We start from the raw sequence: 115343 nt of genomic DNA, 5'->3' as shown, positions 1-115343 counted from the left end.
GGGTCGTTCCTTCCAGGCGTACGCCCGGCAGGTCGTCGACAACGCAAGGGCGCTGTCGACGGCGCTGGCCACCGAGGGGATGCGCCCGGTGTCCGGTGGCACCGACACGCACCTGGTGCTGGCCGACGTCCGCGCGTTGGGGATCACCGGGCGGGCGGCCGAGGCGCGATGCGATCTGGCCCGGATCACACTGAACAAGAACGCGATACCGTACGACCCACAGCGTCCCGCGGTGGCGTCCGGCATCCGGGTGGGCTCGCCGGCGGTGACCACGCAGGGGATGCGCGAGGGCGAGATGCGGCAGATCGGGCGGCTGATCGGGGCCGCGGTCCGCAGCGATCCGGACACGTCGGCCGGCGCGTCGCGGTTGGCCGGCGTCGCGGACGAGGTGCGGGCCTTGGTAGGACAATTCCCGGCGTACGCGCGGGAGGAAGTGATGGCATGACCGCCTGCACCGAGCGGCACCCAGCCGCAGCGGCGGACGGCCTCGCCGGCGAGGGCCAGAAGGGCATGCCAAAGGAGGGCACAGCATGACGGAGACTGGCGAACCGGCGGTGACGCTTCCGGGCGTACCCAAGCAGGGTTTTGATCGTGATGATGACAACACTCCGCTGCCCGACCTGCCGCCGCTGCCCGCCGATCCCCGGTGGCGGGTGGCGCACCTGCCGTTCCTGAGCGCGGTCTCGGCCGCCCTGCTGCTCTGCGCCGCCTCGGTCGGATTTTTCGCCGGCGGGCCCGCCTCCGCGGTCGGCGCCGGGACCGGCGTGCTGATCGTGACCATCAGCTACACGATGTCCACGCTGGTCATCGCGTGGGCGGACACCGTGCGCCCGGCCCTGCTGATGCCGCTGGCGATGCTCACGTACGTGCTGAAATGCGTGGTCCTGGGCGTGGTGCTGGCCTACGGCGTCAACACCGCGTGGACCGGCAAGATCGCGCTGGGCTGGGGAGTCGTGGCCGGCGTGCTCGCCTGGACCGGCGTGCAGGCCTGGTGGTTCACCGCGTTCCGTCCCCCAAAGTGATCTTCTGCACGTCGTTTTACCTCGGCAAACGCCCCATTCGTGGTTTGTTGACCACGAAACGGTGACGTGAAACGACGTGGCGTGTCCGGTTCTCGCGGAGGGGGAGTACCGTGTCGTTCCAGTTGCGAGACCCCTGACGCCTGGACAACTGCGGTTGTGCGGGGGGTCCCGCTTAGCCTCATGTTTCCTGCTGATATCGTTCGGGCCGTCATGACCGGTCAGGAACCTCCCAAGAATCCCCATGGGGACGACGGTCCAAATCCGCCCGACACGGGTATGGGCATGACGGCCGTCGCTTACCTCCTCTCGGGCATGTTGGTGTGGGGCGGGATCGGTTGGCTGGTCGACCACTGGGTGGGGACCAGGGGCATCTTCGCCGGCCTGGGTGCGGTCCTGGGCATGGCCGGTGGTGTCTACCTCATCGTGCGCCGTCTGGGCGCCTGACAGGAAAGGGCTACGGTGGCCGTTCAGTCGATGGTCCTCGCAGACGTTCCGTTCCCGCCGAGCGTCGAGGACTTCTACCTGCCGAGCATCCTGCCGTGGGGTGAGCACGACAACTACTGGTTCACCAAGATCACTGCGCTGGTCTGGCTGTCGGCCGCACTGATCATCATCTTCTTCCTGGTCGCGTACCGGAAACCGCAGCTGGTGCCGAGCAAGAGGCAGTGGCTCGCGGAGAGCCTCTACGGCTTCGTGCGCAACAACATCGCGATCGAGATGATCGGTCCGGCGGGTGTGCGCTTCGCTCCGTACCTGACGACGTTGTTCACCTTCATTTTGCTGAACAACTTCTGGGGCATCGTTCCGCTCATCCAGATTTCACCTAACTCGCATATCGCCTTCCCGGCGTTCCTTGCGGTGATCAGTTACGTGATGTTCATCTGGGTGGGCATCCGGCACCACGGCTTCGTGAAGTACTTCAAGAACTCTCTGATTCCGCCGGCGCCGTGGTTCATCCTGCCGCTGCTGATTCCGATCGAGTTCTTCTCGAACTTCCTGGTCCGGCCGTTCTCGCTGGCCGTCCGGCTCTTCGCCAACATGTTCGCCGGCCACATGCTGCTGCTCGTGTTCACGCTCGGCGGCTTCGCGATGCTGAACGCCAACGCCTGGTTCCTCCCGTTCTCGATCGTGTCCTGGGCGATGACCATCGCGCTGACCTTCCTCGAGTTCCTGGTGATCTGTCTCCAGGCCTATGTCTTCACGGTGCTGACGGCGAGCTACGTCCAGGGCGCGCTCGCCGACGAGCACTGAGCACCACCCCCTCGCACCGCCAGTAACACCCCGTTGTCGTCCCGCGTGAAACCGATTCACGCGAGATACCTGGAGGAACTGAAAAAATGATGGACATCGCTGCTTTCACCGGTAGCACCGCCGCCATCGGCTACGGTCTCGCCGCCATCGGCCCCGGCATCGGCGTCGGCCTGGTCTTCTCGGCCTACATCCAGTCGACCGCGCGTCAGCCGGAGTCCTCGCGCCTGACCCTGCCGTACGTCTGGATCGGTTTCGCCGTGGTCGAGGCGCTCGCGCTCCTCGGCATCGCCTTCGGCTTCATCTGGCAGGGCTGAGTACCGCTCCTCCGCCTCGAAGGAGGTTCTGTAAATGATCAATACTCTGCTTGCAGAGGCCGCCACCACCGAGAAGCACAACCCGATCATCCCGATCTGGCAGGAGATCCTCGTCGGCGGCCTCGCCTTCGTCCTGCTCTGCTGGGTGCTGATGAAGTTCGTCTTCCCGCAGATGGAGAAGACGTTCGCGGCCCGGGTGGACGCGATCGAGGGCGGCATCAAGCGCGCCGAGGCCGCCCAGGCCGAGGCCAACCAGCTGCTCGAGCAGTACCGGACGCAGCTGGCCGAGGCCCGGACCGAGGCCGCTCGCATCCGCGACGAGGCCCGGGCCGACGCCGAGGGCATCCGGCAGGACGTGCTGGCCAAGGCTCGCGAGGAGTCCGACCGGATCATCGCGGCCGGCCGTGAGCAGCTCAATGCGCAGCGCGAGAGCATCGTGCGGGACCTGCGCTCGGAGGTCGGTGAGCTGGCCGTCGAGCTGGCCAGCCGGATCGTCGGTGAGTCGCTCGCCGACGAGGCCCGCAACCGGGGCACGGTCGAGCGCTTCATCGCCGAGCTCGACTCGGCCGGCTCGACGGGCGGACGCTGATGGCGTCGAGCGTCAGCCAGCAGGCCTACAACTCGGCGGTGGAGAAGCTCGCCGCCGAGACCGGTTCGGCCACGGCCGCGCAGCTGGCCACGGTCGCCGACGAGATTCTGTCGGTGGCCGGCCTGCTGCGGGCCCAGCCCGCGCTGCGCCGGGCGCTGACCGACCCGTCGCGGGAGGGTTCCGAGCGGGCCGAGCTGCTGCGCTCGCTGCTGTCCGGCAAGCTGTCCGCGATCACCGTCGACACGCTGACCACGCTGGTGGCCGGCCGGTTCTCCCGGCCGACCGAGCTGCTCGACACCACCGAGCGTCTCGGCGTAGAGGTCGTGCTGCGCTCGTCGGAAAAGGCGGGCACCCTCGCCGACGTGGAGGACGAGCTGTTCCGCTTCGGGCAGATCGTCAGCGGCAACGCCGAGCTCGCCGTCACGCTGAGTGACCCGGGCGCGCCGACATCGACCCGGGTTAAGCTGGTGGAGGACTTGCTCAAGGGCAAGACCCAGCCGGCGACGCTCCGGCTCGTCGAGGTGGCGCTCGAGGGGTTCCTCGGCCGTCGCTTCGACTCGTCGCTCACCAGGCTGGTCGAGCTGACCGCCGCGAAACGCGACCGCGAGGTCGCGTACGTGACGGTGGCCCGTCCGCTCCGCGACGAGGACGAGCAGGCGCTGGCTGCCAAGTTGTCCGACATCTACGACCGCCCGGTCTCCCTGAAGGTCGTTGTCGACCCCGTGATCATCGGCGGGGTGAGTGTCCGAGTCGGCTCCGACCTCTACGACGGCACGATCCTGCGGCAGCTCAACACCGCCAGGCAGGCGTTCGCTAAATAGGTTTCTTCCCCTTGGTCGCGGCAACGCCGGGATCGAGCAGGCCCCTCGGCGGCGGCGACGTCCCGAGCTAGACAGAGAAGGCAGAGGATGGCCGAGCTGACCATCTCCTCGGACGAGATCCGGGGGGCGCTAGAGCGCTACGTCTCGTCCCACACGAACACGGTCGTCCGCGAGGAAGTCGGCATCGTCTCCGATGCGGGCGACGGCATCGCGCACGTCGAGGGCCTGCCCTCGACCATGGCGAACGAACTGCTCGAATTCGAGGACGGCACGCTGGGTGTCGCCCTGAACCTCGACGTCCGCGAGATCGGCGCCGTGGTTCTGGGCGAGTTCGAAGGCATCGACGAAGGCCAGCAGGTCAAGCGCACCGGCCGGGTTCTCTCGGTGCCGGTCGGCGACGGCTTCCTCGGTCGCGTGGTCGACCCGCTGGGCCGGCCGATCGACGACCGCGGCGACATCGAGAACGAGGGCTTCCGCGAGCTCGAACTGCAGGCGCCGAACGTGATGGCCCGGCAGCCGGTGAAGCAGCCGCTGCAGACCGGGATCAAGGCGATCGACGCCATGACGCCGATCGGGCGGGGCCAGCGCCAGCTGATCATCGGGGACCGGAAGACCGGCAAGACCACGGTCGCGATCGACACGATCATCAACCAGAAGGCGAACTGGGAGTCCGGTGACCCGGACAAGCAGGTCCGCTGCATCTACGTGGCGATCGGCCAGAAGGCGACCACCATCGCGTCCATCAAGGGCACGCTGGAGGAGCAGGGCGCGATGGCGTACACGACCATCGTGGCCGCCCCCGCTTCCGACCCGGCCGGCTTCAAGTACATCGCGCCCTACACCGGCTCGGCCATCGGCCAGCACTGGATGTACGCCGGCAAGCACGTCCTGATCGTGTTCGACGATCTGACCAAACAGGCCGAGGCGTACCGCGCGGTGTCCCTGCTGCTGCGCCGCCCGCCGGGCCGCGAGGCCTACCCGGGCGACGTCTTCTACCTGCACTCCCGGCTGCTGGAGCGCTGCGCGAAGCTCTCCGACGAGCTGGGCGGCGGCTCGATGACCGGTCTGCCGATCGTCGAGACCAAGGCCAACGACATCTCGGCCTACATCCCGACCAACGTCATCTCGATCACCGACGGCCAGATCTTCCTGGAGACCGACCTGTTCGCCTCGGGTGTCCGCCCGGCGATCAACGTCGGCACCTCGGTGTCCCGGGTGGGCGGTTCGGCGCAGGTCAAGGCGATGCGCTCGGTCTCCGGCCGGCTCCGCCTCGACCTGGCCCAGTTCCGTGAGCTGGAGGCGTTCTCGGCGTTCGCGTCCGACCTGGACAAGGCGTCGCGGGCGCAGCTGGACAAGGGCGTACGCCTGGTCGAGCTGCTCAAGCAGCCGCAGTACTCGCCGTACTCGGTGGTCGACGAGGTCGTCGTGATCTGGGCCGGCACCACCGGGCAGCTCGACGACATCGAGGTCGGCGACGTCCGCCGCTTCGAGGGCGAGCTGCTCCAGTGGCTGCACCGGCACCGCGCCGAGGTCCTCACCTCGATCGAGTCGACCGGGCAGCTGTCCGACGACAACATCGAGAGCCTCAAGTCCGGCCTGGACGAGTTCAAGGAGCTCTTCAAGCAGGGCGAGACCGGTATCAAGCTCAACGAGCCCGACGCCGAGGCGATGGCCGAGGGCCGCGAGACCCGCGAGACGGTGACCCGTGAGGTTCACCGTCCGGCGGCCGAGAAGTAGTCATGGCCGGTCAGGTACAGGCCCTCCGGCGGCGCATCCGCACCGTCAAGTCGACCAAGAAGATCGCCAAGGCGCAGGAGCTGGTCGCGACCAGCCGGATCGCCAAGGCCCAGGAGCGAGTGGCCGCCTCCAAGCCGTACGCGGAGGCGATCACCCAGGTCCTGACCGCACTGGCGTCCAACGCGACGATCGACAACCCGCTGCTGGTCCCGCGCGAGCGGGTCCGGCGGGCGGGGGTCCTGCTGATCACCAGTGACCGCGGCCTGGCCGGCGCCTACAACGCCAACGCCCTCCGCACCGCCGAGCAGCTGATCCAGAAGCTGAAGGCGGACGGCAAGGACGCGGTGCTGTACGTGGTCGGCCGCAAGGGCGTCGGCTACTACCGGTTCCGCAACCGGCCGATCGAGGCCAGCTGGACCGGATTCTCCGAGCGGCCGTCGTTCGCGGACGCGAAGAGGATCGGCGACGCGCTGCTGGAGGCCTTCGTGGCGGGCGCCGACGACGGCGACGAGCATTACGGCCCGGACGGCATCCAGGGCGTCGACGAGCTGCACATCGTCAGCACGCAGTTCAAGTCGCTGATGACGCAGAGCGCGGAGGCGCACTTCCTGGCTCCGATGCAGGTCGAGGAGCGCGAGGTCGAGCCCGGTCTGCGGCCGGCGTACGAGTTCGAGCCGGACGCCGACGAGTTGCTGGACGCGTTGCTGCCGAAGTACCTCAACACGCGGATCTACGCGGCGTTGCTGGACTCGGCGGCGAGCGAGTCGGCCTCCCGGCGCCGGGCGATGAAGAGCGCGTCGGACAACGCGGACGACCTGCTCAAGCGGTACACGCGCGAGATGAACTCCGCGCGGCAGGCTGCGATCACCCAGGAAATCAGTGAGATCGTCGGCGGCGCCAACGCGCTGGCCGCGGCGGGAAGTGATGTGTGATGACTGCTGTTGCTGAGCCCAAGAAGGCGGAGACCGGCGTCGGCCGCGTCGTCCGGGTCATCGGCCCGGTCGTCGACGCCGAGTTCCCGCGTGACGCCATGCCGAACATCTACAACGCGCTGCACGTCGAGGTGACCCTCTCCGAGGGCACCAAGAAGCTGACCCTGGAGGTCGCCCAGCACCTGGGGGACAACCTGGTCCGCGCGATCTCGATGCAGCCGACCGACGGCCTGGTCCGCGGCGCCGAGGTCACCGACACCGGCTCCGGCATCTCGGTGCCGGTCGGCGACGTGACCAAGGGCCACGTGTTCAACGCCCTCGGCGACGTGCTCAACGCCGACCCGTCGACCCTGGACATCCAGGAGCGCTGGACGATCCACCGCCCGCCGCCGGCGTTCGCCGACCTCGAGCCGAAGACCGAGATGCTGGAGACCGGCATCAAGGTGCTCGACCTGCTCGCGCCGTACGTGCGCGGTGGCAAGATCGGCCTGTTCGGCGGCGCGGGCGTGGGCAAGACGGTGCTCATCCAGGAGATGATCATCCGGGTGGCCCGTAACTTCGGCGGTACCTCGGTGTTCGCCGGCGTGGGCGAGCGCACCCGTGAGGGCAACGACCTCATCCTGGAGATGGCGGAGGGTGGCGTTCTCGACAAGACCGCCCTCGTCTTCGGCCAGATGGACGAGCCGCCGGGCACCCGTCTGCGGGTCGCCCTGACCGCGCTGACCATGGCGGAGTACTTCCGGGACGTCCAGAACCAGGAGGTGCTGCTCTTCATCGACAACATCTTCCGGTTCACCCAGGCCGGCTCCGAGGTGTCCACCCTGCTCGGCCGCATGCCGTCGGCGGTGGGTTACCAGCCCACGCTGGCCGACGAGATGGGCCAGCTGCAGGAGCGGATCACCTCGGTCCGGGGCAAGGCGATCACCTCGATGCAGGCGATCTACGTGCCCGCCGACGACTACACCGACCCGGCGCCGGCCACCACGTTCGCCCACCTGGACGCGACCACCAACCTCGAGCGGTCGATCTCCGACAAGGGCATCTACCCCGCCGTGGACCCGCTGGCCTCCAGCTCGCGGATCCTCGCGCCGGAGTTCGTGGGGGCCGAGCACTACGCGGTCGCCCGTGAGGTGCAGCGGATCCTGCAGAAGTACAAGGACCTGCAGGACATCATCGCGATCCTCGGTATGGACGAGCTCTCCGAGGAGGACAAGGTCACGGTGCAGCGGGCCCGCCGCATCGAGCGCTTCCTCTCGCAGAACACGTACGCGGCCGAGCAGTTCACCGGCGTTCCCGGCTCGACGGTCCCGCTGAAGGAGACCATCGAGGCGTTCAAGAAGATCAGCGAGGGCGAGTACGACCAGTTCCCCGAGCAGGCCTTCTTCATGTGCGGCGGCCTGGAGGACCTCGAGCGCAACGCGCACGAGCTCATGAAGGGTTAGAGCTGAGCTAGCTGGCGTCGCCTCCGGCGCCGCGGGCGATCGCCTCTTTGGGGCTGATGAGGAGAGGCCGGTTTTCGACACCGCAAACCCCGCGGAGCCGAAAACCGGCCTCTCCTCGTCAGCGGGGCGATCGCGCGCCCGTCCGTTTCTCGAGAAGCCGGGTGTCCGTTGCTTAACCTGTGACGGTGGCCAAGGCAGGGCAGAGGCGGGCTCCCTTGTGGGCCCGCCTCTGTGCCATTTCCGGCTGTGTCCTGATGCTCCTCAGCGGCGGTGCGCTGATCACCGGTCAGCTGCTGATGGCGCGGTACGCCGGCGCGGTGCAGAACAAAGACCTGCTCGGCGGTCGGGCCGCGAAGGTCTCGGACATCATGGGGCCGCTCAACATCCTGCTGGTCGGCATCGACCCGCGAAACGACGAGCAGACCCCGCTCTCCGACTCGATCATCATCGTGCACGTCCCGGCGGCGATGGATCAGGCGTACCTCTTCTCCATCCCGCGCGATCTGGTGGTGGACATCCCGCCCTTCGACAAGACGGGGTTCCGGGGCGGCCGTTCGAAGATCAACGCCGCGATGGGGTACGGGAGTTCGCTGGGCAACGGCAAGCACGATCCGGCACAGGGCTTCGAACTGCTGGCCCAGACCGTGCAGCGGCTCACCGGCATCCGCCAGTTCGACGCCGGCGCGATCGTCAACTTCGGCGGGTTCAAGAAGATCGTGGACGCCATGGGCGGCGTGACCCTGACGGTCGACCAGCACGTGAAATCCGAGCACCTGCAGCCGGACGGCAAACCCCGGCCGCGGTACGCCCGGTGCGCCGACAATTCGTGCGCGCACCCGTACTACGGGCCGCAGGCGGAGTACCGGCCGGGCACGTATCACCTGGCCGGGTGGCAGGCGCTCGACTACGTCCGGCAGCGGTACGGCCTGCCCAACGGCGACTATGACCGGCAGCGGCACCAGCAGCAGTTCATCAAGGCGATGGCGCAGCAGGCGCTGAGCCGGGACGTGGTCACCAACCCGGTCACGCTGGACCGGGTGCTCAAGGCGGCCGGCGGCGCGCTGACCTTCGACGGCAAGGGCCACAGCGTGGTCGACTGGGGCTTCGCGCTGAAGAACATCCGGTCCGCGAACATGGTGCTGATCAAGCTGCCGGGAAAGTCGCTTTACGAGGGCGGCGACTATCTGGGCGAGGGGCTGGACCCGAGCGCCACCGACTTTTTCGCCGCGGTGACCCGGGACAGCCTGGCGACCTTCCTCTTCGAGCACCCTGAGTACTTCAGCAACAACGCGTAGCGAGTGTGGCGGTGGCCACCCCCTACCTCGGCGGACCACCTCGCCGTTTAGACTTCACCCATTCGGTAACACCGGCTGAACAGGGAGACAGCGTGGCCAACCAGCTGCCCGTCAAGGTCGTCGCCGTCGAGGAGCGGATCTGGTCCGGCGAGGCCGAGATGCTCGTCGCACGCACCACCGAGGGTGAGATCGGCGTGCTGCCCGGTCACGCGCCGCTGCTGGGCCTGCTCAAGGAGCCGTCCCAGGTGCGGGTCAAGCTCGCCGGCGGCGAGCAGCTGACCTATGACGTGAGCGGCGGCTTCCTCTCGATCGATGCGGACGGCGTCACCGTCCTCGCCGAGAGCGCCGTGCCGGCCACTCCCGAGTCGCACTGACCGCCCGCGATGCGGATTCTGGAGTTCTTCGGGATCTGCGTCGTCGCGCTGCTCGCGCTGCTCTTCGTGATCTTCTTCCGCCGCCGGCTGCTCATGGTCGGCGGCGGCACCATTCGCCTGCAGGTCCGGGTCAGCACGATGGTCCCGGGCCGCGGCTGGTCCACCGGCGTCGGCCAGTTCGTCGGCGACGAGCTCCGCTTCCACCGGATGTTCAGCCTCGCCTTCCGCCCTAAACGGGTGCTCGACCGCACGGTTCTGCTGGTCGAGGAGAAACGTGACCCCGATGGGCCCGAGCGGCTCACCATGCCGGCCGGCTGGTCGGTGCTGCGCTGTCGCAACGGCGACGACGGCGAGATCGAGATAGCCATGGCCGAGTCCACGGTGACCGGCTTCCTCTCGTGGCTTGAGGCGGGCCCGCCCGGGCAGCCCGGCAGCCTCAGCCCCCGGCCGATCATCCGGCCCCGCCCGGCCGACCACTGACACTCGGTACGCCGCAGATCCGGTTGGCCGCAGATCCGGTTGGCCGCAGATCCGGTTGGCCGCAGATCCGGTCGGCTACAGATCCGGTCGGCCACTGACCGCGGATTGGCCGCTGAATTCGGTCGGCGCCCGCCCCTAGGGTCGAGGCATGCGGATTCAGATCGTCGATGCGTTCACCGCCCGGCCCTTCGCGGGCAACCCCGCCGGGGTCGTGGTGCTCTCCGCCTTCCCCGACACCGCCTGGATGCAGCGGGTCGCCGCCGAGGTCCACCTGTCCGAGACCGCGTTCCTGCACCCCCTGCCGCCCGGCGCCGAGGCCGATTTCGCGCTCCGCTGGTTCACGCCCGTCGTCGAGGTCGCGCTCTGCGGGCACGCCACCCTGGCCAGCGCGCACGTCCTGGGCCGCGACAAGACCAGCTTCGCGACGCTCAGCGGGGTGCTGACCGCCACGGCGACCGACGACGGGTGGTACACGCTCGACTTCCCGACCGCGCCGCTGAGCCCGATCGACGCGCCGCCCTGGCTGTCCGGCGTACTGGGCGCCGAGATCGTCTCGGTGCACCACACCGGCCCGAACACCGACGACCTGCTGGTCGAGCTGGCCGACGAGGCGACGGTTCGCGGCCTGCGGCCCGACCTGAGCACGCTGGCGACCAAGGAGAACCGCGGCGTGATCGTCACCGCCGCGGCCGCCGAGCCGGACGGCGGGTACGACTTCGTCTCCCGCTTCTTCGGCGCGGCCGCGGGCGTGGGGGAGGACCCGGTGACCGGCAGCGCGCACACCGCGCTCACGCCGTTCTGGTCGGCGCGGCTGGGTGGGCGCACGTCGATGACCGGGTATCAGGCATCGGCCCGCGGCGGCTTCGTGCGGGTGACGCAGGCCGGCGACCGCACCCTGCTGACCGGCCAGGCCGTCACCACCATCGACGGCGAGTTACTCGTCTGACCGCGCCGCCCGCGGTCGCTTTCGCCAGGGTGAGCGGCGGCAGCAAGGGTGAGCGACGCCTGGGTTGGCCCGCCCGAGTTGCAGCACAGCCCGGATGGTGGCGGCACGGGGTCGGGACGGCAGCCGGCTCGCCGGGAAATGCGGGGACTTGTCCCTCACGTACGGTAAAGGGAATTTGAACTTGGTCTTTACCGAGATCCGCCCGGGACCCATTTCACGTCGCCGGCCGGGTTGGCGACGCGGGAGAGGATGAAGAGCAGGTCGGAGAGACGGTTCAGGTATTTCGCCGGCAGGTCGCTCGTACGGTCGGCGTCGTCTTGCACCAGAGCCCAGGCCGCACGTTCCGCGCGGCGCGCGACGGTGCGTGAGACATGCAGCAGGGCCGCGCCGGGGGTGCCGCCGGGGAGGATGAAGCTGTCGAGGGGCTTCAGGCGCTCGTTGAACTCGTCACACCAGCCCTCCAGGCGGGTCACGTAGTCCTCGGTGATCCGCAGCGGGGGATAGGGCGGATCCTCGGCGATCGGGTTGCAGAGGTCGGCGCCGACATCAAAAAGATCATTCTGTACGGCGGTGAGCACGGCCCGGATGTCGTCGGGCAGGTCGCCCAGGGCCAGCGCCACGCCCAGCGAGGCGTTGCACTCGTCGGTGTCGGCATACGCGGCCAGGCGCGGATCGGTCTTCGCGACGACCTCGTTGTTGCCCAGCCGGGTCTCGCCGGCGTCGCCGGTGCGGGTGTAGATGCGGGTGAGGTGAACGGCCATGTACCTACCCTACGGAGGCGAGCTCGGGCCGCGGCCCATACCATGGCCCGCGTGGATGTGATCAGGGTGAAGGGCGGCGCCCAGCTCGCCGGCGACGTCAGCGTCGGCGGCGCCAAGAACTCGGCGCTCAAGCTGATGGCGGTCGCGCTGCTCGCGCAGGGCCGCAGCGTGGTGGAGAACGTCCCCCGGATCACCGACATCGCGATCATGGCCGAGGTGCTGCGGCGGCTGGGTTGCCAGGTCACGCTGGAGGGCGGCCACGCCATCATCGACGTGCCGGCCGAGCCGGGCAGCGAGGCCGACTACGACCTGGTCCGCCGGCTGCGCGCGTCGATCTGCGTGCTGGGCCCGCTGCTGGCCCGCCGCGGCTACGTGCGGGTCGCGCTCCCGGGCGGCGACATGATCGGCTCCCGCGGGCTGGACATGCACTTCTCCGGCCTTACCCGGATGGGCGCCGAGATCTCCGGCGAGCACGGGTTCGTGATCGCCGCCGCCCCGCGTGGCCTGCGCGGCAGCAAGATCTGGCTGGACTTCCCGAGCGTCGGCGCCACCGAGAACCTGCTGATGGCGGCGGTCCTGGCCAAGGGCGTCACGGAGATCGACAACGCCGCCCGCGAGCCGGAGATCGTCGACATCTGCGACATGCTCACCGCGATGGGCGCGCGGATCGGCGGCGCCGGCAGTTCGACGCTGACCGTCGAGGGTGTCGAGTCGCTCAGCCCGGTCACGCACCGCACGGTCGGTGACCGCATCGTGGGCGGCACCTGGGCCTTCGCCACCGCGATGACCCGCGGCGACGTGACCATCCACGGGGTGCGGCCGGAGTATCTGGACGTCGCGCTGGACAAGCTGGTGACGGCAGGCGCGCAGGTCACTCTGGGGGAAAACCAGTTTCGCGTACGCATGGAGCAGCGCCCACGCGCAGTCGACATCGTGACGCTGCCGTTCCCGGGCTTCGCCACCGACCTGCTGCCGATGGCGATCGGGCTGGCCGCCGTGGCCGAAGGCGCATCGCTGATCACCGAGAACATCTTCGACGGCCGCTTCATGTTCGTGAACGAGATGGTCCGCCTGGGCGCCGACATCCGCACCGACGGCCACCACGCGGTGGTCAACGGGCGGGAACGGCTCTCCGGCGCGCCGGTGCGGGCCACGGACATCCGGGCCGGGGCCGGTCTGGTGATCGCCGGGCTGTGCGCCGACGGCGTGACCGAGGTGGGCGAGGTGCACCACATCGACCGGGGCTACCCCGACTTCGTGACGGACCTGGCCAAGCTGGGCGTCGAGGTGGAGCGGGCGGACGTGCCCGAGCCGACCTTCGACTTCTGATTTACCGGGCGGGTTTTACAGGGCGGGCGAGCCGCCGACCAGGCGCCGGGCGGTCTCGAACTCCTCGGCGAAGACCAGCACCGCCACCCGGCCGTCCCGGACGACGGCCTGGGTGGCGCGGATGCCGGCGTCGCCGAGCAGTCGCCGGATGTCGTCGGCCACGTCCGGATCGTCGGTGACCGCGACCGGGCAGAGCAGGCCGTAGTCGTCCGGCTCGCCGAAGATCGCGAGGCCGTCGGCGGCAGCCTCCTCGCCGGCGAGCGTCCATTGCAGCCCCATGCGCCAGAAGACGGCGCCGAGCAGGCCGACCAGGCCGACGGCGAGCAGTGGCCCGACGAGGTACCAGCCGTTGCCTGAGGGCATGCGCATAGTCTGGCACCGCCGCGCGGGCGTTTCCCCGGATTTGCCCCGATCGAGGGGAGCTGAGGCCTCGTTAAGCTGCCCCGGTAGGGTGAGGTAACACGCATCGTCAGAGGGGGAACGCACATGGCGGGTCGACTCGCGGTCATCGGCTCCGGGCTGATGGGCTCCGGCATCGCGCAGGTCTCGGCGCAGGCCGGCTGGCAGGTCACCATGCGGGACGTCGACGACGCCGCGACCAACCGGGGCATGGCGGCGATCCGGGATTCGCTCGGCCGTTTCCAGTCCAAGGGGAAGATCACCCAGGAGGAGGCGGAGGCCACCCTCGCGCGGATCACCCCCACCACCGACCTGGAGGCGGCCGCCGACGCCGACGTCGTGGTCGAGGCGATCTACGAGAAGGTCGAGGCCAAGCACGAGGTCTTCCGGGCCCTCGACAAGATCTGCAAGGCCGGCGCGGTGCTCGGCACCAACACCTCGGCCATCCCGATCACCCAGATCGCCACCGTCACCGAGCGGCCCGAGTCGGTGGTCGGCATCCACTTCTTCTCGCCGGTGCCGATGATGAAGCTGGTCGAGCTGGTCCGCGGGTACCAGACGTCGGACGACACGCTGGCCGACGCGCGCAACTTCGCCGAGGAGGTCGGCAAGACCTGCGTCGAGGTGAAGCGGGACGTGGCCGGCTTCGTGTCGAACCGGCTCTTCTCGGCGCTGCTGGTCGAGGCGATCAAGCTGGTCGAGTCGGGCGTGGTCTCGCCGGCCGACCTCGACACGGTGATGAAGCTGGGCTTCGGGCACGCGATGGGCCCGCTGGCCACGGTGGACCTGACCGGCCTGGATGTGATGCTCAACGCGGCCGGCAACATCTACCGGGACACCGCGGACGAGAAGTTCTTCCCGCCGGAGCTGCTGCAGCGCATGGTCACCGCGGGCGACCTGGGCCGCAAGACCGGCAAGGGCTTCTATACCTACTGAGTTCCGGCATTCGGCCTCGCAACGTGCCGTGGTGACCCTACGATTTCCGGCGAAACGGTCGTGGGGAGGCGACGGCATGACGCGCACGGCGATGGCTCCGTCCGCGGAGGAGATGCAGTGGGCGATGGCCGAGGCGAGCGGTGAGGCGCTCGCGGTCGCGCCCGGCTGGTTCCGGGCGTGGCCCACGGCCAGCCAGAAATTCTCGGCGGTGAACATCCGGTCGTCCACCCAGCTGATCGTCAACCACAGCCGGGAGGACGACCGGCACCCGAACAGCTGGACGGTCCGCGCCCTGTTCGGCCCGCACGCGGTCGAGCTGCACGTCGGCCCGTACGAGACGAAGGAGGAGGCCACCCTCGTCGCGCACGCGATCCTGACGCTCGCCTATCGAGCGTGATTCTTGTCGCACCCACCCACTAGGTTCGTCGGCATGGATGCCATCCGGGTGCGCGGCTTGCGCAAGGCCTACGGGGACAACGTCGCGGTCGGCGGGGTCGACCTCGACGTCGCCCACGGCGAGGTGTTCGCGCTGCTCGGGCCCAACGGCGCCGGCAAGACGACCACTGTGGAGATTCTCGAGGGCTATCGGCGGCGCGACGACGGCGAGGTCAGCGTGCTCGGCGTCGACCCGGCGGTGGCGCAGGGCCGGCGCGGCACCGGCCCGGTGGCCAAGCGGTGGCGTGAGCGGCTCGGCATCGTGCTGCAGGGCACCGGCGAGTTCGACGAGCTGACCGTCGGCGAGGTGGTGCGGCACTTCGCGCGGTTCTACCCGGGCGCCGACGACCCGGCGACGGTGATCGAGCGGGTCGGCCTGGCGGAAAAGGCGACGGCCCGTACGCATACGTTGTCCGGCGGGCAGAAACGCCGGCTCGACGTGGCGCTCGGCATCATCGGGCGGCCCGAGCTGCTGTTCCTCGACGAGCCGACGACCGGGTTCGACCCCGAGGCGCGGCGCGAGTTCTGGCAGCTGATCCGCGACCTGCAGGCGGGCGGCACCACGATCGTGCTGACCACGCACTATCTGGAGGAGGCGGAGGCGCTGGCCGACCGGGTCGGGGTGATCGCCAAGGGGCGGTTGATCGCGGTGGACACCCCGCGATCGCTGGGCCGGCGCGATGCGGCGCTGGCGACGGTCTCCTGGCGTACGCCCGAGGGTGGTTGGGAACGCACCCGGAGCGCGACGCCGACGGCCGTGGTGGCCGACCTGGCCGCGCGGTTCGCCGGCGAGGTGCCCGGCCTGACCGTCACCCGGCCCACCCTGGAAGACGTCTACCTCGAGATGATCGGTGGTGCGGCATGAGGGCCGGCCCGGTGGAGCTCGGGGTGGCGCAGGGTGGCCTCGAGGTGCGGCAGTTCCTGCGCAGCCGCGAGCAGGTCATGTTCACGCTGGCCTTCCCGGCGATCATGATTCTGGTGTTCGGCTCGATCTTCAAGGGCACGATCGGCGAGGGCGTCAAGTTCACCCAGTACTTCGTGACCGGCATGATCGGCACCGGCCTGATGACGGCCGGCTTCCAGGCGCTGGCCATCCAGATCCCGATGGAGCGCGACCGCGGGGTGCTGAAACGCTTCCTCGGTACGCCGATGCCGAAATGGGTCTACTTCGCGGGCAAGGTGCTGATGGTCGGCTTCATCGCGCTACTCGAGACGGTGATCCTGCTTGCCGTGTCGTCCCTGCTGTTCGGGCTCAAGCTGCCCGACACCCCGGCGAAGTGGCTGACCTTAATGTGGGTGTCGCTGCTCGGCATCACGGCGTGCACGCTGTGCGGGGTGGCGTTCTCGTCGGTCGCCCGCACCGGCCGCAGCGCGCCGGCGGTGGTCACGCCGGTGGCGCTCATCCTGCAGTTCATCTCCGGCGTGTTCTTCGTCTTCACCAGCCTGCCGGCGTGGATGCAGAACGTGGCGTCGCTGTTCCCGCTGAAGTGGCTGTGCCAGGGGCTGCGCTCGGTGTTCCTGCCGGCGTCGTTCGGGGCACACGAGCCGGGCGGCTCGTTCAACCTGCCGATGGTGGGGTTGGTACTGGGGTTGTGGTGCGTGCTGGCGCTGGCGCTGTGCCTGACCACCTTCAAGTGGACGACCAAGCGCGACGGTTGACCCGCGCCGCTCTTGGCGCCGTGCGCTGTGTCGTCGGCGTTCGTCATTGGCCGCCGCCCGTTGGCCGCCGTTGGCCGCCGCCCGTTGGCCGCCGTTGGCCGCCGCCCGTTGGCCGCCGTTGGCCGCCGCCCGTTGGCCGCCGCTTGCCGCTGGCCGCCGCCTGCCGCTGCGCGCTGCTGCTTGCCCTCACTCCCGATCTAGGAGTGTTGGTGTTTGTGGCGAGCGCGGACTCTCCACTCTTGCGGGCGGCCTTCCGATCTTGACGAGTTCGTGGGCGCGGGGGAGCGTGGCGTTGGCGGAAACTCTCCATTGTTGCGGCGGGCAGCGGGCGGCGGCCAGCGGCGGGCAGCGGGCGGCGGCCAGCGGCGGGCAGCGGGCGGCGGCCAGCGGCGGGCGGCGGCGGGCAGCGGCGGGCGTCGGCAAGCGGCGGCCGTCGGCAAGCGGCGGGCGGTGGCAAGCGGCGGGGGGCGGGCGGTGGCGGGCGGCTGCCTGGCCGACGGGACCGGCGCCGCCTGCCTGGCCGTTCGTGACGGGCTGATGATCGCGGACACGTGCTGGCCGATTCGGCTGTGCGCCGATGCCTGGGCCCAGCAGTGGCACGTCCTACCCCGCGCCCCTGAGCTCCCCACTACATGCGCGACGGTTGAACGGCGTCGCCCCGCACGCGGTCGGGGTGAGCGGCGGCAGGAGGCCGGGTCGACGCCTGCGCCGGCCTGCCCGAGTTGCAGCACAGCCCGGATGCGGGCGGCACGGGGCCGGGACGGCAGCCAGCTCGCCTTGCGACGGCGGGACCTGGCCAGACACGTACGGTCAAGGGTTTGGTCAGTGGGTGGCGGCGAAGGCCAGGGACATCAGCGTCGCCGAGATCATGCCGCCCAGCAGGGTCAGGCCGATGCCGCCGATGTCGAGTTTGGCCTCCAGCCAGCGGTGGGCCGAGACCGCCGCGACCGGGACGCCGGCCGACGGGGCCACCAGGAAGGCGAGCCAGCCGAGGCCGCGCAGCACCGGACCGCCCCACAGGCCCGTCCCGCCGATCGTTACCAGGCCGGAAGCGACCAGGCCGGTCAGGGCCGCGATCAGCGCGCCCACCAGCGGCAGCACCGGCAGCGCCCAGCGGGGCAGCGCCCGCCGGCCGGCCGGGCGAACGGTCCCGTCGATCCGGGCCGCGACCCGCGCCAGCAGTACCCTCGGCGACCCCTCCTCCGGAGAGGACGCGGAGGACGACGGCGCCCGGGGCAGCGCGGCCTGCGGCAGCGTGTCGATCGAGGCCGGCTCCGGCACCTCGCCCAGCGAGCGCATCCGCAGGCCGCGCGCCCGGCGCAGCTCGTCCCAGAGCCGGGCCGCCTCCCGGTCCACCTCGAGCACCTGCGCCGCCGCGGCCCCAGCCCACCGGTCGGCGGAGACCGCGTCCCCCTCGGCCCGGGTCAGCTCGCCCGCCGCCTGCACGGCACTGTCCTGATAGGCCTGCTCGGCTCCGCCCAGCTCGACGTCGCGGCGCCGGGTCGCCTCCGCCAGGGCGCTGACCATCAGCTGGTAGTCGCGGCCGATCGGCTGCCGGTCACGTGTGGTCACTGTTCACCTCGTACGGGATGATCACCTCGGGCGTGCGGTGCACGGAGCGGTCGAAGAACAGCGCCCGGCGGGTACGCGGATACCAGGCCGGACCGCCCGGCTGCGGGTAGAGCGGCGCCAGGTCGGCGCCCTGCACGTCGAGCGCCACCCACGCGCCGATCGGGTCGAGCCGGCTCGCCGGGCCGCCGAGGCTGTCGCGCAGCCGGGAGACCGAGCGCCACCAGCCGAGCACGTGCGTACGCTGCTCCGGCCCATCGGTCAGCAAGCGGCGCAGCGTCCCCTGGTCGGCGCCCGCGTCCAGCGCGTAGCCGAGCACGTAGTGCGGGATCTCCAGCGCCGCCAGCGCCGGCAGCTCGTCGTACCAGTCGGCCGACGGCAGCTCGGCCATCAGCCGGGCCGCCGCCCCGCCCGCGTCCGGGTCGAGGCAGACCACGCTGAAGTGCGCCGGGCCCTGGGCCGCCAGCGACAACGCCGCCGCCGCGAGCACGTCGCACGCCTCGTCGACGCGGGTGCCGAGGACCGCCAGGTTGCGGCCGGGCATCCGGCCCAGGCGCAGCCGGGCCGGGCGGGCGGCCACGTCGATCCGCTCGCCGAGCACCGCGCCGGGCGAGGAGCCGACCGGCCCGTCGGCCTGCGGCACCGGACCGGCCGGCCGGCACTGGGCGGGCAGCACCGGGACCGCGTCGCCGTCGAAGAGCCGGGGCTCCTCGCAGCCGTCCGGGCGCAGCCGCCAGAGCCGGCGCTGGAGCGTACGCCAGACCAGCCGGTCCCCGGCGTCCGGCAGCCGGACGACCAGATTGGCCCCCGCGGTGCCGGACTCGGTGTTGACCACCGCGTGGTGGCGCGGGATGACCGCGGCGGCCAGGTTGTTGTCGGCCAGGATCCGGCGCGCCTTGGGCAGCGCGATCCGGAGCGTGAACTGGCCGATCAGCCCGGAGCGGCCCCACAGCGCCTCGATCCCGGAGACGTCCTGCGACGCGAGGATCAGGTGGATGCCTTGCGAGCGGCCCCGCCGGGCGAGGTCCTCGAGCAGGGTGACGGCCTCCTCGGCGACCGCGTCCCGGCCGCCGAGCAGCACCTGGAACTCGTCGATCACCGCGACAATCCGCGGCCACGTTCCGGCTGGGTCCTCGGCGCGCAGCTCGGCGAGCTTGCTGGCGTCGTGCCGCTTGGCCGCCTGGGCCCGGGTGCGCAGCTCCTCGCCGAGGTGGCGGAGCATGGCCAGGCCGAACTCGCGGTCGCCGTTGACGTTGATGCCGGCCAGCCGCACCTGCGGGAGCCAGCTGGGGTCGCGCGGCCCGGGCACGAACCGGGCGAAGGACACGCCCTCCTTGAAGTCGAGCAGGTAGAGGGCCAGCTCGGCGGGGCCGTACCGGGTGGCGAGCGCGGCCAGCCAGGCGTAGATCAGGTTGGTCTTGCCGGAGCCGGACGGGCCGCCGATCAGCGCGTGCGGCGGGTCGTCGCCGAGCGGCACGTCGATCAGGCTGCCGTCGGTGCTGTCGCCGATCGGCGCGACCAGCCCGTGTGCCGACGACTCGGCCCAGAACGTGGCCGGGGAGAGGTCGGCCAGCTGGGCGGGGGGCGGTCCGGCCCGCATCCGCTCGGCGGTGGCCTTGCAGAACGCGACGACCCGGTCGAGGGGTGGCGGTGGGTCGAGAGAAATCTCCAAATCACCCGTGATGTCGCTTTTTCGTGCGTCGACGTCGATCCGCACGACGGTCGAGTGGTCCGTGAGCCGCAGTCCCCGGGCGATCAGATGCACCCCGCAGGCCACCCCGGTACGGGTGATCCGATCGAGCTGGGCTCTTTGCGAGACGGGCAAATCGTCCATATCTGCAAGAAGGACGACAAGTCGCCACGGCTCGGTCAGCGAACTGCCGGCCAGCACCGTCTCGTTGACCCGGACGATGTGCTCCACCAGGTCGTCGAGCATGGCCCCGAGCCCGCCCGGTCCGACGAAGCTGATCCCGAGCGGGGCGAAGGCGGCGAGCGTCCCGCCGAGGTGTTCCGGGTCGTAGACGGTGAGCTGGATGTCGCCCGGGCGGGTGCTGCCCAGCGCGCGCAGCAACAGCCCGGTGATCACGCCGTCGGCGACCTCGGGCGAGCCGGCGAGGCCGAGGTGCGCGGCGCCGAGCAGCGGGACCAGCGCGGGCAGCGGCGCGGCGTCGTCGAGCGAGAGGGTGCCGATCCGCAGCAGGCTCGGCCGGCCGCCGCGCTCGGGCTCGCTCGGCGCCCAGAGCCGCCAGGGCGCGCCGGCCGCGCCGGTGGCGCTGAGCGCGGCGACCCGGCGGACGTTGCCGGCCAGCTTGGTGGTCTCGTACTGGTAGCGGCGCTGGATGTCGCGGCGGGCGCTGTCGCGCGCCTCGGCCAGCTGGTTCAGGCAGGTCGCGTACGCGTCGCGGACCAGCCGCCGCCGGTTCTGCGCCTCGCCCCGCGCGGTCTCGGCGGCGGCCAGCACCGCCCGGGCGGCGCCGCGCGCCACGGCGAGCTCCTGCCGGACGGCGTCGACCAACGCGTTGCGGCTACCCATGATGGGCGATTTTACCCATTTCGCAGCAAAGGCGTCGATTATGTGCTGCGTGTCGTAACGCGGGTCAGCCAGCGCGGATCCGTGTGGGTCATGTCGTCCCACAGCCGGCGGGCCACGATCGCGGCGCCCTCGTCCTTCCATCGCCGCAGCGTCTGCCGGGGCACGTTGCGCCGCATCCAGTCGAGCGCCAGGCGGGCCTCCCGGTCCAGGCCGTCGGTGCCGCGCTTGCGGGCGTACGGATCGAGCCCGAGCACCACGCCGAAGTAGAGCGCGTTGTAGTGCCGCCACTCGTCCGAGGTCGCGAACCGCCCGGCCGGCCGCAGCCGGTCCACACTCTCCTGCAGCACCGCGCGCAACTCCATGGCCCGGGCCAGCGGCTGCTCGATGGTCAGCCCGGAGAGCCGCCGGTCGACCGCCGGCAGATCGGTCAGCGGGCTGCGCATCAGCCGCCCGAGCCGCCCGTAGTTGTCCAGCGCCTGCCGGGTGAACCGGAGGAAATCCGGCTGGCCGGTGGCGATCAGCCGGTGCCGCTGCCGGTGCCGGGGCAGCGCGTCGGCCAGCAGCAGCAGCGCCCCGCGGTCCTCGCGCAGCCGGTCGTCGTGCCGGAACGCGATCCTGTCCAGCGCCCGGTGCAGCGGCCCGATCAGGCCGATCCCGGTCATCACCGCCGCGAGCAGCACGAACTGCAGGATCCGCACGGTGGTGCTGGTGCTGGCCACGATGGTCAGCATGGTCGGCGCGCCGACGACCGCCACGCCGAGCAGCGCGGCGATCAGCGACCGGATCAGATCGGGCCGCAGCCGCTCACCCACGTCCAGCGCCTCGGCGATCACCACCAGGAAGGCCAGCATCATCAGGTCGACCCCGAGCGCCAGGATCACCAGGTCGGGCGCGCCCAGGTCGACGATCAGCAGCATCGCGAGCCCGGCCCCGTACAGCGCCGCCACCACCGCCAGCGCGGCCGGCAGGATGATCGGCTGCACCTGGTCGCGGAACCGCCAGAGCAGCACCATGCCGCCGGCCAGCGGCGCGAGCACCACGAGCCGGCCGGCCCCCGGCAGGGCCACCGTCATCAGCAGGAACGGCGTCACCAGGATCAGCCAGCCGAGGTCGATCTGCCGCCGCTCGGGCACCAGCCGCGGCAGCAGCGCGACCGCGGTACCCGCCCAGAACAGCGCCGGCACGCAGAAGAAGATCTCCGCCAAGGCCGAGCCAGGATCCAAGGTCCAGATCAAAACCCCGATGGCGTACGCCGCCAGCGCCGCGGCCGCCCGGACCGAGGGACCGCGCGCCGGATCACGGCCGATCAGGTGGCAGGCCGCCCACCAGGCGAGGGCGAAGGCGGGTACGGCGACGGCGGGCACCGGTGAAGTCAACCAAACAGGCGGGCCGTCTCGGAAGACGCGCTTTGCCGCTTTCGCCGCCGCCGGCGGACCACCGTGATCGCCAGCCAGACGAACAAACCGATTCCGACCAGCACCAATATCGGCATCAGCAGCGCCAGCGCCGACATCAGCGCGCTGCCGAAGTCTTCGATCGTGCTCACCACCGGCGCGCCGAACCCGGCCGTGCTGACGTTCACCACCGGCCGGGCGGTGGCCTTCACCCCGTGCACGCAGAGCGCGATCAGCACGCCGGCCGCGACCGGCACCCACTGATGCGAGCCGAAGAACGAGCCCGGGTTGCTCACCGTCACCGTCTGCGCCCCCGAGCCGGCGCCGAAGGCGAGGCCGCCCGCGGTCGGCCGCACCACGGTCTGCACCACGTCGTTGGCGTGGTCGACGACCGGCACCTTGTCGGCCACCACCTCGACGGCCAGCAGGATGCCGAGGATCACCAGCACCCAGCCGTTGGACAGCCAGGCCCAGCCGTGCGGCAGGTCGACCACGTGGGTGTAGCGGGCCAGCAGGCCCATCATCAGCAGGGGGATGTAGGCATTCAGGCCCGCCGATGCCGCGAGCCCGGTCCCGGTCAATGCTTCCAGCACGAACCCAGCATGGCACTCAAAGGCCACTCGGTTCGGATCCGCTACTGTCGTCCGGTGCGTCTGGTCATCGCGAAATGCTCGGTCGACTACGTCGGCAAGCTGTCCGCCCACCTGCCCCCGGCGACCCGCCTGCTGATGGTCAAGGCCGACGGCTCGGTCTCGATCCACGCCGACGACCGCGCCTACAAGCCGCTGAACTGGATGAGCCCGCCCTGCAAGCTGCAGGAGGCGCCTGGCGTGTGGAAGGTGGTGAACAAGGCCGGCGAGGAGCTGCGGATCACCCTCGAGGAGATCTTCCACGACACCTCGCACGACCTCGGCATCGACCCCGGCCTGGTGAAGGACGGTGTCGAGGCGCACCTGCAGGAGCTGCTGGCCGCCCACCCGGAGACCTTCGGCGACGGCTGGACCCTGGTCCGCCGCGAGTTCATGACCGCGATCGGCCCGGTCGACCTGCTCTGCAAGGACGCCGACGGCGCCTCGGTAGCCGTCGAGATCAAACGCCGCGGCGAGATCGACGGCGTCGAGCAGCTGACCCGCTACCTCGAACTGATGAACCGCGACCCCCTGCTCGCCCCGGTCCAGGGCATCTTCGCGGCCCAGGAGATCAAGCCCCAGGCCCGCGTCCTGGCCACCGACCGGGGAATCCGCTGCGTGGTGGTCGACTACGACAAGCTACGCGGCATGACCCGCGACGAATTGACCCTCTTCTAGCAAACGGAAGATCAAATTCCCTATATCGTAGGGCCCGGACGAGTCCCGCCTTTTCCGGCGAGCTTGCTGCCGTCCCGGCCCCGTGCCGCCCGCATCCGGGCTGTGCTGCAACTCGGGCCGGCCGAGCCAGGCGCGACTCACCCACCTGCCGCCGCTCACGGCCGCGGATCCGCCGCGCGCTAGCGGGAGCTCAGCTCCACGCGGTCGGTGGCGGTGGTGCCGGCCAGGTAGGCGCGGGCGCCGACGCCGCCGACCACGGCCTGGACGACGACGCTGGTCCACGACAGCGGGTGGTGCTGGGCGATCGCCACCAGGGCGGGCAGGCCGAGCAGCAGGGCGTCCGGGCCGATCGCGGCGTTGACCAGGGGGCCGGTGGAGACCGTCCCCATCGGCGTGTCCAGGGGTAGCAGCTCGTTGCGGACGAAGCCGACCCGGGCCCGGCGGATCGCGGCGACGGCCCCGACCGGGCCGAGGGTGAGGCCGAGCGCCCACCATGGGCCGGTCGGCAGGTCGCCCAGGGCGGAGAGCAGGCCGAGCGAGGCCGCCGACCACAGGGCGGCCAGCACGCCGGGAACCCACATCCGCTGCAGCACCGCCTGGCGGGAGGTGAGGCCGAGCAGGCGGAGCAGGACCGGGTTGCCGGCGTCGGTCTTCGCGTTGCCGGCCGAGGTGGTGGCCGCCATCAGAGTGCCGAGCAGGATCGCGATGCCGACCAGGGCGGCGGGGGCGGCGGCGAGCAGGACCGGGAGGGCGGCGGCCAGGGCCAGCCAGAGCAGGCGACGACGGCGGCGGGCCACCAGCAGCAGGTCCTGGGTGACCAGCACCGGGAGGCGGGCCGGGAAGCGCACCGAGCGGAGGTGGCGGCGGGCCCAGTAGCGCCGCTCGATCATGTCGGTGAGGAAGGACGGCTCGACGCCGAACGCCGAGTCGAACAGCGTGCCGGCGGTCTTCGCGGCCTCGAGGATCCGCTCGTTCGGGGTGCGTGCCAGACCCCGTACGGACCAGGCGAACAGCAACCCGACGACCAGCGCGAGCGTACCAACCAGCGGAAGCAGCGTCGTGGCGGAGGGCCATCCGCCCGCCGCGACCGAACCGGTGGCGGACGCGTCGGTCACCAGGCCGGCCAGGCCGGCCGCCAGCAGCAGCGAGATCACCGCGTCGAGCCGGTCGCCCCAGCGGCCGCCGGCCTGCGCGGCCAGCGCGACCAGCAGCAGCGCGATGCCGATCAGCGCGGCGCCGGTGCCGAGCAGCGCCACCTCGCGACCGCCGAGGGTGCGCGGCGCGGCGTGCCCCACGATCGCCAAACCGAAGAGGGCGCCCACGACGGCCGCCACGATCGCGGCCAGTCGCAGCGACGGCAGCAACAGGCGGCGACGGCTCACCGGCGCGGGCAGCAGCCAGGACGCCGCCGGACGGCTCAGCGCGAGCGGGCCGAACCGGCGCAGCGCCAGGTAGAGCAGGCCGAACAGAACCGGGATCAGCGACGCCGCGGCGAGCCCCGAGGCGTTCGGCGCGGACGGCCAGAAGACCACGGCGAGTTGCTTGTGCACCATGCCGCCGACGATGGCCACGAACAGCAACGCGAAGTAGATGTTGCCGGCGGTGGCCCCGCGCTCCCGGTGTGCCGACTGGCGGCGGCCGATCCACCGGCGGATCGGGGCGAGCGGGACGGTGACCGTGCTCATGAGGGGTCCGGGAGGAGCGACTCCATCGTGGTGACCGCCGCGCCCGAGGCGGCCGCGAACGACTCGTCGTGGCTGGCCATCAGCAGCGAGCCGCCGTCCTCGAGGTACTGGGCGAGCAGCGCCGCCACCTCCTTGCGGCCGTCCGGGTCGAGGCGCTGCTCGGGCTCGTCGAGGATGAGCAGCGAGCTGGGCCGCAGCAGCGCGCAGGCCAGGGTGAGCCGCTGCTTCTGCCCGGAGGAGAGCGACGGCGGGATCGCGTCGCCGTGCCCGGCCAGCCCCAGCCGGTCGAGCGCCTCGTCGATGCCGGCCTCCTCCGGGTCCTGGCCGTGCGCGCGGCAGACCAGCTCGGCGTGCTCGTGCACGGTGAGCCCGGGGTACCAGGTCGGCGGCTCGACGGTGGTGACCACGGCCCGCCAGAACTCGGGGGTGGCGCCGGGGGCCGCGCCGAAGACCCGGATGGTGCCGGAGTCGGGCTGCTGGAGGCTGCTCACGCAGCGCAGCAGCGTCGACTTGCCGATGCCGTTCTCGCCGGTGACGCAGACGCCGGCGCCGGCCGGGACGGTGAGCGCGACGCCGACCAGCACGGGCGTGGAGCCGTAGCTGACGTGCAGGTCCTCGACCTCGACGGCGGGATGATCGACCACCCCGACAGCTTACGAGCCCTAGGATTTGCGCCCGTACAGCATCCGCACCACCTTGACGATCTGCTTGACCTGGGCGGGAGTGCGCTCGAAGGTCGTCGACGGCAGCAGCGACCGGGCCCGGCGTACGGTGATCGCCTTGGGCCGGGCGAACTCGCGCAGGCCGTCCTCGCCGTGGATGCGGCCGAAGCCGGACTCGCCGACGCCGCCGAACGGCAGGTTGCCCATGCCGACGAAGCTGAGCGTGGAGTTGACCGCCACCATGCCCGAGCGCAACCGGCGGGCGATGCGCACCGCGTTCTTCTTGCCGAAAACCGCACCACCGAGGCCGTACGGGCTGTCGTTGGCCAGCCGCACCGCCTCGTCCGCGTCGGCGACCTTGGTGATGGTCAGGGTCGGCCCGAAGGTCTCCTCGCGGATCTCCGACGAATCGGCCGGGACGTCGACCAGCACGGTCGGCGCCACGTACGGCGGCTGCACCGCGCCGACCCCGCCCAGCACCGCCGTGCCGCCCTTGGCCAGCGCGTCGTCGATGTGCTCGCGGATGACGTCGATCTGCCGGGGCATGGTGATCGGGCCGATCTCCTCCCCGGTGCGCAGCTTGCCGGCCCGGGCCACGATCTCCTTGACCAGTTGGTCGTAGACCGGGGCCACCGCGTACACCCGCTCGATGCCGATGCAGGTCTGGCCGGCGTTGGTCATGCCGCCCCAGACGGCCGCCTCGGCGGCGGCCTTGACGTCCGCGTCGGCGTCGACGATCAGCGCGTCCTTGCCGCCCGCCTCGATCACCACCGGGACGAGATTTTCCGCGCAGGCGGCCATCACCTTCTTGCCGGTGGCGGTCGAGCCGGTGAACGACACCTTCCCGACCCCGGAGCGGCACAGCGCGCCGCCGACGTCGCCCAGGCCGTGCACCGCCTGCATTACCGGCTGCTCGGGCACCACCTCGGCGAACGTGTCGACCAGCCACTGGCCGACGATCGGGGTGTACTCGCTCGGCTTGAAGACCACCGCGTTGCCGGCCGCGAGCGCGCCGCTGATCGGGCCGATCGGCGTCAGGATCGGGTAGTTCCACGGGCCGATCACGCCGACCACGCCGTAGGGCAGGTACTCCAGGTGGCCGGCGTGTTCCGCGAGCAAGATCCGGGTTCTCGTACGCCGGGGCCCGAGCACCCGCTTCGCGTGGTGGGCGGCCCAGTCCAGGTGCTCGACCGCGGCGACGGCCTCCATGATCGCGTCGTTCCGCGGCTTGCCCGCCTCGAGGCCGGTGAGCTGGGCCAGCTCCTCGATCCGCTGGACGATCAGCGAGCGCCAGCGGATCAGCCGCTCCTTGCGGCCGTCGAAGCCGAGGGACTGCCACCAGGCGCCGGCCTCCTTCGCGCGCTGGACGGCGGCGGCGACCGCGGCGGCGTCGGCGACCGGGACGCGGCCCGCCTCCTCGCCGGTGGCGGGGTTCGTGGAGATCAGCACGCCGTCTTCGATCACCGGCACGCCGGGAACGCGAGTAGCCGTCATGTGCGGAGTCTACGGCGGTTGTTACCCGTCAGTCACTACGTACGCTTGACTGGTGCCGCGCCGAAACCACCCCCGCCGTCGCCCCGCCTCGGACGCTCCCGAGCAGCTGGCGGACGAGCGCGTGCGCAAGGGCGTCGACGGCGTCCAGCAGTGGCAGGACGGGGAGTGGATGGTGCGGTCGATCTTCGGCGGCGCGGCCACCAAGGCGTACCGCTGCCCGGGGTGCATGCAGGAGATCCGGGCCGGGGTGGCGCACGTGGTGGCGTGGCCGGCCGACGAGCGCGGCGACCTCACCGACCGGCGGCACTGGCACACCGGCTGCTGGAAGGCGCGTGACCGGCGCGGCCCCGGGGTGGAGCGCTCGCGCAACGCCCCGAGGTATGGGTGAGCCATCCGACCGCCCCGCCCACCGCCCAACAGAGGACTGAAGGCCTTCCCAAATGAGTAGTAGTCAGATCCGTGCGAACTCCGTCCTGCCCGCGCGCCGGGAGGACATCGAGCTGCATACCGCCGACGGCCTCACCCTGGTCGGTGAGCTGGCCCGCCCGCTCGGTCGCGACCCGGTCGCCACGCTGGTCTGCCTGCACCCGTTGCCCACGCACGGCGGCATGATGGACAGCCATGTCTTCCGCAAGGCGGCCTGGCGGCTTCCGGCGCTGGCCGGCATCGCGGTGCTGCGCTTCAACACCCGGGGGACCAGCAGCGTGCGCGGTACGTCGGAGGGCTCGTTCGACGGCGCGGCAGGCGAGAAGTACGACGTGGCCGCCGCCATAGAATTTGCCGATTTTTCCGAATTACCGAACATTTGGCTGCTGGGCTGGTCGTTCGGCACCGATTTGACCCTGATGCACGGCCTTGACCCCGCGGTGGTCGGAGCGATCTTGCTCTCGCCGCCCCTGCGGTTCTCGACGCAGGACGATCTGGAGGCCTGGAAGAAAAGCGGCAAATCGCTAACGGCCTTGATCCCCGAGTTCGACGACTACCTGCGCCCGGCCGAGGCCGCTGCCCGATTTGCCGGGGTAGCGGAGATTGTTCCGGTAGATGGGGCGAAACACCTCTGGGTCGGCGACGCCGAGCGCGTACTGAACGAGATCGTCAAGCGGGTGGCCCCGGAGGTACCCACCCCGCTGCCGACGACCTGGGACGGGCCGATGGAGAGCGGCGACATGAACGCGTACGCCGACCGCACGGTGGCCGCCTTCGCGGACGTCCCCGTCCCCGGACCGCTGCTCAGCGAGCCTCCTGACTCGGCACCACGACCTCGCGAATGATCAACTGGACGGCGGCCACCATCGGGATTGCCACCAGCGCGCCGACCACGCCGAACAGCGCCACCCCGAGCAGGGCCGCGACCACCGCCGCCACGTCGCTCACCTTCACCGAGCGGCGCATCACGCTCGGGTAGATCAGGTAGTTCTCCACCTGCTGGTAGACGATGAAGAAGACCACGCAGACCAGCCCGGCGGTGAGCGAGGAGGCGAAGCCCACCAGGCTCACGATGACCGCTCCGAGGGTGGCGCCGATCTGCGGGATGAGGTCACAGACGGCGACCACCACGGCCAGCGCGAACGGGTAGGCGAGCCCGAGGATCAGGGCGACCACGAACGAGCTGAGGCCGGCCACCACGGCGATCGCCAGCGCGCCCACCATGTACGCGCCGACCTTGGTCAGGATCTCGTCGGTGAGCAGCCGCACCCGGGTCCGCCGGGAGGCCGGCACCAGCGAGTACGCCGCCTCGCGCAGCCGGTCGAAGGCGGCCATGAAGTAGATCGTCAGGACCAGCACGGTGAGCGTGTTGAAGATCGTCCCGAAGATCAGCTTGGCCCCGCCCACGACGCCGCCGACCGCGTTGCCGACCGTGCCCGCGTTGACCGCGCTGGTGACCTTGGTCATGATGTCGTAGCGCACGATCAGGTCCTTGATCGTCTGGTTGCGCTGCAGCTGGGAGACGTAGTCGGGGACGTTCTTGATCAGCGCGTTGGTCTGCGTGACCAGCGGCGGCACCAGCGCGATGATCGCGCCGACCAGCAGCGCCAGCACGACCAGCGCCACGATCGCGACCGCGCCGCCGCGCGGGACGCCGCGCCCGCGCAGCCAGCTCACCGCCGGGTTGAGGCCGATCGCCAGGAACGCGGCGATGAAGATCAGGACCAGGATCGACGCGGCGTTGCGGACACCCAGGAAGATCGCGTACGCGAGGATGATCCCGAACCCGCCGAGCAGGCCGATCATGAACGGGTTGCGCCGGTCGATCGGCGGCCCCGGGCGCCCGAAGCGCCCCTCGCGCTCGTCCTCTTCTACCGAATCCTCGGCGGGCGCTTCATCATCTGCGGTCACCGCGGTATTTCCTCCCGCCGGTCTATTTCGGCGGGAATCTATCATCGCCGGTTAATCGGCGTCCGCTCCCACGCGGGTCGCGGGCGGAACGGTGACCTTCGCCGATGCGGTGACCTTGGCCGCGTGCTGGCCGACCGGCTCCTCCGCCGCGTGCGCCCCGACCGGGCCGCCGGCGACCGACTTCTCCTCCGGCCGGACGGCGTCGTCGCCGTCCTTGTCATCCTTGTCGTCGGGGGAGGCCGCGGCCGCCAGCACCGCGGCGGCGGCCAGCTCGGCGACCCGCTTCGCTTCCTTCTGCACCTGGCGGCGGACGTCGGCGGCGTGCCGCTCGGCGGCCTCGCCGGCCTTCAGCGCCTCGGCGACCCGCGCGGTCTCGCTCTCCAGCTCCTTGCGCACCTCGGCAAGGCGCTTCTCGACCTGCTCGGCCTCCTGCCGGCCGGCGCGGGCGCGCTCCTGCGCGTCGGCGACCTGGCGCTCGGCCTCGGCCACCTTGGCCTGGGCGGCCTCCAGGTCGGCGGCGGCCTTGGCGATCTTCTCCTGCTGGGCGACGATCTCCTTGCGTACGGCGGTGGCCTGGTCGTCCGAGCGGCGCAGCACCTCCTCGGCGTACTGGTCGGCCTCGCTGCGCAGATCGGCGCACTGCTTCTCGACCGCCGCGCGCTGCTGGGTGAGCTCCTGGGCGACGGCCTGGCGGCGCTGCCCGAGCTCCTGCTCCAGCGCGGCCTTCCGTTCGTTGTGCGCCCGGTCGGCGTTCGCCCGCTGGGCGGCGATCTCCTGCTGGTTCTTCTCCCGGAGGGCCTTGATCTCCTGGTCGGCCTGCATCCGGGTGGACTGGGCGTAGCCGTCCGCCTCGGCGCGCACCCGGTGGGCGTCCCGCGCGGTCTGCTCGGTGAGCTGCTGCGCGTCGGCCCGGGCCCGGTTCAGCACGCCTTCGGCCTCGAGCCGCATCTGCTCGGCCGCGTGGCGGGCGGCGGCCAGCGCCTTCTCCGCCGCGACCCGCTTGGCGGCGTCGGCCCGCTCCTCCTCGGCGCGCCGGGCGGCCAGGGCGATCTCGAAGTCGCGGATGCCGTCGCGGGAGTGTTTTTCCGCCTCGGCCCGGATCCGCTCGGCCTCGGCCAGCCGGCCGGCGATGTCGTCGGTGGCCGACTCCTTGATCGCCGCGGCCTGCTCCTCGGCCAGCAGCAGGATCTGCTCGACCCGCGGACCCAGGTGGTGGAAGGTGACCTCGGGCCCGATCCCGCCCTGCCGGCGGGTCTGGGTGATCTCCTGCTGGAGCCGCTCGATCTGCGCGGCCATGCCCTGTATCTGGGCGTAGGCCTGCTCGCGTTCGGAGGCCAGCGCGGCTATCTCGTTCTCGGCCCGTGCGACGTACCGCTCGACCTGCTTCTTCTCATAACCCCGCAGGGCGGTTTCGAAGCTGGGCTCGGTGGCCGCGTCTCCGCCAAGACCGAAGATTTCACCGCCATGCGACATGCTGTCCATCCTCACATACGCATCGTCCGGTCTGGGAGGGATACACACCGTCCTGGGCGGAGTATGCGTCTAGTTGTGATTTGTCTGAGCCGGCTCGTCGAGAGCAAGGCTACGCGCGCAAAACGAGTCAGGCCGCACCGGAGAAACTCCGGTACGGCCCGCATCGATGGCTAACGGCCGACTGAACTACCGTCGCGCACCCGAACGGATGACGCAACCGGAGAGCTCAGTGGCGAACGACTCAGGAGTTGGACTTGGCGCCCACCGGCTTGTCACCAGCGCCGTTACGCTCCGCCTCCGGCGAGCGCTGGGCTGGAGTCTCCGGCTTCGCCTCGGGCTTGGCGCCGCCCACCCCGGGCACCAGGCCGGAGAGGCCGGACAGCATCTGCCCGAGCTGGCTGGTGACCTGGTCCTTCTGCCGGGTGAGGTCTTCCACCTCGCGCTTGGCGGCCTGGGTGGTCAGCTCGGCCTCGGTGCGGGCCTCGCTCATCAGGCGCTGGGCCTCGGCCCGGGCCTCGGTCACCGTCTTTTCCGCGAGGGCGCGGGCCTTCTCGGTGGTCTCGACCGCGTTGCGCTCGGACTCGACGCGGCGCTGCTCGGCGCGCTGCTCGATCTCCTTCGACCGGTCCTCGGCGGCGCTCGCCCGCTGCTCGGCCTCGGCCACCATCTTCTGCGTGGCGCTGACCTGGGCGGCGTGCCGCTGCGACTCCTCGCGCTCGGCCTTCTCCCGCCGCTCGGCGATCTCCAGCGCCAAGGCCTGCAGGTCCTTGTCGCGCTTGTCGCGGGCGTCGGTCAGCAGCTTGGTCGCCTCGGCGCGCTTCTCCTCGGCCTCGCGGGAGGCCTTGGCCCGCAGCTGGGTGATCTCCCGCTCGGCGGTGGCCCGCAGCGACGCGACCTCACGCTCCACGGTCGACTTCAGCTCGGCGACCTCGTGCGCGGTGACCGTACGCAGCTGCTTGGTCTCGCGGTCGGCATCCGACCGGAGCGTGTCCGCCTCGCGCCGGGCCTGGACGCGGGCCTCGGCCGCCTCCCGCTCGGCGTGCGTGCGGACCTGGCCGGCCTCGCGCTCGGCGGTCGCCTTCATGGCGGCGGCCTCGGCGCGCGCCTTGTCGGTGATCTCACGGGCCTCGAGCCGGGCCGCCGAGAGGATGCCCTCGGACTCCCGCTTCGCCTCGCTGCGGTGATCGTTCGCCTGTTCCTCGGCCAGCCGCAGGATCTGCTCGACCCGGGTGCCCAGCCCGGAGAGCGTCGGCCGGTTGTTCTCCTCCAGCAGCTTGTTGCTGTCGGCGAGCTTCTGCTCCACGGCGTTCAGCCGCTGCTCGGCCTGGCGCAGCCGGCGCTGCGCGTCGTTCATCCGCTGCTCGGCCTCGCCCTGGGCCTGCTGGGACTGACTCAACGCGCCGACTAGCCGGCCCAGATGCGCGTCCACCTGGCCGCGGTCGTAGCCGCGGAGGACGACAGTGAAGTCGTGCTGAGAGTTCGCCCCGTCGAAAAAGGGCATGTTCTGGTCCTGCTGCTGAGGCATTGGGCCATCCTGGCGAAGACGCACCAGCCACGCAAGAGCGGACAGGCATCAGAAAGGATACGTAGATCAGCAATGAGCAGCCTCGGAGTGACCGGCGTCCACCGTTCGGCCGGTGACCGTGAGCCACCCCGTCACCTGCTGAATCCGGGCCACCGGTGATCGGCCGCGCGGTCGCGTCACTCGATGGCGCCGATCCTGCCAGGCCAGGGGCCGGTCCGACAGGATGATTCACCCGTAAGGCGGAGTAATTACGCGGGCTCCACCAGCTCCACCAGAACCCCGCCGGCGTCCTTGGGATGCACGAAGTTGATCCGCGAGCCGGCGGTGCCCCGGCGCGGCGTGTCGTAGAGCAGCCGCAGGCCCCGGGCGCGCAGTGCGGCCGAGGCCGCCTCGACGTCGGCCACCGTGTAGGCCAGCTGCTGCAGGCCCGGTCCACTGCGGTCGAGGAACTTGGCGATCGCCGAGTCCGGCCGGGCCGGGGCGAGCAGTTGCAGTCGCGGGCCGGCGCCGTCGCCGACCGCGAGCATGGCCTCGCGTACGCCTTGCTCCTCGTTCGTCTCTTCGTGCACGACGCGCAGGCCGAAGGTCTCGGCATAGAAGGTCTTCGCCGCGTCGAGATCGGGCACCGCGATGCCCACGTGATCGATGCGCAAGAGGTCCAGGCGAGGGAATGTGACATTCTCAGGGGCGCTGGATGAGGCCTCAGTCATGCCACTAGTCTTACTTGAACCACCGTTCAGGACGAAAGCGATCACCCGTGACCAGCTCGGTAATCGTCAGTGGCGCCCGCACACCAATGGGCCGCCTGCTCGGCAACCTGAAATCCCTCTCCGGCACCGCCCTCGGCGGCCACGCGATCGGCGCCGCCCTCGAGCGCGCCGGCGTCCGCCCCGACCAGGTGGAGTATGTGATCATGGGGCAGGTCCTGCAGGCCGGCGCCGGCCAGATCACCGCCCGGCAGGCCGCCGTGGCCGCCGGCATCCCGATGACCACGCCCGCCGTGACCATCAACAAGGTGTGCCTGAGCGGGCTGGATGCGATCGCCCTGGCCGACCAGCTGATCCGGGCCGGCGAGTTCGAGATCGTGGTGGCCGGCGGCATGGAGTCGATGACCAACGCGCCGCACCTGATCAATCAGCGCCAGGGCGTCAAGTTCGGCGACGTGACCGTCCGTGACCACATGGCGTTCGACGGCCTGACCGACCCGTGGGACGGCATCGCGATGGGCGAGTCGACCGAGCGCAGCGGCGCCAGGCTCGGCATCTCTCGCGCGGAGCAGGACGAGTTCGCCGCGCTGAGCCACCAGCGGGCCGCCGCCGCGCAGAAGAACGGCCACTTCGCCGAGGAGATCGCGCCGATCACCATCGCCCAGCGCGGCGGTGACCTGGTCGTCGACACCGACGAGGGGGTACGCCCCGACACGACCACCGCGTCGCTGGCCAAGCTGCGCCCGGCCTTCACCGCGGACGGCACGATCACCGCGGGCACCGCCTCGCCGATCTCCGACGGCGCCGCCGCGGTCGTGGTGATGAGCCGGGCCAAGGCCGAGGAGCTGGGGCTCACCTGGCTCGCCGAGATCGTCTCGCACGGCAACGTGGCGGGTCCGGACAGCTCGCTGCAGTCCCAGCCGGCCAACGCGATCAAGCACGCGCTGACCAAGGCCGGCAAGGTCGTGGCCGACCTCGACCTGATCGAGATCAACGAGGCGTTCGCCCAGGTCGGCATCCAGTCGATGCGCGAGCTCGGCGTCGACAGCGAGATGGTGAACGTGAACGGCGGCGCGATCGCGCTCGGCCACCCGATCGGCATGTCCGGCGCCCGCCTGGTGCTGACCCTGGCGCTGGAGCTCAAGCGCCGCGGCGGCGGCCTCGGCGCGGCCGGCCTGTGCGGCGGCGGCGGCCAGGGCGACGCGCTGATCATCGAGGTTCCCGGCAGGTGAGGTCCCGGCGCGACGTGCCCACCCTCGTCGCGCGGGCGCGCGAGGGTGACGCCCGCTCGGTGGCCCGGCTGATCAGCCTCGTCGAGAACGGCGATCCGGCGCTGCCCGAGGTAGCCGCCGCGCTCGCCCCGTACGCGGGGCACGCCCAGGTCGTCGGCCTGACCGGCGCCCCGGGGGTGGGCAAGTCCACCACCACCAACGAACTGGTCCGGCAGCTGCGCGCCGAGGGCCGCCGGGTGGGCGTGCTCGCGGTCGACCCGTCCAGCCCGTTCACCGGCGGCGCGATCCTCGGCGATCGGGTGCGGATGCAGGAGCACACCGGCGACGCGGGCGTCTACATCCGCTCGATGTCCAGCCGCGGCCAGCTCGGCGGGCTCTCCGCGGCCACGCCGCAGGCGGTGCGCGTGCTCGAGGGCGCCGGCTGCGAGGTGATCCTGGTCGAGACCGTCGGCGTCGGCCAGGCCGAGGTGGAGATCGCCTCGCTCGCCGACACGACGCTGGTGCTGCTCGCGCCGGGCATGGGCGACGCGATCCAGGCGGTCAAGGCGGGCGTTCTCGAGATCGCCGACGTCTTCGTGATCAACAAGGCGGACCGGCCCGGCGCCGACGCCACGTACCGCGACATCCAGGGCATGCTGGGCCTCGGCGAGCGCGCGCCCGGCGACTGGCGCCCGCTGGTGGTCCGCGCGACGGCGGTCCGCGGCGAGGGCATCGACGATGTGGTGGCGGCGATCGGCAAGCACCGGGCCTGGCTGGAGTCCAGCGGCAATCTGCTGACCCGCCGCGAGCGGCGGGCCGCCGTCGAGGTCGAGGCGATCGCCCTGGGCACGCTGCGTGCGCGGATCGGAAACCTGCGCGAGGGTACGGCGTTGACCACCCTGGCCGCGGCGGTGGCGGCGGGCGAACTCGACCCGTACGCGGCGGCGGACGAGCTGATCAAGGGCCTCTAACCGAACTCCGCCAGCGTCTTCCGGATCAGCGCCAGGTCCCAGGTGAAGGCGCCGCTGTCCAGGTCGGCCACCACGTCGCGCAGCCAGGCGAGCTCGGCCGTCAGCATGGCCGCGCGATACTCGTCCTCGATCAGGAACAGCCGCGGCATGCCCGGCGGTGCCTGCTCGTGTATCGCCGTCAGCCGTTCCTCCTGCGCCTCGATCCGGCGCGCGAGCAGGCCGCGAACCTCGGCGGGGGCCAGCACCGCGAGGAACGCCAGCGCCGCCGGGAACTCGGGGAACTCGCGCGCCGGTGTCGGCAACATGTTGGTGAGCCAACGCCGGAAGGTCGCCGCGCCCGAGCACTCCGGCGGCGTCACCGCGACCTTCGAGGACGGCTCGACCGCCGAGGGCGATCTCCTGGTCGGCGCCGACGGCCTGCGCTCCCGGTGCGCGAGACGCTCAACCCCGGCGGTCCCGCGCCGACCTACCTGGGCCTGCTCAACGCTGGCGGCTTCACCGACCACCCGGTCGACGCCGACTATGACCGCACGCCCGGCCTGATGCACATGGCGTTCGGCCGCCGGGCGTTCTTCGGCTGGGCGACGGCGCCCGGCGGCTCGGTGTGGTGGTTCGCTAACCCGCCGAGCAAGCACCCGGTGCGGCCCGGTGACTTCACGTCCGAGTCCTGGCGGGCCCACCTCATCGACCTGTTCGCCGACGAGGGGCTGCCGGCCGCCGCGATCATCCGGGCGACCGGCGTGGCGATCGGCCCGTGGAACACCGAAGACCTGCGCCGCGTCCCGGTCTGGCACTCCGGCCGGGTGGTCCTGGCCGGCGACGCCGCGCACGCCGTGGCCCCGTCCTCGGGCCAGGGCGCGTCGATGGCGATCGAGGGCGCCGTGGTCCTGGGCCGCTGCCTGGCCGAGCGCCCCGACGATCTGCGCGCGGCGCTGGGGGAGTACGAGCGGATCCGCCGCCCCCGGGTGGAGAAGGTGGTCGCCGTCGGCCGCCGCAACGGCAGCGGCAAGACCGCCGGCCCGATCGGCGCCGCCGTCCGGGACGCGATGCTGCCGTTCTTCCTCAAGATGGCCTACCGCAGCGGCAACCCGCAGTCCTGGATCCTCGACCACCGGGTCTGACCGCATCCTTAGGGAGCGTTCAGGTTTGCCTCTACGATGGCTGCATGGATGCTGCCGACATCGCCGCCGGCCGGGAGCGCTGGCAACGGCGCTACGACGCCTCCCGCAAGCGGGAAGCCGACTTCACCACCCTCTCCGGGTCGCCGGTCGACCCGGTCTACGGGCCACCCGACGGGGCCGCCTACCCCGGGTTCGACCGCATCGGGTGGCCGGGCGAGTTCCCGTACACCCGCGGTCTCTATCCGACCGGATATCGCGGACGGACCTGGACCATCCGCCAGTTCGCGGGCTTCGGCAACGCGCAGCAGACCAACGAGCGGTACAAGATGATCCTCGCGGCCGGCGGCGGCGGGCTCAGCGTCGCCTTCGACATGCCGACGCTGATGGGCCGCGACTCCGACGACCCGCAGTCGCTCGGCGAGGTCGGGCACTGCGGCGTCGCGATCGACTCGGCCGCCGACATGGATGTGCTCTTCGACGGCATCAGGCTGCAGGACGTCACCACCAGCATGACGATCTCCGGGCCGGCCGTGCCGATCTTCTGCATGTACCTGGTGGCCGCCGAGCGGCAGGGCGCCGATCTGAGCCGGCTCGACGGCACCCTGCAGACCGACATCTTCAAGGAGTACATCGCGCAGAAGGAGTGGCTCTTCGCGCCGGAGCCGCACCTGCGGTTGATCGGCGACCTGATGGCGTACTGCGCGCGGGAGATCCCCAAGTACAAGCCGCTGTCGGTGAGCGGCTACCACATCCGCGAGGCCGGGTCGACGGCCGCGCAGGAGCTGGCCTACACGCTGGCCGACGGCTTCGGGTACGTCGAGCTGGGCCTGTCCCGGGGGCTCGACGTCAACCAGTTCGCCCCCGGCCTGAGCTTCTTCTTCGACGCGCACATCGACTTCTTCGAGGAGATCGCGAAGTTCCGCGCCGCGCGCCGCATCTGGGCCCGGCACCTGCGCGACGAGTACGGCGCGACCAGCGAGAAGGCGCTCTGGCTGAAATTCCACACGCAGACCGCCGGGGTCAGCCTGACCGCCCAGCAGCCGGTCAACAACGTGGTGCGCACCGCGGTCGAGGCGCTGGCCGCGGTGCTCGGCGGGACGAATTCGCTGCATACGAACGCCCTCGACGAGACGCTCGCGCTGCCCACCGACGAGTCCGCCGAGATCGCCCTGCGCACCCAGCAGGTGCTGATGGAGGAGACCGGCGTGGTCAACGTGGCCGATCCGCTCGGCGGCTCGTGGTATCTGGAGGCGCTCACCGACCGGATCGAGGCCGAGGCGGAGGAGATCTTCGCCCGCATCCGCGAGCTCGGCTCGGACGGCAGCGTGACGGCCGGCGTCCTGCGCGGCATCGAGGATGGCTGGTTCACCGCGAACATCGCCGAGGCCGCGTTCGTCTACCAACAGGCGCTGGAGAAGGACGAGAAGCGGATCGTCGGCGTCAACGCGCACACCGGCACGGTGGCCAAGGATCTGGAGATCCTCCGGGTCTCCCACGAGGTCGAGCTGGCGCAACGCCGCGAGCTGGGCGATCGGCGGGCTTCCCGGGATTCCGTACGGGTGAAAGCCGCCCTCGACCGCATGGTGGCGGTCGCGCGCACCGACGAGAACATGATTCCGGCCATGCTCGAGGCGGCGCGGGCCGAGGCGACGCTCGGCGAGATCTGTGGCGCGTTGAAGGGCGAGTGGGGCATCTACCGGGAGCCGGCCCGTTTCTGACCACGGTGGGATCTTGCGTAACCGCCCGGCGGCGTCAAGTATCGGTGATGACGTGCGGTTGTGACCTCCGATATCGACCGCCGCGCGGCACGACGTACCGCCTTGTCAGCGTGCGAGACTAGGTAACCATGAGCGACCCACGGACCACTCCGTCGATCTTCACCCGCGGCGCGGTCGATCTCAGCGCGCTGCGCACGCCGGCCCCCTCCCCGAGCGGCGGTCCAACGCCGGCCGGCGCGGCCCCGAGCTCGGCGGCGCCCAACGGCGCCCCGGCCGGCTTCCCGGGCGGCGGTGCCCCCGAGACGATCATCGACGTCACCGAGGCCAATTTCCAGTCCGCCGTTCTCGAGCGCTCGCTGAGCACCCCGGTCATCCTCGACTTCTGGGCCGACTGGTGCGAGCCGTGCAAGCAGCTCTCCCCGGTGCTCGAAAAGCTCGCGCAGGCCGGCGGCGGCAGCTGGGTGCTCGGCAAGGTCGATGTGGACGCCAACCCCCGGCTCGCCCAGGCGCTGCGCGTGCAGGGCATCCCGATGGTGGTCGCGGTGGTGGGCGGTCAGCTGGTCGAGGGCTTCACCGGCGTCCTGCCCGAGCACCAGGTCAAGCAGTATGTGGACGCCGTGCTCAAGGCGGGCGGCGTCAGCGTCGAGGCGCCGGCCGACCCGCGGCTCGACGCCGCCGACGAGGCGCTGATGGTCGGCGACCTGGACGCGGCGGAGGCGGCGTACAAGAAGATCCTCGCGGAGTCCCCGGCCGACGCGATGGCCGAGTCCGGCCTGGCCCAGGTCGACCTGTACCGCCGGGTGGGCGGCACCGACCCGAACGCCGCGCTGGCCGCGGCCGAGGCCAACCCCGACGACCTCGACGCCCAGCGCCTCGCGGCCGACGTCGAGGTGCTCTCCGGCCAGGCCGACCGGGCGTACGAGCGGCTGGTCAAGCTGGTCAAGCGCACCTCCGGGGACGAGCGCGACGTCGTACGCAAGCATCTGCTCTCGCTGTTCAGCGTGGCCGGGCCGGACGACCCGGCGGTCGCCACCGCCCGGCGGCAGCTGGCCAGCGCGCTCTTCTAGACGGGAGGTTCCGTGCGCCGGATCGCAGTCCTTGACGCACCGTCCAATCTCGGTCTGCGCCCGCCGACCGCGACCTCGGTGCCGGGCTGCGCCAAGGCGCCCGGAGCGCTCCGCGACCACGGCCTGCTCACCAAGCTCGGCGCGCGCGACGCGGGCTGCCTGACCCCGCCGCGGTACGACCCGGGCGACTGGCGGCCGGGGGACGGCGTCGCGCAGGCGGAACAGATCGCGGCGTACTCCCGCAAGCTGGCCGACCGGATCGGCGCGATCCTGGACGCCGGCGAATTCCCGGTGATCCTCGGCGGGGACTGCTCCATCCTGCTCGGCTCCGGCCTGGCCATGCACCGGCTCGGCGAGGCGGTCGGCGGCCGGATCGGGCTGGTCTTCGTGGACGGTCACTCCGACTTCCGGCACCCCGGGAACGCGTCCTATGTGGGCGCGGCGGCGGGGGAGGACCTGGCGCTGGTGACCGGCCGCGGCCAGGCGGACCTGGCGTCGATCGAGGGCCGCCGGCCGTACTTCCGCGACATCGACGTGGTGGTGCTGGGGCTGCGGGCCCAGGACGAGTACCGCCTCGACCTGCAGGCGGCGGGCATCGTGACCCGGCCGGTCCCGGCGCTGCGGGTCGAGGGGGCGGCGCGGAGTGCCCAGTGGGCCCGTGACCAGCTGGTGGACTGCGCGGGGTACTGGCTGCACGTCGACGTGGACGTGCTGGACCCGGCGGTGATGCCGGCGGTCGACGCGCCGACGCCGGGCGGGATAGCGTTCCCGGAGCTGGAGATCCTGCTGGCCGGGCTGGTCGAGTCGCCACACTGCCTGGGCGTCGAAATCACCGTCTTCGACCCGGATTACGACCCGGACGGCGCCTACGCGGCCGAGATCGCGACAACGGTGGCGGCGGGGCTGGCGGCGGCGCGCACGGTCGCGCTGAGGCCCGACCTGATCGCGGCCCGGGCGGACCTCGCGAAGCCGGCCGTCAAGCCCGTCGGAGAGTCCGCTTGGCCCGCTGCTGAGCCCGCCGCGCCCGCCTCAGAGAGCGCCGCGCGCGCCGCCAGGCCCGCCGTTGGACCGGGCGGGCCTGCCGCTCCCGCCGTTGGACACGGCGGGCCTGCCGCCAGGCCTGCCGTTGGACCGGGCGGGCCTGCCGCTCCTGCCGTTGGACCGGGCGGGCCTGCCGCTCCCGCCGTTGGACCGGGCGGCCCCGCTGCCGAGGCCGTCGGGCTTGCCGCTGAGCCCGCCGCGCCCGCCGCTGAGCCCGCCGCGCCCGCCGCAGAGAGCGCCGCGCGCGCCGGTGAGGCCGCCGCTCCCGGTGCTGGAGCCGCCGCGCCCGCGGCTCCCGGCGCTGAGCCTGCCCCGCCCGCCGCGGAGGCCGCGGCGGACGCCATTGAGCCCGCTTCCCGCGGCGCGGAGCCAGAACCGCGGCCCGATCCCGGCGAGGCCGACCTCGCCGCGGAGGGCGGCCCCGAGCCGGGCCACGTGACTGGCTCTGCGGCTGACCCCGAGCCTGCCCCTGACGCGTCGCGCGAGGCGTCGGCGGCGCGTCCGGCGGTGACAGACGCCGCGGCCGGCCTGGCGTCACTGTTGCGCCCGTCCGCGGATGGGGACGCGAGAGCGGCGTTGCTGCGGCCGACCGGGGATGTGGCCGCCTCTGTGCGGGCGTCCTTGTTGCGCCCGCGCTCGAAGGCCGGCCGGCAGTCCTTGTTGCGGCGCCCCGCGGAAGGCGAGGCTGACGGCCCGTCGTCGTTGCTGCGCCCAGCCGCCGCAGCCCAGGACGCGGAGGAGACACCCCGGTCCACGCCGGTGGACGACCTTCCCGCTGCCGACGTCCACCAGGTCGACGACAAGGCTGTCCCGGGCGACAAATCCGAAATTTCGGTTTTGTCGGGCGAGGAGCGCGCGGAAAGCACGCCGGATGCCGAGGCCGATCAGCCGGTGGAGAGCGGCCCCGACGCGCGCGCCGTCGAAGACTCCTTCATCGCCCGGCCGCTCGGCCAGGCGCCGCTGCTCGACTCCAAGCCGCTGCCGGCCACCCGCCCCGGCATGCTTCGGCCCCGCCCCGCAGACGACCGCCCCGCAGATGACAGCCGGGCGGAGGACCTCCCGGCCGCCGACGGTTTCTCGCTGCCGGTTCAGCGCCCCGCCTTCGACCTGGGCTCCGGCTCCCCGGCCGACATCGCCTGAGCTACGCGACCGTTCAGTTCAGGGCGTTCAGGAAGTTCTTCACGATCGGCACGGCTGCCTCGGCGCCCGACCCGCCCTTCTGCACCATCACCGCGAAGGCCACATCGCCCTGGTAGCCGATGAACCAGGAGTGGGTGTCCTTCGAGCTCGCGTCGAACTCGGCCGTGCCCGTCTTGCCGAACACCGGCTTGCCCTTCACGTCGCGCAGTGCCGTGCCCGTGCCGGCGGTCACCACCTCGCGCATCATGCCGCGCAGGGCGCCCACCGCCGTCGCGTCCAGCGGTGCCCCGTCGGCCGCCGCCTTGGTCGGGGCCGGGTCGAGCACCAGCCTGGGCTGTTTGAACTGGCCGCGCGCCACGGCCGCCGCCACGCTCGCCATCGCCACCGGGCTGACCACCGTCTCGCCCTGGCCGAAGGTCGCCGCGGCCAGCTCGGTCGGGCTGTCGGCGGGGGAGACCTTGCCGCTGAACGCCTCGGCGCCCATGTCCCACGGGGCGCCCAGGCCGAAGTCGCCGGCCGCCGCCTGCAGGCCGGCCGCGCCCAGCTTCGACGACAGGCCGACGAACGCCGTGTTGCACGACTTGGCGTAGTCGACGTGGAACGGGACGTCGCCGAGCGCCTCGTCGCCGGAGTTCTTGAACTCGTGGCCGGCGACGGTGACCGTCTTCGGGCAGGTCACCGTCGAGTCGGCGGTCACCAGCTTGCGCCGCAACAACCCGTACGCGGAAACGGTCTTGAAGGTTGATCCGGGCGGGACCTGGCCGGTCAGGGCGGTGTCGACCGTGCCGCCGTCGGGGCCGTTGGCGACCGCGAGCACCGAACCGTCGCTGACCTTGATGGCGACCAGCGAGCTGGCCTGCTTCTCGGTGGCCAGCGCGGCGTCGGCGGCGGTCTGCGTCTTCGTGTCGATGCTGATCTTGACAGGGTTGCCGTCGACCGGCTTGGTGCCGTAGAGCTGGGTGCTGGTCACGGTGCCGTCGGCGGCCACGCGGGCGATCACCACCGAGATGCCGGCCGTGCCGCGGAGCGTCGCGTCGTACCTCTCCTGCAGCCCGCCGTGCCCGACGATGTCACCCTGCGCGACCCCGTCGGGGTTGTTGTCGATGTCCTCGGCGGTCGCCTCGTCGGCGGTGCCGAGCAGCGCCCGGGCGAAGGTCCTGGTCGGCGCGAGGTTGCGGGTCTCCTCGCGGAAGACGGTGCCGGCCAGCGGGCGTACGTCGTCCCGGATTTTGTCATAGTCCGCACGACGCAGCGTGATCAACTCGATGAAGGCACCCGGCGCGGAGTTCTTCACCCGGTCCGCAAGGTTGGACATGTCGATCGTGACGTCGAGCTTCTTGAACGCGGTGGCCAGGTCCTTCTGCAACTGTGCGAAGTTTGTGATCTTCTGGGGGCTGACCCCGACGACCACCACATCGCGTGGTGTGACGATCGGCTGGCCGGTCGCGTCCTGAATGGCCGCCCGTTTCGCCGGCACCCGGCGTAACGCCAGCTTGTCGCCGGTCTGCAGCTCGCTCTGCACGATGGCCGGCTCCCAGACCACCCGCCAGCCCTTGCTGCCCTGCTTGGTCAGCCGGACCGTGCTCTCGTACGACCAGGCCGCCCCGCCGGGCAGCGTCCAGTCCAGCTTGACCGCGCTGGAGGCGATGTCCCCGGTGGTCTTGGGGGAGCCGACCGGGGTCAGCACCAGCGACTGTTTGGCCAGGTCACCGGAGAGCGCCTTCAGCTGGTCGACGACGTCGTTCGCGCTGACCTTGCCACCGTCCGCGCCGACGAAGCCGACCGCGTTGAGGTTGCCGCTGCGCCAGCCGGCCAGGAAGGCCTTGAGCGTGTCGTCCGGGCCGTCCTTGGAGCAGGCCGCCAGGCCTCCGCAGACCAGCGTCAACGTGGCCGCGACGGCGGTCACCCGGCGGCGGGTCGGAGCACGGCGGTCGAGCATGAGGTCCCCTCTCGTGGGTATGCCGGACGCGATGCTACGGAACGGTAATAAAGATGTGCTCGTTCCGCCGACCCGAACTACGTGACGTAGAGCAAATTTGGGGCCGAACGGACCGAACCCACCACGCGTGTGATCCCGTACGGCGCAACCGTTCTAGGCTGTGAGCGACACGTTCGAACCCACAATGTCGTGGGTGAGGGGAGCACCGAGCCATGGCTGTCGCCGACGAGGCAGCGACGGAAACTGATCCGACTTCCGACCCTGAGCTGGATTTCACGCAGGGTCCCGGGCTCGCCCTGACGGGCCGGCTGGGCACCTCCAGCGATGATTCCGAGCTCGACGAGCCGCTGCCCAACGGCGAGCGCCTGGTGGCGCAGGCGGTCGAAGTGGCCGGCGCCGATCATGCGACGGCGTCGCTGGTCGGCCGCTTCTGGCGGTTCGCGCCGGATGAGGAATTGGTCGGTTTCACCGCACAGGAGATGTACGACGCGGCGGTCGCCCATCGCGACCTGGCCGCGGTCCGGTTACCCGGCGAGCTGAAACTGGCCATCACGCCGCCGACCGGCTCCGAGTGCCATACCGTCGTGCAGATCGTCACCGACGACATGCCCTTCCTGGTCGACTCGGTGATCGCCCTGCTCACCGCCCACCAGCTGCAGGTTCACCTGCTGGTCCACCCGCTGATCGTGGTCCGCCGCGAGCCGCTGGGCGCGCTGGCCGAGCTCGCCGCCGACGTCGAGCCGGACGACGCGATCGACGGCGACCTGGTGGAGAGCTGGATCCGGATCGAGATCGACCCGATCCGCCGGGACGAGACCCGGGAGCAATTGCACAACGAGGTGCGCCGGGTGCTCACCGACGTGCGGGACGCGGTCGAGGACTGGCCGCGGATGCGCCAGCGGGCCCTGGTGATCGCCGACGAACTGGCCGCCGCGCGCGGCTCCGAGGCCAAGCTGCCGGTGCCGGACAAGGACGTCACCGACTCGATCGAGCTGCTCAAGTGGCTCGCCCATGATCACTTCACGTTCCTCGGGTACCGCGAGTACCGCCTGGACGGCGACTTGCTCACCGCGGTGGCCGGCTCCGGCCTGGGCATCCTCCGCGGTGACTCGACGCCGCGCCAGCTCTCCTCGATGGCGCCGGAGGCGTACCAGCGGGCCCTCGAGAAGCGCCTGCTGGTGATCACCAAGGCCAACTCGCGGGCGACCGTGCACCGCTCGGCGTACCTGGACTACATCGGCGTCAAGGTCTTCAACGACCGCGGCGAGGTGGTGGGCGAGCGCCGCTTCCTGGGCCTGTTCTCGAGCTCGGCGTATCGGACGAGCGTGCGCGAGCTGCCGGTGGTCAAGCGCAAGGTGATGGAGGTGCTGGACCGCTCCGGCCTGTCCCCGCGCGGCCACTCCGGCAAGGACCTGCTGCAGATCCTGGAGACGTACCCGCGCGACGAGCTCTTCCAGATCAAGACCGATGACCTGTACGAGGCGGTGATCGGTGTCCTGCGGATGGCGGGCCGCCGGCAGCTGCGCCTCTTCCTCCGGCGCGACGGTTACGGCCGGTTCATCTCCTGCCTCATCTACATGCCCCGGGACAGGTTCACCACCGGTAACCGGCTGCGCATGCAGGAGATCCTGCTCCGCGAGCTGAACGGCATCGGCGTCGACTACACGACCCGGGTCACCGAGCGGATGCTGGCCCGGATCCACTTCATCGTGCGGACCGACCCGGCCGACCCGCCGGGCACGGTCGACCCGAACGCGCTGGCCGAGCTGCTCGCCGATGCGACCCGGATGTGGGACGACGACTTCTCCCTGGTCCTCGAGCGCAAACTGGGCGAGGAATCGGCCCGGGAGCTGTTCGGCCGGTACGCCAACGCCTACCCGGACAGCTACAAGGACGGCCACACGCCGTACGAGGGCATGCAGGACCTGGCCAAGCTCGAGCTCCTCGAGGAGGAGGGCCAGCTCGAGATGCACCTGTACCGCAAGCGGCGGCAGGTGGCGGGCGGCGAGCCCGAGCCGGACGACCACGACGTGCGGTTCAAGGTCTACCGGTACGGCGAGCCGATGATGCTCTCCGCGGTGCTGCCCGTGTTGCACTCGTTGGGCGTGCAGGTGGTCGACGAGCGGCCGTACGAGATCCGCCGCAGCGACGGCACGATCTACCTGTACGACTTCGGGCTGCGCCCGCCGACCGAGCACCGTGAGCTGGCCGAGGTTCGGCCGCAGGTGGAGAACGCGTTCGCGGCCGCCTGGCGGGGCGAGGCGGAGGTCGACGGGTTCAACGAACTGGTGCTGCGGGCCGGGCTCACCTGGCGTCAGGTGGTGGTCCTCCGGGCGTACGCCAAATATCAGCGCCAAGCCGGCAGCCTCTTCTCCCAGCGCTACATCGAATCGACCTTCATCGCCTACCCGGAGATCGCCCGGCTGCTGGTCACGCTCTTCGAGACCCGCTTCTCGCCCCGGCTGCAGGCCGGCGAGCAGGAGCGCACCCGGCTGGCCGGCGAGCTCGTCGAGCGGATCACCGAGCTGCTCGACGGGGTGGAGAGCCTCGATCAGGACCGCATCCTCCGGTCCTACCTGACCCTGGTCCGGGCCACCCTGCGCACCAGCTTCTTCCAGCGTGGCCCCGACGGCCGGCCGAAGAACTACGTGGCGTTCAAGCTCGACCCCAAGGCGATCCCCGACCTGCCCGAGCCGCGCCCGAAGTACGAGATCTTCGTCTACTCGCCGCGGTTCGAGGGCGTGCACCTGCGCTTCGGCGCGGTCGCCCGGGGCGGCCTGCGCTGGTCGGACCGGCGGGAGGACTTCCGCACCGAGATCCTCGGCCTGGTCAAGGCGCAGATGGTGAAAAATGCGGTGATCGTGCCGGTCGGCGCCAAGGGCGGGTTCGTCCTGAAGCAGAAGCCGGGCGACCGGGACGAGGCGGTCGAGTGCTACAAACGGTTCATCACCGCGCTGCTCGACGTCACCGACAACATCCACGCCGGCAAGATCGTGCCGCCGCGGGACGTGGTCCGGCACGACGGCGACGACCCGTACCTGGTGGTCGCGGCGGACAAGGGCACCGCGACGTTCTCCGACATCGCCAACGAGATCTCGGTGGGCAAGGAGTTCTGGCTCGGCGACGCGTTCGCCAGCGGCGGCTCGGCGGGCTACGACCACAAGAAGATGGGCATCACCGCGCGCGGCGCCTGGGAATCGGTCAAGAAGCACTTCCGCGACTTGGGCGTGGACACGCAGACCCAGGATTTCACCGTGGTCGGCGTCGGCGACATGTCCGGCGACGTCTTCGGCAACGGAATGCTTTTGTCCGAACATATCCGGCTAATTGCCGCCTTTGATCATCGGCACATCTTCCTGGACCCGTCGCCGGACGCGGCCGCCTCCTTCGCCGAGCGGCGGCGGCTGTTCGATTTGCCACGTTCGTCGTGGAATGACTATTCCCGCGAGTTGATCAGCAGCGGCGGAGGCGTTTATCCCCGTACGGCCAAATCGATCCCGATAACGCCGGAGGTACGGGCGGCGCTGGATCTCGGCGACGCCACCGCGGTCAGCCCGGCCGACCTGATGAAGGCGATCCTCAAGGCCCCGGTCGACCTGCTGTTCAACGGCGGCATCGGCACGTACGTGAAGGCGGTCTCGGAGACGCACGCGGACGTCGGCGACAAGACCAACGACCCGATCCGGATCAACGGGTCGCAGCTGCGGGTCAAGGTGGTCGGCGAGGGCGGCAACCTGGGGCTCACCCAGCGCGGGCGGATCGAGTTCGCCCGTGCCGGCGGCCGCATCTACACCGACTTCATCGACAACACGGCCGGCGTCGACTGCTCCGACCACGAGGTCAACATCAAGATCCTGCTGGGCGGCGCGGTGGCCGACGGCGAGCTCAGCGTCCCCGACCGCGACGCTCTGTTGGCGCAGATGACCGACGAGGTCGCGGCGCTGGTGCTGCGGGACAACTACGAGCAGGCGGCGGCGCTGGGCAACGCCCGGTCGCAGGCCCACTCGCTGCTCCCGGTGCACCGGCGGATGCTCACCTCGCTGGAGGAGAGCGGCCAGCTCAACCGCGAGCTGGAGGCGCTGCCCACGGACGCCGAGCTGGCCGCGCGGTCGGAGGCCGGCGAGGGCCTGGCCGCACCCGAGTTCGCCGTCCTCCTGGCGTACGTGAAGATCACGCTGGAGAGGGACATCCTCGCCGACGAGCTGGTCGACGAGGCCTGGACCCACGATGTGCTGGCCCGGTATTTCCCGACGCCGCTGCGCGAGCGGTTCGGCGCCCGGATGGCCGGCCACCGGCTGCGCCGCGAGATCATCTCGACCGCCCTGGTCAACGAGGTGGTCAACCGCGGCGGCACGTCGTTCGTCTACCGCGCGATGGAGGAGAGCGGCGCGTCCGCCGCCGACGTGATGCGGGCGTACGTGGTGGTCCGCGAGGCGTTCGGGCTCGCCGAGATCTGGCGGGCGGCCGAGGAGCTGGACAACCAGGTGCCCACCTCGGCGCAGACGCTGGTCTTCCTGGAGTCGCGGCGGCTGCTCGACCGGGCGGTCCGCTGGCTGGTCAGCACCCGGCGCTCGCCGCTCGACGTGACCGGCGAGATCGCCCGGCTGCAGCCCGGCGTGCACGAGTTGCTGCCGCAGGTGGCCTCGGTGCTGGTCGGCGTGGAGCGCCGGTCGATGGACGAACACGTCGCCACCCTGGTCGACAAGGGCGTCCCGATGGAGCTGGCCGAGCGGGTCACCTGGGCGAACTACGGCTTCGGCCTGCTCGACGTGCTCACCGCGGCGGCGTCGACGGGCCGGGACCCGCTCGAGGTGGCGCAGGTCTACTTCGTGCTCTCCGAGCGCTTCCAGATCGACCAGTTGTTGTCGCACATCTCCCGGCTGCCGCGCGGCGACCGGTGGCAGACGCTGGCCCGGATGGCGCTGCGCTACGACCTGTACGCGGCGCTGGCCGCGCTCACGGTCGAGGTGCTGGAGTCGACCGAGTCGACGTCGGCCGCGCGCGAGCGGGTCGACGAGTGGGAGCAGGTGAACGCCGCCTCGATCGCCCGCTGCGCCAACGCGATGGGCAACGTCGACGACACCCCGGCCGAGCTGGCCGCGTTGTCGGTGCTGCTCCGCCAGATCCGCACCCTGGTGAAGACCTCCGCCGCCAACTCATGACCAACTAGCTGGCGGCAAATCGGGCGACCGCCTCGGCCACTCGCGCCGGGGCGGTCCGCTCGGCGTTGTGCCCCTGGCCGTGCATCGTCAGCCGGTCGGCACGCGGCAGCGCCTTCTGCAGCGCGTCGAGCCGTTCCCCCAGGTGCGCCGGGCTCTTGTCGCCGCCCAAGAGCAAAACCGGAACTTCGATGCCTGCGTACGCCGTGAGCCGGCACCCAAGCGCATCGATGGCGTCGTTGTCGTCCAGTTGGCGCTCGACCCGGCCGGCCAACTCCGGCTTCGCCCCGAGCACCGTCCCGGCCACGGCGGCGAGCACCGGCCCGCTCCGCGCCACCTCCCGTAGGAAGATCCGCAACGCCCGACCCGGCTTCCCCGCGGCGATCGCGGCCCGCGCCGGCTCCAGTTTCGCCCCGCCCAGCGGCTCGTCCACCACGATCGGCGGCTCGTAGAGGACCGCGCCGGCGTAGAGATCCGGATCGGCGGCCAGCGCCTCCAGGGCCAGCACCGCCCCGGACGAGTGCCCGACCAGCACCGGCCGCTCCAGCTTCGCGGCCACCTCGCGAACCTCGGCCACCTCGTCGGCCATGCTCACCTTGCGCGGCACGTCCAGCTGATATTGCCGGCGGGTGATGCGGACTGCCCGGAAGCGGTCGCGCAGCAGGTCGGTGACCCGCGACCACGACGTCTCGTCGCCCATCCCGCCGTGCAGAACCAGGATCGCCCGGCCCCTGCCTTCGTCGATCATGTTTCCTCCTTAGCGACGCTAAGGAGGAACTTAGCACTGCTAAGGTGGCCGAGTGAAGGGTCTTTCCCGAGAAGTGCTGATCGAGACCGGGCTACGGCTGCTCGACGAGGTGGGGCTGGAGGGGCTCACCGTGCGCCGCCTCGCCACCGAGCTCGGCGTCCGGTCGCCGGCCCTCTACTGGCACATCAAGACCAAGCAGGAGCTGCTCGACGGGATGGCCGACGCGATCATCCAGGGCGCCGGGATGGGTCCGCCGCGCGACCGCGAGTCCTGGCAGGAGTGGCTCCGGCGCCGGGCCAGGGGCTACCGCCGATCGCTGCTGGCCCATCGGGACGGCGCCCGGGTGGTGGCCTCGGCGCGTCGCATGCCGGGCGCACTCGGCGAGTTCGAGGGCGAGTTGGCCGCGATGGTGGCGCTGGGCTTCACGCCGGTGCTGGCGCTGCGCACGATCACCGCGCTGGGCAACTACCTGAACGGCTATGTGCTGCAGGAACAGGCGAGCGTGCCGGTCGGCGACCCGGACGCGGGTGACCTGCTGGCCGGGATGCCGACCCTCACGGCCGCCCTGCTGACCGGCGGCAATCCGATGGCCGAGGAGTCGTTCGAGCACGGGCTCACGCTGCTGATCGCCGGGACCGAGGCGCAACTCACCGGCGGGGAGAGGCGCTAGGTACCCCCAAGGGGTATATGGTGGCGGCATGGAACGGGTCATCGAGCTGGAGATCGGCGGCATGACGTGCGCGTCGTGCGCGAGCCGGATCGAGAAGAAGCTGAACCGGCTCGACGGCGTCACCGCCACGGTCAACTACGCGACCGAGAAGGCGCGGGCCACCGTGCCGGCCGCGCTGACCGCGCGGGATCTGATCGAGGTGGTGGAGAAGACCGGCTACACCGCGGCCGAGCCCACCCCCGAGCCGGCGCAGCGTGCCGACCCGCGCGATCCGCTGCGTGACCGCCTGCTGATCTCCCTCGCGCTGAGCATTCCGGTGGTCGTGCTCGCCATGGTGCCCGCCTGGCAGTTCACCTACTGGCAGTGGCTGTCGCTGGTGCTCGCCGCCCCGGTCGTGGTCTACGGTGGCTGGCCGTTCCATCGGGCCGCCTTCGTCAACCTGCGGCACGGCGCGGCCACCATGGACACGCTGGTCTCGATCGGCACGCTCGCCGCGTTCGGCTGGTCGCTGTGGGCGCTCTTCCTCGGCGACGCCGGCCTGCCCGGGATGACTCACCCGTTCTCGCTGACCGCCCGCGACGGCGACGCCATCTACCTCGAGGCGGCCGCCGGCGTGACCACGTTCCTGCTGGCCGGGCGCTATCTCGAGGCGCGCGCCAAGCGCCGCGCCGGCGATGCATTGCGGTCGCTGCTCGAGCTCGGCGCGAAGTCGGTCACCGTGCTGTGGGAGGGCGCCGAGCGCGAGATCCCGGCGGCCGACCTGCGGGTGGACGACGTCTTCCTGGTACGCCCGGGGGAGAAGGTCGGCACCGACGGCGTGGTGGTCGACGGCGTCTCCGCGCTCGACCAGAGCCTGCTGACCGGCGAGTCGGTGCCGGTCGAGGTGCGACCCGGCGATCAGGTGACCGGCGCGACGGTGAACGCGGGCGGCCGGCTGACCGTCCGCGCCACCCGGGTCGGCGCCGACACCCAGCTCGCCCAGATGGCCAAGCTGGTCGAGGAGGCGCAGACCGGTAAGGCCGCCGTCCAGCGCCTGGCCGACCGGATCGCCGCCGTCTTCGTCCCGGTGGTGATCGCGCTGGCCATCGCCACGCTCGGCTTCTGGCTGGGCACCGGCGGCGGCGCGACCGCCGCCTTCACCGCCGCGGTGGCCGTGCTGATCATCGCCTGCCCGTGCGCGCTCGGCCTGGCCACGCCGACCGCGCTGCTGGTCGGCACGGGTCGCGGCGCCCAGCTGGGCATCCTGATCCGGGGCGTCGAGGCCCTGGAGTCGACCCGCAAGGCCGACACGATCGTCCTCGACAAGACCGGCACGGTGACCACCGGCCGCATGTCCCTGGTCGCGGCCGTGGCCGGCGACCCCGACGACCTGCTCCGGCTGGCCGGCGCGGTGGAGGCCGCCTCCGAGCATCCGCTGGGCCGTGCGATCACCGCCACCGCCCGCGAAAACGGCGAGCTGCCGCCGGTCACCGACTTCCACGCCACGGCCGGGGTAGGCGTGCGCGGCCGCGTCGAGGGCGCTCTGGTCGAGATCGCGGCCGGTCGCCCGGACGAGCAGCAGATGACCGGTGCCACCGTTCCGCTCTTCGAGGTAAAAACCGCGAAAGTGACCGCCGACGCGGCGACCTGGGTTGAGGTCCGGGTCGATGGAGTTCCGCGCGGGTGGCTGGCGCTGGCCGATGCCGTGCGGCCGAGCAGCGCACCCGCCATCGCCGCGCTTCGGCGGCTGGGGCTGGAACCGATGCTGGTCACCGGGGATGCGCCCGCGGTGGCCGAGGCGGTCGCCGCCGAGGTGGGCATCACCCAGGTCTACGCGGGCGTGCTTCCGGCCGGCAAGGTCGACGTGGTGAAGCGCCTCCAGTCCGAGGGCCGCGCGGTGGCCATGGTCGGCGACGGCGTGAACGACGCCGCCGCGCTGGCCCAGGCCGACCTGGGTCTCGCGATGGGCGCCGGCACCGACGTGGCGATCCAGGCCTCGGATCTGACCCTGGTGCGCGACGACCTGACCGCCGCGGTGGACGCGGTCCGGCTCTCCCGGCGCACGCTGGCGATCATCCGGGGCAATCTCTTCTGGGCGTTCGCCTACAACGTGGCCGCGCTCCCGCTCGCCGCCGCCGGCCTGCTCAACCCGATGATCGCCGGCGCCGCGATGGCCCTGAGCAGCATCTTCGTGGTGCTCAACAGCCTGCGCCTGCGCACCTTCAAAGCAGCGTGAGCCGGGTCGCGGGGATTGCTCCCGTAATCCCGCGCGCCCCGGCTCACCGTCTTCGTCGCGGGGGCTCGGACTGGTCCCGAAGTCCGAGTCCCCGCAACATCCCCAGACCCACCTGCGGACATAACGCTACGTGCCGGCAAAGCGGGCCCGGAAGCTCTGCGTACGCAAATTGGCCGTTCGGCTAGCCCACTTTAGGCGACAGATCCGGAAATTTCTGGGCACAGACGTATTTACTGACCCGGGGAATTACGTACGGTGATGGCACAGCGATCTTACCGAGGGTGATCAGTCGTCCCGCCGCACCGACTCGATCAGCGCGAGGATCTGGCGCAGCGCGGGCCGCAGCACGCGCAGCCGCGACAGCGCCACCAGCCGGTCGATCAGCGGCACCGCCCCGTCGATCAGTCGCCGGGTGCGCCGCTGCTCCGGCGAGTTGTCGTACACCCAGAAGAGGGTCACCCCCATCCACCCCAGCCACAGCAGCTCGGGCAGCTCCTTGCGCAGTTCCGGGTCGAGCTTCGCCGACGACCCCTCGACCACGTCCCGGAAGATCGCGATCGACGCGTCCCGGGCCGGCGACGACTCCCGGGAGAACGGGCTCAGCGGCGACGACGGCTCGGCCGCGGTCTTGAAGAAGGTCGCCGCGAACGAGTGGTACGGCTCGTTCACGTCCACCCCCGCGTGCAGCACGCCGCGCAGCCGGGCCGCGAACTCCGTCTCCCCGGTGAGCACCGGCTCGGCGGCCGCCCGGTGCGCGGCCTGGTTCCGGTCGTAGAACCCCTGGATCAGGTGTTCCTTGGAGTCGAAGTAGTAGTACGCGTTCCCGACCGCGACCCCCGCCTCCTTGGCGATCGCCCGCATGGTCGTCTCCGCATACCCCCGCTCGCGGAACAGCCGCAGCGCCGTCTCGAGGATCAGCTGGCGGGTCTGCTCGCCCCGGGCCCGCCGTGGCGCGGACGGCGAGGGCTCAGCGGCAGCGGTCGTCACAAACGTCACCGTAGTCCGCGACCGGCCCGGGCGACCGGGTCGCCTCCCGAACCGCCGAGGCCGCCGCGATGAACCGCCTCGCCCCCGGCAGCAGGTGCGGCGACGCCAGCCGCTCGGCCGCCGCCCGGTAGTCCGCGAGCGCCCACAGGCAGGCCAGCCACGCCGAGTCGCCCATGTAGTAGGTCCCGTCGTCGGCGATCACCGTGAGATCCCGCAGCGTCGCCTCGTGATCGAGCCCGGGAAACTGGGCGCGCGCCGCGGCCGAGCCGGCCGGCACGAAGGTGAGCGGCACCAGCTGCGCCCGCCCGGCCAGCCACTTCCGGGCGGTCCGGCACAGCGGGCACCCCTCGTCGAAGAGAACCGTGAAGGACCCGACCCGGCCGGCCCCGAGCCCGGCCGGGTCGGACGATGCCGTCATGCCTGCGCCGGTGGTGCCATCGGCGGCGGCATCGGCGGTTGCATCGGGGGCATGGGCCGCTGCGGGTGCATCGGCAGGCGCCCGGTCGGCGGCAGCGGCGGCTGGCCCTGCTGCTGGCGGATCCGGCCGCGGCGGTACCGGCCCAGGAAGTAGACGTTGCAGAAGTGCAGGACGCCCAGCACCAGCAGCACGAGGCCGATCTTGGTGGAGAACGTCTCGAGCGCCTCGCTGGTGTTCTCGATGTCGGCGGTGGACCGCATCGCGAACGTCACGTAGCCGAGGTTCAGCAGGTAGAAGCCCATCACCAGGAGCTGGTTGACGGCGTTCGCGAGGCGCTGGTCGTCGAAGACGTCCTCGAGGAACACCCGGCCGTTGCGCGACAGCGTGGTCGCCACCCACACGGTCAGCCCCACGCTGACCGCGAGGTAGAGCAGGTACATCCAGACCTTCGGGTCCATCGGACCGCCCTTCCTGAACATGTTCAACTAAGTCCCCCTCAAGGTAGGCGCGAACTTGAACACGTTCAAGGAATGTGAAGAACGCCTCAGAGCCCGAGCGCCGAGGCCGCCGCGCGCCCGTTGGCCAGGCTCGCCCCGTACGTGGTCAGGAACGCCCGCGCGCCGGCCGGCCGCCACGACGACGGCCAGCCCATCTCGACGATCACGACCGGATGCGCCGCCGCCAGCCCCTCGGCCAGGGCGCGGCCGGCCGGCGACTGGTGCAGGCGCCGCCCGACCAGCACGATCGGCCGCTCGCCGGCCAGCGCCACGAGCTCCGCCACGCTTGCCTCGGCGGCGACCACCTCGACCTGCGGGGTGCCGTTCGGATGCGGGCGCAGTCCCCACGGCACCCGGCCCTCGGCGATCGAGTGCCCGGCCACGACCTGCACCACCAGCGGCGCGCCGAGGCCGGCCACCGAGCCCTCGACCCGAAGCGCCCGCCGGGCGGCGGAGACCCCCAGGGCCTCGTCGTGGTCACTCGTCCGGGCGGGGGTCGCGCTCCACGTCGCCAATTTCGCCGTACGCCCGAAAGCCTCTTCCAACCGCGCGAGCGGCACCCCTCCGTCCCGCACCGCCGCGACGATCTCCCCGGCGATCGCCTCGACCAGTTCCCGGTCGACCCGCGCTCCCACGCACAGCAGGTCGGCTCCCGCCGCCAGCGCCCGGACCGCGGCCGGCGCGATCCCGCCGGCCGCCAGCGCCGCGCCCTTCATCTCCAGCGCGTCGGTGACCAGCACCCCCTCGAACCCGTACTCCCGGCGGGCCAACCCGGTCAGCGCCGCCGCGCTGAAGGTCGCCGGATCGTCCCCGGTCACCGCGGGCACCCGGATGTGCGCCGTCATGATCGCCTGCACGCCGGCCCCGATCGCCGCCGCGAAGGGCGGCAGGTCCCGCTCCCGCAGCACGTCCAGCGGCGCCTCCACGGTGGGCAGCTCCAGGTGCGAGTCGGCCAGCGTCGCCCCGTGCCCCGGGAAGTGCTTCGCGCAGGCCGCCACCCCCGCCGACTGCAGCCCGCGCACCGCGGCCGCCGCGTGCCGCGCCACCAGCCCCGGCGACGCGCCGAACGAGCGGGTTCCGATGATCGGGTTGTCGTCGGCCGTGTTCACGTCGACGGTCGGCGCCAGGTCCAGGTTGATTCCGGCGTCGGCGAGGTCGCCCCCGACCGCCGCGTACACCCGGGTGGTCAGCTCTTGATCGTCCACCACACCCAGTGCGGCGTTCCCCGGATAGGGGCTGCCGGTCCGATGCCCCAGCCGGGTGACATCGCCGCCCTCCTCGTCGATCGCGATCAGCGCGTCCGGCCGGGCCGAGCGCAGCGTCGCGGTCAGCGCGGCGAGCCGGGCCGGCGCGCCCACGTTGGTGCCGAACAGGGTGTGTCCGGCCAGTCCGTCGCCGAGCAGGTCGAGCGCCCAGCCGGGTGCTTCCTCGCCGGGAAACGCGGCGAGCAGGGTGCCGAGGGCGAGGCGGCGGAGCCCGTGATCGATCGCCATGGTGTCCTTCCGGTGGCGCGGCTCTGGCAACGGGGTGCCGGGAGCTGCCATGATCGCTGCGAGTCGATGACGTTGGGTGGTGTCGGCGGCGGTGCCGACCGTTACGCTGCGGCTACGACGCCGGAGACTCGTACGTCAATAGGAAACAATCCTTAATACTAGGGGACATCACGATGGCCGCGACCCGCCTACCGGGCACACCTCGGCTGCTGCGCGCTCTCAACGATCGCGCGGCGCTGGAGCTGCTGCTCGCCCGAGGCCCGCTGACCCGCGCTCAGCTCGGCGAAATGACCGGGCTCAGCAAGGTCACCGCCTCCCAGCTGGTGGAGCGCCTCGAGCAGCGCGGCCTGGTGCGCCGGGTCGGCGAGCAGGCCGGCGGCCGTGGCCCCAACGCCCAGCTGTACGCGGTCACGCCGGGGAGCGCGCACGTGATCGGCGTCGACGTCGGCCCCGAGCGGGTGGTCGCCGCCTGCGCCGACATCACCGGCGCGATCGTGAGCCGGGTCGAGCAGTCCACGCGGGACACCGACGACCCGGTCGGCGTGGTGCACAACGCGGTGATCCAGGCGGCCAGCGAGGCCGGCGCCGAGATGAGCTCGGTCCGCCGGGTGGTGCTCGGCACGCCCGGCCTGGTCGACCCGGTGAGCGGCGAGATCTCCTTCGCCTGGGACCTGCCCCGCTGGCACCGCGGCCTGCTCGACGACCTGCGCCGCGACCTGAGCACGCCGGTCGTCTTCGGCAACGACGTGAACCTGGCCGCGATCGCCGAGCAGAGCACCGGCGTGGCCCGGGGCGCCGGCGACTTCGTGCTGATCTGGATCGGCCGCGGCGTCGGCCTGGCCAGCGTCATCGGCGGCAAGCTGCACCAGGGCGCGACCGGCGCGGCCGGCGAGATCGGCTACCTGCCGGTGGCCGGCGCCGAGGTGCCCCGGCACCAGGGCAAGCGCTCCCAGAAGGGCGGCGTGCGCGGCGGCTTCCAGACGGTCGCCGGCGCCGACGCGGTGAAGGCGATCGGCAAGAAGTACGGCTTCCGAGGCAGCGAGGCGGCCGACGTGGTCCGCTCGGCGGTGGCCGCGGGCGCGGCCGGCGGCCAGGTCCTCGACGAGCTGGCCGAGCGGCTGGCCCTCGGCGTGGCCGCCACCTGCGTGGTGCTCGACCCGCCGCTGGTGGTGCTGGCCGGGGAGGTCAGCCAGGCCGGCGGCCCCGCGCTGGCCGAGCGGGTGGAGCGCGAGGTGGCGGCGATCACGCTGGTCCACCCCAAGGTGGTGATCACCGAGGTGGAGTCCGAGCCGGTGCTGCACGGCGCCCTGCACACGGCCCTGGACGCGGTCCGCGACGAGGTCTTCGGCTCGACCACCGGGTGAGCCGGCGCCGCCCGTACGCGTGGTTGGATAGTCCCGTGCTCGAACCTGCCGTGCGAATCCCGCCCCACGACGACACCGTCATCGCCTTCGACCGGGTCAGCGTGATCCGGAGTGGCAACTTCCTGGTCCGCAGCCTCTCCTGGCAGGTGGAGCTGGACGAGCGGTGGGTGATCCTGGGGCCGAACGGCGCCGGCAAGACGACGCTGCTCAACCTGGCCTCGGGCCGGCTGCACCCGTCCCGGGGCACCGCGTACGTGCTGGGCGAGCGCCTCGGCCGCACCGACGTCAACGAGCTGCGTACCCGGATCGGCCTGTCCACCGGCCAGTTCGGCGAGCGCATCCCGCCCTCCGAGCGGGTGATCGACGTGGTGGTCACCGCGGCCTGGTCGGTGGTCGGCCGTTGGCGCGAGACCTACGACCCGATGGACACCGCGCGCGCCCGCCAGTTGCTCACCCAGCTCGGCATGGGCGGGCTGCTGGAGCGCGAGTTCGGCACGCTCTCCGAGGGCGAGCGCAAGCGGACGCTGATCGCCCGGGCGCTGATGACCGACCCCGAGCTGATGCTGCTGGACGAGCCGTCGGCGGGCCTCGACCTGGGCGGCCGGGAGGATCTGATCGGCCGCCTCACCGAGCTCGCCCTCGACCCGGATTCGCCGGCCATGGTGCTGGTCACCCACCACGTCGAGGAGATCCCGCCCGGCTTCACCCACGGCATGCTGCTGCGCGAGGGCACGATCGTGGCGTCCGGCCCGCTCGGCGAGGTGATGACCGCCGACAACCTGACCAAGACCTTCGGCATGGCGCTGCGGGTCGACCGCTTCGGCGACCGCTACACCGCGCGGGCGGCATGACCGCCCGCACCGAGCGGCACCCAGCGCAACGTGCGGACGGCGTCGCAGGCGAGGGCCAGAAGGGCATGCCAAAGATGAAGAGGGCTCACTAAATGGCGCCGCGCATCGTGGTTGCCGGCAGCGCCAACATGGACCTGGTCGGCCTGGCCGAGCGGCTGCCCCTGCCGGGCGAGACGGTGCTCGGCGACGACTTCGTGATGATGCCCGGCGGCAAGGGCGCCAACCAGGCGATCGCCGCCGCCCGGGCCGGCGGCCAGGCGGTGTTCCTCGGGGCGATCGGCTCCGACTCGTTCGGCGTCACGCTCAACGCCCGGCTGAACGCGGCCGGCGTGGACACCGCCCACCTGCGCACCAGCTACGGCGCCTCCGGAGTCGCCGTGATCATGGTGGATCGCGCCGCGGAGAACTCGATCCTGGTCGCCCCCGGCGCGAACAGCACGTTCACCGGTCTCACCGAGGCCGAGGAGCGGGTGATCGCGAGCGGCGACGTGCTGCTCTGCCAGCTGGAGATCCCGATCGAGACGGTGACCGCCGCCTGCCGGGCCGCCCGGGCCGCCGGCACCCGGACGATCCTGAACGCCGCGCCGGCCCGCGAGCTGCCGGCCGAGCTGCTGGCGAACGTCGACCTGCTGGTGGTCAACGAGGTCGAGGCGCAGGCCATCACCGGCCTGCCGACGCCCGACATGTCGGCGCTGCTCGCTTTGGTGCCGCGGGTGGTGATGACGCTGGGCGGGGCGGGCTCCCGGTACGCCGAGCGCGACGGCCGGGACCAGACCGTGCCCGCGTTCGTGGTCGAGGCGACCGACACCACCGCGGCCGGCGATGCGTTCACCGCCGCGCTGGCGGTCGCCTGGGGTGAGGGTCGTGACCTGCTCGAGGCGGTGCGCTGGGCCAACGCGGCCGGCGCGGCCTGCGTACGGAAGCTGGGCGCCTCGAACGCGCTGCCCAGCCGGGCCGAGATCGACGAGCTCTTCGCCGCCTGATCAGTCGCTTGGCCGGCCGCCTGAAGCCGCCTGATCAAGCGTGCCGGGCGGTCTCCACGAAGCGGCTCACCTCGGCCCGCAGGACCTCGGCCAGCTGGGACAGCCCGTTGGTGCCGTGCCCGCCGTCCACCGCGACCGCGATGCCGTTGGTCAGCCCGCTCATCTCGCGGATGCTGTCGGTCACCGTCTCCAGCACCGCGATCGCGTCGGCGGCGACCTCCTGCACCTTGTTGACGTGCCCGGTGATCTCGCCGCTCGAGCCGCTGGTCTCGTCGGCGAGCGTCTTGACCTCGCCGGCCACCACGCTGAAGCCGAGCCCGGCCTCCCCGGCCCGGGCCGCCTCGATGGTGGCGTTCAGCGCCAGCAGCCGGGTCTGCTTGGCCACCTGGTTGATCAGGTCGACCGCGCTGAGGATCTGGTCGGCCGCGGTTCGCAGCGAGGTCACCGTCTCCAGCCCGCGTTCGGCCTCGGCGACCGCGGCCCGGGCGAAGTCGGCCAGCCCGTTCGCCGACGCGCCCATCTCGGTGGCGGCGGTGGCCACCTGCTCGGAGACCCGCAGCACCGCGTGCTCGAGCTCGTCGGCGAGCGCTATCCGGGCGGCGTTGGCCTCGGCCAGCCGGTCGGCGCTGTTGCTCAGCATGGCGTTGACCGCGTCCCGGCACTCCGCCACGCCCGGCCCGTCGCCCAGCTCCGGCAGCCGGGCCGTCACCTCGCCGGCGGCCGCGCGGCGGCACACGTCGGCGATCACCAGCAGGGTCCGGTCGTCCATGGTCCGATCGTCCCGAAACCGGCCGCCCGGCGCTGCGGAACGGCCGAATCAGCGGGCCGGTCGGGACCCGTCGAATCAGCGGGCCACGCGGCGGGCCCACAGCACAAGCGGGACCTGCAGCGGCAGCCGCCCGTACGCGACGGCCCGCCGGGCCGGCGACGCGTGCCGCCAGTCCACGGCCATCTTGACGTTGGCCGGGAAGACCGCAGCGAACAGCCCGGCGGCGGCCAGCGCGCCGGCCCGGCGGGTGCGCGGATGGGCGACCGCGGCGGCCACCGTGAGCTCGGCCGCGCCGCTCAGGTAGGTCCAGGTGCGCGGCGAGCCGGGCAGCGCGCGCGGCACGATCGCGTCGAACGGCCCGGGCACGAGGAAGTGCAGCGTACCCATGGCGGCCAGGAACCCGGCGAGGCCGAGCGCGTCCCTCTTCACGGTCATGCGCCGATGCTACCGGCGGGTAACCTCAGTCGGCTCCAAAGCGCGCTGCAGGGCCCGGTAGATCCGCCCGAACCGGGCCGCGTCGGCGGTCCGCAGCAGCAGGACGTCGCCGTGCCGGGTGCGGCCCCAGATCTCGCGTGGCCGGCTGCCCCGGTCGTAGGAGCGGTCCACCCGGTCGAGCAGCAGGTCGGCGAGCGGCACGGCGGCCAGCCCGACCAGGATCCCGCCGCCGACCAGCCCGGCGGTCACCCCGAGCGACGCGTGCGCGACCAGGGCGATCCCCACGCCGAGCACGCCGACCACGATCGGCAGCAGCATCGCCAGGCCGAGCACGCCCCGGTTGGCGACCGTACGCCAGGACCGCCGGCCCGCCCGGTGCCACACCTGGCGCAGCTCGGCCAGGGCGTAGTTGCGCCCGTTCAGCCGGATCCCGGACGACGTGACCCAGGCTTCGCCGTCCCGGTAGTAGGTGGTCACTTACCCTCCGTACCCGTCGTAGGCTCTCGCTTAACCAACACTCAGGGAGGCGTGTTCCGTGGGCGAGTTCGTGCAGCTGGAGATCACCGACGGCATCGGCACCATCCGGATCGACCGGCCCCCGATGAACCCGCTCAACACCCAGGTACAGGAAGAGCTCCGGGCCGCCGCGCATTCCGCCGCCGGGTCCGAGGAGGTCAAGGCCGTCATCGTGTACGGCGGGGAGAAGGTCTTCGCGGCGGGCGCGGACATCACCGAGTTCACCGAGCTCACCTACCGCGACATGGTGCTGCGGGCGACCGCCCTGTCCGGCGCCTTCGACTCGGTCGCACAGATCCCCAAGCCGGTGGTGGCGGCGATCACCGGCTACGCCCTCGGCGGCGGCTGCGAGCTCGCCCTCGCCTGCGACTGGCGGGTGGTGGCCGACGACGCCAAGCTCGGCCAGCCCGAGATCCGGCTCGGGCTCATCCCCGGCGCCGGCGGCACCCAGCGGCTGGCCCGGCTGGTCGGCCCGGCCAAGGCCAAGGACCTGATCTTCTCGGGCCGGATGGTGGACGCCGAGGAGGCGCTGCGGATCGGCCTGGCCGACCGGGTCGCGCCGGCCGCGGAGGTGTACGCCACCGCCGAGGCGCTGGTCCGCCCGTACGTGAAAGGTCCGTCGCTGGCCCTGCGCGCGGCGAAGCAGGCGATCGACAGCGGGCTGAGCATGGATCTGGCCAACGGCCTGGCCCTGGAGTCGCAGCTGTTCGCCTCGTTGTTCGCCACCGAGGACATGGCCGAGGGCACGGCCGCGTTCGTCGCGAAGCGTAAGCCCACATTTACCGGGCGCTGACGCTCGCTTCCATCGATCGCGTGCCATAAAGTCCGTCGATGTGGAATCGTTACCCGCCGCGGGCACGGTGCGTCGCACCGTGCGCGTGGCGGTCGCCCTCGTGGTGGGTCAGGCGCTGCTCGTCGGGCTGATCGGGTGGCTCACCCTCGGCCGGGCCGGCGGCTCCGACCGGGCCGTCGACCAGCTGGCCGCGCCCCCGGTCACTCCGCGGCCGGCGAACACCAGCCGGTACGCGGCTCTGCCCGCCCCGCCGAGCACCTCCGCGGCCACGCCGACGCCCGCACGGCGCGCCACCTCCGCCCGCAGGGCCGGCCCGGCCACCGCCACGTCCCGCGCGCCGCGCCCGTCCTCACCCCCGGCGACGACCGTGGCGCCCGAGCCTGCCCCGTCGATCGTGGTCGCCACCACCATCGTTCCCCCGGTGCCGCTGGTGCCGGCGTTGACACCGTCGCCGTCCGGGACGCCCGGGCCGGTCGTGATCGGCGGCACCTGCGCCCCGGAGGGGGTGTACGCGTACACCGCCGACGGTCTGTTGGTCCGCTGCGCTCGTACGTGGCGTCACCGACTGCGCTGGAAGATCGTCTAGGGGACGGGACCCCCTAGAATCTCCGTCATGGCCACTGACCCTGGGGGCCCGAAGCGGCACGCCCTCGGCGTGGACTTCGGGACGTCGAACACCGTCGCGGTGGCACGCTGGCCCGACGGCCGCGCCCGCCCGATCCTGGTCGACGGCTCGCCGCTGCTGCCCTCGGCCGTCTACGCCGAGCCCGGCGGCGGCCTGGCCGTGGGCCGCGACGCCGTGCACAGCGCCCGGCTCGACCCGGCCCGCTTCGAGCCGAACCCGAAACGGCGCATCGACGACGGCCTGGTGCTGCTGGGCGACCACGAGTTCGAGGTGGTCGACCTGATCGCCGGCGTGCTCGCCCGGGTCACCGAGGAGTGGCACCGCGCGGTCGGCCCGGTCCGCCCGGATACCACCCTGACCTGCCCCGCCACCTGGGGAGCGGCCCGCCGTGGGCTGCTCGCCGAGGCCGCCGCGCGGGCCGGGCTGGAGAACGCCCGGCTGGTCGCCGAGCCGGTCGCCGCGGCCACCTACTTCGCCGAGGTCCTCGGCCGGGACGTGCCGATCGGCTCGGTCGTGGTGGTGCACGACTTCGGGGCGGGCACCTTCGACGCGAGCGTGGTCGCGCGTACGGCATCGGGTTTTGAAGTCATGGCGGTCGACGGCCGGGACGACGTCGGCGGCCTCGACGTGGACGCCGCGATCGTCGAGCACCTGCGCACCGACGAGTGGCAGCGGCTGCTCGAGCCGACCACGATCGAGGAGCGCCGCGCCCGCCGCCAGCTCTGGGACGACGTGCGGATCGCCAAGGAGCGGCTGTCCCGCGCCCAGTCCGCGGACTTCGTGGTGCCGCTGCTCGACACCGAGGTCCATCTGACCCGCGACGAGCTGGAGGAGCTGGCCCGCCCGGTGCTCGACCAGACGGTCCGCATCACCGACGGGCTGCTGCGCTGGGCCGACCTGCCCGAGGGGCGGCTGGCCGGGGTGTTCCTGGTCGGCGGCGCGAGCCGGATCCCGCTGGTGGCGACGCTGCTGCACCGGAGGCTGGGCGAGGCGCCGGTGGTGATCGAGCAGCCCGAGCTGGTGGTGGCCGAGGGCAGCATCCTGGCCGACGCGGCGCTGCTGACCGCCCAGCCGGCGGCGCCCGGGCCGACCGGCGAGCTGCGGCTGGTGTCGCAGGGGTGGGACGACGCGGCGACCGTCCGGGGGGCTCGGCTCGCGCCGCCGGTGCACATCCCGGGCAGCACCGGGTTGCAGCCGGCCGTCGACCCGTGGCCGCACGCCGATCACGGGTGGGTGCCGGATCCGCAGGCCACCGTGCCGACCGCGCGGCCGCGTTTCGACCCGCCGCCACCCGTACGGGATGATCCGCCGGTTCGGAAGGCAACCAGCCGGCCGGTTTCCCCGTCGCCGCAGGCGGCGCCTCCGCCGCGCACCAAGTCGACCACCCTGGTCGCGCCCCCGCCCAAGGCCGCAGAGCGGAAGCCGCGCCGGACCGGACGGTTCCTGCGCTTCCTGCAGATCATGCTGAGCATCGTGGTGATGGTGGCCGTGCCGCTGACCGCGCTGGTGGTGGCCTACGGTTACGGCAACGGCGACACCTGGACGAACAACGTCGAGAACCTGGTGCGGGACATCGAGGGCCTCCTCGGTATCTGAAACTTATTCACCTTTTGTGTACCGGAGGCGGGCGTGGCGGAAGTGATCGAGGGGCACGGCGGCGATCTGGCGCTCGCGGCGCTGCGGGCGTTCGGCGTCCGGGAGATGTTCACGCTCTCCGGCGGGCACGTGTTCCCGCTCTACGACGCCGCCCACAAAGAAAACTTCCCGATCTTTGACGTACGCCATGAGCAGAGCGCCGTGTTCGCCGCCGAGGCCGTCGCCAAGCTGCAACGGCGCCCCGGCGTGGCCGTGCTCACCGCGGGCCCCGGCGTCACCAACGGGATCTCGGGGCTGACCAGCGCATTCTTCAACGCCTCGCCGGTGCTCGTGCTCGGCGGCCGGGCGCCGCAGTTCCGCTGGGGCTCGGGCAGCCTGCAGGAGTTCGACCACGTGCCGCTGGTCGCGCCGATCACCAAGTACGCCGGGACGGTCACCGACACCGACGGGATCGCCGGCGAGATCACCGCGGCGCTGACGGCGGCGCTGACCGCGCACCGCGGGCCGGCCTTCCTCGACCTGCCGCTCGAGGTGATCTTCTCGGCCGGGGAGGCGGCGCGGCCCGGCACGCCCGCGGTGCCGCTCCTCGAGGCGGATCCGGAGGAGGTGGCCCGGGCGGCGACGTTGCTCGCCGCGGCCGCGCGCCCGGTGATCATCGCGGGGTCGGACGTCTGGGGCGGCGACGCGATCGACGCGCTGCGGGCGGTGGCCGAGGCGCTGCAGGTCCCGGTCTTCACCAATGGGATGGGTCGTGGGGCGCTGCCGCCGGCGCACCCGCTGGCCTTCTCCAAGGCGCGGCGGCCCGCGCTGAACGAGGCCGATGTGGTGTGCGTGATCGGGACGCCGCTCGACTTCCGGCTCGGGTTTGGAGAGTTCGGGGCGGCCCAGGTGGTGCACATCGTGGACGCGCCCACGCAACGGGCGACGCACGTTTCCCCGGCCGCTTCCCCGGCCGGCGACCTCCGCCGGATTTTAACCGAAATTGCGGGATTTAGTGGGTCGATTGTCGACCACGCTGAATGGATCGACGGGCTGCGGTCGGCCGAGGACGCCGGCAAGTCCCGCGACGCCGAGGCGATGGCGGCCGAAACCGACCCGATCAAGCCGGCCCGCGTCTACGGCGAACTACGCAAGATCCTGGCGCCCGACGCGGTGACGATCGGCGACGGCGGCGACTTCGTCTCGTACGCGGGCCGTTACCTCGAACCCGCCCAGCCCGGCACCTGGCTCGACCCCGGCCCGTACGGCTGCCTCGGCACCGGCATGGGCTACGCGATGGGGGCCCGGGTCACCTACCCCGACCGCCAGATCTGCGTGCTGCTCGGCGACGGCGCGGCCGGCTTCTCCCTGATGGACGCCGAGTCCCTGGCCCGGCAGAAGCTGCCGGTCGTCATGGTGGTCGGCAACAACGGCATCTGGGGCCTGGAGAAACACCCGATGAACGCGATGTACGGCTACGACGTCGCCGCCGACCTGCAGCCCGGCCTCCGCTACGACGAGGTGGTACGCGCCCTCGGCGGCGCCGGCGAAACAGTCGAAAAGGCGGCCGACCTCGGACCGGCCCTGACCCGCGCCTTCGACTCAGGCGTCCCCTACCTGGTCAACGTCCTAACTGACCCGACCGACGCCTACCCCCGCACCTCCAACCTCGCCTAGCCCAGCGCTTCCACGGCCGGCAGCACCCCTACACCCAGGCGCCCCGTATCCGGAAACGGCCCTCGCCAGCCCAGCGCTTCCACGGCCGGCGGCACCCCTCACCCCCAGGCCTCCCGGGGTGCCCCGTATGCGGGAACGGCCCTCGCCTAGCCCAGGAACGGCCCGCGATCGCCCCGCTGATGAGGAGAGGCCGGTTTTCGGCACCGCGGGGTTTGCGGTACCGAAAACCGGCCTCTCCTCATCAGCCCCAAAGATGACATGCATCCGGCTCGGCAGGGTCGGATGAGCTGAGGGCCGTGCGGTTCACTCGTTCACGGGCGGGTGACTCCGGTTGACAGCCAGGGGACGCGCGGAACCTCCTCAGCTCAGACGCATCACGGCAATCGCAGCGGTTGCCGGGGTGGTGCGTTCGACATCGATGTGGTCACGGAGCCTGAGGAGGTCCCGATGTCAATCGTAGGCGGCCTGGACATTCACCGGAAGCAACTGACCTTCGACTACCTCGACACCGATACCGGAGAACTACGCCGGGGCCAGGTGTCACCCGCCGACCGGAACCACTTGGCCGGCTGGTTGCAGCGTTTCGACGGGCGCACCGACGTGACCTTCGCGGTGGAGGCCTGCACCGGCTGGCGCTACGTGGTGCACACGCTGCAACGCGCCGGGATCACCGCGCAGCTGGCCGAACCGGCCGACACCGCGGCCGCCCGAGGCCCGAAGCGGCGGGCCAAGACCGATCGTGCCGACGCCCGGCTGCTGCGGGAACTGGCCTGCGACGGCCGCGTCCCGCAATGCTGGATTCCCCCGGTCGCGGTACTGGAACATCGGGCCTTGCTGGAGTGCTACCACGACCTGCGCCGTGAGCACACCGCCTGGGTCCAGCGCATCCACGCAACCTGCTTCCACCACGGCACCGCGGCGCTGGGCACCGGTGGTATCGACACCGCCGACGGCCGCGCCCGGCTGCGCCGCATCACCGAGGCCGAGCTGTCCCCGGCCGCGCAGGTGCAGATCACCGTCGCCCTGGCGATGCTGGACACCCTGGAAACCCACCTCGAGGATCTGCGCCGCCGGCTGGTGAGCATCGCCCGGCACCTGCACGGGGCCAGGGTGCTCACCGACCCGCTCTACGGGGTCGGGCCGATCACCGCGCTCGCCCTATGCTGCTGGCTCGGCGGCGCCGGCCGGTTCACCTCATCCCGGCAGGCCGTCCGGTTCACCGGCCTCGATGTCACCGTCTACTCCTCCGACGGCAAACGCACCCCCGGACACCTGTCCCGGCAAGGCCCACCCGTGCTGCGCTGGTGCGTCTACGAAGCCGGCAAAACCCACGCCCGTAACAGCGCCCCCGACCACGCCTACTACGCCCAGGTCGCCGACCGCGTCAACGGCAAACGCGCCGCGATCTCCGAAGCCCGCAAACTCGTCCGGCAAGCCCACCACATCCTCGCCGACCTCGGCGACGCCGCGTTCACCACGGCCTGACCCCCCAACCATCAGTGATCACTGCTCGATGCCGTGCGGCATGGACCTCGGGGCCACCATCCCGATGGGGACACCACGCGGCCAGCTCCCGAAACGCCCCTGTCACCGGCCACAGGCACACCCCGCTATCCGGAACAGCCACCCGGCCAGGGCCTCCAAAGACTGAGCGGCCGCATCCCCCCGCCGGGCGGGGGGACACCCAATCCATCATCTTGTCGCCGGGCCAAGAACCCACAGCCCGCGGGCCTAGGTAAGGCTGGCTGCCCCAGTCCACGACCCACACGACACCAAGTGATCGCTCCCCCGGCAACCCCCCAAGGAGAACAACCACCCGACCACTCAACGCCGACCAGTCAACACCCCGGCCAGCGGCCCCAACCCGGGGCCTCGGGCAGGCACTCAGACACTGCCCAAATCCCGGAACAACCACCCCCGAACCGGTCAAACAATCACTTGTTATCGACCGCCGAAGCAGGTAAGGGGCGATCGCCCGCGGCGCCGGAGGCGACGCCAGCCAGCTCAGCCCGCGGCGCCGAAGGCGACGCCAGCCAGCCCAGCCCGCGGCGCCGGAGGCGACGCCAGCAAGCACAGCTGGCGACGCCAGCCAGCTCAGCCAGCAGACTCAGTCGTCGTCGTGGTTGTTCTTGTTGTTGAACTCCTTCTCCCACTGGGCGAGCATCTCGCGGTCGCGACGGGACTGCTCGGTGTTCATCGAGCGCAGGAAGTCGGCGTCGTCGTCCGGTGAGGACGGGCGCGTCCGGCCGCGGCGGATCGGCATGCCCTCGTGCGGCGGCGGGACCGGCCGGCCCCAGAGGAAGTAGGAGATCGGCCCGAGCAGCGGGACCAGGACTATCAGCAGCACCCAGACGGCCCGCGGCAGGTTGCGGACGCGCTCGGCGGACAACACGCTGATCAACGCCAGCACAAAGAGGACCAGCTGCACGGCAGCCAGGAAGATGAACAACCGGACCATACGGCAATGATGACTCGGCCCGGGCGCCGCGGCACCGATCAGAGCATGACAACCAGCCCGCCGAGGACCGCAAGGCCCGCCGCGAGCAGTGCGTAGACCGGAATCAGTCGGCGGCCCGGCCGCGGCGGGGCGCTGCGCAGGCCGTGGGAGCGGCGGTAGGCGAGGGCGATCATGGCGACCCAGCCGGCCATCGCCAGCGCGGCGATGAGCCAGGCGAGCACGCCGGCCCCGGGCCGGAACGCCGGTCGGGCGGCGAGCAGGCCGACCGCGGTCGCCGACAGGCCGGTCCGCCGCCAGGCCAGCCGGGTCCGCTCGGCGGCCGCTCCGGGATCTGGGGTCGGCGTCACTGGACGGCCTTGATGATGACGGCGGCCGCCAGCAGCAGCGCGCCGGCCGCCACCACCATCGCCAGGATCGCCGGGAACTTCGAGCCGGGCAGTTCCTGGCCCAGCCGCATGGCCCGCTCGGTGCGTGCCCAGTGGTCGACGGCGCGCAGCGCGACCAGCGCGCCGAGCAGCAGCAGGGCGATCGCGATGACCTCGCGCAGGTGCGCGACCGAGAGCGGGGGCAGGAACTGCGCGCAGGCCAGCCCGCCGGCGATCAGCGCGAGACCGGTGCGGATCCAGGCGAGGAAGGTGCGCTCATTGGCCAGCGAGAAGCGGTAATCGGGCGTACGGCCGACGGTTGGTTGGTCTTCCGGGTCGAACCACTGCCGCAGGGCGCCGAACACCGGTTGATTATCGACCGCGAGGGTCAAGAAGGCTTCCCCAGAGCGTGCGGACTTCGTCACTGACGCAGTGCTCGCGCAGCTGGCCGCAACGGCACCACGGCGACTCCGGACCGGTCCGGCCGTGGGACTCGGGCGCGAGCGTCGACGAGCGTGGTGTTGTATGGGTGTCGGGCGGCTTGAACCCGCCGAGTAGTGGAGCGATTTGGCCGGACATATCGCGACACCTCCTCAGCCCATCATGGTGAGGTGTGTCACTGTGGGTGGCTCTCACGCGTAAGCTACTGGCGGGTAACCTCGGGGTGGCGGTCCGACCGCAACGGTGCGTTCATAACAGGAGGGTCGTAGTAGCGCGATGAACATCGTCGTTTTGGTGAAGCAGGTACCCGACTCCGGTGCGTCGCGTGACTTGAACGCGAGCGATTTCACCGTTGAGCGGGCTTCGGCGAGCAACGTCATCAACGAGATGGACGAGTACGCCATCGAGGAGGCGTTGAAGATCAAGGAGGCGCACGGCGGCGAGGTGACGATCCTGACCATGGGTCCGGCGTCCGCCACCGAGGCCATCCGCAAGGCGCTCTCCATGGGCCCCGACAAGGCCGTCCACGTGCAGGACGACGCGCTGCACGGCTCCTGCGCGGTGACCACGTCCAAGGTCCTCGCGGTCGCGCTCGGCACGCTGAACGCGGACCTGGTGCTCTGCGGCTCGGAATCGACCGACGGCCGGGTGCAGGTGATGCCGCACATGCTGGCCGAGCGGCTGGGGATCGCCGCGCTGACCGGCGCCCGCAAGCTGACCGTCGACGGCAACCAGCTGACCGCCGAGCGGCAGACCGACGAGGGCTACGAGGTGGTCACCGCCGCCACGCCGGCGATCGTCAGCGTCTGGGACACCATCAACGAGCCGCGGTACCCGTCCTTCAAGGGCATCATGGCCGCCAAGAAGAAGCCGGTGCAGACCCTCGCGCTGGCCGACCTCGGCGTAGCGGCGGGCGAGGTCGGCACGGCCGGCTCGACCAGCCAGGTGCTCGAGTTCGCGGCCCGGCCGGAGCGTACCGCCGGGCAGAAGGTCACCGATGAGGGCGACGGCGGCACGCAGCTGGTCGCGTACCTCGCCACCGAGAAGTTCGTCTGAGCGGGGAGGAGAAACCATGGCTGAGGTATTGGTGGTTGTCGAGGCCGGGGTCAAGAAGGTCACGCTGGAGCTGCTGACCATCGCCCGCGGGCTCGGCTCGCCCAGCGCGGTGGTCTTCGGCGAGGCCGACGCGGCAAAGCTCGCCGAGTACGGCGCCGAGAAGGTCTACGTCGCGTCGGGCGATGACGTCGAGGGTTACCTGGTGGCTCCGAAGGCCACGGTGCTCGCCTCGCTGGTGCGGGAGAAGCAGCCCGCCGCCGTGCTGCTGGCCTCCACCCAGGAGGGCAAGGAGATCGCCGGCCGGCTCGCGGTCAAGCTGGACAACGGCCTGCTCACCGACGCGGTCGCGGTCGACGCCGACGGCACCGCCACCCAGGCGATCTTCGCCGGGTCGGCGACGGTCAAGTCCAAGGTCACCCGCGGTCTGCCGATCGTGACCATCCGCCCCAACTCGGTCACCCCCTCGACCGCGCCCGCGGCGGGTGCGGTCGAGCAGCTCGCCGTCGCGGTGTCGGAGGCCGACAAGCTGGCCAAGGTGGTCGAGCGGGTCGCCGAGAAGAAGGGCTCCCGCCCCGAGCTCACCGAGGCGTCCGTGGTCGTCTCCGGTGGTCGCGGTGTCGCCAGCGCGGACAACTTCAAGCTGGTCGAGGAGCTGGCCGACCTGCTCGGCGGCGCGGTCGGCGCGTCCCGCGCGGCGGTCGACTCCGGCTTCTACCCGCACCAGTTCCAGGTGGGCCAGACCGGCAAGACCGTCTCCCCGCAGCTGTACGTGGCGCTGGGCATCTCCGGCGCGATCCAGCACCGGGCCGGCATGCAGACCTCGAAGACGATCGTCGCGGTCAACAAGGACCCCGAGGCCCCGATCTTCGAGCTCGCCGACTACGGCGTGGTCGGCGACCTGTTCAAGGTCGTACCGCAGGCCGCCGAGGAGATCCGCAAGCGCAAGTGATCGCGGGCTTGGGTGGTCTCCCGGGAGACCACCCGAGCGCCGAGAGGCGTTCGCATCCGGAGGGCATAAGCTTGTCGACTGATGGCCTACCTGGATCACGCGGCGACCACGCCGATGCTCGCGGAAGCGCTCGACGCCTACGTCGCCGCCGCCCGTGACGTCGGCAATCCGTCGTCGCTGCACGCCGCCGGCCGCGGCGCCCGCCGCCTGGTCGAGGAGTCCCGGGAACGCATCGCCGCCGCGCTCAACGCCCGCCCCTCCGAGGTGGTCTTCACCTCGGGTGGCACTGAAAGCGACAATCTAGCCACCAAGGGCATCTTCTGGGCGCGGCGCTCGCTCTCGCTCAACCGCACCCGGGTGATCGCCTCGGCGGTCGAGCACCACGCGGTGCTGGACGCGGTGGATTGGCTGGGCACGCACGAGGGCGCGACGGTCGACCTGCTCCCGGTGGACGCGGACGGCCGGGTCGACCCCGACCGGCTGGCCGACCGGCTGGCCCGCTATCGCGACGAGATCGCGGTGGTCAGCGTCCAGTGGGCGAACAACGAGGTGGGCACCGTCCAGCCCGTCCACGACCTGGCCCGGCTGGCCGCCGAGTCCGGCGTCCCGTTCCACACCGACGCCGTGCAGGCGGTCGGCCAGATCCCGGTCGATTTCGCCGCCAGCGGCGCCGCCGCCATGACGGTGACCGGGCACAAGGTCGGCGGCCCGGTCGGGGTGGGCGCGCTGCTGCTGGGCCGCGACGTCGCCTGCACCCCGCTGCTGCACGGCGGCGGCCAGGAGCGGGACGTCCGCTCCGGGACGCTGGACACGGCCGGGGTGGCCGCCTTCGCGGTCGCCGTCGAGACGTCGGTGAAAACCCAGCAGGAGTACGCGGTCCGGGTCGGCGCCCTGCGCGACGAGCTGATTTCCCGGGTACGCCGGGCGGTGCCGGACGCGGTGTACAACGGCGCCGCGGCGGACCGGCTGCCCGGCAACGCGCATTTCAGCTTCCCCGGCTGCGAGGGCGACGCGTTGCTGCTCCTGCTGGACGCGCAGGGGATCGCCTGCTCGACCGGGTCGGCCTGCTCGGCGGGCGTGGCCCAGCCCAGCCACGTGCTGATCGCGATGGGCGCCGACGACGACCGGGCCCGCTCGTCGCTGCGCTTCACCCTCGGCCACACCAGCACCATCGAGGACGTGGACGCCCTTCTGGCCGCGCTCCCCGGCGCCGTCGAGCGGGCCAAGCGTGCGACTGCCTGGAAGACGCCCCGTCAGTAGCGCCGGATAGGCTTGGCCGCATGCGAGTTCTTGCGGCCATGTCGGGCGGGGTCGATTCCGCCGTTGCCGCCGCGCGCGCCCACGACGCCGGGCATGACGTCACCGGGGTGCATCTGGCGCTGGCGCGCAACCCCCAGACCTATCGGACGGGCGCGCGGGGTTGCTGCACGCTGGAAGACTCGCGGGACGCCCGGCGTGCCGCCGACGTGATCGGTATCCCGTTCTACGTCTGGGACATGGCCGACCAGTTCCACGAGAGCGTCGTCGACGACTTCGTCGCCGAGTACGCGGCCGGCCGTACGCCCAATCCCTGCTTGCGCTGCAACGAGAAGATCAAGTTCGCGGCGGTGCTCGACCGGGCGGTGGCGCTCGGCTTCGACGCGGTGGTCACCGGCCACCATGCCCGCCTCGGCGCGGACGGCCTGCTGCGCCGCAGCGTCGACGAGGGCAAGGACCAGTCGTACGTGCTGGCCGTGCTGAACCGCGCCCAGCTCGACCGGGCGGTCTTCCCGCTCGGCGAGTCGACGAAGGCGCAGGTGCGGGCCGAGGCGGCCGAGCGGGGCCTGGCGGTCGCCGACAAGCCCGACTCGCACGACATCTGCTTCATCGCCGACGGCGACACCCGCGGCTTCCTCGAGCGGCGGCTGGGCGCGACCCCCGGCGACGTCGTCGATTCCCGTACGGGCGAGAAGATCGGCACCCACAGCGGGGCGTATGCGTACACCGTCGGCCAGCGCAAGGGTCTCGACCTGCGGGTCCCCGCCCCGGATGGGAAGCCCCGTTACGTGCTGTCGATCACCCCGGTGACGAACACGGTGACCGTCGGCCCGCGCGAGGCATTGTCCGTCGACGAGATCACCGCGAACCGGGTGATCTGGCACGGTTCGCCCGCGCCGGTCACGTGTGACGTGCAGCTGCGGGCGCACGGCGAGGTGGTGCCGGCGTCCGTTTCGGTGGCGGGCGACACGCTCACGGCCCGGCTGCACTCGCCGGCTCGCGGCGTGGCGGCCGGGCAGGCCATCGTGGCGTACCGCCGCGACGCCGAGGGCGGCGACGTGGTTCTCGGCTCGGCCACGATCACGGCCGGTGTTCTCTCGGCAACCGAGCGGGCGGTGGCTCATGCCTGAGTTCTCCTGGCCGGCCGGCGCCGCTACCGGGATCGGGTCGCTGCCCGGCACCGATGTCGTCGAGGCGCAGCGCATCGTCTTCGGCGAGCTACCCGACCTGCCGCACCTGCCCGAGCTGCCGGCCCGCGGCCCGGGCGCCGACCTGATCGGGCGCGGCGCGGGCTTCCTGGTCGAGCTGCCGGTGCAGCTGTACGCCGGCCGCTGGCAGATGTCCCCGCGCCCCGGCAAAGACCTGCGCCGCACCGGCGACCTGCTGGAACGCGACCTCGACCAGGCGACCGAGCAGGGCGAGGGGTTCGCCGGCACGTTCAAGGTGCAGGCGGCCGGCCCGTGGACCCTGGCGGCGAGCCTCGACCTGCAGATCGGCGGCCGGCTGCTGCGCGACCCGGGTGCGGTGCGCGACCTCACCGACTCGCTCGCCGAGGGGCTGCGCCGGCACGTCGACGATGTGCGCAAGCGGCTGCCGCACGCGAGCATCCTGCTGCAGCTCGACGAGCCGTCGCTGCCCACCGTGCTGGCCGGCCAGGTGCCGACCGAGAGCGGCCTGAGCGCGTACCGCGCGGTCGACGGGCCCGACGCGGCGACCGCGCTGCGTACGGTGGTCGAGGCGGTCGGTGTCCCGGTGGTCGTCCACTGCTGCGCCGCCGATGTCCCGTGGCCGGTGCTGCGCGACTCGCGGGCGGCCGCGGTGGCCGTCGACCTGTCGCTGCTGAAGGACCTGGATCCGGTCGGCGAGGCGATCGAGGCCGGCGTGGGGCTGTTCGCCGGCGCCGCGCCGACCAGCCCGGTCGACGGGCGGGCGCTGACCGGCAAGCAGGTGGCCGAGCGGGTGACCACGCTGTGGAGCCGATTGGGCTTTCCGGCGGCCCGGCTGGCCGAGCAGGTCGTGGTCACCCCGGCGTGCGGGCTGGCCGGGGCGAGCGAGCCGTACGCGCGGGCCGTGCTGACCGCCTGCCGCGAGGCCGGCCGGCGGATCGCCGAGGCCTGACCGCCGAAATTGTCGGGGGTCCCGACTACCGTGCTCTTAGCGTCAAAGAGACGGAGGATCCGGTGGCGAAACAGCAGCGTGACGAGACTTCGGCGGTCGAGGAGCTCGCCCCCGGCCGCCCGACCGCCGAGCAGGAGGCAGCCGCGGGGAAAGACCCGACCTCCGAGGTGAGCGCGCGCCATGCCGAGCTGTCCGAGGAGCTGCGCGGCCATCAGTACCGCTACTACGTCCTCGACGCGCCCACCATCTCCGACGCCGAGTTCGACAAGCTGCTGCGTCAGCTCGAGGCGATGGAGCAGGAATACCCCGCCTTGCGGACGCCGGATTCCCCCACGCAGAACGTCGGCGGCACCTTCTCCACCACCTTCACCCCGGTGCAGCACGCCGAGCGGATGCTCTCGCTCGACAACGTCTTCGACGAGGACGAGCTGGCCGCCTGGGCCGAGCGCACGGTGCGCGACGCGGGCGGCCCGGTCGAGTTCATCTGCGAGCTCAAGGTGGACGGTCTGGCCATCAATTTGACGTACGAGAAGGGCAAGCTGATCCGCGGTGCCACCCGCGGCGACGGGCGCACCGGCGAGGATGTCACGGCCAACGTGCGGACGATCCGCGAGATCCCCGAGCGGCTCGCCGACGACAACCCGCCCGACCTGCTCGAGGTGCGCGGCGAGATCTACTTCCCGGTCTCCGCCTTCGCCGATCTGAACGCGTCGCTGGTCGAGCAGGGTAAGGCCCCGTTCGCCAACCCGCGTAACGCCGCCGCCGGCAGCCTCCGGCAGAAAGATCCGCGGATCACCGCCTCGCGCGGGCTGCGCATGGTGGTGCACGGCATCGGCGCGCGGGCCGGCTTCACCCCGACGTCGCAGTCCCATGCGTACGAGGCGCTCAAGTCGTGGGGGCTGCCCACCAGCGAGCGCTGGAAACTCGTCGACGACCTGGCCGGCGTCCACGAGTACATCGCGTATTACGGCGAGCACCGGCACGACGTCGAGCACGAGATCGACGGCGTGGTGGTCAAGGTCGACTCGGTGTCCATCCAGGGCCGGCTCGGCACCACCAGCCGGGCGCCGCGCTGGGCCATCGCGTACAAATATCCCCCCGAGGAGGTCACCACCAAGCTGCTCGACATCGCGGTGAATGTCGGGCGCACCGGCCGGGTCACCCCGTTCGCCATCCTCGAGCCGGTGAAGGTGGCCGGTTCCACGGTGGCCCAGGCGACGCTGCACAACGCGCGCGAGGTCGAGCGCAAGGGCGTGCTGATCGGCGACACCATCGTCCTGCGCAAGGCCGGCGACGTGATCCCCGAGGTGCTCGGCCCGGTGATCGACCTGCGGCCCGACGACGCCCGCGCGTTCGTCATGCCGACCGAGTGCCCGGCCTGCGGCACGAAACTGGCGCCGGCCAAGGAGAGCGACATCGACATCCGCTGTCCGAATACCCGCTCCTGCCCGGCCCAGCTGCGCGAGCGGGTGTTCCACCTGGCCGGCCGGGGTGCGTTCGACATCGAGGTGCTCGGCTACAAGGCGGCCCAGGCGCTGCTCGACTCCGGCGTGATCACCGACGAGGGCGACCTGTTCGGGCTCACCGAGGAGCAGTTGCGCGAGTCGCCGTTCTTCGTCAACCAGGACGGCAGCCTCGGCAGCAACGCGGTCCGCCTGCTGGAAAACCTGGAGAAGGCGAAGGAGCAGCCGCTGTGGCGGGTGCTGGTGGCGCTTTCCATCCGGCATGTCGGCCCGACCGCGGCGCAGGCGCTGGCCCGCGAGTTCTCCTCGATGGAGGCGATCGAGCGGGTCGTCGAGACGCCGCCGCCCGCTCCCGAGCCGTCCGCCTCCGAGTCGGTCGTCCCCGAGCCGGTCGGCCCCGGGTCGGCCGCCGCCGGGTCGGGCACCGCCTCTGAGCCGCCTGCTGCCGGGTCGCCTGCTGCCGGGTCGCCTGCTGCCGAGCCGCCTTCGTCCCAGCCGGTCGAGGCCGAGGGCGAGGAGGGCGCGAAACGCAGGAAGACCAAGGCCGAGCCGGATGTGCTGTCCTCGGTGGAGGGCGTCGGGCCGACGATCGCGGAGAGCCTGCGCGAGTGGTTCGCGGTCGACTGGCATCGCGAGATCGTGCGCAAGTGGCGCGAGTCCGGCGTGCGGATGGCGGATGAGCGGGTCGACGAGGGACCGCGCCCGCTGGAGGGAATGACCGTGGTGGTCACCGGCACGCTGGCGAGCTACTCCCGCGACCAGGCCACCGAGGCGGTCACCTCCCGAGGCGGCAAGGTGAGCGGCTCGGTGTCGAAAAAGACGGCCTTCGTGGTGGTAGGGGAGAACCCCGGCAGCAAGTACGACAAGGCCCTGCAGCTGAAGGTCCCAGTCCTGGATGACGCCGCCTTTGCCGTACTGCTGGCCGAGGGCCCGGAGGCAGCGCGCGCAGTCGCCGAGGTCGCCCCGGAACCCCCGGCCGAGGGGTGAGCGGCGCGCCCGACGGTCGTCGGAGGCCGGCGCGTGATGCATCGCCGGCGCGGGGTCACCCGTATGGGGTAATTTACGGAAAATGAGCGTTTGGAGGGTTATGCCGATTTGATAACGCCGAAGCTGTTTCGCGGCCAACGGACAATGCGGATCTATGGTGAAAACCATCGGTAGATCGCCGCCATTGTGGAGGTCGCATGGACGCCGCACGCCCTCGCAACCGCGTGACGCCTTCGCACGCGACAAGCGACGGCGTGACCGGCAGCCCCGCGGATCACGAGCACGACCCCGCCGGTGAGCGCGGCGCGACCCATGCGGGCGGCGCGACCCATGCGGGCGGCGCTACTCATGCGGGAGGCGCGACCCGGGAACGCGGCGCGACCTATGCGGGCGCCGCGACCCGGGAACGCGACGCGGGTGCCGAGCGCGACCCGGATGCGGGTGGGGGGCGGCCTGGGCGGGACGTGGTTGAGCGGCGGCGGGCGCTGGTGGTCACGGCGGGGGCCGCGGTGGTGGTCGATGCCGGGCTCTGGGGGTTCGGGGCGGGGGCGTTCGCAGGGCTGCCGGGGGCGTACTGGCTGATGGCGGTGCTGGCCGTGGTGGTGGACGCGCGGCCCTACGTGCTGGCCGATCGGCGGGCCAGTTCGGTGATTCTTCCTTCCATCTGCTTCACCTTTGCGATCGCGCTCGCCTGGGGCGTGGTGCCGGCGCTGGCCGTGCAGGTTGTCGCGGTGACCGTCGCCGGGGTGCGGATGCGGCAGGCGGCTCGGCGGACCTTTCATCTGGCCGTGCAGCATGCGGTGGCGATCGGGGCGGCCGCGGCGGTGGCCGGGCTCTTCTCGCTTCGGATCGAGCCGCGGCCGGGCTGGGATGACGCGCTGTTGACCGTCGCCGCGGCGGTGGCCTGGATCCTCGCCCGGTATGGGCTGGCGGCGGGGGTCGCCCGGATCAGTTCGCACCGGCGGCGCCGGCGGGCCCGGCGGCGGGGGATCGAGGTGCTGGCCACCGCCGCGCTGCTGCTGCTCGGGCCGGTCGTGCTGGCCACCGCCCAGGTGGGGCTGGCCTTCGTGCCGCTTGTGCTGCTCGCCCTGCACGCGGTGCACCGGATGGTGCGCTCGGCCGGCGAGTCGGAGCGGGCCGCCCGGGTGGACGCGCTGACCGGGCTGCCGAACCGGCGGGCGCTGCAAGCCTCGGTGAGGGACAAGCATGGCCGGCAGCGGGCGCTCTTGCTGCTCGACCTCGACCGGTTCCGAACGGTCAACGACGCGCTCGGCCACCGGGTCGGCGACCGGCTGCTGGTCGAGGTGGCTCAGCGGCTCGCCGACGTGGTGCCCGCGCACGATCTGGTGGTACGCCTGGGCGGGGACGAGTTCGCGGTGCTCGCCAACCGGGTCGAGGGCGTGCCAGAGGCCCGGCGGATAGCGTCTCACCTGGTCGAGGCCCTGAACCGCCCGTTCGCGCTGGACGGTCTTCCGGTCGACGTGAGCGCCTCGATCGGGATAGCCCTGCAGGGTGACTCGGCCGACGACTGCGCGACGCTGCTGCGCGAGGCCGAGGCCGCGATGTACGACGCCAAGCAGCGTGGCGACCAGGTCGCCGTGTACGGCCCGGACGCCGCGCACCACTCGCCCGACCGGCTGGCGCTGCTCGCCGACCTGCGGCGGGCGCTGCGGGAGGACGCGCCCGACGACGGGATCGTGCTGTTCTACCAGCCGCAGATCGCCATCCCGACCGGCGAGGTGGTCGGCGTCGAGGCGCTGCTGCGCTGGCAGCACCCGGGGCGGGGCCTGGTCGGGCCGGAGGAGTTGATCCGGGTCGCCGAGCCGACCCCGGTGATGCGGCTGCTCACGCTGCGCGTGCTGCACGACGTGGTGGCGCAGGTGGCGGCCTGGCGGGACGCGGGCCGGCCGCTGCGGGCCGCGGTCAACGTGAGCGCCCGCGACCTGCACGCCGGTGGGATCGCCGACCGGGTCGAGGAGTTGTTGCGGGAGTACGCGGTCCCGGCCGACCTGCTTCAGCTGGAGATCACCGAGAGCGCGCTGATGGCCGACCCGCACCGGGTGCTGAACACGATCACCCGGCTGGACCGGATGGGGGTGGCGATCTCGCTGGACGACTTCGGCACCGGGTACTCGTCGCTGCAGCACCTGCGCCGGCTGCCGCTGGCCGAGGTGAAGATCGACCGCTCGTTCGTGCTGGGCATGGCCACCGATCGGGGGGACGCCGCGATCGTCCGCTCGGTGATCGACCTGGCCGAGGCGCTGGGCCTGCGCGCGGTCGCCGAGGGCGTCGAGGACGAGCGCACCTGGCGCCTGCTCGCGGCGTCCGGCTGCCACGCGGCCCAGGGCTGGTTCCACGCCCGCCCGATGCCCGCCGCCGACCTCGCGGACTGGCTCGCCCGCTACCGCCCGCTGCGCCCCGGCCCGATCCCCCTGGCCATGCCGGGCCCCGTCACCCGCCCGTGACCCGCGCGCCCTACGGCGACGCGCGCCGCGGCGGTGCGTCAGTTCGCAACATTCGATCGATATGCTTGGATTTGCTGGATCCCCGACCACATTCCCCGCCTGCGCGTGGCTGCCCGGGGCCGGTCCCGCCTGCGGTTGGCGACAACCGCAGGGAGCCCTGGGCGCAACCACTCACGCAGGTCGCCCGGGTGGGTCGAGCGTTCTTGGCGCGCCAGCGCCCTGCTCGGCCCGCCCGGGTCCCGGCGGGAGCGACGGTCCGTACGCCCCACCCACGCACGACATCATGAATTTGATCTTCATCCTGGGTGATCTCGGAGTCCCGCCGGAAATCCTGTCGGGGGGTCGAAATAGACTCCATCCAACAGCTTCGGAACGAGGAAAGTAGGCAATCATGGCCATCTCCCGCGAAGAGGTCGCGCATCTTGCGCGCCTGTCGCGGCTCGCCGTGACCGAGCAGGAACTGGATCAGTTCGCGGGGCAGCTCGACGTGATCCTCCAGTCGGTCGCGCGGGTCGGCGAGGTGGCCGCGGATGACATTCCGCCCACCTCGCACTCCGTGCCGCTGACGAATGTGTATCGCGACGACCTCCCGCAGCCGTGCCTCACGCAGGAGGAGGCGCTGTCCGGCGCGCCCGATGCGTTCGAGGGCCGGTTCCGGGTGCCGCGGATTCTGGACGAGGAGGCCTGACATGACCGACCTCACGAGGCTGACCGCGGCCGATCTCGCCGCGAAGATCAAGAGCAAGGAGGTCTCGGCCGTCGAGGTGGCGCAGGCGCATCTCGACCGGATCGAGGCCGTCGATCCTCGCGTCCACGCGTTTCTCCACGTCGACCGGGAAGGTGCCCTGGCCGCCGCCGCGCGCGTCGACAGCGGCGAGGTTGATGGGCCGCTCGCCGGCGTGCCGGTCGCGGTCAAGGACGTGATCGCCACCAGGGGCGTGCCCACCACCGCCGCCTCGAAGATTCTCGAGGGCTGGCGTCCGCCCTACAGCGCCACGATCGTGGAGCGGCTGCAGGCGGCCGGCACGGTCATGCTCGGCAAGACCAACATGGACGAGTTCGCGATGGGTTCGTCCACCGAGTACAGCGCTTATGGGCCCACCAACAACCCGTGGGATCTCGGCCGGATCCCCGGCGGCTCGGGTGGTGGCAGCGCCGCGGCGATCGCCGCCTACGAGGCGCCGCTGGCGATCGGCACCGACACGGGCGGCTCGATCCGGCAGCCGGGCGCGGTCACCGGAACAGTCGGGGCCAAACCGACTTATGGCGGCACATCCCGTTATGGCCTGATCGCCTTCTCGTCGTCGCTCGACACCCCGGGCCCGTGCGCGCGCACGGTGGAGGATGCGGCGCTGCTGCATGCGGTGATCGGCGGGCACGACCCGCGCGACTCCACCTCGATCCCCGAGCCGGTGCCCGACGTGGTCGGCGCCGCCCGGCTCGGCGCGACCGGCGATCTGACCGGCGTGCGGCTGGGCCTGGTGAAGGAGTTCGCCGGGGACGGGTCGGAGCCGGGCGTGGCCGCGGCCTTCCGCGAGTCGATCGAGGCGCTGGTCAAGCTGGGCGCCGAGGTCGTCGAGGTGTCCTGCCCGCACTTCCAGTACGCGCTGCCCGCCTATTACCTGATCGCGCCCAGCGAGTGCTCCTCCAACCTGGCCCGCTTCGACGGCGTGCGCTACGGCCTGCGGGTCGGCGACGACGGCAACCGGTCGCTGGAGGAGGTCATGTCGCTGACCCGGGACGCCGGCTTCGGCCCCGAGGTCAAGCGGCGCATCATCCTCGGGACGTATGCGCTGTCCAGCGGCTACTACGACGCCTACTACGGGCAGGCGCAGAAGGTCCGTACGCTGATCACGCGGGACTTCCAGAAGGCGTTCGAGCAGGTCGACGTGCTGGTCTCGCCGACCACGCCGTTCGTGGCCTTCCCGTTCGGTTCGCGCACGTCCGACCCCTACCAGATGTATCTGGCCGACCTGTTCACGATCCCGACGAACCTGTACGGCGGCCCGGCCATCTCGGTGCCGTGCGGGCTCGCCGAGGGACTGCCGGTCGGCTTCCAGGTGATGGCGCCGACCATGGCGGACGACCGGATGTACCGGGTGGCGGCGGCGCTCGAGTCCGCGGTCGGGACCCTCACGCCGCCGGCCCTGTGAGGTAGACCCGGCGCGGCGCGAGGAGCCGCGCCGGGACACCGCCATTAGTCCGAGATCGGCTCGCCGTTGAGGCGGCGAGCCCGCTCGGCCAGGTCGTCCAGCTTGTTGTCCCGCATGAGCTTGGTGATCAGGTGGTTGAGGAGAAAGCGCGCGGCCGGGTCCGCGTCGCGATGGAAGTCGGCGAGCACAGTGTTCCAGTCGTCCATGGCTTCGCCGTCGTCCGTGCGAGCCAACTCCGTGCGCACTGTATCGAAGGTCTGGGCTATCGAGGCAAGTCGCTCGACCTCGTCCGGGTTCTTCCGGAACCACCAGGCTGTCGCTCGCTTGGGCGTTTCGAGGAGTCGGCCGAGGTAAGCGATCTCGGCCTCCTCCTCGGCGCCGGCCCACAGCCGCAAAGACTCTCTTCGGCGGAGCACGTCCCGTTGCCGGATGATCGCCAGATCCTGTTCGTCCGCCGTAACGGTCAGGCACGATGCCCACGCGACAACGCCGGACTGATCCACCTCGACACGCTGGCTCAGCGCCGCCTCCAACTCGCTGCGCAGATACACGTAGTCGGTGAGTGGCAGGTGGGCCGCGACTCGGCGTACGCGCCGGGTGATACCGGCCCGGGCGATCAGTGCGGGGTCGCCACCGCGCGGCTCGCCCCGGAGTCCATAGCGAATCCCCAGGTGCACCTCGAACGGGAAGCTCGCATCGCAGCTGTCCGCCGGAATCACCGTGACCGGTACCGGGATGGGCGCCGGGGACGTGGCCGGATCGATTGCCTCGGGCGGTGCCAGATGGGCCATCAGCCGTTGTTGCCAGGTGGCGGCCATGTCAGACCCTCGTTCGTGGTGTGGAGAGTTCGTCCAGCCGTAGCCGGACCTGGCGTAGGAGATCGGCCAGGGGGTCGTTGTCGGGATCGGGCTCCGGCGCCGGCCGGACCGCGTACATCAGTTGGCCGATTCGCCGAAGGTCGCTCCCGGCGGCCGCCAGCAGGGTCCGGATCGCGGGTTCGGGCTTGTTGCCCAAGCGGAGCCATTGCCGGATGAGTTGTCCGGCGTCGTCCGCGGCCAACGCGTCGAGGACCCGCCGCCAGAATCGCACGCTCGGTTCCGGGTCGATATCGGCCGGGGCTCCAGCTCTCGCCACCATGATCTCCGAGGCGGCGTCGATCACCACGTAGGCCCGGTTTGGATCCGGCAGCGCGAGCCATTCGGCGAAGTAACCGAGAATCTGTCCGATCTCGAGGTCCTCGGTGAGCCGGATGACGGCGCTCGTGGTCGCCTCGCGGACGACATTTTCCGGATGCCCGGCAAGGTGCTTGAGCCGGGTCATCCCGGTAGATCGATGTTTGGCGTCGAACTCCCCGAGCGCCACTGCCATGGCCACGCGGAAGGTCGGACTGTAGGTACGTGCCTGGGCAGTGGTGTAGACGCGCCCGCGAGCGTCGTGGCCGATGCGGGGGTGCAGGCACGCCTGGCGCAGTAGCAGAATCGCGGCCGCCTGGCGGTTCTGCCGGCCGCTTTGTTCGCCCTCGGCCCAACGGCGGGCGATTTGGACGGCGAGTCGGCCGTTGCCGATGTGAGAAGACAGCTCGACGACGCGATCGACCAGTCGGTCGATGCCGGGCGAGGCTCCGGAGATGATCACCGGAAGCTGGTCGAACCAGGCTCGCAGGATCGGCTGAAGCATGGGGTATTCGCGCCAGACATGATGCAGGAGAGCGCTGCCGTAGTCGGGCCGGGTGAACCGGGTCGTTTCCGGGTCGAGCGTCGTCTTCCGCAGTTCTTCCAGTCCCTGGATGATGTCGGGCTGCTCGAGGGCGTTGCTCGGCTCGATCCGGTACTTGGCCGCGGCCAGGAGACGATCGCGAGCCTCGGCGAGGACCGCAGGCCCGGCGCCCTCCAACGTAGCGGCGGCGATCAACAGAGCGCGCTTCGGCGCCGTCGGGGCATTGTTACGCATGTCGTCGCGGGCCTGCGCGAGCCAGGCGTTTCGCGCGTTCTTGAGGTCGTTGATGATGGCGTCGGGGTCTTGGATACCGGATTGGACGGCCTTGACAGCGAGTCCGGCCAGACTCGCGGCGCTCGGCGGCCAGGCCGTGCGCAGCTCGTCGACGAGCCAGGAGTCGCTCACCAATCGATCGACCAGAGGCCCCTCGACAACCGGGTCGGCGTGCGCTCGAAAGACGTCCTCCGCGTTTCGCCGGGCAAGCCGATGGACGTGGCCGGGGAACCATTGCTTGGCCTCGTCCTCGATGTCGTCGGAGATGGCCAGGACCGCGAGACAATCGATTCTTTCCAGGTCGGACTTCAACTGACTCAGCTGCCGCAACTGACCGCGGGCGTCAGCGCCGAGCTCAACGGCGTCGAAATACAACCCGGCATGCTCGGTGCCCGCCGCGGACTCGGCCAGATCGGTGTCGTCGTCGAGGAACGCCACCTGGAACGTCAGGCTCCGGCTGACCTGGTGCACGAGGTATGAGGCGGCGCTCTGCTGGCCGCATCCGTCGGCGTTCCGCTCGCAGGACAGGATCACGAGCCGTTCGTCCCGAAGGCGGCTGACCTGTTCTTCGAGGCCGGGTGGGGGCCGGAAGAGTCGTACCCGCTCGGCCAACGTCTCAGCATCGACATGCCAGTTCTTGGTGTCCGCCCGCAGGCGTTCGGCCGCCTGCTGAAAAATCTGCAGGGTGTGCGCGTTGTATTGGTCACCCTCGATCATGGTCGTGTGCACGGTGCGGTCGACTTCGACCGTGACTGCCTCGTCCTCGTCCTCGAAGTCGGGATTGGGGTCGGTCCACGGTTCGGCGGTCATTGACGACGCTCCCCTCGGATCGAGATGTCGTGAGCATTGAACTGGTCACCGTGGACCGTGGTCTCCTGCCGGGACTGGTCGATATTTCCGATGTTTCCGCCGGCGGCGATGCCCCGGCTACTGGCCCGTACGCCTCGGCTGGGCTTCGGGACGGTCTTGCCGACGGGCTTGGGCCGGTCGGCCGGTCGGGCGCCGCCGAGGCCGTGTCGCAGCAGGTCGCCGGAGATGACCGGAACGTACAGAAAGGCCGGTTCGGCAAAGCCTTTCTTCGCCATCGTGACGGTGACCTCGACGAACTCCGACGGCCCGTGTCGCTGGGTGTGGCCGCCCCGCACCACGTCCTTCATGACCCGCTCGGACAACACGACGGCGAGGAGAGTGACATCCGGGTCGGAACGGTCCAGGAGGTCGCGAACCGGATCGGAGTCGACCAGCCGATGGGTGCCGATCATGGTGTTGCCGACGGGAGATCCGAAGCGGTCGTCCGTCTGGTGATCGGCCGGACCGTACTCGAGGCTGAGCCGCATGCGTAGGGACATCCCGCCGGCGCGGAGTCGTCGCAGCTTCGAGGTGAGTTCCTGCTGAAGGGCGTCGAAGTAGGAGTCGATCACACGGGGAAGGTGTCGAGGCGGAAATCCGATCATGTAGCCATCGCCGGTGCTGTCCGGGAAGAGCCGGGCGTCCCATACGTCGCTCAACCCGCAGCGGTGAAACGCATCCTCGAGAGCCTGGTAGAGCTGTTGCTGCAGTTCTTCCTGCTGGACGTCGTTGTGGCGACTGAACCCTTTCGTGTCGACGACCATGATCGCGACGTGGTCCGGGAGTTCTGTCATTGTCATCCCTTTCGCTGCGCCGTGGCGTACGAGTGGATGCTCACCGAGCAGGGTGGCAGACGCCGTCCAAATCTGGACGCATCGACGAGGATGAGGTGGCTCTCACGTGATCAGGCGGGCGAGAGCCTCGATGTCGCACACCGTGAGTCCGGTCCGGGCGACGGTTACCACCCCACGGCGTTTCCATTCGGCCAGCACCGGCGTGATCGAGCTGCGCGCCAGACCGAGCGCTCCGGACAATTCGTCCTGAGACATGCGTACGTCGTTAGGGCTGGGGTGACTGGGTCCTCCAGCGGTCACGATCGCGATCAGCAGTGTGGCGAGGCGCTGAGCAGGTCGACCGTGGGCCAAACGGGCCGCTGTGTCGGCGGTCTCGCGCATCTTGCCGAGGATGTAGCGGTCGAGCGCATGGTGCACGCGCCGCCGGGCAACCCAATCCGCGAAGCGTGAGTCGGCAACCAAGCTGACCATGCAGTGCTCGATGGCCTGGACCGACGCCGACCGTGGACGACGGTCTGCATGTGCAAACTCGCCGACGAGATCACCCGGACCGCGTACGGCGAGCAGGATCTCGTGGCCGGCGGGGCTCGGACGGACGATCTTCACCCGGCCGCTGATGAGCGCCCCTACCCAGCTTCCGCTATCGCCGTAACGGATGAGGAACTGGCCGGGTAGATAGGCGCGGCGAACACCGCTTTCCACAAGAGCGGTCCAGTCGGCGGCCGTCCAGCACTCGCCGGACGAGAACACGCTGCGTGTTTTTTCCCGCACAATAAGTAATGATGGTCGATGCCTTATGCCGGTGTCGAGGTGGAGCCCAGCCATGAGTTGATCAGTTTGGTGAAGTCCTTGCCGGTCTGCTTGTCGACGAACCCGATGAACGACGCCCGGTCCTGCTGGGTGTACTTCTGCGTCTGCACCCAGGCGGTCGCCAGCGCGAAGAACTTCTGCTAGCCGACCGCGAGAGTTTGCAGGTACGACGCCATCGGGATCGCGCTCTGGTAGCTGAACGTGTTGCCCGGTCGGCCGGTGGGGGATCCGGCGGCGATCGCCGACCAGGTGAACGCGCCGAACGGCTCCTGCATGGTCCAGAGACGCCACCCAGGCGGTCACTCGCGATGGGGGCAGCGAGAGGTCGGCGGAAAAACTGTCGGAGGGGGCCACTAGGCTGGAGCCCGAAAGTCACCGGACCCAGTCGGGGAGTTCACCGCATGACCACCATCGCCCTGCCGACGTATGAGGACGCCGTCGCCCGTTTCGAGCCGGTCATCGGCCTGGAGACGCACGTCGAGCTGGGCACGCGGACCAAGATGTTCTGCGGCTGCCGCACCGAGTTCGGCGCCGAGCCCAACACCCAGGTCTGCCCGGTCTGCCTCGGCCTGCCCGGCGCGCTCCCGGTCGCCAACCGCTCCGGCATCGAGGCGACGATCCGCATCGGCCTCGCGCTGAATTGCGACATCGCCACCTGGTGCCGGATGGCGCGGAAAAACTACTTCTACCCCGACATGCCGAAAAACTTCCAGACGTCGCAGTATGACGAGCCGCTCTGCGTGGACGGCTTCGTCGACGTCGAGGTGGACGGCAAGACGTATCGGATCGGCATCGAGCGGGTGCACCTCGAGGAGGACACCGGCAAGACCCTGCACGTCGGCGGCGCGACCGGCCGCATCCACGGCGCCACCGAGTCGCTGGTCGACTACAACCGGGCCGGCATCCCGCTCGTCGAGATCGTGACCAAGCCGGTGCCCGGGCTCGGCGAGCTCGCCCCCGAGGTGGCCCGCGCCTACGTGACCGAGCTGCGCGACATCATCCGGTCGCTCGGCGTCTCCGACGTGCGGATGGAGCAGGGCTCGCTGCGCTGCGACGTGAACACCTCGCTGAACAAGCCGGGCGAGGGGTGGGGCACGCGCACCGAGACGAAGAACGTGAACTCGCTGCGCTCGGTCGAGCGCGCCGTCCGCTCCGAGATCATCCGGCAGGCCGGGGTGCTCGACGCCGGCGGCCGCATCATCCAGGAGACCCGCCACTTCCACGAGGACCGCGGCGAGACCAGCCCCGGCCGCTCGAAGGAGGAGGCGACCGACTACCGCTACTTCCCCGAGCCCGACCTGGTGCCGATCGCGCCCGACCCGGCGTGGGTGGCCGAGCTGAAGGCGGCCCTGCCGGAGAAGCCGAGCGCCAAGCGGGCCCGGCTGCGCGAGGATTGGGGCATCAGCGAGCTGGACATGCAGTCGGTGGCCAACGCCGGCGCCGTCGAGCTGATCGAGGAGACGATCGCGGCCGGCGCGTCCCCCGCGGGCGCCCGCAAGTGGTGGATGGGTGAGCTGGCCCGCCGCGCCAACGAGTCCGGCATCGAGCTCGCCGCCGTCGGCGCGACTCCCGCGCAGGTCGCCGAGCTGCAGAAACTGGTCGACGACGGCAAGCTCAACGACAAGCTGGCCCGCTCGGTGCTCGAGGGCGTCGTGGCGGGCGAGGGCGACCCGGCCGCCGTGATGGCCGCCCGCGGCCTCGAGGTGGTCAACGACGAGGGCGCCCTGACCGCCGCCGTCGACGAGGCGATCGCCGCCAACCCCGACATCGCCGCCAAGATCCGCGACGGCAAGGTGGCCGCGGCCGGCGCCCTGGTCGGCGCGGTCATGAAAACCACCCGCGGCCAGGCGGATGCCAAGACCGTCCGCGACCTCATCCTGGCGCGGCTCTCCTAAACCATTCCGACGTACGGGTCAGCCCAGCCCCCGGTGAGCCGGCCGGCTGGGTGCCGTCCCGACCCTTTGCCGCCACCTGCGGGCTGAGACTGCAACTCGGGCAGGCCGGCCCAGGCGTTGGCTTGCGCTGTCTGCCGCCGCTTGCGCTCACCCCGTGCCGCCCTAGGGTCCGGTTCGGTTGGTGGGCCGGGTCAGTTCGGCGAGGCGGGTCCAGGCGGGGGAGTAGGCGCTGACCGACGCCGCGGCGAGGCGGGTGATCGTCGGGTCGGGTGGGGGTGCGGTGGTCGCCTCGGGGTCGCGGGAGTCGAACCACTTGCGGGTGCGGGCGGCCAGCTCCGGAAGCCGCGGGTCGTCGGGGGACCAGTCGAAGGCGGCGTCGTAGTCGCGATACAGGGACTGGAACGACGGGTCCTCGATCGCGGCCAGCTTGTCGGCGGCCCACTCGGCGGCGCGGTCGGGGGACACTGCCTGCAAGAGGATCCAGATCTCGCGCTCCAGGCCGAGCGTGCGTTCGCCGATGCCCAGCGCCCGCAGCCGCTCCAGGTACGCGGCCACCTCGGGCGAGACGAACAGCCGGTCGCCGGCCTGGAGTTGGGTGATCCGCCGGCGGGTGCGGCGGATCTCCTCGGCTCGGCGGCGCAGGTTCTCGTCGATCTCGGCGACCGCGGCAGCGAACTCGTCGGGCGACGCCGCCAGCAGCTCGCGGATGCGGGCCAGCGGCACCCCCGCATCCGCCAGCGTCTTCACCTTGACCAGCTGGATCGCGTGCTGGGCGTCGTACCGGCGATACCCCGACTCGTCCCGCGGCGGCTCGGGCAGCAATCCCCGGTCGTGGTAGACCCGGACCGCCTTGATGGTCACCCCGGCATACTCGGCCAGCTGGCCGATGGTGATCAGCCGCCGCGGCGAATCGCTCATGGCGCTCATCGTGTCATTCCGGCACGCGCCGGGTCATGCGGCCGCCGGCGCAACGATGGGTCGGGCGGCCGTCCTTGTCGCCTAGGTAGGAGATCAGGTATTGGCGTGCGTGCCCGTCCAGCGTCTCCAGCGGCAGCGCGGCCGGCGCGAACAGGTCCTTGCCGACGGCGATGTAACGGGTCGGCGGTGCCGCGAACGACCCGCCGGCGAACTGGGTGAAGATCGACTCCTGCGAGGCGTCGGCTGGCTCGTAGGTCACCTGTTCCTCCAGGCCGCCGTCCACGACCCGGACGTCCACCCGCAACTGCTGCGAGCGGTAGGTCCCGGCGTACCTCCGCAGGTCGATCTTGATTGGTTCGAGGGCCGGGAAGGAGACCGGCGCCTGCCGGCGGACCAGCCACAACAACAACTCGTTGTGCAGCGCCAACGCCTGCGGCGCGTTGCCGAACGCCGCGAACACCAGGTCGAGCGACGGCACCACGGCCAGCACCGCCACCCCGCCCGGCGACGCCCCGGACATCGAGAGCACCGTCGTGTCGCCGAACGGGATGAGCAACAGGCCGAGTCCGACCGGGGGCACGTTCGGCACCCCCATGTCGTGCGCGACCGTGTGCATCCGCTCGGTCATCTCGGCCGAGAGGACGCCGCCCCCGCCGTCGAGGTGCATCCGGCCCAGCGCGATCAGGTCGCGGATGGTTCCGATCGGGGTGGCGCCGGCCGGCCCCCAGGTGTCCGGCAGCATGAACATCGAGGTAGGCCGGGCCGCCCCGGTCTCGGCCGACGGGAAGTGGCCGATCGCCGTGCTCCGCAGGATCGCCTCCTTCGCCGAGACCGCGGCGCCGGTCATGCCCAGCGGCTCGAACACGTCCCGGCGCAGCAGATCGTGGTACCGCACGCCGGTCACCGTCTCGAGCAGCCGGCCGGCGACGATCATGCCGCCGTTGGAGTAGCTGACGTACTCGCCCGGCTCGAACAGCGACCCGCAGTGGCGGCCCAGCCCGTCGAGGTAGACCTCCAGCGCCTCCGGCCCGGACGCGTCCGGAAAGTACAGATCGGCGTCGATCCCGCTGTCGTGCGAGAGCAGGTGCCGGACCAGGATCTTGTCGGCCGCACCCGGCGTGGCGAGCCGGAACGACGGCAGGTAGCCGATCACCGGCCGGTCCAGCTCCAGCGTTCCGCGTTCGACCTGCTGAAGCAGCAGGGTGCTGGTCATTACCTTGGTGATCGAGCCGAACAGGAACCCGGTGTCCGGCCGCATCGGCGCGCCGGAGGCCACGTTCGCCGTGCCGTGCGCCACGATCTCCACCGAGCCGCCCTGATACACGCCGGCCAGGTAACCGGGGACCAGGTTCGCCTCGCAGAAGGCCGGGATCCGCTCGTTGAGGTGCGTCATCTCGTTCATGACGTCATCCTCGAACCCTGCCCCAGGGGCAAGGTCAAGCCCGATCAGCTGGGCGACGCGCTGGTCGGCGTGACCTGCTCGGCGTCGGCACCGATCACGTTCCGCTGCATCGTCACGTTGGACTCGCCGGTGCCGCCCAGCTGGATGTCGTCGTACGCCTTGAGCTGGTGTTTCTCGTCGAAGTAGAGCACCGACAGGGTGAGCGGGGTGGGCTTCTCCTTCTCCAGCCCGCGCAGCCCGGCGCCACCCGTCGACCCCTCCACCATCAGCCGGGTCGTCATCGGGTCCCGCGCGCCGTCCGCCGCGACCGATGGCGACGGGGCGGGCGAGGCCGGCACGTCCGAGGCCGACGGCTCGGGGGCGGGCGCCGGCAGCAGGCTCACCTCGCGGTGGTGCAGGTGGCCGGCCAGCACCAGCGGCACCACCCCGGACAGCGGGCCGGCCATCGCCGGGTCGTGCACCATGGCGATGTCCACCGGCTTGCCGCTGGCCCGGATCGTCTGGGCGAGCCGGTCGCCGGCCGCCACGAGCGGGCTGCTGCCCGGGTCGTCCGCGTTCACCTTGGCCGGGGCGGTGGTCTTGTCCGGCGTGAATTCCGGGTCGCCGATGCCGGCGATGGTGAGCCCGTCGATCGTCGTGATCTTGTTGTCCAGCACGATCGCGTTCTTCTCCCGGCCCACCGCCGACTGGATGATCCCCGAGTCGTGGTTGCCGCGGACATAGATGTACGGGACGCCGACCGACCGGATCGAGCTGACGTAGCTGGTCTCGGCGGCCGAACCCCAGTCGACCATGTCGCCCGTGTCGACCACCGCGTCGATGTCGAAGGTCTGCACCACGGTGCGGATCAGGCCCCAGGACGACGGGTTCAGGTGCAGGTCGGAGATGTGCAGGATACGGGTGGTGTTGCCGGCCGGCTCGTACACCGGCAGCGACGACACCGTGGTGTACAGGCGGCTCACGTTGCTGACGATCTGTTGCAGCTGGTCGGCGTACTTACCGTAGTTGTCGGCGATCCGCCGGGCGTCACCGACCACGGCCGGCGCGTTGACCAGCAGGCCCTCGTAGCGCGGCTCGGCAATCGAGCCGGGACGCAGGGTGACGGCCGCGAGGCCCAGGCTGCCGAGCGTCACTACCAGCGCCGTCACGCCGGCGGCGGCGACCCGGCGGATGTTCCGGAAGACCAGCGCGGACAGCAGCAGCGCGCTGAGCACCGCGATGCCCAGCGTGCGGATGCCGAGGCGGACCACCCCGGCCCGTACGTCGTCGACCGCGTGCTCGCCGGCGGAACTGATCGCGGCCGGGTCGTCGATCAGCGCCTCGGTGCGGCTCTGGTCCAGCGAGCCCAGGTTGACCTTGAGGTGGATCGGCCCGTCGTGGCTGTCCAGGTGCAGCGAGCCGAGCGGCGGGATGTCCACCTCGGTGCCGCCCTGGATCGACGGGCTGATCGACATCTCGGCCCGGAACGGGCCCACGGCGAAGTTGGCGTGCGCGAACAGCATCGTGCCGATCACCACGCCGCCGATGCCGATCACGGCGATCGCTGCGGCGACCCGGATCCGGCGGGTCCACCGGTTGCGGTAGGCACGCCCGGTCCACGCCGCGGCGTCGAGCAGGCGGCGGCGTGCGGAGGACAGGTGGCGGAGCCGGTCCGGAGGGGTCATCTCGGATCAGGTGATTCCGGCGCCGCCGTCGGAGAAGACGATCCGGAGGATCCGGTCGTCGTCAGGGCCCGGGTCACCGGCGTCCTCCTGGTTCGACGTGCTGGCCCACAGCGACCCGTCCGGGGCGGAGACCAGCCCGCGCAGCCGGCCGTACTCGCCGGTCAGCAGCGCCTGCGGGTTGCCCAGCACCGTCCCGTTGGCGGTCACGTTCAGCAGCCAGACCCGCTTGCCGAGCAGGCACGCGGTCGCCACCGACTGGTCCGCCACCGCCACCCCCGAGCAGTACGAATCGGCGATCGGCCAGCTGTACAGCGGGTTGGTCAGCGTCGCGTCGGTGCTCGGCCCGTCGGCCTTGGCCCAGCCGTAGTTCTTGCCCTTGACGATAACGTTGAGCTCGCCGTTCTTCGGCTGGCCGCTGTCGCTCGCGTACATCCGCTTCTTGGCATCCCAGGCCAGGCCCTGCACGTTGCGGTGGCCCAGCGACCAGACCAGGGAATCCTTGACCGGGTTGCCGGGCGCCGGCTTGCCCGCCGTGGTCATCCGCAGGATCTTGCCGCCCAGGCTCTTCGGGTCCTGCGCCTGGGTGCCGCTGGTGCCGTCGCCGGTGCCGGCGTAGAGGTAGCCGTCGGGGCCGAAGGCGAGCGCGCCGCCGTTGTCGTCGGCCGAGCGCGGGATGCCGGTCAGGATCGGCTGCAGCTTCCCCTTCAGCACCAGCTTGCCGATCCGGTTGTCCTTGGTGGTGGAGTAGTAGACGTAGATCGTCTTGTCGGTCGCATACTTCGGCGAGACCGCGATGCCGAGCAGGCCGCCGTCGCCGGAGGCCTGCACCTCGGCGAGCCGTTGCACCTCGGTGACGGTCAAACCGTTCGCATCCGATTCCGGGCCGACCTGCAGGATGCGGCCGGTGTCCCGCTCGGTGACCAGCGCGGACCCGTCGGGCAGGAAGGCCATGCCCCAGGGGACCTCCAGCTTCTTGGCCAGCACCGTGACGACGACCTCCGAGTCGCCGCCGCCGGGATCGGCGCTCGCCGACTCCGCCGCCGAGGGGGCCGGCAGGTTGGGCGGGGTGCCCTGCTCGTCGGCGCCGGGCGGGCCGAAGCTGCAGGCCGCGGTCAGCGCCAGCACAGCGGCGAGCGACGCGCCGGCCAGCGCTCGGCGGCGCCGGTAACGCAGGATCACGCGACCTCCTCGACCTTCGACGCACCCCAGGGTAGCGGCGCTGCCTGGAAAGCCCCGGCCGATCAGTCGGGGTGACTGATCTCTTGCTTGCCGGCGGCCAGCACGCGGGCGAGATTGCCCTGGGTGACCCCGGTCAGACGGATCACATTTCCGTTGTCGAGCAGGGCGGAGACCCGGCCGCGCGGGTCGGGCGCCAGCTCGGCGATCCGCGGCCAGGGCACCCGGGTGGTTCCGATCAAGGCCTTTACCCGCAACTCGTCGGGGTAGACATCGGTGCCGGACCGCCAGGCCCAGACGAAGATCGCGAGCGGGATGAGCAGGACGGGGGTCAGCTGCCACCGGGCCCCGGCGAACGGCACCGCGCTGACGAACGCGATCACGGCGGCGACCAGGAGCGCGCCGGTCTTGCGGACGCGGAGCAGGGGCTTTCTTCGCACCGGGCCATTGTCCCACCCCCGCCCGGCGGCCCGGCCGCGGCCGGGTTGTCCACAGGCGACGAACCGCGGATGCGTTCGGACCCGACCGGGCCGTAACCTGTTCGAGGGACGTTCGTTGATCCCTACTAGCCGATACCCCTTGTCCGACCGGCACCGCAGAGGATCCGTCGACGTGGCAGTGCAACCCCCCGTGCACTCCCGGCCCTCCGACCGGGTGACGTTCCTGGCCGTGCCCACGGTCGCCGTGGTCGTGCTGCTGGCGGGCGCGACCGGCCTGACCCCACCCGCGGTCGCGCTGGCCATCGGGGTCGGCGGCGCCGGGCTCTGGGCCTGCTCCCACCTGGTCCGCGCCGCCCTCGACATCCACCACGCCGACGGCACGTTCGTCGCCTGCAAGGGCGCCGGTTTCATCGGCCTGGCCGCGCTGGCCACCGCTCTCACCGCGATGGTCCCGCTCTGGGGCCCGCCGGCGGCGGGCGTCTGGGTGACTTGCGGGTACGCGGTGACCGTCGCCCTCTTCGCGATCGGCGTGCTGTTCCTCCCGGGCCAGGCGACCACCTGGGTGGTCCGCACCCGTCGCGCGTTCGACGGCGCCGGCCTGGGTGTGAGCCTCGCCTTCGCGGGCTACCTGATCCCCCCGGTCAAACACCAGCACGTGGCGACCCTCCCGGTGACCGTCCTCGGCGCGGTCGCCATCGCGATCACCGTGGTCGCCGTGCTGCGCAGCCGCCCGCACGGCGGCCCGTCGGTGCGCTGCGGCGCCGGCGCGATCGCGGTCATGGCCGCCCTCGGCATCATCGCCACGATGGTCGTCATGGGCCGCGACGGCGTCGCGTTCCCACTGCTCGGCCTGCCGATCGTGGCCGGGCTGGCCGCCTCGGCCGACGGCGGCTCCCGCCGGCGCCTGGCACCGCCACCGCTCGAGCCGCGCAACCCCGACCAGGTGCTGGCCAGCTATCCGCTGCTGGCCGCCCCGGCGGCGGTCGGCGTGGTCGCCGCCCTGTGGCACCTGATCACCGCGCGCACCTTCGACACGCTCGGCGTCGTCCTCGGCATCTGCATGGTCGCCGTGCTGGTCCTGCGGGAGCTGCTGGTGGTGCGGGACATCCGGCGCTACGCCGGCCAGTTGCAGATCGCCGAGGCGCATTTCCGGTCGCTGGTGGCCGGCGCCACCGACCTCACCCTGGTGCTCGACGAGCGGCAGCGGATCAGGTGGCAGTCGCCGGCCGCGTCCCGGCTCTTCGGCCTCGCCGACGACGAGGTGGTCGGCCGCGCATTCCGTGATCTGATCCACCCCGACGACGTCGTCGCCGCCCAGGCGGTGATCGACTCGGTGCTCGCCGGCGAGCACGACGAGGGGCCGCCCGCGCTGGTCAGCGCCCGCCTGCGGGACGGCGCCGAGCTCTGGCGGGACACCGAGTCGACGATCGCCGACCAGCGCGCGGTGCCCGAGGTGGCCGCCCTGGTGGTGCACGTGCGCGACGTCAGCGAGCGCAAGCACCTCGAGCGGGCGCTGCAGAAGGTGCCCTACACCGACCAGCTCACCGGGCTGGCCAACCGCCGGGCGCTGATGCGCGACGTGCTGGCGTACCGTCGCCGTCCCGGCCGGGCGGGCAGCCTGCTGGTGATCGACCTGCACGGCCTCGCCGAGATCAACGACAGCCGCGGGCGGGCGACCGGCGACGCGGTGCTGACCGAGGTGGGCCGCCGGCTCCGGTCGCTGCTGGCCGAGGACGACATCCCGGCCCGGCTGGGCGGCGACGAGTTCGCGGTGCTCACCTCGGACGGCGCGGTGCTGGCGTACGCGCTGGCCACCCGGATCGCCGCGGTGCTGGCCGAGCCGCTCGAGCTGCCCGGTTCGCTGGTCGAGCTGCACACCAGCATCGGCCTGGCCGAGCTGGCCGGCGGCGGTGACTCGGAGGAGGTGCTGCGCCAGGCCGACCTGGCCCGCAAGCGCGCCCGGCAGCTCGGCCTCGACCGGGTCGAGTGGTACGACCCGGATGTCGAGATGAAGCTCAACCGCCGGATGGAGCTGGAGCAGCAGCTGCTCGGCGCGGCCGGGCGGGGCGAGCTCGACCTGGTCTTCCAGCCGGTGGTGGACCTGCGCGACCAGCTGCCGGTCGGGGTGGAGGCGCTGCTGCGCTGGCGGCACCCCGAGCTGGGCACGATTCTGCCGGCCGAGCTGCTGCCGATCGCGCGGGCGGTCGGCATCGCCGCCGACATCGACGAGTGGGTGCTGGATGCCGCCTGCAAGCACCTGGCGGCCTGGGCGGCCGGCGAGCACCCGTTCTGGCTGTCGGTGAACGTGGCGCCCCGCGAGCTGCTCACCGCGCGTTTCCCGGACCGCGTGGCGGCCACCCTGAAGCGCTATCAGTTGCCGCCCGAGCGCCTGGTCATCGAGGTCGCCGAGGACTGGATCGCCGAGGACGTGCCGGCCATCGTGGCGTCCCTGGCCGGCCTGCGCAAGCAGGGCGTGCGGGCCGCGCTCGACGACTTCGGCGCTGGGCAGGCGTCGCTGTCGCATCTGCGCCGGCTCCCGGTCGACATGCTCAAGCTGGACGCCTCGCTGGTCAATACGCCGTCCGAGGCGGCGGCGGGGAGCAGCCCGGCGGTGATCGACGTGGTGGTGAGTTTGGGGCGCCGGCTGGGGCTGGAGATCGTGGCGAAGGGGCTGGAGACGCCGGAGCAGGTCGAGCGGGCGGCGAAGGCGGGATGTCCCTATGGGCAGGGCTTCGAGCTGGGGCGGCCCGCGCCGGCCGAGCGGATCGAGGCGTACCTGGAGAGTCATCGTGCTTGACGATCGTCCACGTGTCCTCCAGGGTGACGAACGGCGGCCCCACAGTGCGAGACGGGTGTCTCGCTGAGCGTGGGAGCGCCGCCCGCTAGCGTGGCGGGGCTGTGCTTCCGCGGGGGGTGAGGTGGGCCGTGCCGGCTTCGACGTTGCTGACCTGTTTGCCGTCGATCGAGGCCAGCAGTTCCCGGGCCGCGTGTGCGCCGTACTCGGCGATGTCGCGGGTCAGTGCGGTCAGCGGCGGGTGCACGAGGCTGCACAGCGGCGAGTCGTCCCAGGCCACGATGGACAGGTCGCCGGGCACGGCCAGCCCCATCTCCTGGGCCACCGCCAGCCCGGCCACCGCCATCACGTCGTTGTCGTAGATGATCGCGGTGGGCCGGTCCGAGTCGATCAGTAGCCGGCGGGTGGCGCGGCTGCCCTCCTCGCCGGTGTAGTCGGAGGGCACCGTGTTCGCCTCCAGGCCGAGCGACGAGCAGATGTCGTTGAACGCCCTGGTCCGCGTCTGGGTGTGCAGCAGGCCGGGCAGGCCGCTGACCCGGGCTATCCGCCGGTGCCCGAGCGCGACCAGGTAGCGCACCGCCTCGGTGATCGCGCCGGCGTCGTCCGACCAGATCTGCGCGATCGTGCCGGTCTCGCCGGGGCCGCCGATCACCACGGCCGGCAGTTGGAGCTGCTGCAGCACCGGGATGCGGATGTCGTTTTCCCGCAGGTCGGTGACGATCACGCCGTCGATCCGGCGCTCGCCCCACCACCGCCGGTAGACCTCGACCTCGAGCTCGGGGGTGGCCACGACCTGCAGGGTCAACGCGTACGACCGGGCCGAGAGCTCGGCCTCGAAACCGCTGATCAGCCCCATGAACCAGGGCTCGATGCCGAGGATGCGGGCGGGCCGGCACAGGGTGAGGCCGACGGCGCGCGCGCTGGCGCCGGACAGCGCGCGGGCGGCGCTGTTCGGGTTGAACCCGATCTCCTGCGCGATGGCAACGATGCGCTGCCGCGTCGCCTCGGAGACTCCGGGCTGTCCGTTCAGCGCGTACGAGACGGCGCCCTTGGACACGCCCGCCCGCCGCGCGATGTCGGCGATCGTGGGCCGCTTCACTCGGTCTCCCTCTAGTTTCCGGCTGAAGCTTACCGGGATCAGTTTCGGTAGAGCGCTCTCACGCCCCGGCGCGACGAGATGGCCAAGCGCCACGCCCCGGGCTTGAGCGGTTAAGTGTTGTCGGGCACACCCTGGCTTGTAAACCCCATGAGGCAAAAGTCCGTTTAGAGCCGCTTAATGGTCACTGACAACGAGGGGAAATCAACCTGGTAACCCGCTATTGACAGTCATCGAGGCGAGGCTTAGCGTCACCACAACTTACCCGGTTCAGTAAATTCTCTCCTCGGTGGAGGCGCAATGAAACGGCTTGGCAAAGCGTCGGCTGCGGCCGGCCTGGCGGCAGCACTGGCCCTGACGGGCTGTAGCGGGCAGAAGCTCGAGGGCGGCGACAAGGGCGGCAGCGGCACCATCACGCTCAAGGTCGCGTTCTGGGGCGACATGGGCCTGGACAAGCTCAAGGCCGAGTACGAGGCGGCCCACCCGAACGTCAAGATCGTGCTGAACTCCGGCGAGTACAACGCCCAGCACGAGGACCTGCAGAAGAAGCTGGTCGCCGGCTCCGGCGCCCCGGACATCTCGGCCATCGACGAGGGCTTCATCGTCCAGTTCCGCAGCCAGGCGGACAAGTTCGTCAACCTGATGGACAAGGGTGGCGCCGAATACCAGTCGAAGTACCTGCCGTGGAAGTGGCAGGAGTCGATGTCGCCGGACGGCAAGCAGATCGGCCTCGGCACCGACGTCGGCGGCCTGGCCATGTGCTACCGCTCCGACCTGTTCAAGAAGGCCGGCCTGCCCACCGACCGGGACGCCGTCTCGAAGCTGTGGCCCGACTGGGACTCCTTCATCAACGTCGGCAAGCAGTACGTCGCCAAGACCGGCAAGAAGTTCGTCGACTCCGGCACCAACATGTTCAACCCGGTGCTCGCCCAGCAGCCGGTCGGCTTCTTCGACACCAGCGACAAGCTGCAGATGGACGGCGGTCCGAAGGTCGCGTTCGACGTCAGCATGAAGGCGATCGACGCCGGCCTGTCGGCGAACCTCGCCAGCTTCCAGCCCAACTGGGACCAGGGCTTCAAGAAGGACCAGTTCGCGGTCCTGGCCTGCCCGGCCTGGATGATCGGCCACATCCAGGACACCGCGCCCGACCAGAAGGGCAAGTGGGACATCGCATCCATCCCGGGTGGCGGCGGTAACTGGGGCGGTTCCTGGTGGACCATCCCGGCCCAGGGCAAGAACATCGACGCCGCGGTCGACTTCGTGAAGTGGATGGTCGCGCCGGAGCAGCAGATCGAGGTCTTCAAGACGGTCGGCAACCTGCCCTCGCAGCCCGATCTCTACAAGGACCCGGCGGTGCTCGACTACAAGAAGGAGTTCATGAGCAACGCCCCGACCGGCCAGATCTTCGCGGCCACCGCGGCGAACCTGAAGCCGCAGTACCTGGGCAAGAAGGCCGGCCCCACCCGGGTCGCGGTCGAGGACGTGATCACCCAGGTCCAGCAGGGCAAGCTCAAGTCGGCCGACGCCTGGGCGGTAGCGGTCAAGGAAGCCGAGAAGGCCGCCAACTCCTGACAGCACCACGTTCGTACGGCGGGGCGGCGCGTTGCCGCCCCGCCCTTAGCTAGGAGTGGCCGTGTCCCTCACCCAGCTCCGGCCGTCGCCGCACCACGAGGCGCCCCCGGTCGAGCCGAGCCGGACCAGACTCTGGCTCTACCGCTTCGACATCCGGGCGATCCCGTACGTCTTCATCGCTCCGTTCTTCCTCCTGTTCGCGATCTTCGGCCTGTTCCCGATCGTCTACAACGCGGTCGTGTCGCTGCGCACCTGGCGACTCGACGAACCGGACAAGGACGGCTGGGCCGGCTTCGCCAACTTCACGAAGCTGCTCCACGACTCCGACTTCTGGAACGCGCTCTACAACACGTTCGGCATCTTCCTGCTCTCGACCGTGCCCCAGCTGCTGCTCGCGCTGATCGTGGCGAACCTGCTCAACCGCAAGCTGCGGGCGCAGACCTGGTGGCGGATCGGCATCCTGCTGCCGTACCTCACCCCGGTGGTCGCCTCGACGCTGGTCTTCTCGGTCTTCTTCGCCCGCGACAACGGCATGGCGAACTGGTTCCTCTCCCTGGTCGGCTTCGGCCAGGACCACCCGCTGGACTGGCGGGCCGAGAAGTGGAGCAGCTGGATCGCGATCGCCACCATGGTCAACTGGAAGTGGATCGGCTACAACGCGCTGCTCTATCTCTCCGCGATGCAGGCCATTCCCAAGGACGTGTACGAGGCGGCCGCCGTCGACGGCGCCGGCCCGTGGCGTCAACTCTGGCGGATCACCGTGCCGATGATCCAGCCGGTCGTCGTGTTCACCGTGATCCTCTCGACGATCGGCGGCCTGCAGCTGTTCAACGAGCCGATGATGTTCGACGAGAACCCCCAGTCGGCGACCGGCGGCTCGGCACACCAGTTCCAGACCATCGCCCAGCTGATCTACAAGGTCGGCTGGAAGGACCTCAACCTCGGGTACGCGGCCGCGATGAGCTGGGCACTCTTCCTGATCATCCTGATCGTCGCCGGGATCAACGCCGGGCTCACCAAGCGCATCGGAGGGGACCGGTGACCACGTTCGTGAACCGGGCGCCGCAGGAGACCCGCGGCAACTGGAAGACGTACCTCGGCCTGATCGTCGTTTTGATCTTCTCGGCCTTCCCGGTGTACTGGATGTTCGTCATCGCGACGAGCACCGACGCGGCCGTCTCGCAGATCCCGCCCTCGGTGATCCCGGGCGGCCAGCTGTTCGAGAACCTGCACGAGGTCTTCACGATGCAGGAGGTCTACTTCACGGCCTCCCTGATCAACAGCGTGATCGTGTCCGGCGCGATCACCGCGGCCACCCTGTTCTTCTGCTCGCTGGCCGGGTTCGCCTTCGCGAAGCTGCGCTTCCCGGCCCGCAACGCGCTGATGTTCGTGGTGATCCTCACCCTCACCGTGCCCAACCAGCTCGGCGTCGTCGCCCTCTACATCCTGATGGGCAAGATCGGCTGGAACGGCACCCTGCTGGCGGTCATCGCGCCCGGCCTGGTCAGCGCGTTCGGCGTGTTCTACATGCGGCAGTTCATCGCCCACGCGGTGCCGGACGAACTGGTTGAATCGGCGCGCATCGACGGCGCGATGACCCTGCGGGTCTACTGGAGCATCGTGCTGCCGGCGATCCGCCCGGCGCTCGCCGTCCTCGGGCTGCTCACCTTCGTGATGGCCTGGAACGACTTCCAGTGGCCACTGATCACGCTGAACGGCACCGACTTCCCCACCTCGATGGTCGCGCTCAGCGACCTCGCCAGCGGCAACTACGTGATCTACCGCCGCGTGCTGGCGGGCGCGTTCGCGGCTACCGTTCCCTTGATAGTGCTGCTCCTGATCGGCGGCCGGCAGATCGTCCGGGGAATCATGGAAGGTGCCGTAAAGAACTGATGAGTTACCGACCTCTGCACGACGGCTGGACCGTTTCCGGCGGCGATGTGACGCGGCTGCCGGCGAGCGTTCCCGGGTGCGTGCACACCGATCTGCTCGCGGCCGGCCGCATCGAGGATCCCTACCTGGACGAGAACGAGACGAAGCTGTCCTGGATCGGGCGCACCGAGTGGGAGTATGCGACCTCCTTCACCGCCACCCCGGACACACCCCGGATCGACCTCGTCTGCGCGGGCCTCGACACGGTCGCGTCGATCGAGCTGAACGGCGAACAGGTCGGGCAGACCGCCAACATGCACCGCGGCTACCGCTTCGACATCCGCGACCTGCTGCGCGCGGGCGACAACACCTTGAAGATCAAGTTCAACAGCCCTTATGTGTACGCCGAGGAGCAGCAACGCCGGTTGGGGGCCCGTCCGAACGCGTACGGTGAGCCGTTCAACTTCATCCGGAAGCAGGCGTGCAACTTCGGCTGGGACTGGGGGCCGACCCTGGTGACGGCCGGCATCTGGCAGCCGATCGGCCTGCACGGCTGGTCGGTGGCCCGCCTCGCCGAGGTCCGCCCCCAGGTCACGGTGGGCGCCGGGGTGGGCCGGGTCGAGGTGCGGGTGCGGCTCGAGCGGGCGGCCGAGGCGCCGGTGACCATCACCGCCTCGGTCGCCGGCCGCCGAGCCACGGCCACCGTCGACGGCATCGAGGCGCTGCTGATCCTCGCCGTCGACGACCCGGCGCTCTGGTGGCCACGCGGCTACGGTTCCCCGTCGCTCTACACCCTGGACGTCACGCTGTCCTCGGCTTCCGGGGACACCCTCGACTCCTGGTCCCGCATGATCGGCTTCCGCACGGTACGCATCGACACCGCGGGCGACGCGTACACGGTGGTGGTCAACGACGTCCCGGTCTTCGTCCGCGGCGTCAACTGGATCCCCGACGACGTCTTCGCCGACCGCGTCACCCGTCCGCGGCTGGCGGCCCGGTTCGCCCAGGCCGCCGACGCCAACGTCAACTACCTGCGGGTCTGGGGCGGCGGCCGGTACGAGTCCGAGGAGTTCTACGACCTCGCCGACGAGCTGGGCTTCCTGGTCGGGCAGGATTTCACCTTCGCCTGCGCCGCGTACCCGGAGGAGGAGCCGTTCGCCGCCGAGGTCGAGGCCGAGGCGCGGGAGAACGTGGTGCGCCTCAGCTCGCACCCCAGCCTCGCGCTGTGGACCGGCAACAACGAGAACCTGTGGGGCCACGAGGACTGGAACTGGAAGCAGTCGCTGGCCGGGCGGTCGTGGGGCGCCACCTATTACTACGAGCTGCTGCCGCGGATCGTGGCCGAGCTCGACCCGACCCGCCCGTACTGGCCGGGCAGCCCATACTCCGGCACCCCCGACCGTCACCCGAACGACCCGGCCTACGGCACCACGCACGTCTGGGACGTGTGGAACACCGACGACTACACCAAGTACGCCGCGTACCGCCCCCGCTTCGTGGCCGAGTTCGGCTTCCAGGCCCCGCCCGCGTATTCGACGCTGACCCGCGCCCTCTCGGACCACCCGCTCGCCCCCGACTCGCCCGGCATGGCCCACCACCAGAAGGCGATCGGCGGCGACCAGAAGCTCGACCGGGGCCTGACCAACCACCTGCCCGCGCCGCGCGATTTCGACGACTGGCACTACCTCACGCAGCTCAACCAGGCGCGCGCGGTGGCCTTCGGCATCGAGCACTTCCGCTCGCTGCGCCCGCTCTGCATGGGCGCCATCATGTGGCAGCTCAACGACTGCTGGCCGGTCACCTCCTGGGCCGCGGTCGACGGCTACGGCCGCAAAAAGCCCCTCTGGTACGCGATGCGCGACGCGTACGCCGACCGACTGCTCACCCTGCAACCCCGCACCGGCGCCGAGCTGCTCCCCGGCGGCCCCGACCCGGTCGAGCCCGGCGCCGTCTTCACCCCCGAGGGCGCCCCCGCCCTGATCGCGGTCAACGATGGCCCCACGCCATGGACCGTCGAGGCCACCGTGACCCGCCGCAACCTGGCCGGCGACGTGCTGGCCGCCGCCACCCTGAGCGTCCCGGTCCCGGCCGGCGCCGCGGTCACCACGCCGCTACCACCCGACCTGACCACCCCCGCCGACCCGTCGGCCGAGCTGATCGTGGCCGACTCCGGCGAGGCCCGTACGTTCTGGTTCTTCGCCCGGGACAAGGACATCGACTGGCCCGCCGCCTCCTGCACCACGGCGGTCGAAGCCGACGGACCGTCCACAATGGTCACCGTCACGGCCGGGACGATCCTGCGGTCGCTGACCCTCTACCCCGACCGCCTCGACCCGGCAGCCGAGGCCGACCGCGCCGACGTGACCCTGCTGCCCGGCGAGTCGGTCACCTTCACCGTCCACTCGGAACAGTCGCTCGACCCGGTCGCCCTGACCACCCGCCCGGTCCTCCGCTGCGTCAACGACATCGGCGGCTAAACCGGCGTGACGACCGCGGGGGCGCCGAGCAGGATGTCGTGGTCGGCCCGCTCGCCGCTCACCTCCACCCGGCTGGCGACCGGCGCGAACCCGCTCGCGGCGACCGTGTAGGTGCCCGGCGGCAGGTCGCGCAGCTCGTACCGGCCGTCGTGGTCGGTGGTGGTGGCGCCGGCCACTTCGCCGGCCGCATCGACCGCCACCACCGACGCCTCGGGGACCGGGCGGCCGGATCGGGCCGCCCGCACGCGCCCGGTCAGCGTCGTGCCGATGGCCAGCACCAGGTCGGCCTGGGTTCGGCCGGGCGAGATGATCCGGGTCGCCGCGCGGGCGTGTGCGGCGGTCGCGGTCAGCATGTAGTCGGACCGGTCGAGGCCGGCGAGCCGATAGCGGCCGTCGGCGTCGGTGCTCGCGGTGGCCACCACCGTGCCGCTCAGGTCGGTGAGCGTCACCGAGGCGCGGGCGATCGGCCGGCTCTGCCGGTCGGTGATCCGGCCCTCGACGCGACCCGCGCCGGCCAGCGCGAGCACCCGGCGCACCTCGCCGACCCCGGCGTTCACGAGCACGGCGGCCGGCTGGTGGTCGTCGGCCGCGCAGATCAGCAGGAACGCTCCGCCGTTCGGCAGCGGCAGCCGGAATTCGCCGTCCGCCCCGGTGACGGCGTGCGCGACCTGCCCACCGGCGAACTCGGCGACGGTGACGGTCGCACCGGCCAGCGGCCGCCCGCCGGGTCCGTCCACCCGCCCACTCACCACCGGGCGACTTCGATCCTCATTGGACACTGACACTCCAGACGTCGGCGGGGTAACGGGCTTCGGCGAGGGCCGCCCCGCGGCCGCGACCGCGGTCGGCTCGGCATGAGCAGGCATGGGCGGGGGCGGGGGAGCGATCTCGGGCTCGCGGGTGGCCATCGCCGGCTGTGCGCGCAACTCCACCTGCGGCAAAAGCATGAACAGCACGAACGCCACAACCAGAAGCAGCGCCGCCAACGAGAAGATCTGGTCCATCGCGTCCGAAAACCCGGACTCAAACGGCCGGGCGAGCGCCGGCGACAACCGCTTCAGGAACGAGGTGTCGTTCAGCGACGTCCCGGAAACCGGCGGCGCGGCGACAGCCGCCTGGCGGAACGCGTCGCCGATCCGGTCGCCGACCGTGCCGAACAGGATGGACAGGAAGACCGCCGTCCCGGCCGTCGCGCCCATCTGCCGGAAGAACGTCGCCGAACTCGTCGCCACCCCGATCTCCGCGGGCGCCATCGCGTTCTGCACGGCCAGCGTGATCGGTTGCAGGACAAAACCCAACCCCAGACCGAAAACCCCCATGAAGATTCCCGTACGCCAGAACGGGGTGTCGACGCCGATCTCGCCGAGCAGCAGCAGCCCGGAGATCATCAACAGCGCCCCGGACATCGGGTACGGCTTGTACCGGCCGGTCCGCGCGATCAGCTGGCCGGAGATCAGCGAGCCGGCCATGATGCCGGCGGTCAGCGGCAGCAGTTGCAGACCCGACGTGGTGGGCGTCGCGCCCCGTACGATCTGCAGATAGAGCGGCAGCAGGGCGAGCCCGCCGAACATGCCCATGCCGATCACGAAGCCGCCGGCCGAGGTCAGCGCGAAGGTCGGGTTGCCGAAGAAGCGCAGCGGGATCAGCGCCTCCTCGCCCATCACCGCCTCGGTGAGCAGGAACATCACCAGCCCGAGGGCCCCGATCGCGAAACAGGTCAGCGAACCCGCCGACGTCCAGCCCCAGACCCGGCCCTGCTCGGCCACGGTGAGCAGCGGCGCCAGGCAGACGCAGATGGTGATCGCGCCCCACCAGTCGATCCGGTGGTCGCGCCGGACGTGCGGCAGGCGCAGCCCCCGGGCGACCACCAGCAGCGCGACCACGCCGATCGGCACGTTGACCAGGAACACCCAGCGCCACCCGGCGACGCCGAGGATCCGGTCGGCGCCGGCGAAGAAGCCGCCGATCACCGGACCGAGCACGCTGGCCATGCCGAAGACGGCCAGGAAGTAGCCCTGGTAGCGCGGGCGGTCCCGGACCGGGACCACGTCCGCGATGATCGCCAGCGCGAGGGAGAACAGGCCGCCCGCTCCCAGCCCCTGCACCGCCCGGCAGCCGGCCAGGAGGTACATCGAGGTGGCGAGGGAGCAGGCGGCCGAGCCGAGCACGAAGATCGTGATAGCGGCCAGGAAGAACCGCTTGCGGCCGTAGATGTCGGAGAGCTTGCCGTACAGCGGCGTCGAGATGGTCGCCGTGATCAGGTACGCCGTGGTGACCCACGCCTGCATCGACAGCCCGTGCAGGTCGTCGCCGATGGTCCGGATCGCCGACGCCACGATCGTCTGGTCGAGCGCGGCGAGGAACATGCCGAGCATCAGCCCGGCGAGCACCCCGAGGATCTGGCGGTGGCTGAGGCTCGATGACGCGGAAGATCCCACCTACTCGCAACGATGCATCGTGCCGCGAGGTTTCCTTACGACGTGTACGCGCCGGCGTCGAGGTCCTCGATCAGGGTCGGGTGGGTCGGCTGCCAGCCCAGGGTCCGCCGGGTGTACTCGCTGGTGATCGGCAGGTCCATCGCGAAGAACGCGGCCAGCCACTCGAAGTGCTCGGCCGGCACCTCCTTCACCGGGAGGTCGGTGGCCCGGCCGATCGCCTCGGCGATCTCCCTGGTGGGCACGCCCTCGTCGGCGATCGCGTGCCACACCGAGCCGGGGGTCGCCCGCTCGACGACGAGCCGGAGCAGGGCGGCGGCGTCCCGGACGTGCACGGCCGGCCAGCGGTTGCCGCCGTCGCCGGGGTAGCCGCTCACGCCGCCGCGGCGGGCGATGTCGACCAGCGTAGCCATGAAGCCGTGGTCGCCCTTGCCGTGCACGGTGGGCGCGAACCGGACCACCGCGGAGCGCACGCCGCGGTCGGCGAGGGCGAGGGTGGCGGCCGCGTTGGCCATCCGCGGGTGCTGGCCGGCGTCGGGACGGTCCTGCTCGGTGGCGGCCCGGCCCGGGGCCGCGCCGATCACACCGGAGGCGATCACCAGCGCCTTGCCGGTGCCGGCCAGAGCGTCGCCGATCGCGTCGATGGCGGCCCGGTCCATCGCGGCCGCGGCGGCCATCCCGGCCGGCGAGAAGTCGGCGTGGTTGTAGCCGAGGTGGATCACGCCGTCCGAGTCGGCCGCGGCGGCGCGCAGGCCGTCGAGGTCGGCCAGGTCGCCGCGGCGGACCTCGGCGCCGAGCGCGGCCACCTTGGCGGCGGACGCGTCCGAGCGGGCCAGGCCGACGACCTGGTGGCCGGCCTCGAGCAGCGCGGTGACGGTGGGCGAGCCGATCCAGCCGGATGCGCCGGTGACGAAGATGCGCATGTCGAACCTCCAGTGATGTCACTTGATGACATCACCCACGCTAGCACGGTGATGTCACCGTGTGACATGACTAGAATCACCGTGTGGGACGGTGGGAGGGAGACGCGGCCGGCCGCCTCAGCGGGGCGGCGATGCGGCTGTACGTCGAGCGGGGCTACGAGCAGACGACGGTCGCGGAGATCGCCGCCGAGGCCGGGCTGACCGCGCGCACGTTCTTCCGGCACTTCGCGGACAAGCGCGAGGTGCTCTTCGCCGGCTCGGAGCGGCTGCTGACCCACATGGTCGAGGCGCTCGACGCGGCGCCGGCAACGGGCGGGCCGATGCGCACGGTCGCGGCCGCCCTCGATGCGGCGGCGGAGCTGCTAGGGCGTGACCGCTCGTGGTCGCGGCAGCGGCAATCGCTGATCGACACGAACGCGGAGTTGCGCGAGCGCGAGCTCATCAAGATGGCGAGGATCGCCGCCGCGCTGGCCGAGGAGCTGCGCCGGCGGGGCGTGCCGGCGGCCGATGCGAGCCTGGCGGCGGAGGCCGGCATCGCCGTCTTCCGGGTCGCCTGGGAGCGGTGGCTGACCGGCGCCGACGAGCTCGACCTGGCCACCGTCATGAAGGCCACCCTGAGCCGCCTCGCCGCGGTGACCGCCGCGGAGTAACCCACCACACCGGCCGGAAGCGGCCGGCGGCCCGGACCACGCACCTGGCCGGTGCGCGGAACCGGGTTCTGCCGTTGTGCGGTTGTCGCCCCGCCACGCGTACGGTATCTGCGGTTTATTCCGGAACGCGGCGGTAGGCGCCGTCGGAAGCGCTCGTGGCCATCGAGGCATAGGCCCGCAGGGCCGCGGAGACCGGGCGCACCCGATCGGCCGGCGTGTACGGCTTGGCGCGGCGCTCCTGCTCGTGGCGGCGCTGGGCCAGCGTCTCGTCGTCGACGTTGAGCGTGATGCCGCGGCCCGGGATGTCGATGGTGATCTCGTCGCCGGTCTCGACCAGGGCGATCAGGCCGCCGGACGCCGCCTCGGGGGAGATGTGGCCGATGGACAGGCCGCTGGTGCCGCCGGAGAAGCGGCCGTCGGTGATCAGCGCGCACGCCTTGCCGAGGCCGCGGCCCTTCAGGAAGCTCGTCGGGTAGAGCATCTCCTGCATGCCGGGGCCGCCCCGCGGGCCCTCGTAGCGGATCACCACGACGTCGCCCTCGACCACCTGCTTGCCGAGGATGCCCTCGACCGCGGCATCCTGCGACTCGAAGACGCGGGCCGGGCCGGTGAACTTCCACAGCGACTCGTCGACGCCGGCCGTCTTCACCACGCAGCCGTCGGGCGCGAGGTTGCCGAACAGGATCGCCAGACCACCATCGACCGTGTACGCGTGATCCACGCTCCGGATGCAGCCGTTCTCGCCGTCCGTGTCCAGCGTCGCCCAGCGGTTCGTGGTGCTGAACGGCTGCGTCGTGCGGACGCCGCCGGGGGCCGCGTGGTAGAGCTCAAGGGCTTCTTCGCTGGGGTTTTCGGAGCGGATGTCCCATTTGCCCAGCCAGCTCGACAGATCGCGCGAATGGACGGAGCGCACGTCGGTCTTGAGCGCCCCGCCGCGGTGCAGCTCACCGAGCAGGGCGGGGATGCCGCCGGCCCGGTGCACGTCCTCCATGTGGTACTTCACGCTGTTCGGCGCGACCTTGGCCAGGCACGGCACCCGGCGGGAGATCGCGTCGATGTCGGCCACGCTGAAGTCCAGCTCGGCCTCGCGGGCCGCGGCCAGCAGGTGCAGCACCGTGTTGGTCGAGCCGCCCATCGCCACGTCGAGGGCCACCGCGTTCTCGAAGGCCGACCGGCCGGCGATGCTGCGCGGCAGCACCGACTCGTCGTTCTTCTCGTAGTAGTCCTTGGCGATCTCGACGATCAGCTGGCCGGCCTGCTCGAAGAGCGCGCGGCGGGAGGCGTGCGTGGCCAGCGTCGAGCCGTTGCCGGGCAGCGCCAGGCCGATCGCCTCGGTCAGGCAGTTCATCGAGTTCGCGGTGAACATGCCGGAGCACGAGCCGCAGGTCGGGCAGGCCGAGCGCTCGATCGTGCCGAGCTGCTCGTCGGTCACGTTCTCGTTCGCCGAGGCGCTCATCGCGTCGATCAGGTCGAGTTTTTCGTGCACGATGCCCTCGATCGCGACCGTCTTGCCGGCCTCCATCGGGCCGCCGGAGACGAACACCGTGGGGATGTTGAGCCGCAGCGCGGCGATCAGCATGCCCGGCGTGATCTTGTCGCAGTTCGAGATGCAGACCAGGGCGTCGGCGCAGTGCGCGTTCACCATGTACTCGACCGCGTCGGCGATCAGCTCGCGGCTGGGCAGCGAGTAGAGCATGCCGCCGTGGCCCATCGCGATGCCGTCGTCCACCGCGATCGTGTTGAACTCGCGCCCGACGCCGCCGGCCGCGGCCACCGCGTCGGCGACGATGCCGCCCAGGTCTTTCAGGTGCACATGCCCCGGTACGAACTGCGTATAGCTGTTGGCAATGGCCACGATGGGCTTGCCGAAGTCGTCGTCGGTCATCCCGGTAGCGCGCCACAGGGCACGCGCGCCGGCCATGGTCCGACCGTGGGTCGAGGTCCGGGAGCGCAGGTCAGGCATCCCCTCATAGTGCCACCGCGGCAAGGGCATGCGGCCACCGCCGTCCACAGCTCGGGATATCGCGGGCTTTCGGGGGTGCCCAATTCCATCGACATCCGGCACAGTGTTCCCGTGCAATCACCGTCCGGCGTGGAGCTGGCCGGGACCGTGGGCCTGCTGCTCGCCGTCCCGGCGGTCGCCCTGCTGGGCAATTCCGGCCGCCGGCACACCGGCGCGGCCCGCCGGGCGCATCTCATTCTCGCCCTGGGCGGCGCGGTGGCCACCGCCGCGGCGCTCGCCGGCGCGCTGAGCGCGATGCTCAGCGACGCCCCGCCGCCCCGGCTCCACCTGGGCTCGGCGGTGGCGATCGGCGCCGCGATCGGCATTCTCGCCCTCCTCGTCGGCACGGCGATGCTGCCGGGCGCGGCGGAGAGCCCGGGCGCGGCCGTCCGCCACCTGCTCGACGGCCTGGTGATCGCGGCCGCCATCTGGTTCGTCGGCTGGGCGCTGCTCGCCGAGCCCACCCACCTCCTCGGCGACGCCACCCCGATGGCCTGCCCGTCGCTGTTGATCCCGACCGGCCTGCTGGTCATCTCGCTCGGCCTCACCGTCGTGCTGGCGCTGCACGCGCACCGGCCCCGGCTGACCACGGTCCGGGTGGCCACCGGCGTGACCCTGGTGGCCGCGGCCACGGTCGCCCTGGCCGGCGGCATCTGCCAGGGCCGCGACCAGTGGCAGCTGTCCGGCTCGCTGCTGTTGCCGGCCGGGCTGTCCCTGATCGCGCACGCGGTGAAGGCGGCCGACCAGCCGGTCGAGGTGGTCGGCGACCTGAGCGAGCGCGGCACGGCGTACGCGGTGGTGCCGATGGTCGCGATGGTCGGCGCGCTCGGCTTCCACCTGGCCCAGGGCGGGTCGTTCGGCCTCTACGCCTTCCTCGGCGTCAGCGTCGAGGGCTTCGCGCTGGTCGGCCGGCAGTATCTGGCGCTCGGCGACGTCCGGCGGTACACGCTGCGGCTGCGCCAGAGCGAGGCGCACTTCCGCGAGCTGGCGCACACCGACCCGCTGACCGGCCTGGCCAACCGGCGCGGCCTGCAGCGGGCGCTGCGCGCGTGCGAGTGCCCGGACGAGCCGCTGGTGCTGGTCGGCATCGACCTGGACGGCTTCAAGACGGTCAACGACATGCGCGGGCACGACGTCGGTGACGCGGTGCTGGCCGAGGTGGGCGAGCGACTGCGCCGCAACCTGCTGGACGGCGACGTGGCGGCCCGGCTGGGCGGCGACGAGTTCGCGGTGCTCATGCACGGAACGGCCGATGAGGCGATGCTCACGGCGCACCGGCTGCTGGCGGTGCTGGGCGAGCCGTACGAGGTCGATGGTGGTTCGGTCTTTCTCTCGGCCAGCCTGGGCGTGGCCGACACCGGCGAGCTGATCCGGGACGCCGACCTGGCCCTGCGGTACGCCAAGCAGCGCGGGAAGAACCGCGTCGAGCGCTACCAGGCGCGGTACGACGAGCTGCTGCGCCGCCGCGGCACGCTGGAGAGCGAGCTGCGCCACGCGATCGACCGCGACCAGCTGCGCCTGGTGTTCCAGCCGGTGGTCGCGCTGCCCTCGATGCGGCCGGTCGGCGCCGAGGCCCTGCTGCGCTGGCACCACCCGACCCTCGGTGCGGTCCGGCCGGACGAGTTCATCCCGGTCGCGGAGGAGTCCGGCCTGATCAACCGGATCGGCTCGTGGGTGCTCGCCCAGGCCGTCGCCCAGCTCGCCGACTGGCTGGCCAAGGGGCACGACGTCTGGGTGTCGGTCAACCTCTCGCCCAAGGAGCTGCACGCCGCCGACTACGCCGGCCAGGTCGCCGACGTGCTGGCCGAGCACGGCGTGCCGCCGCAGCGGCTGGTGCTCGAGGTGACCGAGCACGCCGTGGCCACCGACTTGGAGGAACTGGTCAGCCGGCTGGCCGCGCTGCGCGCCACCGGCGTCCGGGTGGCGCTGGACGACTTCGGCGCCGGCTACTCGTCGCTCGGGCAGTTGCGGACGCTCCCGGTCGACATCCTCAAGATCGACCATGCCCTGGTGGCCGAGCCGGAGTCGCGCACCGGCACGGCGGCGCCGCTGGTCGACGTGGTCGTCCGCCTCGGGCACCGGCTCGGGCTGGAGGTGCTGGCCGAGGGCATCGGCACCCCGGCGCAGCGGACGGCCGTCGAGGAGGCGGGCTGCCGGCTCGGGCAGGGCTCGCTGTTCGGCTGGGGCGTCCCGGCCGAGCATCTCGAGGCCCAGCTGCACAGCCTGCGCACCGGCATCCGGCCGGCCCCGATCCCACGGAACGATCCACCGAAGGGCGCCACGGCGCGCAGCCAGGTGGTCACCCTCGGACCGGGAATGAAGCAGCTCAGGGCGGTGCTGCCGACGGATCCCGCGTTCGGGGCACTCGTCGGTGATCAAAATGTGGGATCAGTTGACTCGCCGAGTGAGATGGGGCAACCTTAGGGCCATGTGCTTCGCGTCCCGAGTACTTATGTGAGCGCACCCGCCGATCATGGCGAGTGCGCTAGGTCCCGTGCTTCACAGCACTTGGGGCCTTTTTTGTTGCTCAAGTACCGGTACGACCATCCCGAGAAGGTTCGATAAGCCATGACGAGACCCACTCCCGAGACTCTCGCCCACCGAGCCAATCCGGCCACCGTCGCGGCCGCTGCCGCGCCGGCCGTAGCTTCCCCGGTGCCCACCTCCGGCGCCGGCGCTCTCGTTCGGTCGCTCGAGGCGCTCGGGGTCGAGGTCGCGTTCGGCATTCCGGGCGGGGCGATCCTGCCGGCGTACGACCCGCTCTACGACTCGAAGGTGCGGCACATCCTGGTCCGCCACGAGCAGGGCGCCGGGCACGCCGCGACCGGCTACGCGCAGGCCACCGGCAAGGTCGGCGTCTGCATCGCGACCAGCGGACCGGGCGCGACCAACCTGGTCACGCCGATCGCCGACGCGTACATGGACTCGGTGCCGATCGTCGCGATCACCGGCCAGGTGGCCCGGCCCGCGATCGGCACGGACGCCTTCCAGGAGGCGGACATCCAGGGCATCACGCTGCCGATCACCAAGCACAACTTCCTCGTGCAGAACGCCGAGGAGCTGCCGCGGATCCTGGCCGAGGCGTTCCACCTGGCGGCCACCGGCCGGCCCGGCCCGGTCCTGGTCGACATCCCGAAGGACGTGCTGCAGGCGCCGACCACGTTCGCCTGGCCGCCCACCCTCGACCTGCCCGGCTACCGGCCCACCCTGCACCCGCACGGCAAGCAGATTCGCGAGGCCGCCCGGCTGATCGCCCAGGCCCGCCGCCCGATCCTGTACGTCGGCGGCGGCGTGCTCAAGGCCGGCGCCACCGACGGGCTGCGCAAGCTGGCCGAGCTCACCGGCATCCCGGTGGTCACCACGCTGATGGCGCTGGGCGCCTTCCCCGACTCGCACCCGCAGCACCTGGGCATGCCCGGCATGCACGGCACGGTCCCGGCGGTCTACGCGCTGCAGAAGTCCGACCTGCTGATCACCCTGGGCGCCCGGTTCGACGACCGGGTCACCGGCAAGCTCGACTCGTTCGCCCCGGACGCCAAGGTCGTGCACGCCGACATCGACCCGGCCGAGATCGGCAAGAACCGGCACGCCGACGTCCCGATCGTGGGCGACGCCCGGCACGTGATCGACGAGCTGATCGCGGCGGTCTCGGCCACGGCCGGCGGCGCCGCCCAGTACGAGTCGTGGTGGGCCACGCTGAACGAGCTCCGCGAGCGCTACCCGCTGGGCTACGAGGAGCCGACCGACGGCTCGCTCGCCCCGCAGTACGTGATCGAGCGGATCGGCGAGCTGGTCGGCCCGGACGCGATTTACGTGGCCGGCGTTGGGCAGCACCAGATGTGGGCCTCCCAGTTCATCAAGTACGAGAAGCCGGGCACCTGGCTGAACTCGGGCGGCGCCGGCACGATGGGCTACGCCGTGCCGGCCGCGATGGGCGCCAAGGTGGGCCGCCCGGACACCGCGGTGTGGGCGATCGACGGCGACGGCTGCTTCCAGATGACCAACCAGGAGCTGGCCACCTGCGCTCTGGAGGGCATCCCGGTCAAGATCGCCGTGATCAACAACGGCAACCTCGGCATGGTCCGGCAGTGGCAGACGCTGTTCTACGACGGCCGCTACTCCAACACCGAGCTGGGCACGCACAAGCACCGCATCCCCGACTTCGTGAAGCTGGCCGAGGCGCTCGGCTGCATCGGGCTGCGCTGCGAGTCGAAGGCCGACGTCGACAAGATCATCCAGCAGGCCATGGAGATCAACGACGCGCCCGTGGTCATCGACTTCACGGTCGGCAAGGACGCCATGGTCTGGCCGATGGTCGCGGCCGGCACCAGCAACGATGAGATCATGTTCGCCCGGGACGTGCGCCCCAGCTTCGACGAGGACGACCTGTAACCATGAACAAGCACACCCTGTCCGTGCTGGTCGAGAACAAGCCCGGCGTGCTCGCCCGGGTGAGCGGGCTCTTCTCCCGGCGCAGCTTCAACATCGACTCCCTGGCGGTGGGCGAGACGGAGAACCCGGACGTCTCCCGCATCACGATCGTGGTCAACGCCGACTCCTCACCCCTGGAGCAGGTGACCAAGCAGCTCAACAAGCTGGTGAACGTCCTCAAGATCGTCGAGCTGGACCCGCAGCAGTCGGTCCAGCGGGAGCTTCTGCTGGTCAAGGTGCGCGCCGATCGTGCGCAGCGAAGCCAGGTCCTCGAGACGGTCGAGCTGTTCCGGGCGAAGGTGATCGACGTCGCGCCGGACACCCTCACCATCGAGGCGACGGGTAACCCCGACAAACTGGACGCGTTGCTGCGCGACCTCGAGCCGTACGGCATCAAGGAGATGGTGCAGTCGGGCCTGGTGGCCATCGGCCGCGGCTCCCGCTCCATCACGACCGGCCCGGCGCTCCGCGCCGCCTAATCAGAGCCCGAAAGCCCATCCGACCACCCCACCGCCGCCCTTATCCGGACTAAAGACTCAAGGATCCAAAATGACCGCGGAAGTTTTCTACGACGACGACGCCGACCTGTCGATCATTCAGGGCAAGAAGGTCGCCGTGATCGGATTCGGCAGCCAGGGCCACGCCCACTCGCTGTCGCTGCGCGACTCGGGCGTCGAGGTGGTGGTCGGCCTGCAGGAGGGCTCGAAGAGCCGGGCCAAGGCCGAGGAGCAGGGCCTCGAGGTCAAGACCCCGGCCGAGGCGTCCGCCTGGGCCGACGTGATCATGGTGCTCGCGCCGGACACCGCGCAGCGCAAGATCTACGCCGAGTCGATCGCCCCGCACCTGACCGCCGGCAAGGCGCTGTTCTTCGGGCACGGCCTCAACATCCGGTTCGAGCTGATCAAGCCGCCGGCCGACGTGACCGTCGCGATGGTCGCCCCCAAGGGCCCCGGCCACCTGGTGCGCCGCCAGTACGTCGACGGCAAGGGCGTGCCCTGCCTGGTCGCTGTCGAGCAGGACCCGACCGGCGAGGGCCTCGCGCTCGCGCTCTCCTACGCGAAGGCGATCGGCGGCGCCCGCGCGGGCGTCATCAAGACCACCTTCAAGGAGGAGACCGAGACCGACCTCTTCGGCGAGCAGGCGGTTCTCTGCGGCGGCACCGCGGCGCTGGTGCAGACCGGCTTCGAGGTGCTCACCGAGGCCGGCTACGCGCCCGAGATCGCGTACTTCGAGTGCCTGCACGAGCTCAAGCTGATCGTCGACCTGATGTACGAGGGCGGCATCTCCCGGATGCGCTACAGCATCTCGGACACCGCCGAGTTCGGCGACTACGTCAGCGGCCCGCGGGTGATCACCCAGGAGACCAAGGCGGAGATGAAGCGGATCCTCGCCGACATCCAGTCCGGCGAGTTCACCCGCCAGCTGATCGAGGACGACGACAACGGCCGCCCGCTGCTGACCAAGTACCGCGAGCAGGGCGCCAACCACCCGATCGAGGTCACCGGCCGCAAGCTCCGCGGGATGATGAGCTGGGTCGACCGCCCGATCACCGAAACCGCATAGCTGGCTGGCTCCGCTTCGCTCCGCGGGCGATCGCCCCTTCGGGGCTGATGAGGAGCCAGGCGGTTTCCCGGCGCCGCAAACCCCGCGACGCCGGAAAACCGACTGTCTCCTCATCGGCGGGGCGATCGCGGAGTCCACGGCGTGCCGTAGGTTGCCGCCCGGTTTCGCCCGCTATGTCGGATGAAACCGGGCGTCGTCGTTAAACGGAAACGTCCACGTTACGTCCCGCTTACCTGCTTGGCGCCGAAATAGAATTGTGTGCCATTCAGGTACTGGAAGGTGGTCTTCGGCGGGTATCTTCGGCCGCATGCGACTGGCTGATTCTTTCCGGAGTGAGCGCTTCGGCGCTGTCCGGATTCATGAGCTGCAGCGGGTCATCGAGTTGGACTCGGGCATGTCGGCGGGGGCTGGCAGTCGTATTGTGGCTCCCGACGAGTTACACGCGGTCGAATCGCAAATGGTAATCGTCGTGCCCTGCATGAATGAGG

The 115343-nt window shown here is 71.3% G+C and carries 100 protein-coding genes and 1 pseudogene (2 of these 101 only partly in view); 60 read left to right on the top strand and 41 right to left on the bottom strand.

The window, feature by feature from the left end; translation table 11 throughout:
• The 14 genes from IH26_RS0112225 to IH26_RS0112160 all read left to right on the top strand — a co-directional run.
• Window positions 1–445: the final stretch of a serine hydroxymethyltransferase gene (locus IH26_RS0112225; RefSeq protein WP_030436280.1), read on the top strand. Its footprint begins 845 nt before the window's first position; the window shows 445 of its 1290 coding nt (coding positions 846–1290); the start codon falls outside the window, past its left edge; its stop codon occupies window positions 443–445.
• Window positions 446–530: 85 nt separating this feature from the next.
• Window positions 531–1022: a hypothetical protein gene (locus tag IH26_RS0112220; protein WP_051807996.1), complete on the top strand. Its 492-nt coding sequence runs from the start codon at window positions 531–533 to the stop codon at window positions 1020–1022.
• Between the two features lie 282 nt (window positions 1023–1304).
• Complete coding sequence (locus IH26_RS59710; protein ID WP_169789743.1) at window positions 1305–1466, top strand: AtpZ/AtpI family protein; 162 nt, start codon at window positions 1305–1307, stop codon at window positions 1464–1466.
• A gap of 30 nt (window positions 1467–1496) precedes the next feature.
• The gene (gene atpB / locus IH26_RS0112210; protein WP_030436277.1) at window positions 1497–2273 is read left to right on the top strand and encodes a F0F1 ATP synthase subunit A; all 777 of its coding nucleotides are present in this window, start codon (window positions 1497–1499) and stop codon (window positions 2271–2273) included.
• An 89-nt stretch (window positions 2274–2362) separates the two neighbouring features.
• Entirely contained in the window at window positions 2363–2587 is a 225-nt protein-coding gene (locus tag IH26_RS0112205; RefSeq protein WP_030436276.1) for an ATP synthase subunit c family protein, read from the top strand.
• A 34-nt stretch (window positions 2588–2621) separates the two neighbouring features.
• Window positions 2622–3176, top strand: a complete 555-nt coding sequence (locus IH26_RS0112200) for a F0F1 ATP synthase subunit B (RefSeq protein WP_030436275.1) — start codon at window positions 2622–2624, stop codon at window positions 3174–3176.
• On the top strand, window positions 3176–3997 hold the full coding sequence (locus IH26_RS0112195; RefSeq protein WP_030436274.1) for a F0F1 ATP synthase subunit delta: 822 nt from the start codon (window positions 3176–3178) through the stop codon (window positions 3995–3997). The genes IH26_RS0112200 and IH26_RS0112195 overlap by 1 nt, the downstream gene beginning before the upstream one ends.
• 87 nt (window positions 3998–4084) lie before the next feature.
• Complete coding sequence (atpA, locus tag IH26_RS0112190) at window positions 4085–5734, top strand: F0F1 ATP synthase subunit alpha (protein WP_030436273.1); 1650 nt, start codon at window positions 4085–4087, stop codon at window positions 5732–5734.
• A gap of 2 nt (window positions 5735–5736) precedes the next feature.
• Entirely contained in the window at window positions 5737–6666 is a 930-nt protein-coding gene (locus IH26_RS0112185; RefSeq protein WP_030436272.1) for a F0F1 ATP synthase subunit gamma, read from the top strand.
• Entirely contained in the window at window positions 6666–8108 is a 1443-nt protein-coding gene (atpD, locus tag IH26_RS0112180; RefSeq protein WP_030436271.1) for a F0F1 ATP synthase subunit beta, read from the top strand. Before IH26_RS0112185 ends, atpD begins: the two co-directional genes overlap by 1 nt.
• Window positions 8109–8287: 179 nt before the next feature.
• Window positions 8288–9403: an LCP family protein gene (locus tag IH26_RS0112175; RefSeq protein ID WP_034214760.1), complete on the top strand. Its 1116-nt coding sequence runs from the start codon at window positions 8288–8290 to the stop codon at window positions 9401–9403.
• A gap of 92 nt (window positions 9404–9495) precedes the next feature.
• Window positions 9496–9777 carry a F0F1 ATP synthase subunit epsilon gene (locus tag IH26_RS0112170; RefSeq protein WP_030436269.1) on the top strand — a complete coding sequence of 94 codons (282 nt, stop codon included), beginning with the start codon at window positions 9496–9498 and terminating at the stop codon, window positions 9775–9777.
• Between the two features lie 9 nt (window positions 9778–9786).
• A complete protein-coding gene (locus tag IH26_RS0112165; RefSeq protein ID WP_030436268.1) occupies window positions 9787–10257 on the top strand; it encodes a DUF2550 domain-containing protein in 471 nt (156 codons plus the stop codon).
• Between the two features lie 148 nt (window positions 10258–10405).
• Entirely contained in the window at window positions 10406–11203 is a 798-nt protein-coding gene (locus tag IH26_RS0112160; protein WP_030436267.1) for a PhzF family phenazine biosynthesis protein, read from the top strand.
• A gap of 188 nt (window positions 11204–11391) precedes the next feature.
• Here IH26_RS0112160 and IH26_RS0112155 read toward each other — a convergent pair whose 3' ends face one another.
• Entirely contained in the window at window positions 11392–11964 is a 573-nt protein-coding gene (locus tag IH26_RS0112155; RefSeq protein WP_030436266.1) for a cob(I)yrinic acid a,c-diamide adenosyltransferase, read from the bottom strand.
• Window positions 11965–12006: 42 nt separating this feature from the next.
• On the opposite strand from IH26_RS0112155, the gene murA reads away from it, so the two are divergent.
• Window positions 12007–13293 (top strand): UDP-N-acetylglucosamine 1-carboxyvinyltransferase, encoded by a 1287-nt coding sequence (murA, locus tag IH26_RS0112150; RefSeq protein ID WP_030436265.1) that lies wholly within the window; start codon window positions 12007–12009, stop codon window positions 13291–13293.
• 15 nt (window positions 13294–13308) lie between these two features.
• Here the strand turns inward: murA and IH26_RS0112145 are convergent, their stop codons facing one another.
• A complete protein-coding gene (locus IH26_RS0112145; protein ID WP_030436264.1) occupies window positions 13309–13656 on the bottom strand; it encodes a hypothetical protein in 348 nt (115 codons plus the stop codon).
• Between the two features lie 123 nt (window positions 13657–13779).
• Here IH26_RS0112145 and IH26_RS0112140 point away from each other — a divergent pair, with 123 nt between their 5' ends.
• The 4 genes from IH26_RS0112140 to IH26_RS0112125 all read left to right on the top strand — a co-directional run bounded on the left by IH26_RS0112140 (window position 13780) and on the right by IH26_RS0112125 (window position 16722).
• On the top strand, window positions 13780–14628 hold the full coding sequence (locus IH26_RS0112140) for a 3-hydroxyacyl-CoA dehydrogenase family protein (RefSeq protein ID WP_030436263.1): 849 nt from the start codon (window positions 13780–13782) through the stop codon (window positions 14626–14628).
• A gap of 76 nt (window positions 14629–14704) precedes the next feature.
• On the top strand, window positions 14705–15025 hold the full coding sequence (locus tag IH26_RS0112135; RefSeq protein WP_030436262.1) for a hypothetical protein: 321 nt from the start codon (window positions 14705–14707) through the stop codon (window positions 15023–15025).
• 33 nt (window positions 15026–15058) lie between these two features.
• Window positions 15059–15928 carry an ABC transporter ATP-binding protein gene (locus tag IH26_RS0112130; RefSeq protein ID WP_030436261.1) on the top strand — a complete coding sequence of 290 codons (870 nt, stop codon included), beginning with the start codon at window positions 15059–15061 and terminating at the stop codon, window positions 15926–15928.
• Complete coding sequence (locus IH26_RS0112125; protein WP_030436260.1) at window positions 15925–16722, top strand: ABC transporter permease; 798 nt, start codon at window positions 15925–15927, stop codon at window positions 16720–16722. Before IH26_RS0112130 ends, IH26_RS0112125 begins: the two co-directional genes overlap by 4 nt.
• 822 nt (window positions 16723–17544) lie before the next feature.
• On the opposite strand, the gene IH26_RS0112120 is transcribed toward IH26_RS0112125, so the two are convergent.
• The 4 genes from IH26_RS0112120 to IH26_RS0112105 are packed head-to-tail and all read right to left on the bottom strand — an operon-like array spanning window position 17545 to window position 22811.
• Complete coding sequence (locus IH26_RS0112120) at window positions 17545–18294, bottom strand: hypothetical protein (RefSeq protein WP_030436259.1); 750 nt, start codon at window positions 18292–18294, stop codon at window positions 17545–17547.
• Window positions 18281–20824: an FtsK/SpoIIIE domain-containing protein gene (locus tag IH26_RS0112115; RefSeq protein WP_030436258.1), complete on the bottom strand. Its 2544-nt coding sequence runs from the start codon at window positions 20822–20824 to the stop codon at window positions 18281–18283. The genes IH26_RS0112120 and IH26_RS0112115 overlap by 14 nt, the downstream gene beginning before the upstream one ends.
• Before the next feature lie 38 nt (window positions 20825–20862).
• Window positions 20863–22188 carry a hypothetical protein gene (locus IH26_RS0112110; protein WP_030436257.1) on the bottom strand — a complete coding sequence of 442 codons (1326 nt, stop codon included), beginning with the start codon at window positions 22186–22188 and terminating at the stop codon, window positions 20863–20865.
• 8 nt (window positions 22189–22196) lie between these two features.
• Complete coding sequence (locus tag IH26_RS0112105) at window positions 22197–22811, bottom strand: DUF4126 domain-containing protein (RefSeq protein WP_030436256.1); 615 nt, start codon at window positions 22809–22811, stop codon at window positions 22197–22199.
• Window positions 22812–22865: 54 nt separating this feature from the next.
• Between IH26_RS0112105 and nucS the strand changes: the two genes are divergently transcribed.
• Complete coding sequence (gene nucS / locus IH26_RS0112100) at window positions 22866–23525, top strand: endonuclease NucS (RefSeq protein ID WP_030436255.1); 660 nt, start codon at window positions 22866–22868, stop codon at window positions 23523–23525.
• 179 nt (window positions 23526–23704) lie between these two features.
• Here nucS and IH26_RS0112095 read toward each other — a convergent pair whose 3' ends face one another.
• Genes IH26_RS0112095 through IH26_RS0112085 form a run of 3 tightly spaced genes read right to left on the bottom strand, consistent with a single transcriptional unit; the run spans window position 23705 to window position 27366 of the window.
• Window positions 23705–25210, bottom strand: coding sequence for a DUF6297 family protein (locus IH26_RS0112095; protein WP_030436254.1), 1506 nt, complete (start codon window positions 25208–25210; stop codon window positions 23705–23707).
• Entirely contained in the window at window positions 25207–25854 is a 648-nt protein-coding gene (locus IH26_RS0112090; protein ID WP_030436253.1) for an ABC transporter ATP-binding protein, read from the bottom strand. The genes IH26_RS0112095 and IH26_RS0112090 overlap by 4 nt, the downstream gene beginning before the upstream one ends.
• A gap of 18 nt (window positions 25855–25872) precedes the next feature.
• The gene (locus IH26_RS0112085; protein ID WP_030436252.1) at window positions 25873–27366 is read right to left on the bottom strand and encodes an aldehyde dehydrogenase family protein; all 1494 of its coding nucleotides are present in this window, start codon (window positions 27364–27366) and stop codon (window positions 25873–25875) included.
• Window positions 27367–27415: 49 nt separating this feature from the next.
• Here IH26_RS0112085 and IH26_RS0112080 point away from each other — a divergent pair, with 49 nt between their 5' ends.
• Both IH26_RS0112080 and IH26_RS0112075 read left to right on the top strand, forming a co-directional pair.
• Window positions 27416–27754, top strand: a complete 339-nt coding sequence (locus IH26_RS0112080; RefSeq protein WP_030436251.1) for a hypothetical protein — start codon at window positions 27416–27418, stop codon at window positions 27752–27754.
• Window positions 27755–27806: 52 nt separating this feature from the next.
• On the top strand, window positions 27807–28637 hold the full coding sequence (locus tag IH26_RS0112075) for an alpha/beta hydrolase (protein WP_030436250.1): 831 nt from the start codon (window positions 27807–27809) through the stop codon (window positions 28635–28637).
• Here IH26_RS0112075 and IH26_RS0112070 read toward each other — a convergent pair.
• The 4 genes from IH26_RS0112070 to mce all read right to left on the bottom strand — a co-directional run bounded on the left by IH26_RS0112070 (window position 28597) and on the right by mce (window position 33411).
• The gene (locus IH26_RS0112070; RefSeq protein ID WP_051807994.1) at window positions 28597–29748 is read right to left on the bottom strand and encodes an AI-2E family transporter; all 1152 of its coding nucleotides are present in this window, start codon (window positions 29746–29748) and stop codon (window positions 28597–28599) included. The two genes, IH26_RS0112075 and IH26_RS0112070, sit on opposite strands and share 41 nt — an antisense overlap.
• 6 nt (window positions 29749–29754) lie before the next feature.
• Entirely contained in the window at window positions 29755–31176 is a 1422-nt protein-coding gene (locus IH26_RS0112065) for a coiled-coil domain-containing protein (RefSeq protein ID WP_034214923.1), read from the bottom strand.
• A gap of 241 nt (window positions 31177–31417) precedes the next feature.
• A complete protein-coding gene (locus tag IH26_RS0112060) occupies window positions 31418–32701 on the bottom strand; it encodes a DivIVA domain-containing protein (RefSeq protein WP_030436247.1) in 1284 nt (427 codons plus the stop codon).
• Between the two features lie 248 nt (window positions 32702–32949).
• Entirely contained in the window at window positions 32950–33411 is a 462-nt protein-coding gene (gene mce / locus IH26_RS0112055; RefSeq protein ID WP_030436246.1) for a methylmalonyl-CoA epimerase, read from the bottom strand.
• A gap of 47 nt (window positions 33412–33458) precedes the next feature.
• On the opposite strand from mce, the gene IH26_RS0112050 reads away from it, so the two are divergent.
• Entirely contained in the window at window positions 33459–34640 is a 1182-nt protein-coding gene (locus IH26_RS0112050; RefSeq protein WP_030436245.1) for an acetyl-CoA C-acetyltransferase, read from the top strand.
• Window positions 34637–35590, top strand: a complete 954-nt coding sequence (gene meaB, locus IH26_RS0112045; protein WP_030436244.1) for a methylmalonyl Co-A mutase-associated GTPase MeaB — start codon at window positions 34637–34639, stop codon at window positions 35588–35590. The genes IH26_RS0112050 and meaB overlap by 4 nt, the downstream gene beginning before the upstream one ends.
• Here the strand turns inward: meaB and IH26_RS0112040 are convergent.
• Entirely contained in the window at window positions 35587–35895 is a 309-nt protein-coding gene (locus tag IH26_RS0112040; RefSeq protein WP_211268634.1) for a hypothetical protein, read from the bottom strand. The two genes, meaB and IH26_RS0112040, sit on opposite strands and share 4 nt — an antisense overlap.
• A 123-nt stretch (window positions 35896–36018) precedes the next feature.
• Between IH26_RS0112040 and IH26_RS63880 the strand changes: the two genes are divergently transcribed.
• From IH26_RS63880 to IH26_RS53460, 4 genes and pseudogenes are all read left to right on the top strand, one after another.
• Window positions 36019–36711, top strand: coding sequence for an FAD-dependent oxidoreductase (locus IH26_RS63880; protein WP_051807988.1), 693 nt, complete (start codon window positions 36019–36021; stop codon window positions 36709–36711).
• Window positions 36712–36755: 44 nt separating this feature from the next.
• Entirely contained in the window at window positions 36756–38429 is a 1674-nt protein-coding gene (icmA, locus tag IH26_RS0112030; protein WP_030436242.1) for a coenzyme B12-dependent isobutyryl-CoA mutase large subunit, read from the top strand.
• 128 nt (window positions 38430–38557) lie between these two features.
• Window positions 38558–39496 (top strand): tetratricopeptide repeat protein, encoded by a 939-nt coding sequence (locus IH26_RS0112025; protein WP_030436241.1) that lies wholly within the window; start codon window positions 38558–38560, stop codon window positions 39494–39496.
• 12 nt (window positions 39497–39508) lie between these two features.
• Window positions 39509–40648: pseudogene (locus IH26_RS53460) on the top strand (arginase family protein); the annotation flags it as partial.
• A 1042-nt stretch (window positions 40649–41690) separates the two neighbouring features.
• On the opposite strand, the gene IH26_RS0112015 reads toward IH26_RS53460, so the two are convergent.
• The gene (locus IH26_RS0112015) at window positions 41691–43616 is read right to left on the bottom strand and encodes a penicillin-binding transpeptidase domain-containing protein (protein ID WP_030436239.1); all 1926 of its coding nucleotides are present in this window, start codon (window positions 43614–43616) and stop codon (window positions 41691–41693) included.
• Between the two features lie 212 nt (window positions 43617–43828).
• Between IH26_RS0112015 and IH26_RS0112010 the strand changes: the two genes are divergently transcribed.
• Window positions 43829–48778: an NAD-glutamate dehydrogenase gene (locus IH26_RS0112010; protein WP_030436238.1), complete on the top strand. Its 4950-nt coding sequence runs from the start codon at window positions 43829–43831 to the stop codon at window positions 48776–48778.
• Window positions 48779–48782: 4 nt separating this feature from the next.
• On the opposite strand, the gene IH26_RS0112005 is transcribed toward IH26_RS0112010, so the two are convergent.
• Window positions 48783–49523, bottom strand: a complete 741-nt coding sequence (locus IH26_RS0112005) for an alpha/beta fold hydrolase (RefSeq protein ID WP_051807986.1) — start codon at window positions 49521–49523, stop codon at window positions 48783–48785.
• 52 nt (window positions 49524–49575) lie between these two features.
• On the opposite strand from IH26_RS0112005, the gene IH26_RS0112000 reads away from it, so the two are divergent.
• Entirely contained in the window at window positions 49576–50193 is a 618-nt protein-coding gene (locus IH26_RS0112000; protein ID WP_030436236.1) for a TetR/AcrR family transcriptional regulator C-terminal domain-containing protein, read from the top strand.
• A gap of 28 nt (window positions 50194–50221) precedes the next feature.
• Complete coding sequence (locus IH26_RS0111995; RefSeq protein ID WP_030436235.1) at window positions 50222–52408, top strand: heavy metal translocating P-type ATPase; 2187 nt, start codon at window positions 50222–50224, stop codon at window positions 52406–52408.
• 285 nt (window positions 52409–52693) lie between these two features.
• Here IH26_RS0111995 and IH26_RS0111990 read toward each other — a convergent pair whose 3' ends face one another.
• The 4 genes from IH26_RS0111990 to IH26_RS0111975 form a co-directional block, all read right to left on the bottom strand.
• Window positions 52694–53395, bottom strand: coding sequence for a TetR/AcrR family transcriptional regulator (locus IH26_RS0111990; protein WP_034214754.1), 702 nt, complete (start codon window positions 53393–53395; stop codon window positions 52694–52696).
• Window positions 53376–53813, bottom strand: a complete 438-nt coding sequence (locus tag IH26_RS0111985; RefSeq protein WP_034214751.1) for a thiol-disulfide oxidoreductase DCC family protein — start codon at window positions 53811–53813, stop codon at window positions 53376–53378. Before IH26_RS0111985 ends, IH26_RS0111990 begins: the two co-directional genes overlap by 20 nt.
• Window positions 53810–54271, bottom strand: a complete 462-nt coding sequence (locus IH26_RS53455) for a hypothetical protein (RefSeq protein ID WP_051807983.1) — start codon at window positions 54269–54271, stop codon at window positions 53810–53812. Before IH26_RS53455 ends, IH26_RS0111985 begins: the two co-directional genes overlap by 4 nt.
• An 86-nt stretch (window positions 54272–54357) precedes the next feature.
• The gene (locus IH26_RS0111975) at window positions 54358–55803 is read right to left on the bottom strand and encodes a glycoside hydrolase family 3 N-terminal domain-containing protein (protein ID WP_030436231.1); all 1446 of its coding nucleotides are present in this window, start codon (window positions 55801–55803) and stop codon (window positions 54358–54360) included.
• Window positions 55804–55976: 173 nt separating this feature from the next.
• Here IH26_RS0111975 and IH26_RS0111970 point away from each other — a divergent pair, with 173 nt between their 5' ends.
• The 3 genes from IH26_RS0111970 (at window position 55977) to IH26_RS0111960 (ending at window position 59001) form a co-directional block, all read left to right on the top strand.
• Window positions 55977–57167 carry an ROK family transcriptional regulator gene (locus IH26_RS0111970; protein WP_030436230.1) on the top strand — a complete coding sequence of 397 codons (1191 nt, stop codon included), beginning with the start codon at window positions 55977–55979 and terminating at the stop codon, window positions 57165–57167.
• 35 nt (window positions 57168–57202) lie between these two features.
• A complete protein-coding gene (locus tag IH26_RS0111965; protein WP_245665125.1) occupies window positions 57203–58018 on the top strand; it encodes an ABC transporter ATP-binding protein in 816 nt (271 codons plus the stop codon).
• Window positions 58019–58110: 92 nt separating this feature from the next.
• A complete protein-coding gene (locus IH26_RS0111960; protein WP_030436228.1) occupies window positions 58111–59001 on the top strand; it encodes a ribokinase in 891 nt (296 codons plus the stop codon).
• A 34-nt stretch (window positions 59002–59035) separates the two neighbouring features.
• Here the strand turns inward: IH26_RS0111960 and IH26_RS0111955 are convergent, their stop codons facing one another.
• The 3 genes from IH26_RS0111955 to IH26_RS0111945 form a co-directional block, all read right to left on the bottom strand.
• Window positions 59036–59770, bottom strand: coding sequence for a methyl-accepting chemotaxis protein (locus IH26_RS0111955; RefSeq protein WP_030436227.1), 735 nt, complete (start codon window positions 59768–59770; stop codon window positions 59036–59038).
• Between the two features lie 75 nt (window positions 59771–59845).
• Window positions 59846–60205 (bottom strand): DoxX family protein, encoded by a 360-nt coding sequence (locus IH26_RS0111950; protein WP_030436226.1) that lies wholly within the window; start codon window positions 60203–60205, stop codon window positions 59846–59848.
• A 9-nt stretch (window positions 60206–60214) separates the two neighbouring features.
• Window positions 60215–60682 carry a DUF6232 family protein gene (locus IH26_RS0111945; RefSeq protein WP_030436225.1) on the bottom strand — a complete coding sequence of 156 codons (468 nt, stop codon included), beginning with the start codon at window positions 60680–60682 and terminating at the stop codon, window positions 60215–60217.
• Between the two features lie 58 nt (window positions 60683–60740).
• On the opposite strand from IH26_RS0111945, the gene IH26_RS0111940 reads away from it, so the two are divergent.
• The 5 genes from IH26_RS0111940 to IH26_RS0111920 all read left to right on the top strand — a co-directional run bounded on the left by IH26_RS0111940 (window position 60741) and on the right by IH26_RS0111920 (window position 66876).
• Window positions 60741–61514 carry an enoyl-CoA hydratase/isomerase family protein gene (locus IH26_RS0111940; protein ID WP_030436224.1) on the top strand — a complete coding sequence of 258 codons (774 nt, stop codon included), beginning with the start codon at window positions 60741–60743 and terminating at the stop codon, window positions 61512–61514.
• 40 nt (window positions 61515–61554) lie between these two features.
• The gene (locus tag IH26_RS59705) at window positions 61555–62100 is read left to right on the top strand and encodes a hypothetical protein (RefSeq protein WP_157437159.1); all 546 of its coding nucleotides are present in this window, start codon (window positions 61555–61557) and stop codon (window positions 62098–62100) included.
• Between the two features lie 27 nt (window positions 62101–62127).
• The gene (locus IH26_RS0111930; protein WP_030436222.1) at window positions 62128–63735 is read left to right on the top strand and encodes an Hsp70 family protein; all 1608 of its coding nucleotides are present in this window, start codon (window positions 62128–62130) and stop codon (window positions 63733–63735) included.
• 33 nt (window positions 63736–63768) lie between these two features.
• Entirely contained in the window at window positions 63769–65391 is a 1623-nt protein-coding gene (locus IH26_RS0111925; protein ID WP_030436221.1) for an acetolactate synthase, read from the top strand.
• 447 nt (window positions 65392–65838) lie between these two features.
• Window positions 65839–66876 (top strand): IS110 family RNA-guided transposase, encoded by a 1038-nt coding sequence (locus IH26_RS0111920; protein WP_030436220.1) that lies wholly within the window; start codon window positions 65839–65841, stop codon window positions 66874–66876.
• Window positions 66877–67498: 622 nt separating this feature from the next.
• On the opposite strand, the gene IH26_RS0111915 is transcribed toward IH26_RS0111920, so the two are convergent.
• From IH26_RS0111915 to IH26_RS0111905, 3 genes are read right to left on the bottom strand one after another with little or no spacing between them, the layout of a single operon-like run.
• The gene (locus tag IH26_RS0111915; RefSeq protein ID WP_030436219.1) at window positions 67499–67849 is read right to left on the bottom strand and encodes a PLDc N-terminal domain-containing protein; all 351 of its coding nucleotides are present in this window, start codon (window positions 67847–67849) and stop codon (window positions 67499–67501) included.
• A gap of 38 nt (window positions 67850–67887) precedes the next feature.
• Window positions 67888–68196, bottom strand: coding sequence for a DUF202 domain-containing protein (locus IH26_RS0111910; protein WP_030436218.1), 309 nt, complete (start codon window positions 68194–68196; stop codon window positions 67888–67890).
• A complete protein-coding gene (locus IH26_RS0111905) occupies window positions 68193–68579 on the bottom strand; it encodes a YidH family protein (protein ID WP_030436217.1) in 387 nt (128 codons plus the stop codon). The genes IH26_RS0111910 and IH26_RS0111905 overlap by 4 nt, the downstream gene beginning before the upstream one ends.
• 352 nt (window positions 68580–68931) lie before the next feature.
• Here IH26_RS0111905 and IH26_RS0111900 point away from each other — a divergent pair, with 352 nt between their 5' ends.
• The 9 genes from IH26_RS0111900 (at window position 68932) to gatA (ending at window position 81103) form a co-directional block, all read left to right on the top strand.
• Window positions 68932–69711, top strand: coding sequence for an electron transfer flavoprotein subunit beta/FixA family protein (locus IH26_RS0111900; RefSeq protein ID WP_030436216.1), 780 nt, complete (start codon window positions 68932–68934; stop codon window positions 69709–69711).
• A gap of 16 nt (window positions 69712–69727) precedes the next feature.
• Window positions 69728–70660, top strand: a complete 933-nt coding sequence (locus tag IH26_RS0111895; protein WP_030436215.1) for an electron transfer flavoprotein subunit alpha/FixB family protein — start codon at window positions 69728–69730, stop codon at window positions 70658–70660.
• Between the two features lie 81 nt (window positions 70661–70741).
• Entirely contained in the window at window positions 70742–71920 is a 1179-nt protein-coding gene (locus tag IH26_RS0111890; protein ID WP_030436214.1) for a cysteine desulfurase family protein, read from the top strand.
• 20 nt (window positions 71921–71940) lie between these two features.
• The gene (mnmA, locus tag IH26_RS0111885; protein ID WP_034214746.1) at window positions 71941–73047 is read left to right on the top strand and encodes a tRNA 2-thiouridine(34) synthase MnmA; all 1107 of its coding nucleotides are present in this window, start codon (window positions 71941–71943) and stop codon (window positions 73045–73047) included.
• Complete coding sequence (locus tag IH26_RS0111880; protein ID WP_030436212.1) at window positions 73040–74035, top strand: methionine synthase; 996 nt, start codon at window positions 73040–73042, stop codon at window positions 74033–74035. Before mnmA ends, IH26_RS0111880 begins: the two co-directional genes overlap by 8 nt.
• 167 nt (window positions 74036–74202) lie before the next feature.
• Window positions 74203–76485, top strand: coding sequence for an NAD-dependent DNA ligase LigA (gene ligA, locus IH26_RS53450; protein ID WP_063763683.1), 2283 nt, complete (start codon window positions 74203–74205; stop codon window positions 76483–76485).
• A 581-nt stretch (window positions 76486–77066) separates the two neighbouring features.
• Window positions 77067–78950 carry a putative bifunctional diguanylate cyclase/phosphodiesterase gene (locus IH26_RS0111865; protein WP_051808036.1) on the top strand — a complete coding sequence of 628 codons (1884 nt, stop codon included), beginning with the start codon at window positions 77067–77069 and terminating at the stop codon, window positions 78948–78950.
• A 388-nt stretch (window positions 78951–79338) separates the two neighbouring features.
• The gene (gene gatC / locus IH26_RS0111860) at window positions 79339–79638 is read left to right on the top strand and encodes an Asp-tRNA(Asn)/Glu-tRNA(Gln) amidotransferase subunit GatC (protein ID WP_030436209.1); all 300 of its coding nucleotides are present in this window, start codon (window positions 79339–79341) and stop codon (window positions 79636–79638) included.
• Window position 79639: 1 nt separating this feature from the next.
• Complete coding sequence (gatA, locus tag IH26_RS0111855) at window positions 79640–81103, top strand: Asp-tRNA(Asn)/Glu-tRNA(Gln) amidotransferase subunit GatA (RefSeq protein WP_030436208.1); 1464 nt, start codon at window positions 79640–79642, stop codon at window positions 81101–81103.
• A gap of 44 nt (window positions 81104–81147) precedes the next feature.
• Here the strand turns inward: gatA and IH26_RS0111850 are convergent, their stop codons facing one another.
• The 6 genes from IH26_RS0111850 to IH26_RS63870 all read right to left on the bottom strand — a co-directional run bounded on the left by IH26_RS0111850 (window position 81148) and on the right by IH26_RS63870 (window position 85820).
• Entirely contained in the window at window positions 81148–81921 is a 774-nt protein-coding gene (locus IH26_RS0111850) for a hypothetical protein (RefSeq protein WP_030436207.1), read from the bottom strand.
• Between the two features lies 1 nt (window position 81922).
• Window positions 81923–83902, bottom strand: coding sequence for a hypothetical protein (locus IH26_RS0111845; RefSeq protein ID WP_030436206.1), 1980 nt, complete (start codon window positions 83900–83902; stop codon window positions 81923–81925).
• Complete coding sequence (locus IH26_RS0111840) at window positions 83899–84735, bottom strand: hypothetical protein (protein ID WP_051807981.1); 837 nt, start codon at window positions 84733–84735, stop codon at window positions 83899–83901. Before IH26_RS0111840 ends, IH26_RS0111845 begins: the two co-directional genes overlap by 4 nt.
• 102 nt (window positions 84736–84837) lie before the next feature.
• Entirely contained in the window at window positions 84838–85506 is a 669-nt protein-coding gene (locus tag IH26_RS0111835; RefSeq protein ID WP_211268633.1) for a Crp/Fnr family transcriptional regulator, read from the bottom strand.
• A 23-nt stretch (window positions 85507–85529) separates the two neighbouring features.
• On the bottom strand, window positions 85530–85655 hold the full coding sequence (locus IH26_RS63875; protein WP_281179726.1) for a hypothetical protein: 126 nt from the start codon (window positions 85653–85655) through the stop codon (window positions 85530–85532).
• A 30-nt stretch (window positions 85656–85685) separates the two neighbouring features.
• Window positions 85686–85820, bottom strand: coding sequence for a hypothetical protein (locus IH26_RS63870; RefSeq protein ID WP_281179725.1), 135 nt, complete (start codon window positions 85818–85820; stop codon window positions 85686–85688).
• Window positions 85821–85946: 126 nt separating this feature from the next.
• Here IH26_RS63870 and gatB point away from each other — a divergent pair, with 126 nt between their 5' ends.
• Window positions 85947–87440, top strand: coding sequence for an Asp-tRNA(Asn)/Glu-tRNA(Gln) amidotransferase subunit GatB (gatB, locus tag IH26_RS0111820; protein WP_030436203.1), 1494 nt, complete (start codon window positions 85947–85949; stop codon window positions 87438–87440).
• Window positions 87441–87602: 162 nt separating this feature from the next.
• On the opposite strand, the gene IH26_RS0111815 is transcribed toward gatB, so the two are convergent.
• The 5 genes from IH26_RS0111815 to IH26_RS0111795 all read right to left on the bottom strand — a co-directional run bounded on the left by IH26_RS0111815 (window position 87603) and on the right by IH26_RS0111795 (window position 93040).
• Complete coding sequence (locus tag IH26_RS0111815) at window positions 87603–88358, bottom strand: MerR family transcriptional regulator (RefSeq protein WP_245665123.1); 756 nt, start codon at window positions 88356–88358, stop codon at window positions 87603–87605.
• A gap of 13 nt (window positions 88359–88371) precedes the next feature.
• Window positions 88372–89760, bottom strand: a complete 1389-nt coding sequence (locus tag IH26_RS0111810) for a serine hydrolase domain-containing protein (protein WP_030436201.1) — start codon at window positions 89758–89760, stop codon at window positions 88372–88374.
• A 44-nt stretch (window positions 89761–89804) separates the two neighbouring features.
• The gene (locus IH26_RS0111805; protein WP_030436200.1) at window positions 89805–91424 is read right to left on the bottom strand and encodes a metallophosphoesterase family protein; all 1620 of its coding nucleotides are present in this window, start codon (window positions 91422–91424) and stop codon (window positions 89805–89807) included.
• 6 nt (window positions 91425–91430) lie between these two features.
• Window positions 91431–92597, bottom strand: a complete 1167-nt coding sequence (locus tag IH26_RS0111800; RefSeq protein ID WP_030436199.1) for a PQQ-dependent sugar dehydrogenase — start codon at window positions 92595–92597, stop codon at window positions 91431–91433.
• A 68-nt stretch (window positions 92598–92665) separates the two neighbouring features.
• Window positions 92666–93040 (bottom strand): PH domain-containing protein, encoded by a 375-nt coding sequence (locus IH26_RS0111795; RefSeq protein ID WP_030436198.1) that lies wholly within the window; start codon window positions 93038–93040, stop codon window positions 92666–92668.
• Window positions 93041–93212: 172 nt separating this feature from the next.
• Between IH26_RS0111795 and IH26_RS0111790 the strand changes: the two genes are divergently transcribed.
• On the top strand, window positions 93213–95837 hold the full coding sequence (locus IH26_RS0111790; protein WP_030436197.1) for a putative bifunctional diguanylate cyclase/phosphodiesterase: 2625 nt from the start codon (window positions 93213–93215) through the stop codon (window positions 95835–95837).
• 85 nt (window positions 95838–95922) lie between these two features.
• On the opposite strand, the gene IH26_RS0111785 is transcribed toward IH26_RS0111790, so the two are convergent.
• Window positions 95923–96933: a LacI family DNA-binding transcriptional regulator gene (locus IH26_RS0111785; RefSeq protein ID WP_030436196.1), complete on the bottom strand. Its 1011-nt coding sequence runs from the start codon at window positions 96931–96933 to the stop codon at window positions 95923–95925.
• 297 nt (window positions 96934–97230) lie between these two features.
• On the opposite strand from IH26_RS0111785, the gene IH26_RS0111780 reads away from it, so the two are divergent.
• From IH26_RS0111780 to IH26_RS0111765, 4 genes are all read left to right on the top strand, one after another.
• The gene (locus IH26_RS0111780; RefSeq protein ID WP_030436195.1) at window positions 97231–98502 is read left to right on the top strand and encodes an ABC transporter substrate-binding protein; all 1272 of its coding nucleotides are present in this window, start codon (window positions 97231–97233) and stop codon (window positions 98500–98502) included.
• Window positions 98503–98563: 61 nt separating this feature from the next.
• A complete protein-coding gene (locus tag IH26_RS0111775; protein ID WP_034214900.1) occupies window positions 98564–99544 on the top strand; it encodes a carbohydrate ABC transporter permease in 981 nt (326 codons plus the stop codon).
• Window positions 99541–100395, top strand: coding sequence for a carbohydrate ABC transporter permease (locus IH26_RS0111770; protein ID WP_030436193.1), 855 nt, complete (start codon window positions 99541–99543; stop codon window positions 100393–100395). The genes IH26_RS0111775 and IH26_RS0111770 overlap by 4 nt, the downstream gene beginning before the upstream one ends.
• Complete coding sequence (locus tag IH26_RS0111765) at window positions 100395–102851, top strand: glycoside hydrolase family 2 protein (RefSeq protein ID WP_030436192.1); 2457 nt, start codon at window positions 100395–100397, stop codon at window positions 102849–102851. Before IH26_RS0111770 ends, IH26_RS0111765 begins: the two co-directional genes overlap by 1 nt.
• On the opposite strand, the gene IH26_RS0111760 is transcribed toward IH26_RS0111765, so the two are convergent.
• On the bottom strand, window positions 102848–105289 hold the full coding sequence (locus tag IH26_RS0111760; RefSeq protein ID WP_030436191.1) for an MFS transporter: 2442 nt from the start codon (window positions 105287–105289) through the stop codon (window positions 102848–102850). The genes IH26_RS0111765 and IH26_RS0111760 overlap by 4 nt on opposite strands.
• 35 nt (window positions 105290–105324) lie before the next feature.
• The gene (locus IH26_RS0111755) at window positions 105325–106209 is read right to left on the bottom strand and encodes an SDR family oxidoreductase (RefSeq protein ID WP_030436190.1); all 885 of its coding nucleotides are present in this window, start codon (window positions 106207–106209) and stop codon (window positions 105325–105327) included.
• Window positions 106210–106292: 83 nt separating this feature from the next.
• On the opposite strand from IH26_RS0111755, the gene IH26_RS0111750 reads away from it, so the two are divergent.
• Window positions 106293–106859, top strand: a complete 567-nt coding sequence (locus IH26_RS0111750; RefSeq protein WP_030436189.1) for a TetR/AcrR family transcriptional regulator — start codon at window positions 106293–106295, stop codon at window positions 106857–106859.
• A 115-nt stretch (window positions 106860–106974) separates the two neighbouring features.
• Here IH26_RS0111750 and ilvD read toward each other — a convergent pair whose 3' ends face one another.
• The gene (gene ilvD, locus IH26_RS0111745) at window positions 106975–108822 is read right to left on the bottom strand and encodes a dihydroxy-acid dehydratase (protein WP_030436188.1); all 1848 of its coding nucleotides are present in this window, start codon (window positions 108820–108822) and stop codon (window positions 106975–106977) included.
• Between the two features lie 111 nt (window positions 108823–108933).
• Here ilvD and IH26_RS0111740 point away from each other — a divergent pair, with 111 nt between their 5' ends.
• The 5 genes from IH26_RS0111740 to mpgS all read left to right on the top strand — a co-directional run.
• Window positions 108934–111285 carry a putative bifunctional diguanylate cyclase/phosphodiesterase gene (locus tag IH26_RS0111740; protein ID WP_245665121.1) on the top strand — a complete coding sequence of 784 codons (2352 nt, stop codon included), beginning with the start codon at window positions 108934–108936 and terminating at the stop codon, window positions 111283–111285.
• Between the two features lie 144 nt (window positions 111286–111429).
• Window positions 111430–113253 (top strand): acetolactate synthase large subunit, encoded by a 1824-nt coding sequence (locus IH26_RS0111735; protein WP_030436186.1) that lies wholly within the window; start codon window positions 111430–111432, stop codon window positions 113251–113253.
• Between the two features lie 2 nt (window positions 113254–113255).
• Entirely contained in the window at window positions 113256–113771 is a 516-nt protein-coding gene (gene ilvN / locus IH26_RS0111730) for an acetolactate synthase small subunit (protein ID WP_030436185.1), read from the top strand.
• 70 nt (window positions 113772–113841) lie between these two features.
• Complete coding sequence (gene ilvC, locus IH26_RS0111725; protein ID WP_030436184.1) at window positions 113842–114855, top strand: ketol-acid reductoisomerase; 1014 nt, start codon at window positions 113842–113844, stop codon at window positions 114853–114855.
• Between the two features lie 307 nt (window positions 114856–115162).
• Window positions 115163–115343, top strand: the 5' portion of a protein-coding gene (gene mpgS, locus IH26_RS0111720) for a mannosyl-3-phosphoglycerate synthase (protein WP_034214738.1). It continues 1061 nt past the right edge of the window; the window shows 181 of its 1242 coding nt (coding positions 1–181); it begins with the start codon at window positions 115163–115165; the stop codon falls past the right edge of the window.

Source organism: Actinoplanes subtropicus, assembly GCF_000721705.1.
Taxonomy (GTDB): domain Bacteria; phylum Actinomycetota; class Actinomycetes; order Mycobacteriales; family Micromonosporaceae; genus Actinoplanes; species Actinoplanes subtropicus.
This window is presented reverse-complemented; position numbering and strand designations above follow the sequence as displayed.

What these genes read in the sequence shown, in the direction of transcription:
- IH26_RS0112220 (WP_051807996.1), top strand. Translation starts at nt 531, where the DNA reads ATGACGGAGACTGGCGAACCGGCGGTGACGCTTCCGGGCGTACCCAAG.
- IH26_RS59710 (WP_169789743.1), top strand. Translation starts at nt 1,305, where the DNA reads ATGACGGCCGTCGCTTACCTCCTCTCGGGCATGTTGGTGTGGGGCGGG.
- atpB (WP_030436277.1), top strand. Translation starts at nt 1,497, where the DNA reads ATGGTCCTCGCAGACGTTCCGTTCCCGCCGAGCGTCGAGGACTTCTAC.
- IH26_RS0112205 (WP_030436276.1), top strand. Translation starts at nt 2,363, where the DNA reads ATGGACATCGCTGCTTTCACCGGTAGCACCGCCGCCATCGGCTACGGT.
- IH26_RS0112200 (WP_030436275.1), top strand. Translation starts at nt 2,622, where the DNA reads ATGATCAATACTCTGCTTGCAGAGGCCGCCACCACCGAGAAGCACAAC.
- IH26_RS0112195 (WP_030436274.1), top strand. Translation starts at nt 3,176, where the DNA reads ATGGCGTCGAGCGTCAGCCAGCAGGCCTACAACTCGGCGGTGGAGAAG.
- atpA (WP_030436273.1), top strand. Translation starts at nt 4,085, where the DNA reads ATGGCCGAGCTGACCATCTCCTCGGACGAGATCCGGGGGGCGCTAGAG.
- IH26_RS0112185 (WP_030436272.1), top strand. Translation starts at nt 5,737, where the DNA reads ATGGCCGGTCAGGTACAGGCCCTCCGGCGGCGCATCCGCACCGTCAAG.
- atpD (WP_030436271.1), top strand. Translation starts at nt 6,666, where the DNA reads ATGACTGCTGTTGCTGAGCCCAAGAAGGCGGAGACCGGCGTCGGCCGC.
- IH26_RS0112165 (WP_030436268.1), top strand. Translation starts at nt 9,787, where the DNA reads ATGCGGATTCTGGAGTTCTTCGGGATCTGCGTCGTCGCGCTGCTCGCG.
- IH26_RS0112160 (WP_030436267.1), top strand. Translation starts at nt 10,406, where the DNA reads ATGCGGATTCAGATCGTCGATGCGTTCACCGCCCGGCCCTTCGCGGGC.
- IH26_RS0112155 (WP_030436266.1), bottom strand. Translation starts at nt 11,964, where the DNA reads ATGGCCGTTCACCTCACCCGCATCTACACCCGCACCGGCGACGCCGGC.
- murA (WP_030436265.1), top strand. Translation starts at nt 12,007, where the DNA reads ATGGCCCGCGTGGATGTGATCAGGGTGAAGGGCGGCGCCCAGCTCGCC.
- IH26_RS0112145 (WP_030436264.1), bottom strand. Translation starts at nt 13,656, where the DNA reads ATGCCCTCAGGCAACGGCTGGTACCTCGTCGGGCCACTGCTCGCCGTC.
- IH26_RS0112140 (WP_030436263.1), top strand. Translation starts at nt 13,780, where the DNA reads ATGGCGGGTCGACTCGCGGTCATCGGCTCCGGGCTGATGGGCTCCGGC.
- IH26_RS0112135 (WP_030436262.1), top strand. Translation starts at nt 14,705, where the DNA reads ATGACGCGCACGGCGATGGCTCCGTCCGCGGAGGAGATGCAGTGGGCG.
- IH26_RS0112130 (WP_030436261.1), top strand. Translation starts at nt 15,059, where the DNA reads ATGGATGCCATCCGGGTGCGCGGCTTGCGCAAGGCCTACGGGGACAAC.
- IH26_RS0112125 (WP_030436260.1), top strand. Translation starts at nt 15,925, where the DNA reads ATGAGGGCCGGCCCGGTGGAGCTCGGGGTGGCGCAGGGTGGCCTCGAG.
- IH26_RS0112115 (WP_030436258.1), bottom strand. Translation starts at nt 20,824, where the DNA reads ATGGGTAGCCGCAACGCGTTGGTCGACGCCGTCCGGCAGGAGCTCGCC.
- IH26_RS0112095 (WP_030436254.1), bottom strand. Translation starts at nt 25,210, where the DNA reads ATGAGCACGGTCACCGTCCCGCTCGCCCCGATCCGCCGGTGGATCGGC.
- IH26_RS0112085 (WP_030436252.1), bottom strand. Translation starts at nt 27,366, where the DNA reads ATGACGGCTACTCGCGTTCCCGGCGTGCCGGTGATCGAAGACGGCGTG.
- IH26_RS0112075 (WP_030436250.1), top strand. Translation starts at nt 27,807, where the DNA reads ATGAGTAGTAGTCAGATCCGTGCGAACTCCGTCCTGCCCGCGCGCCGG.
- IH26_RS0112070 (WP_051807994.1), bottom strand. Translation starts at nt 29,748, where the DNA reads ATGATAGATTCCCGCCGAAATAGACCGGCGGGAGGAAATACCGCGGTG.
- IH26_RS0112065 (WP_034214923.1), bottom strand. Translation starts at nt 31,176, where the DNA reads ATGTCGCATGGCGGTGAAATCTTCGGTCTTGGCGGAGACGCGGCCACC.
- IH26_RS0112060 (WP_030436247.1), bottom strand. Translation starts at nt 32,701, where the DNA reads ATGCCTCAGCAGCAGGACCAGAACATGCCCTTTTTCGACGGGGCGAAC.
- mce (WP_030436246.1), bottom strand. Translation starts at nt 33,411, where the DNA reads ATGACTGAGGCCTCATCCAGCGCCCCTGAGAATGTCACATTCCCTCGC.
- IH26_RS0112040 (WP_211268634.1), bottom strand. Translation starts at nt 35,895, where the DNA reads ATGTTGCCGACACCGGCGCGCGAGTTCCCCGAGTTCCCGGCGGCGCTG.
- icmA (WP_030436242.1), top strand. Translation starts at nt 36,756, where the DNA reads ATGGATGCTGCCGACATCGCCGCCGGCCGGGAGCGCTGGCAACGGCGC.
- IH26_RS0112025 (WP_030436241.1), top strand. Translation starts at nt 38,558, where the DNA reads ATGAGCGACCCACGGACCACTCCGTCGATCTTCACCCGCGGCGCGGTC.
- IH26_RS0112015 (WP_030436239.1), bottom strand. Translation starts at nt 43,616, where the DNA reads ATGCTCGACCGCCGTGCTCCGACCCGCCGCCGGGTGACCGCCGTCGCG.
- IH26_RS0112010 (WP_030436238.1), top strand. Translation starts at nt 43,829, where the DNA reads ATGGCTGTCGCCGACGAGGCAGCGACGGAAACTGATCCGACTTCCGAC.
- IH26_RS0112005 (WP_051807986.1), bottom strand. Translation starts at nt 49,523, where the DNA reads ATGATCGACGAAGGCAGGGGCCGGGCGATCCTGGTTCTGCACGGCGGG.
- IH26_RS0111995 (WP_030436235.1), top strand. Translation starts at nt 50,222, where the DNA reads ATGGAACGGGTCATCGAGCTGGAGATCGGCGGCATGACGTGCGCGTCG.
- IH26_RS0111985 (WP_034214751.1), bottom strand. Translation starts at nt 53,813, where the DNA reads ATGACGGCATCGTCCGACCCGGCCGGGCTCGGGGCCGGCCGGGTCGGG.
- IH26_RS53455 (WP_051807983.1), bottom strand. Translation starts at nt 54,271, where the DNA reads ATGGACCCGAAGGTCTGGATGTACCTGCTCTACCTCGCGGTCAGCGTG.
- IH26_RS0111975 (WP_030436231.1), bottom strand. Translation starts at nt 55,803, where the DNA reads ATGGCGATCGATCACGGGCTCCGCCGCCTCGCCCTCGGCACCCTGCTC.
- IH26_RS0111970 (WP_030436230.1), top strand. Translation starts at nt 55,977, where the DNA reads ATGGCCGCGACCCGCCTACCGGGCACACCTCGGCTGCTGCGCGCTCTC.
- IH26_RS0111960 (WP_030436228.1), top strand. Translation starts at nt 58,111, where the DNA reads ATGGCGCCGCGCATCGTGGTTGCCGGCAGCGCCAACATGGACCTGGTC.
- IH26_RS0111955 (WP_030436227.1), bottom strand. Translation starts at nt 59,770, where the DNA reads ATGGACGACCGGACCCTGCTGGTGATCGCCGACGTGTGCCGCCGCGCG.
- IH26_RS0111950 (WP_030436226.1), bottom strand. Translation starts at nt 60,205, where the DNA reads ATGACCGTGAAGAGGGACGCGCTCGGCCTCGCCGGGTTCCTGGCCGCC.
- IH26_RS0111930 (WP_030436222.1), top strand. Translation starts at nt 62,128, where the DNA reads ATGGCCACTGACCCTGGGGGCCCGAAGCGGCACGCCCTCGGCGTGGAC.
- IH26_RS0111920 (WP_030436220.1), top strand. Translation starts at nt 65,839, where the DNA reads ATGTCAATCGTAGGCGGCCTGGACATTCACCGGAAGCAACTGACCTTC.
- IH26_RS0111915 (WP_030436219.1), bottom strand. Translation starts at nt 67,849, where the DNA reads ATGGTCCGGTTGTTCATCTTCCTGGCTGCCGTGCAGCTGGTCCTCTTT.
- IH26_RS0111900 (WP_030436216.1), top strand. Translation starts at nt 68,932, where the DNA reads ATGAACATCGTCGTTTTGGTGAAGCAGGTACCCGACTCCGGTGCGTCG.
- IH26_RS0111895 (WP_030436215.1), top strand. Translation starts at nt 69,728, where the DNA reads ATGGCTGAGGTATTGGTGGTTGTCGAGGCCGGGGTCAAGAAGGTCACG.
- IH26_RS0111890 (WP_030436214.1), top strand. Translation starts at nt 70,742, where the DNA reads ATGGCCTACCTGGATCACGCGGCGACCACGCCGATGCTCGCGGAAGCG.
- mnmA (WP_034214746.1), top strand. Translation starts at nt 71,941, where the DNA reads ATGCGAGTTCTTGCGGCCATGTCGGGCGGGGTCGATTCCGCCGTTGCC.
- IH26_RS0111880 (WP_030436212.1), top strand. Translation starts at nt 73,040, where the DNA reads ATGCCTGAGTTCTCCTGGCCGGCCGGCGCCGCTACCGGGATCGGGTCG.
- IH26_RS0111865 (WP_051808036.1), top strand. Translation starts at nt 77,067, where the DNA reads ATGGCGGTGCTGGCCGTGGTGGTGGACGCGCGGCCCTACGTGCTGGCC.
- gatA (WP_030436208.1), top strand. Translation starts at nt 79,640, where the DNA reads ATGACCGACCTCACGAGGCTGACCGCGGCCGATCTCGCCGCGAAGATC.
- IH26_RS0111850 (WP_030436207.1), bottom strand. Translation starts at nt 81,921, where the DNA reads ATGGCCGCCACCTGGCAACAACGGCTGATGGCCCATCTGGCACCGCCC.
- IH26_RS0111845 (WP_030436206.1), bottom strand. Translation starts at nt 83,902, where the DNA reads ATGACCGCCGAACCGTGGACCGACCCCAATCCCGACTTCGAGGACGAG.
- IH26_RS0111840 (WP_051807981.1), bottom strand. Translation starts at nt 84,735, where the DNA reads ATGACAGAACTCCCGGACCACGTCGCGATCATGGTCGTCGACACGAAA.
- IH26_RS63870 (WP_281179725.1), bottom strand. Translation starts at nt 85,820, where the DNA reads ATGCAGGAGCCGTTCGGCGCGTTCACCTGGTCGGCGATCGCCGCCGGA.
- gatB (WP_030436203.1), top strand. Translation starts at nt 85,947, where the DNA reads ATGACCACCATCGCCCTGCCGACGTATGAGGACGCCGTCGCCCGTTTC.
- IH26_RS0111815 (WP_245665123.1), bottom strand. Translation starts at nt 88,358, where the DNA reads ATGAGCGATTCGCCGCGGCGGCTGATCACCATCGGCCAGCTGGCCGAG.
- IH26_RS0111810 (WP_030436201.1), bottom strand. Translation starts at nt 89,760, where the DNA reads ATGAACGAGATGACGCACCTCAACGAGCGGATCCCGGCCTTCTGCGAG.
- IH26_RS0111805 (WP_030436200.1), bottom strand. Translation starts at nt 91,424, where the DNA reads ATGACCCCTCCGGACCGGCTCCGCCACCTGTCCTCCGCACGCCGCCGC.
- IH26_RS0111780 (WP_030436195.1), top strand. Translation starts at nt 97,231, where the DNA reads ATGAAACGGCTTGGCAAAGCGTCGGCTGCGGCCGGCCTGGCGGCAGCA.
- IH26_RS0111765 (WP_030436192.1), top strand. Translation starts at nt 100,395, where the DNA reads ATGAGTTACCGACCTCTGCACGACGGCTGGACCGTTTCCGGCGGCGAT.
- IH26_RS0111755 (WP_030436190.1), bottom strand. Translation starts at nt 106,209, where the DNA reads ATGCGCATCTTCGTCACCGGCGCATCCGGCTGGATCGGCTCGCCCACC.
- ilvD (WP_030436188.1), bottom strand. Translation starts at nt 108,822, where the DNA reads ATGCCTGACCTGCGCTCCCGGACCTCGACCCACGGTCGGACCATGGCC.
- IH26_RS0111735 (WP_030436186.1), top strand. Translation starts at nt 111,430, where the DNA reads ATGACGAGACCCACTCCCGAGACTCTCGCCCACCGAGCCAATCCGGCC.
- ilvN (WP_030436185.1), top strand. Translation starts at nt 113,256, where the DNA reads ATGAACAAGCACACCCTGTCCGTGCTGGTCGAGAACAAGCCCGGCGTG.
- ilvC (WP_030436184.1), top strand. Translation starts at nt 113,842, where the DNA reads ATGACCGCGGAAGTTTTCTACGACGACGACGCCGACCTGTCGATCATT.